At 72.0% G+C, this 113,305-nt stretch carries 110 protein-coding genes and 1 tRNA gene (2 of these 111 only partly in view); 57 read left to right on the forward strand and 54 right to left on the reverse strand.

Annotated features, from left to right (window positions below):
* From IFT90_RS06925 to IFT90_RS06945, 5 genes are all read left to right on the forward strand, one after another.
* Positions 1-158 carry the end of a dipeptidase gene (locus tag IFT90_RS06925; RefSeq protein WP_192041596.1) on the forward strand. It extends 1,258 nt beyond the left edge of the window, so only the last 158 of its 1,416 coding nucleotides appear in the window; its start codon lies beyond the left edge, outside the window; the stop codon is at positions 156-158.
* A 131-nt stretch (positions 159-289) separates the two neighbouring features.
* Positions 290-670 (forward strand): iron-sulfur cluster insertion protein ErpA, encoded by a 381-nt coding sequence (erpA, locus tag IFT90_RS06930; RefSeq protein ID WP_123545598.1) that lies wholly within the window; start codon positions 290-292, stop codon positions 668-670.
* A 258-nt stretch (positions 671-928) separates the two neighbouring features.
* Positions 929-1,765 carry a cytochrome c oxidase subunit II gene (gene coxB, locus IFT90_RS06935; RefSeq protein WP_192042284.1) on the forward strand — a complete coding sequence of 279 codons (837 nt, stop codon included), beginning with the start codon at positions 929-931 and terminating at the stop codon, positions 1,763-1,765.
* Between the two features lie 13 nt (positions 1,766-1,778).
* Positions 1,779-3,521, forward strand: coding sequence for a cytochrome c oxidase subunit I (gene ctaD / locus IFT90_RS06940; protein WP_146901127.1), 1,743 nt, complete (start codon positions 1,779-1,781; stop codon positions 3,519-3,521).
* A gap of 4 nt (positions 3,522-3,525) precedes the next feature.
* Complete coding sequence (locus tag IFT90_RS06945) at positions 3,526-3,942, forward strand: cytochrome c oxidase subunit 4 (protein WP_192041597.1); 417 nt, start codon at positions 3,526-3,528, stop codon at positions 3,940-3,942.
* 869 nt (positions 3,943-4,811) lie between these two features.
* Here IFT90_RS06945 and IFT90_RS06950 read toward each other — a convergent pair.
* The 4 genes from IFT90_RS06950 to IFT90_RS06965 are packed head-to-tail and all read right to left on the reverse strand — an operon-like array spanning position 4,812 to position 9,096.
* A complete protein-coding gene (locus IFT90_RS06950) occupies positions 4,812-6,482 on the reverse strand; it encodes a cytochrome bc complex cytochrome b subunit (protein WP_371812168.1) in 1,671 nt (556 codons plus the stop codon).
* Complete coding sequence (locus IFT90_RS06955) at positions 6,479-7,546, reverse strand: ubiquinol-cytochrome c reductase iron-sulfur subunit (RefSeq protein ID WP_192041598.1); 1,068 nt, start codon at positions 7,544-7,546, stop codon at positions 6,479-6,481. Before IFT90_RS06955 ends, IFT90_RS06950 begins: the two co-directional genes overlap by 4 nt.
* Positions 7,547-7,584: 38 nt before the next feature.
* The gene (locus IFT90_RS06960) at positions 7,585-8,430 is read right to left on the reverse strand and encodes a c-type cytochrome (RefSeq protein ID WP_192041599.1); all 846 of its coding nucleotides are present in this window, start codon (positions 8,428-8,430) and stop codon (positions 7,585-7,587) included.
* Between the two features lie 21 nt (positions 8,431-8,451).
* The gene (locus IFT90_RS06965; protein ID WP_123545607.1) at positions 8,452-9,096 is read right to left on the reverse strand and encodes a heme-copper oxidase subunit III; all 645 of its coding nucleotides are present in this window, start codon (positions 9,094-9,096) and stop codon (positions 8,452-8,454) included.
* 109 nt (positions 9,097-9,205) lie between these two features.
* Here IFT90_RS06965 and trpD point away from each other — a divergent pair, with 109 nt between their 5' ends.
* Entirely contained in the window at positions 9,206-10,258 is a 1,053-nt protein-coding gene (gene trpD / locus IFT90_RS06970) for an anthranilate phosphoribosyltransferase (protein ID WP_192041600.1), read from the forward strand.
* Between the two features lie 125 nt (positions 10,259-10,383).
* Here trpD and glpK read toward each other — a convergent pair whose 3' ends face one another.
* Positions 10,384-11,901: a glycerol kinase GlpK gene (gene glpK, locus IFT90_RS06975; protein WP_123545611.1), complete on the reverse strand. Its 1,518-nt coding sequence runs from the start codon at positions 11,899-11,901 to the stop codon at positions 10,384-10,386.
* A gap of 120 nt (positions 11,902-12,021) precedes the next feature.
* On the reverse strand, positions 12,022-12,714 hold the full coding sequence (locus tag IFT90_RS06980) for an MIP/aquaporin family protein (RefSeq protein WP_244644872.1): 693 nt from the start codon (positions 12,712-12,714) through the stop codon (positions 12,022-12,024).
* A gap of 272 nt (positions 12,715-12,986) precedes the next feature.
* Here IFT90_RS06980 and dhaK point away from each other — a divergent pair, with 272 nt between their 5' ends.
* From dhaK to dhaM, 3 genes are read left to right on the forward strand one after another with little or no spacing between them, the layout of a single operon-like run.
* The gene (gene dhaK, locus IFT90_RS06985; RefSeq protein WP_192041602.1) at positions 12,987-13,988 is read left to right on the forward strand and encodes a dihydroxyacetone kinase subunit DhaK; all 1,002 of its coding nucleotides are present in this window, start codon (positions 12,987-12,989) and stop codon (positions 13,986-13,988) included.
* A gap of 43 nt (positions 13,989-14,031) precedes the next feature.
* Positions 14,032-14,703 (forward strand): dihydroxyacetone kinase subunit DhaL, encoded by a 672-nt coding sequence (gene dhaL / locus IFT90_RS06990; RefSeq protein WP_192041603.1) that lies wholly within the window; start codon positions 14,032-14,034, stop codon positions 14,701-14,703.
* Between the two features lie 2 nt (positions 14,704-14,705).
* The gene (dhaM, locus tag IFT90_RS06995) at positions 14,706-15,404 is read left to right on the forward strand and encodes a dihydroxyacetone kinase phosphoryl donor subunit DhaM (protein ID WP_192041604.1); all 699 of its coding nucleotides are present in this window, start codon (positions 14,706-14,708) and stop codon (positions 15,402-15,404) included.
* A 68-nt stretch (positions 15,405-15,472) separates the two neighbouring features.
* Here dhaM and IFT90_RS07000 read toward each other — a convergent pair whose 3' ends face one another.
* The 6 genes from IFT90_RS07000 to IFT90_RS07025 form a co-directional block, all read right to left on the reverse strand.
* The gene (locus tag IFT90_RS07000) at positions 15,473-16,264 is read right to left on the reverse strand and encodes a pyrimidine reductase family protein (RefSeq protein ID WP_371740854.1); all 792 of its coding nucleotides are present in this window, start codon (positions 16,262-16,264) and stop codon (positions 15,473-15,475) included.
* Positions 16,261-17,169, reverse strand: coding sequence for a dihydropteroate synthase (gene folP / locus IFT90_RS07005; protein ID WP_371812169.1), 909 nt, complete (start codon positions 17,167-17,169; stop codon positions 16,261-16,263). Before folP ends, IFT90_RS07000 begins: the two co-directional genes overlap by 4 nt.
* Entirely contained in the window at positions 17,162-17,755 is a 594-nt protein-coding gene (folE, locus tag IFT90_RS07010; protein WP_192041605.1) for a GTP cyclohydrolase I FolE, read from the reverse strand. The genes folP and folE overlap by 8 nt, the downstream gene beginning before the upstream one ends.
* 70 nt (positions 17,756-17,825) lie before the next feature.
* Positions 17,826-18,296 carry a hypothetical protein gene (locus tag IFT90_RS07015; protein WP_192041606.1) on the reverse strand — a complete coding sequence of 157 codons (471 nt, stop codon included), beginning with the start codon at positions 18,294-18,296 and terminating at the stop codon, positions 17,826-17,828.
* 151 nt (positions 18,297-18,447) lie between these two features.
* The gene (locus IFT90_RS07020) at positions 18,448-18,903 is read right to left on the reverse strand and encodes an NUDIX hydrolase (protein ID WP_371812170.1); all 456 of its coding nucleotides are present in this window, start codon (positions 18,901-18,903) and stop codon (positions 18,448-18,450) included.
* Between the two features lie 13 nt (positions 18,904-18,916).
* Entirely contained in the window at positions 18,917-19,684 is a 768-nt protein-coding gene (locus IFT90_RS07025) for an SDR family oxidoreductase (protein ID WP_192041607.1), read from the reverse strand.
* Positions 19,685-19,844: 160 nt separating this feature from the next.
* Here IFT90_RS07025 and IFT90_RS07030 point away from each other — a divergent pair, with 160 nt between their 5' ends.
* The 4 genes from IFT90_RS07030 to IFT90_RS07045 all read left to right on the forward strand — a co-directional run bounded on the left by IFT90_RS07030 (position 19,845) and on the right by IFT90_RS07045 (position 22,670).
* Positions 19,845-20,309, forward strand: coding sequence for an NfeD family protein (locus IFT90_RS07030; protein ID WP_197980631.1), 465 nt, complete (start codon positions 19,845-19,847; stop codon positions 20,307-20,309).
* An 11-nt stretch (positions 20,310-20,320) separates the two neighbouring features.
* Positions 20,321-21,427 carry an SPFH domain-containing protein gene (locus IFT90_RS07035; protein WP_197980379.1) on the forward strand — a complete coding sequence of 369 codons (1,107 nt, stop codon included), beginning with the start codon at positions 20,321-20,323 and terminating at the stop codon, positions 21,425-21,427.
* 47 nt (positions 21,428-21,474) lie between these two features.
* The gene (locus IFT90_RS07040; protein ID WP_371812171.1) at positions 21,475-22,218 is read left to right on the forward strand and encodes a glycerophosphodiester phosphodiesterase family protein; all 744 of its coding nucleotides are present in this window, start codon (positions 21,475-21,477) and stop codon (positions 22,216-22,218) included.
* Between the two features lie 86 nt (positions 22,219-22,304).
* A complete protein-coding gene (locus IFT90_RS07045; RefSeq protein WP_123545626.1) occupies positions 22,305-22,670 on the forward strand; it encodes an RNA polymerase-binding protein RbpA in 366 nt (121 codons plus the stop codon).
* 135 nt (positions 22,671-22,805) lie between these two features.
* Here IFT90_RS07045 and lnt read toward each other — a convergent pair whose 3' ends face one another.
* The 9 genes from lnt to IFT90_RS07090 all read right to left on the reverse strand — a co-directional run bounded on the left by lnt (position 22,806) and on the right by IFT90_RS07090 (position 33,207).
* Entirely contained in the window at positions 22,806-24,473 is a 1,668-nt protein-coding gene (gene lnt / locus IFT90_RS07050; RefSeq protein ID WP_371740858.1) for an apolipoprotein N-acyltransferase, read from the reverse strand.
* 96 nt (positions 24,474-24,569) lie between these two features.
* On the reverse strand, positions 24,570-27,092 hold the full coding sequence (locus IFT90_RS07055; RefSeq protein ID WP_192041610.1) for an RNA helicase: 2,523 nt from the start codon (positions 27,090-27,092) through the stop codon (positions 24,570-24,572).
* A 4-nt stretch (positions 27,093-27,096) separates the two neighbouring features.
* The gene (gene tatC, locus IFT90_RS07060) at positions 27,097-27,933 is read right to left on the reverse strand and encodes a twin-arginine translocase subunit TatC (RefSeq protein ID WP_371740859.1); all 837 of its coding nucleotides are present in this window, start codon (positions 27,931-27,933) and stop codon (positions 27,097-27,099) included.
* A gap of 3 nt (positions 27,934-27,936) precedes the next feature.
* Positions 27,937-28,194: a twin-arginine translocase TatA/TatE family subunit gene (tatA, locus tag IFT90_RS07065; RefSeq protein ID WP_192041611.1), complete on the reverse strand. Its 258-nt coding sequence runs from the start codon at positions 28,192-28,194 to the stop codon at positions 27,937-27,939.
* A gap of 113 nt (positions 28,195-28,307) precedes the next feature.
* Positions 28,308-29,282 (reverse strand): WYL domain-containing protein, encoded by a 975-nt coding sequence (locus tag IFT90_RS07070; protein WP_192041612.1) that lies wholly within the window; start codon positions 29,280-29,282, stop codon positions 28,308-28,310.
* Positions 29,279-30,337, reverse strand: a complete 1,059-nt coding sequence (locus IFT90_RS07075; protein WP_371812172.1) for a helix-turn-helix transcriptional regulator — start codon at positions 30,335-30,337, stop codon at positions 29,279-29,281. Before IFT90_RS07075 ends, IFT90_RS07070 begins: the two co-directional genes overlap by 4 nt.
* Before the next feature lie 74 nt (positions 30,338-30,411).
* Positions 30,412-31,341 carry an FKBP-type peptidyl-prolyl cis-trans isomerase gene (locus IFT90_RS07080; protein ID WP_192041613.1) on the reverse strand — a complete coding sequence of 310 codons (930 nt, stop codon included), beginning with the start codon at positions 31,339-31,341 and terminating at the stop codon, positions 30,412-30,414.
* A 67-nt stretch (positions 31,342-31,408) separates the two neighbouring features.
* Positions 31,409-32,440, reverse strand: coding sequence for a tRNA (adenine-N1)-methyltransferase (locus IFT90_RS07085; RefSeq protein WP_192041614.1), 1,032 nt, complete (start codon positions 32,438-32,440; stop codon positions 31,409-31,411).
* Positions 32,441-32,514: 74 nt separating this feature from the next.
* Complete coding sequence (locus IFT90_RS07090; RefSeq protein ID WP_192041615.1) at positions 32,515-33,207, reverse strand: HAD-IA family hydrolase; 693 nt, start codon at positions 33,205-33,207, stop codon at positions 32,515-32,517.
* A gap of 167 nt (positions 33,208-33,374) precedes the next feature.
* On the opposite strand from IFT90_RS07090, the gene IFT90_RS07095 reads away from it, so the two are divergent.
* Positions 33,375-34,274: a proteasome assembly chaperone family protein gene (locus IFT90_RS07095; RefSeq protein ID WP_133738066.1), complete on the forward strand. Its 900-nt coding sequence runs from the start codon at positions 33,375-33,377 to the stop codon at positions 34,272-34,274.
* Positions 34,275-34,339: 65 nt separating this feature from the next.
* On the opposite strand, the gene IFT90_RS07100 is transcribed toward IFT90_RS07095, so the two are convergent.
* The 7 genes from IFT90_RS07100 to IFT90_RS07130 all read right to left on the reverse strand — a co-directional run bounded on the left by IFT90_RS07100 (position 34,340) and on the right by IFT90_RS07130 (position 42,075).
* Positions 34,340-35,470, reverse strand: coding sequence for an ABC transporter permease (locus IFT90_RS07100; RefSeq protein ID WP_192041616.1), 1,131 nt, complete (start codon positions 35,468-35,470; stop codon positions 34,340-34,342).
* Positions 35,467-36,351 carry an ATP-binding cassette domain-containing protein gene (locus IFT90_RS07105; RefSeq protein WP_192041617.1) on the reverse strand — a complete coding sequence of 295 codons (885 nt, stop codon included), beginning with the start codon at positions 36,349-36,351 and terminating at the stop codon, positions 35,467-35,469. The genes IFT90_RS07100 and IFT90_RS07105 overlap by 4 nt, the downstream gene beginning before the upstream one ends.
* A 118-nt stretch (positions 36,352-36,469) precedes the next feature.
* Positions 36,470-37,195, reverse strand: a complete 726-nt coding sequence (locus IFT90_RS07110; RefSeq protein WP_199861740.1) for a response regulator transcription factor — start codon at positions 37,193-37,195, stop codon at positions 36,470-36,472.
* Positions 37,192-38,523, reverse strand: a complete 1,332-nt coding sequence (locus IFT90_RS07115; RefSeq protein ID WP_192041618.1) for a sensor histidine kinase — start codon at positions 38,521-38,523, stop codon at positions 37,192-37,194. Before IFT90_RS07115 ends, IFT90_RS07110 begins: the two co-directional genes overlap by 4 nt.
* Positions 38,524-38,628: 105 nt before the next feature.
* The gene (gene mshC / locus IFT90_RS07120; RefSeq protein ID WP_192041619.1) at positions 38,629-39,888 is read right to left on the reverse strand and encodes a cysteine--1-D-myo-inosityl 2-amino-2-deoxy-alpha-D-glucopyranoside ligase; all 1,260 of its coding nucleotides are present in this window, start codon (positions 39,886-39,888) and stop codon (positions 38,629-38,631) included.
* Complete coding sequence (locus IFT90_RS07125) at positions 39,885-40,727, reverse strand: undecaprenyl-diphosphate phosphatase (RefSeq protein WP_192041620.1); 843 nt, start codon at positions 40,725-40,727, stop codon at positions 39,885-39,887. The genes mshC and IFT90_RS07125 overlap by 4 nt, the downstream gene beginning before the upstream one ends.
* A 25-nt stretch (positions 40,728-40,752) precedes the next feature.
* Positions 40,753-42,075, reverse strand: a complete 1,323-nt coding sequence (locus tag IFT90_RS07130; RefSeq protein ID WP_192041621.1) for a M20/M25/M40 family metallo-hydrolase — start codon at positions 42,073-42,075, stop codon at positions 40,753-40,755.
* Between the two features lie 98 nt (positions 42,076-42,173).
* On the opposite strand from IFT90_RS07130, the gene IFT90_RS07135 reads away from it, so the two are divergent.
* From IFT90_RS07135 to IFT90_RS07170, 8 genes are all read left to right on the forward strand, one after another.
* Positions 42,174-42,258, forward strand: a tRNA-Leu gene (locus IFT90_RS07135).
* Positions 42,259-42,362: 104 nt separating this feature from the next.
* Positions 42,363-43,250 carry an alpha/beta hydrolase fold domain-containing protein gene (locus tag IFT90_RS07140; RefSeq protein ID WP_192041622.1) on the forward strand — a complete coding sequence of 296 codons (888 nt, stop codon included), beginning with the start codon at positions 42,363-42,365 and terminating at the stop codon, positions 43,248-43,250.
* Positions 43,251-43,356: 106 nt separating this feature from the next.
* Positions 43,357-44,334: an aldo/keto reductase gene (locus tag IFT90_RS07145; protein ID WP_192041623.1), complete on the forward strand. Its 978-nt coding sequence runs from the start codon at positions 43,357-43,359 to the stop codon at positions 44,332-44,334.
* A gap of 82 nt (positions 44,335-44,416) precedes the next feature.
* A complete protein-coding gene (locus IFT90_RS07150) occupies positions 44,417-44,668 on the forward strand; it encodes a hypothetical protein (RefSeq protein WP_192041624.1) in 252 nt (83 codons plus the stop codon).
* 181 nt (positions 44,669-44,849) lie between these two features.
* Positions 44,850-46,244: an NAD(P)/FAD-dependent oxidoreductase gene (locus tag IFT90_RS07155; RefSeq protein ID WP_192041625.1), complete on the forward strand. Its 1,395-nt coding sequence runs from the start codon at positions 44,850-44,852 to the stop codon at positions 46,242-46,244.
* Between the two features lie 235 nt (positions 46,245-46,479).
* Complete coding sequence (locus IFT90_RS07160) at positions 46,480-48,003, forward strand: MFS transporter (protein WP_371812173.1); 1,524 nt, start codon at positions 46,480-46,482, stop codon at positions 48,001-48,003.
* Complete coding sequence (locus tag IFT90_RS07165; protein ID WP_371812174.1) at positions 47,996-48,976, forward strand: alpha/beta hydrolase; 981 nt, start codon at positions 47,996-47,998, stop codon at positions 48,974-48,976. The genes IFT90_RS07160 and IFT90_RS07165 overlap by 8 nt, the downstream gene beginning before the upstream one ends.
* Positions 48,977-49,277: 301 nt before the next feature.
* Positions 49,278-49,493 carry a hypothetical protein gene (locus tag IFT90_RS07170; RefSeq protein ID WP_192041626.1) on the forward strand — a complete coding sequence of 72 codons (216 nt, stop codon included), beginning with the start codon at positions 49,278-49,280 and terminating at the stop codon, positions 49,491-49,493.
* Positions 49,494-49,634: 141 nt separating this feature from the next.
* Here the strand turns inward: IFT90_RS07170 and IFT90_RS07175 are convergent, their stop codons facing one another.
* Positions 49,635-50,099, reverse strand: a complete 465-nt coding sequence (locus tag IFT90_RS07175; RefSeq protein ID WP_192041627.1) for a hypothetical protein — start codon at positions 50,097-50,099, stop codon at positions 49,635-49,637.
* 123 nt (positions 50,100-50,222) lie between these two features.
* Between IFT90_RS07175 and IFT90_RS07180 the strand changes: the two genes are divergently transcribed.
* From IFT90_RS07180 to IFT90_RS07190, 3 genes are all read left to right on the forward strand, one after another.
* Positions 50,223-50,423: a hypothetical protein gene (locus tag IFT90_RS07180; RefSeq protein WP_192041628.1), complete on the forward strand. Its 201-nt coding sequence runs from the start codon at positions 50,223-50,225 to the stop codon at positions 50,421-50,423.
* A 30-nt stretch (positions 50,424-50,453) separates the two neighbouring features.
* The gene (locus tag IFT90_RS07185) at positions 50,454-50,627 is read left to right on the forward strand and encodes a hypothetical protein (protein ID WP_192041629.1); all 174 of its coding nucleotides are present in this window, start codon (positions 50,454-50,456) and stop codon (positions 50,625-50,627) included.
* A gap of 183 nt (positions 50,628-50,810) precedes the next feature.
* Positions 50,811-51,221, forward strand: coding sequence for a hypothetical protein (locus IFT90_RS07190; RefSeq protein WP_192041630.1), 411 nt, complete (start codon positions 50,811-50,813; stop codon positions 51,219-51,221).
* A 213-nt stretch (positions 51,222-51,434) separates the two neighbouring features.
* Here the strand turns inward: IFT90_RS07190 and IFT90_RS07195 are convergent, their stop codons facing one another.
* The 4 genes from IFT90_RS07195 to IFT90_RS07210 all read right to left on the reverse strand — a co-directional run bounded on the left by IFT90_RS07195 (position 51,435) and on the right by IFT90_RS07210 (position 54,020).
* Positions 51,435-51,641: a hypothetical protein gene (locus tag IFT90_RS07195; RefSeq protein WP_192041631.1), complete on the reverse strand. Its 207-nt coding sequence runs from the start codon at positions 51,639-51,641 to the stop codon at positions 51,435-51,437.
* 371 nt (positions 51,642-52,012) lie between these two features.
* A complete protein-coding gene (locus IFT90_RS17515; protein ID WP_192041632.1) occupies positions 52,013-52,270 on the reverse strand; it encodes a GNAT family N-acetyltransferase in 258 nt (85 codons plus the stop codon).
* Entirely contained in the window at positions 52,165-52,575 is a 411-nt protein-coding gene (locus tag IFT90_RS07205; RefSeq protein ID WP_244644834.1) for a cupin domain-containing protein, read from the reverse strand. Before IFT90_RS07205 ends, IFT90_RS17515 begins: the two co-directional genes overlap by 106 nt.
* Before the next feature lie 221 nt (positions 52,576-52,796).
* Positions 52,797-54,020, reverse strand: a complete 1,224-nt coding sequence (locus IFT90_RS07210) for an MFS transporter (protein WP_371740864.1) — start codon at positions 54,018-54,020, stop codon at positions 52,797-52,799.
* 79 nt (positions 54,021-54,099) lie between these two features.
* On the opposite strand from IFT90_RS07210, the gene IFT90_RS07215 reads away from it, so the two are divergent.
* The 15 genes from IFT90_RS07215 to IFT90_RS07285 all read left to right on the forward strand — a co-directional run bounded on the left by IFT90_RS07215 (position 54,100) and on the right by IFT90_RS07285 (position 74,332).
* The gene (locus IFT90_RS07215; RefSeq protein ID WP_192041634.1) at positions 54,100-55,488 is read left to right on the forward strand and encodes an LLM class flavin-dependent oxidoreductase; all 1,389 of its coding nucleotides are present in this window, start codon (positions 54,100-54,102) and stop codon (positions 55,486-55,488) included.
* A gap of 285 nt (positions 55,489-55,773) precedes the next feature.
* On the forward strand, positions 55,774-56,424 hold the full coding sequence (locus IFT90_RS07220) for an ABC transporter permease (protein ID WP_192041635.1): 651 nt from the start codon (positions 55,774-55,776) through the stop codon (positions 56,422-56,424).
* Positions 56,411-57,745, forward strand: coding sequence for an ATP-binding cassette domain-containing protein (locus IFT90_RS07225; protein WP_371812176.1), 1,335 nt, complete (start codon positions 56,411-56,413; stop codon positions 57,743-57,745). The genes IFT90_RS07220 and IFT90_RS07225 overlap by 14 nt, the downstream gene beginning before the upstream one ends.
* Positions 57,742-58,527 (forward strand): ABC transporter permease subunit, encoded by a 786-nt coding sequence (locus IFT90_RS07230; RefSeq protein ID WP_192041636.1) that lies wholly within the window; start codon positions 57,742-57,744, stop codon positions 58,525-58,527. Before IFT90_RS07225 ends, IFT90_RS07230 begins: the two co-directional genes overlap by 4 nt.
* Positions 58,524-59,549, forward strand: coding sequence for a glycine betaine ABC transporter substrate-binding protein (locus tag IFT90_RS07235; protein WP_192041637.1), 1,026 nt, complete (start codon positions 58,524-58,526; stop codon positions 59,547-59,549). Before IFT90_RS07230 ends, IFT90_RS07235 begins: the two co-directional genes overlap by 4 nt.
* 677 nt (positions 59,550-60,226) lie before the next feature.
* On the forward strand, positions 60,227-61,903 hold the full coding sequence (locus IFT90_RS07240; RefSeq protein WP_199861743.1) for a sugar transferase: 1,677 nt from the start codon (positions 60,227-60,229) through the stop codon (positions 61,901-61,903).
* Positions 61,903-62,508: a hypothetical protein gene (locus IFT90_RS07245; protein WP_192041638.1), complete on the forward strand. Its 606-nt coding sequence runs from the start codon at positions 61,903-61,905 to the stop codon at positions 62,506-62,508. Before IFT90_RS07240 ends, IFT90_RS07245 begins: the two co-directional genes overlap by 1 nt.
* Positions 62,505-63,935, forward strand: coding sequence for a hypothetical protein (locus IFT90_RS07250; RefSeq protein ID WP_192041639.1), 1,431 nt, complete (start codon positions 62,505-62,507; stop codon positions 63,933-63,935). Before IFT90_RS07245 ends, IFT90_RS07250 begins: the two co-directional genes overlap by 4 nt.
* The gene (locus IFT90_RS07255) at positions 63,932-67,978 is read left to right on the forward strand and encodes a LamG-like jellyroll fold domain-containing protein (protein WP_192041640.1); all 4,047 of its coding nucleotides are present in this window, start codon (positions 63,932-63,934) and stop codon (positions 67,976-67,978) included. The genes IFT90_RS07250 and IFT90_RS07255 overlap by 4 nt, the downstream gene beginning before the upstream one ends.
* A gap of 3 nt (positions 67,979-67,981) precedes the next feature.
* A complete protein-coding gene (locus IFT90_RS07260) occupies positions 67,982-69,271 on the forward strand; it encodes a glycosyltransferase family 4 protein (RefSeq protein WP_192041641.1) in 1,290 nt (429 codons plus the stop codon).
* Entirely contained in the window at positions 69,268-70,077 is an 810-nt protein-coding gene (locus tag IFT90_RS07265; RefSeq protein ID WP_371812177.1) for a CDP-alcohol phosphatidyltransferase family protein, read from the forward strand. Before IFT90_RS07260 ends, IFT90_RS07265 begins: the two co-directional genes overlap by 4 nt.
* Complete coding sequence (locus IFT90_RS07270; protein WP_192041642.1) at positions 70,074-71,882, forward strand: Wzz/FepE/Etk N-terminal domain-containing protein; 1,809 nt, start codon at positions 70,074-70,076, stop codon at positions 71,880-71,882. The genes IFT90_RS07265 and IFT90_RS07270 overlap by 4 nt, the downstream gene beginning before the upstream one ends.
* 2 nt (positions 71,883-71,884) lie before the next feature.
* Complete coding sequence (locus IFT90_RS07275; protein WP_192041643.1) at positions 71,885-73,177, forward strand: hypothetical protein; 1,293 nt, start codon at positions 71,885-71,887, stop codon at positions 73,175-73,177.
* Positions 73,174-73,686: an adenylyltransferase/cytidyltransferase family protein gene (locus IFT90_RS07280; RefSeq protein WP_371740867.1), complete on the forward strand. Its 513-nt coding sequence runs from the start codon at positions 73,174-73,176 to the stop codon at positions 73,684-73,686. Before IFT90_RS07275 ends, IFT90_RS07280 begins: the two co-directional genes overlap by 4 nt.
* A 130-nt stretch (positions 73,687-73,816) precedes the next feature.
* On the forward strand, positions 73,817-74,332 hold the full coding sequence (locus IFT90_RS07285) for a hypothetical protein (RefSeq protein ID WP_192041644.1): 516 nt from the start codon (positions 73,817-73,819) through the stop codon (positions 74,330-74,332).
* Here the strand turns inward: IFT90_RS07285 and IFT90_RS07290 are convergent.
* The 5 genes from IFT90_RS07290 to IFT90_RS07310 all read right to left on the reverse strand — a co-directional run bounded on the left by IFT90_RS07290 (position 74,281) and on the right by IFT90_RS07310 (position 79,973).
* The gene (locus IFT90_RS07290; RefSeq protein WP_192041645.1) at positions 74,281-74,535 is read right to left on the reverse strand and encodes a hypothetical protein; all 255 of its coding nucleotides are present in this window, start codon (positions 74,533-74,535) and stop codon (positions 74,281-74,283) included. The genes IFT90_RS07285 and IFT90_RS07290 overlap by 52 nt on opposite strands.
* 103 nt (positions 74,536-74,638) lie before the next feature.
* Positions 74,639-75,493 (reverse strand): MSMEG_6728 family protein, encoded by an 855-nt coding sequence (locus IFT90_RS07295; RefSeq protein WP_371740868.1) that lies wholly within the window; start codon positions 75,491-75,493, stop codon positions 74,639-74,641.
* Between the two features lie 23 nt (positions 75,494-75,516).
* On the reverse strand, positions 75,517-77,310 hold the full coding sequence (locus IFT90_RS07300) for a DEAD/DEAH box helicase (protein WP_192042299.1): 1,794 nt from the start codon (positions 77,308-77,310) through the stop codon (positions 75,517-75,519).
* A gap of 95 nt (positions 77,311-77,405) precedes the next feature.
* The gene (gene dinB, locus IFT90_RS07305) at positions 77,406-78,716 is read right to left on the reverse strand and encodes a DNA polymerase IV (RefSeq protein ID WP_192041647.1); all 1,311 of its coding nucleotides are present in this window, start codon (positions 78,714-78,716) and stop codon (positions 77,406-77,408) included.
* Positions 78,717-78,782: 66 nt separating this feature from the next.
* Complete coding sequence (locus IFT90_RS07310; protein WP_192041648.1) at positions 78,783-79,973, reverse strand: acyl-CoA dehydrogenase family protein; 1,191 nt, start codon at positions 79,971-79,973, stop codon at positions 78,783-78,785.
* A 45-nt stretch (positions 79,974-80,018) separates the two neighbouring features.
* Here IFT90_RS07310 and IFT90_RS07315 point away from each other — a divergent pair, with 45 nt between their 5' ends.
* Positions 80,019-80,816: an SGNH/GDSL hydrolase family protein gene (locus IFT90_RS07315; RefSeq protein WP_192041649.1), complete on the forward strand. Its 798-nt coding sequence runs from the start codon at positions 80,019-80,021 to the stop codon at positions 80,814-80,816.
* Positions 80,817-80,862: 46 nt separating this feature from the next.
* Here the strand turns inward: IFT90_RS07315 and IFT90_RS07320 are convergent, their stop codons facing one another.
* A complete protein-coding gene (locus tag IFT90_RS07320; protein WP_192041650.1) occupies positions 80,863-82,092 on the reverse strand; it encodes a D-alanyl-D-alanine carboxypeptidase in 1,230 nt (409 codons plus the stop codon).
* Entirely contained in the window at positions 82,089-82,940 is an 852-nt protein-coding gene (locus IFT90_RS07325) for an RNA methyltransferase (protein WP_192041651.1), read from the reverse strand. The genes IFT90_RS07320 and IFT90_RS07325 overlap by 4 nt, the downstream gene beginning before the upstream one ends.
* Positions 82,941-83,192: 252 nt before the next feature.
* Here IFT90_RS07325 and IFT90_RS07330 point away from each other — a divergent pair, with 252 nt between their 5' ends.
* Together IFT90_RS07330 and IFT90_RS07335 are read left to right on the forward strand one after the other, a co-directional pair.
* Positions 83,193-84,071, forward strand: coding sequence for an NAD-dependent protein deacetylase (locus tag IFT90_RS07330; protein ID WP_192042300.1), 879 nt, complete (start codon positions 83,193-83,195; stop codon positions 84,069-84,071).
* Complete coding sequence (locus IFT90_RS07335) at positions 84,068-84,724, forward strand: histidine phosphatase family protein (protein WP_192041652.1); 657 nt, start codon at positions 84,068-84,070, stop codon at positions 84,722-84,724. Before IFT90_RS07330 ends, IFT90_RS07335 begins: the two co-directional genes overlap by 4 nt.
* Here IFT90_RS07335 and IFT90_RS07340 read toward each other — a convergent pair.
* Together IFT90_RS07340 and IFT90_RS07345 are read right to left on the reverse strand one after the other, a co-directional pair.
* The gene (locus tag IFT90_RS07340) at positions 84,721-85,830 is read right to left on the reverse strand and encodes a glycosyltransferase (RefSeq protein ID WP_192041653.1); all 1,110 of its coding nucleotides are present in this window, start codon (positions 85,828-85,830) and stop codon (positions 84,721-84,723) included. The genes IFT90_RS07335 and IFT90_RS07340 overlap by 4 nt on opposite strands.
* The gene (locus IFT90_RS07345; RefSeq protein ID WP_371812179.1) at positions 85,827-86,732 is read right to left on the reverse strand and encodes an alpha/beta fold hydrolase; all 906 of its coding nucleotides are present in this window, start codon (positions 86,730-86,732) and stop codon (positions 85,827-85,829) included. Before IFT90_RS07345 ends, IFT90_RS07340 begins: the two co-directional genes overlap by 4 nt.
* A gap of 71 nt (positions 86,733-86,803) precedes the next feature.
* Here IFT90_RS07345 and treS point away from each other — a divergent pair, with 71 nt between their 5' ends.
* Together treS and IFT90_RS07355 are read left to right on the forward strand one after the other, a co-directional pair.
* Entirely contained in the window at positions 86,804-88,543 is a 1,740-nt protein-coding gene (treS, locus tag IFT90_RS07350; RefSeq protein WP_192041654.1) for a maltose alpha-D-glucosyltransferase, read from the forward strand.
* A gap of 81 nt (positions 88,544-88,624) precedes the next feature.
* A complete protein-coding gene (locus IFT90_RS07355; RefSeq protein ID WP_197980452.1) occupies positions 88,625-89,335 on the forward strand; it encodes a 3'-5' exonuclease in 711 nt (236 codons plus the stop codon).
* 161 nt (positions 89,336-89,496) lie between these two features.
* Here the strand turns inward: IFT90_RS07355 and IFT90_RS07360 are convergent, their stop codons facing one another.
* The 3 genes from IFT90_RS07360 to glgA all read right to left on the reverse strand — a co-directional run bounded on the left by IFT90_RS07360 (position 89,497) and on the right by glgA (position 91,863).
* Positions 89,497-89,745: a type B 50S ribosomal protein L31 gene (locus IFT90_RS07360; protein ID WP_043594989.1), complete on the reverse strand. Its 249-nt coding sequence runs from the start codon at positions 89,743-89,745 to the stop codon at positions 89,497-89,499.
* A 137-nt stretch (positions 89,746-89,882) separates the two neighbouring features.
* Positions 89,883-90,668, reverse strand: coding sequence for an ABC transporter ATP-binding protein (locus IFT90_RS07365; protein ID WP_192041655.1), 786 nt, complete (start codon positions 90,666-90,668; stop codon positions 89,883-89,885).
* 10 nt (positions 90,669-90,678) lie between these two features.
* Positions 90,679-91,863 (reverse strand): glycogen synthase, encoded by a 1,185-nt coding sequence (glgA, locus tag IFT90_RS07370; protein ID WP_192041656.1) that lies wholly within the window; start codon positions 91,861-91,863, stop codon positions 90,679-90,681.
* 47 nt (positions 91,864-91,910) lie between these two features.
* On the opposite strand from glgA, the gene IFT90_RS07375 reads away from it, so the two are divergent.
* Entirely contained in the window at positions 91,911-93,152 is a 1,242-nt protein-coding gene (locus IFT90_RS07375) for a glucose-1-phosphate adenylyltransferase (RefSeq protein ID WP_146900896.1), read from the forward strand.
* Between the two features lie 100 nt (positions 93,153-93,252).
* The gene (serB, locus tag IFT90_RS07380) at positions 93,253-93,891 is read left to right on the forward strand and encodes a phosphoserine phosphatase SerB (RefSeq protein WP_192041657.1); all 639 of its coding nucleotides are present in this window, start codon (positions 93,253-93,255) and stop codon (positions 93,889-93,891) included.
* A gap of 69 nt (positions 93,892-93,960) precedes the next feature.
* Here the strand turns inward: serB and fabG are convergent, their stop codons facing one another.
* Positions 93,961-94,671, reverse strand: a complete 711-nt coding sequence (fabG, locus tag IFT90_RS07385) for a 3-oxoacyl-ACP reductase FabG (protein ID WP_192041658.1) — start codon at positions 94,669-94,671, stop codon at positions 93,961-93,963.
* Between the two features lie 126 nt (positions 94,672-94,797).
* On the opposite strand from fabG, the gene IFT90_RS07390 reads away from it, so the two are divergent.
* From IFT90_RS07390 to IFT90_RS07400, 3 genes are read left to right on the forward strand one after another with little or no spacing between them, the layout of a single operon-like run.
* A complete protein-coding gene (locus IFT90_RS07390) occupies positions 94,798-95,139 on the forward strand; it encodes a DUF3099 domain-containing protein (RefSeq protein ID WP_192041659.1) in 342 nt (113 codons plus the stop codon).
* A complete protein-coding gene (locus IFT90_RS07395; RefSeq protein WP_192042303.1) occupies positions 95,139-95,384 on the forward strand; it encodes a hypothetical protein in 246 nt (81 codons plus the stop codon). Before IFT90_RS07390 ends, IFT90_RS07395 begins: the two co-directional genes overlap by 1 nt.
* Complete coding sequence (locus IFT90_RS07400; protein WP_192041660.1) at positions 95,381-96,253, forward strand: SURF1 family protein; 873 nt, start codon at positions 95,381-95,383, stop codon at positions 96,251-96,253. The genes IFT90_RS07395 and IFT90_RS07400 overlap by 4 nt, the downstream gene beginning before the upstream one ends.
* 56 nt (positions 96,254-96,309) lie before the next feature.
* Here the strand turns inward: IFT90_RS07400 and IFT90_RS07405 are convergent, their stop codons facing one another.
* Positions 96,310-97,908: an ABC-F family ATP-binding cassette domain-containing protein gene (locus tag IFT90_RS07405; RefSeq protein ID WP_123545786.1), complete on the reverse strand. Its 1,599-nt coding sequence runs from the start codon at positions 97,906-97,908 to the stop codon at positions 96,310-96,312.
* A 150-nt stretch (positions 97,909-98,058) separates the two neighbouring features.
* Here IFT90_RS07405 and IFT90_RS07410 point away from each other — a divergent pair, with 150 nt between their 5' ends.
* Positions 98,059-98,664 carry a biotin transporter BioY gene (locus IFT90_RS07410; RefSeq protein ID WP_192041661.1) on the forward strand — a complete coding sequence of 202 codons (606 nt, stop codon included), beginning with the start codon at positions 98,059-98,061 and terminating at the stop codon, positions 98,662-98,664.
* An 81-nt stretch (positions 98,665-98,745) separates the two neighbouring features.
* On the opposite strand, the gene IFT90_RS07415 is transcribed toward IFT90_RS07410, so the two are convergent.
* Genes IFT90_RS07415 through sufB form a run of 5 tightly spaced genes read right to left on the reverse strand, consistent with a single transcriptional unit; the run spans position 98,746 to position 102,862 of the window.
* On the reverse strand, positions 98,746-99,078 hold the full coding sequence (locus tag IFT90_RS07415) for a metal-sulfur cluster assembly factor (RefSeq protein ID WP_146900878.1): 333 nt from the start codon (positions 99,076-99,078) through the stop codon (positions 98,746-98,748).
* A 2-nt stretch (positions 99,079-99,080) separates the two neighbouring features.
* Positions 99,081-99,872 carry a Fe-S cluster assembly ATPase SufC gene (gene sufC, locus IFT90_RS07420; protein WP_192041662.1) on the reverse strand — a complete coding sequence of 264 codons (792 nt, stop codon included), beginning with the start codon at positions 99,870-99,872 and terminating at the stop codon, positions 99,081-99,083.
* A gap of 12 nt (positions 99,873-99,884) precedes the next feature.
* The gene (locus IFT90_RS07425) at positions 99,885-100,220 is read right to left on the reverse strand and encodes a non-heme iron oxygenase ferredoxin subunit (RefSeq protein WP_192041663.1); all 336 of its coding nucleotides are present in this window, start codon (positions 100,218-100,220) and stop codon (positions 99,885-99,887) included.
* Positions 100,220-101,443, reverse strand: a complete 1,224-nt coding sequence (gene sufD / locus IFT90_RS07430; RefSeq protein ID WP_192041664.1) for a Fe-S cluster assembly protein SufD — start codon at positions 101,441-101,443, stop codon at positions 100,220-100,222. The genes IFT90_RS07425 and sufD overlap by 1 nt, the downstream gene beginning before the upstream one ends.
* Positions 101,444-102,862, reverse strand: coding sequence for a Fe-S cluster assembly protein SufB (gene sufB / locus IFT90_RS07435; RefSeq protein WP_146900868.1), 1,419 nt, complete (start codon positions 102,860-102,862; stop codon positions 101,444-101,446).
* Between the two features lie 288 nt (positions 102,863-103,150).
* On the opposite strand from sufB, the gene IFT90_RS07440 reads away from it, so the two are divergent.
* Positions 103,151-104,122, forward strand: coding sequence for a heme A synthase (locus IFT90_RS07440; protein WP_371812180.1), 972 nt, complete (start codon positions 103,151-103,153; stop codon positions 104,120-104,122).
* On the opposite strand, the gene IFT90_RS07445 is transcribed toward IFT90_RS07440, so the two are convergent.
* Together IFT90_RS07445 and IFT90_RS07450 are read right to left on the reverse strand one after the other, a co-directional pair.
* On the reverse strand, positions 104,083-104,652 hold the full coding sequence (locus tag IFT90_RS07445) for a GNAT family N-acetyltransferase (protein ID WP_192041665.1): 570 nt from the start codon (positions 104,650-104,652) through the stop codon (positions 104,083-104,085). The two genes, IFT90_RS07440 and IFT90_RS07445, sit on opposite strands and share 40 nt — an antisense overlap.
* Positions 104,653-104,660: 8 nt before the next feature.
* Complete coding sequence (locus IFT90_RS07450) at positions 104,661-105,584, reverse strand: heme o synthase (protein WP_146900862.1); 924 nt, start codon at positions 105,582-105,584, stop codon at positions 104,661-104,663.
* A gap of 319 nt (positions 105,585-105,903) precedes the next feature.
* Between IFT90_RS07450 and tkt the strand changes: the two genes are divergently transcribed.
* From tkt to IFT90_RS07475, 5 genes are all read left to right on the forward strand, one after another.
* On the forward strand, positions 105,904-107,997 hold the full coding sequence (gene tkt / locus IFT90_RS07455; RefSeq protein WP_192041666.1) for a transketolase: 2,094 nt from the start codon (positions 105,904-105,906) through the stop codon (positions 107,995-107,997).
* Positions 107,998-108,023: 26 nt separating this feature from the next.
* Positions 108,024-109,154: a transaldolase gene (tal, locus tag IFT90_RS07460; protein ID WP_192041667.1), complete on the forward strand. Its 1,131-nt coding sequence runs from the start codon at positions 108,024-108,026 to the stop codon at positions 109,152-109,154.
* On the forward strand, positions 109,151-110,746 hold the full coding sequence (locus IFT90_RS07465; protein ID WP_192041668.1) for a glucose-6-phosphate isomerase: 1,596 nt from the start codon (positions 109,151-109,153) through the stop codon (positions 110,744-110,746). The genes tal and IFT90_RS07465 overlap by 4 nt, the downstream gene beginning before the upstream one ends.
* 108 nt (positions 110,747-110,854) lie before the next feature.
* Positions 110,855-112,390 carry a glucose-6-phosphate dehydrogenase gene (gene zwf, locus IFT90_RS07470; RefSeq protein WP_192041669.1) on the forward strand — a complete coding sequence of 512 codons (1,536 nt, stop codon included), beginning with the start codon at positions 110,855-110,857 and terminating at the stop codon, positions 112,388-112,390.
* Positions 112,387-113,305: the 5' portion of a glucose-6-phosphate dehydrogenase assembly protein OpcA gene (locus IFT90_RS07475; RefSeq protein ID WP_192041670.1), read on the forward strand. It continues 26 nt past the right edge of the window; the window shows 919 of its 945 coding nt (coding positions 1-919); it begins with the start codon at positions 112,387-112,389; the stop codon falls past the right edge of the window. The genes zwf and IFT90_RS07475 overlap by 4 nt, the downstream gene beginning before the upstream one ends.

Below are 113,305 nucleotides of genomic sequence, written 5' to 3' on the forward strand. Positions count from 1 at the left end.
TCGTCCAGACGTTCCCCGAGGCCCAGATCCTCGTCACGGGCGTGGAGGACCCCGACACGCGCGCGCACAGCCCGAACGAGTCGCAGCACCTCGGCGTGCTGCACCGTGCCGTGCTCAGCGAAGCCGTGCTGATCGCCCGCCTCGACGCACGGAGCTGAGGCACGACGGGGTCGACGGCGCCTGTGCACCGTCGGCCTCGTCGGCCCTGGTCGCCGGGAACAAATCCCGGCACGGGCTGCTTACACTGGTCAACGACGAGTGCCCCTGCGCACCGACCCGAGGAGGCTCCATGACCGACACCGCGACCCCCGCCGTCGAGACGGCCGCCGGCGACACGACGACCGCCCACGGCGTCACGATCACCGCGACCGCCGCCGACAAGGTGAAGAGCCTCCTGACGCAGGAGGGGCGTGACGACCTCCGCCTCCGCGTGGCCGTCCAGCCCGGTGGCTGCTCCGGCCTCATCTACCAGCTCTACTTCGACGAGCGCCTCCTCGAGAACGACGCCACGGTCGACTTCGACGGCGTCGAGGTCGTCGTCGACAAGATGAGCGTTCCCTATCTCGACGGCGCGGCCATCGACTTCGAGGACACGATCCAGAAGCAGGGCTTCACCATCGACAACCCGAACGCCCAGGGCAGCTGCGCCTGCGGCGACAGCTTCCACTGACGCAGGAGGCGCCTCCTAGGCGCTCCTGACCGGTCACCACACGAGAGGGACCGCCGAGAGGCGGTCCCTCTCGCACGTCCAGGTGGCTCGTGCTCGAACGACTCGGCGGGGCCGCGTGCAGAGGCCCGGTCAACCTGCGAGTAGGCTAGGGAAGTCCCGTCCTAGACTGGGAAGACCCCAAGCTGTCGTGTCATCCGAGAGGTAACAGTGCGTTCTAACCGCCGTCTTCGTTGGGCCGCCATCCCCGTGGCCGCCGTCATGGCCCTCGTCCTCGCGGGATGTACGCCCGAGCAGCTCCAGGGCTGGCTCCCCACCACCGCGGGCACCACCAACCACGTCGACAGCATCATCGGCCTGTGGGTCACGTCGTGGATCGTCCTGCTGATCGTCGGCCTCATCGTCTGGGGCCTCATCATCTGGACCTGCATCGCCTACCGGCGTCGCAAGGGCCAGACCGGCCTCCCCGTGCAGCTCCGCTACAACATGCCGATCGAGATCTTCTACACGGTCGTGCCGCTCATCCTCGTGCTGGGCTTCTTCGCCTTCACCGCGCGTGACCAGGCGGCCATCGAGGAGCCGACCGCGAACCCCGACGTGAAGATCGACGTCTACGCCAAGCGCTGGGCCTGGGACTTCAACTACATCGACCAGCAGCAGGAAGACGACAGCGTCTACTACCAGGGCATCCAGGCCCAGGAGCTGCCCGACGGCGAGGTCGACCAGGACCAGCTCCCGGTCCTGTACCTCCCCGTGGGCAAGACCGTGCAGATCGACCTCAAGTCGCGCGACGTCGCCCACTCGTTCTGGATCGTCGACTTCCTCTACAAGAAGGACACGATCCCCGGCAAGACCAACTTCATGTACTTCACGCCCGAGAAAGAGGGCACGTTCACGGGCAAGTGCGCCGAGCTCTGCGGCGAGTACCACTCCCTGATGCTGTTCAACGTCAAGGTCGTCTCCGAGGGCGAGTACGAGGACTACCTCAGCACGCTCGCCGACGAGGGCAACACCGGCCTCCTCGGCGACCAGTACAACACCAACACCAACCAGCCGAACAACGAGGCGCCCGTCGCCGCCGGTTCGGACGAGAAGTAAAGGCACGGGTTCGATGACAGCCACCGCCACCCGCCCCACCACGGGCGGAACCTCCTCAGGGCAGAACTTCGGAGCGTCGAAGGTCGGCCGCAAGGGCAACGTCGTCGTCACGTGGTTGACGTCGACCGACCACAAGACCATCGGGTACATGTACCTGATCGCGTCGTTCCTCTTCTTCTGCCTCGGCGGCGTCATGGCGCTGCTGATCCGCGCGCAGCTCTTCGCCCCCGGGCTCGAGATCGTGCAGACGAAAGAGCAGTACAACCAGCTCTTCACCATGCACGGCACGATCATGCTGCTCATGTTCGCGACGCCGCTGTTCTCGGGCTTCGCCAACGCGCTCATGCCGCTGCAGATCGGTGCGCCCGACGTCGCCTTCCCGCGGCTGAACGGCTTCGCCTTCTGGCTCTACCTCTTCGGCTCGCTCATCGCGGTCGCCGGCTTCCTCACCCCCCAGGGCGCCGCCTCCTTCGGCTGGTTCGCCTACGCGCCGCTGTCGGACACGACGTTCTCACCAGGGCTCGGCGGCAACTTGTGGGTCTTCGGGCTCGGCATGACCGGCTTCAGCACCATCCTCGGCTCGGTCAACTTCATCACCACCATCGTGACGATGCGTGCCCCCGGCATGACGATGTGGCGCATGCCGATCTTCACCTGGAACACGCTGATCACCTCGATCCTCGTGATCATGGCGTTCCCCGTCCTCGCCGCCGCCCTGTTCGGGCTCGGGTTCGACCGGGTGTTCGACGCGCAGGTCTTCAACCCCGCCAACGGAGGCGCCATCCTGTGGCAGCACCTCTTCTGGTTCTTCGGTCACCCTGAGGTCTACATCATCGCGCTGCCGTTCTTCGGCATCGTCTCCGAGGTCTTCCCGGTGTTCAGCCGGAAGCCGATCTTCGGCTACAAGACGCTGGTGTACGCGACGATCTCGATCGCGGCCCTGTCCGTCACCGTGTGGGCGCACCACATGTACGTCACCGGCTCCGTCCTCCTGCCGTTCTTCTCGCTGATGACGATGCTCATCGCGGTCCCCACCGGCGTGAAGATCTTCAACTGGATCGGCACGATGTGGCGCGGCTCGGTCACGTTCGAGACCCCGATGCTCTGGGCGATCGGTTTCCTGGTGACGTTCACCTTCGGTGGGCTCACCGGCGTCATCCTGGCGTCGCCCCCGCTCGACTTCCACGTCTCCGACACGTACTTCGTCGTGGCGCACTTCCACTACGTGGTGTTCGGCACGGTCGTCTTCGCGATGTTCTCCGGCTTCTACTTCTGGTGGCCGAAGTGGACGGGCAAGATGCTCAACGAGCGTCTCGGCAAGATCCACTTCTGGATGCTCTTCATCGGCTTCCACACGACGTTCCTCATCCAGCACTGGCTCGGCGTCATGGGCATGCCCCGCCGCTACGCCACATACCAGGCCGAGGACCACTTCACGTGGATGAACCAGCTGTCGACGATCGGCGCCATGCTCCTCGGCGTCTCGATCCTGCCGTTCCTCTACAACGTCTACATCACCGCGCGTCGGGCGCCCAAGGTCGAGGTCAACGACCCCTGGGGCTACTCCCGCTCGCTCGAGTGGGCCACGTCGTGCCCGCCGCCCCGCCACAACTTCACGTCCATCCCGCGCATCCGCTCGGAGTCGCCGGCGTTCGACCTCAACCACCCCGAGGCGGGCATCCCCGTCGGCATCGGTCCGGTCAAGGACGCACCCGAGGCCCCCACGTACGACGCATCCAGCAACGAGGTGAAGTAGTCCGATGAGAACCAACGCGACCCTGTTCTGGATCCTCGCGATCTTCTTCTTCCTCATGGACGCCGTGTACGTCATCTGGAGCCTCATCGACACGGGCAAGGTGGAGTGGGCCGGCACCATGGGCATCGGCCTCGCTGGCGCCCTGGGCGTGTTCCTGGCCTTCTACATGGGGCGCTCGCACGCGGCCCAGGGCGGCGAGCTCGCCGAGGACCGTCCCGACGCGAACATCGACGACGGCGACCCCGAGCTCGGGCACTTCAGCCCCTGGTCGTGGTGGCCCATCCTGCTCGCCTTCTCGTGCGGCCTGATCTTCCTCGCCCTCGCTGTCGGCATGTGGATCATCTACATCGGTGGCGCCCTCGTGGCCGTCGCCCTCGTCGGCTGGGTCTACGAGTACTACCGGGGCAACTTCGCCCACTGACGTCATCGTCCACGCGGATGCCGCCCACCCTTGAGGGTGGGCGGCATCCGTCGTTGGTGCCTGCGGCTGGCTGTGTCTGCGCGGCCGACGTGGCTGCCGTTCCGTGCGGACGGGCACACTCGAGCTCTCTGACGCGAAGGGGACGAGATGCGCCGGGGCCCGTTGCCGACTTGTCCCATTCCCCCTGATCACCGGATTCAACGTGCGTCGGTGAGCGCAGTGGGCCCCACTGGCTCGCTCGGCTCATCGTGCGGAGTCGGCGGGTAGCTGTAGCCGCTGGCAGGTCCGCGCGGACCGCCACGGCCTGCGGCCACCCGACGATGGTCACGGGAACCCGCCGAGGTCAGCGGGGTGCGGCATCGAGGCCGCCAGGCGCATCAGAGAGCGCGTAGCCTCGTGCTCCGCGGTGGCGCATCGGCCCGGTTCTCGTCGTCACCTGCAGTGGGTCGGCCCTGGCCCGTCGGGAGCTATGGCAACCCGCCGCACAGGTGCTGGGAGGCCGTCGAGGCGCTCGCACACGCCTGGGGAGCCCTGGCCGTGCCTCCTGGAACGCGCGACCCTGTCGCACTACCTCGTGCGGGGACGGAGGATCGCTGTCGCCGCCGGCGGGTCCGCGCTGACCTGCTGGGGGCTAGGTGGGCCCGCCGAGTGGCACGTGAACGCGCCGCGAGGCACGGGAGCCCGGTGAGGGCTACGGGAAGCCGCCGTGGGGCACGATGGCCCGCCCGAAGGCGGAGCGGCGTCCTGCGGCGCTGGGTGGGACCGCGGGCGAATGCGTGAGTCCGTAGGCGTGGGGGAGAGGGTTGGGTAGCGAACGACGGAGGGCCCGACCGCTGGTGCGGTCGGGCCCTCCGGGTGGTGCAGGTGGGTCAGTGCTCGTCGTGGTGCGAGGCCTCGATCTCCGAACGCTTGACCGGCGCGATGCGGTCCTCGAAGAAGAAGGTCGACACCGACGCCCTGACGCGCTGCAGGGGAGTGATCTGCCCGTTCGCGTTCGGACGGATCATGAGCGGCTCGTACTCGTTGAAGTTCAGCAGACGCCAGCGCTCGTACTCGTCGAGCTGCTCGTGGACCTCGACGTACTCGCCACCGGGGAGGCGGACGATGCGACCCGACTCGTAGCCGTGCAGCGCGATCTCGCGGTCCTTCTTCTGGAGAGCCAGGCAGACGCGCTTGGTGATCCAGAAGGCGAGGAACGGCCCGATGATCAGCACGGCCTGGACCGAGTGGATCACGAAGTTCAGCGAGAGCCTGAAGTGCGTGGCCATGATGTCCGAGCTCGCCGCTGCCCACAGCGCTGCGTAGACGACGATGCCGGCGGCACCGATCGCCGTGCGGGTCGGGGCGTTGCGCGGACGGTCGAGGATGTGGTGCTCGCGCTTGTCGCCGGTCACCCATGCCTCGAGGAACGGGTACAGCAGCACCGCGAGGATGAAGATCACCAGGACGGCGATCGGCGCCAGGATGTTCATCGAGACCGTGTAGCCGAAGAAGAGGAACTCCCAGCCCGGCGGGACGAGTCGCAGAGCACCGTCGGCGAAGCCGATGTACCAGTCGGGCTGCGTTCCCGCCGACACCGGCGACGGGTCGTAGGGACCGTAGTTCCAGATCGGGTTGATCGTGAAGAGCGACGCGATCAGCACCAGGACGCCGAAGACGATGAAGAAGAACCCGCCGGCCTTGGCGGCGAAGACCGGCATGACGGGGACGCCGACGACGTTCTCGTTGGTCTTGCCGGGGCCAGCCCACTGCGTGTGCTTGTTGATGATCAGCAGCAGCAGGTGGACGCCGAGGAGGGCGATCAGGAGCGCCGGCAGCAGCATGATGTGCAGCGAGTAGAAGCGACCCACCATGTCCGTGCCGGGGAACTCGCCGCCGAAGAGGAGGTACGAGATCCAGACGCCGATCACGGGGATGCCCTTGACCATGCCGTCGATGATCCGCGCACCGTTGCCCGAGAGCAGGTCGTCGGGGAGCGAGTAGCCCGTGAATCCCTCGGCCATGGCGAGCACCCAGAGGGTGAAGCCGACGACCCAGTTGATCTCGCGGGGCTTGCGGAACGCACCCGTGAAGTAGACGCGCAGCATGTGCAGCATGATCGACGCCACGAAGAGCAGGGCAGCCCAGTGGTGGATCTGGCGGAACAGCAGGCCGCCGCGGATGTCGAACGAGATGTCGAGCGTCGACGCCATGGCGGCCGACATGTTGAGGCCCTTGAGCGGCACGTACGAGCCGTTGTAGTTGACCTCGGCCATGGACGGCTGGAAGAAGAACGTCAGGAACGTGCCCGAGAGCAGGATCACGACGAACGAGTACAGCGCGACCTCGCCGAGCATGAACGACCAGTGGTCGGGGAAGATCTTGCGACCCACCTCGCGGACGAGGCCCGACATGCTCGTGCGCTCGTCGACGTAGTTCGCCGCGGCACCGAAGATCTTGTTCGTCTTGGTCGGCGCGAAGGCCGGTGCCGTTGTGGTGGTGGTCGAGCCCTCAGACGACGGAGTCGTGTCGGTGCTCGGTGCCGGTGTGGTGGTGATCACTTTTCGCGCTCCCAGAAGCTAGGGCCCACAGGTTCGTGGAAGTCGCTCTGCGCGACGAGGTACCCGTCGGAGTCCACGGCGATGGGCAGCTGCGGGAGAGGCCGCTTGGCCGGTCCGAAGATCACTTCGCAGTTGTTCGTCACGTCGAAGGTCGACTGGTGGCAGGGGCAGAGCAGGTGGTGTGTCTGCTGCTCGTAGAGCGCCACGGGGCACCCGACGTGCGTGCAGATCTTGGAGTACGCGACGATGCCGTCGTACTGCCATCCCTCGCGGCCTTCAGGGATGTTGAGGTCCTCGGGCTTCAGGCGCATGAGCAGCACGGCTGCCTTCGCCTTCTCCTCGAGGAGGTGCTCCGACTCGTTCAGGTTCTCGGGGATCACGTGGAACACCGAGCCCAGGGTCACGTCGGACGCTCTGATGCGCGAGCCGTCAGGGTCGCGGGTGAGGTGCATGCCGTCTTCCCAGAGGGTGTGACGGAGCACCTCGTTGGGGTCCTCTGCCGGGGCCAGGTCGCGGAAGATCACGACGGCCGGCAGGGGAGTGGCGACGAGTGCGCCGATGAGGCTGTTGCGGATCAGCGCACGGCGGCCGAAGCCCGACTCCTGGTTGCCCAGGGCGAAGACCTCGACGGCCTTCTCACGGGTCTCGTCGGTGCCGCGGGTGCTGTGGCGCATCTCGGTGATCTCGCGAGCGGGCATGAGCGTCTTCGACCAGTGCACCGCACCGATGCCGACGGAGAGCAGGCCGAGCGCTATGCCGAGGCCGAGGAAGAGGTTGTTCAGCCGCACCGAGCCGGAGTCGCCGGACGTGATCGGGAACGCCACGTAGGCGCCGATGGCACCGATGCTGCCGACGATCGACAGGAAGAACCAGATGCTGACCTGGCGCTCGGCCTTCTTCTCGGCCTTGGGGTCGATGTCCGTGACGCGGTCGCGGTGCGGCGGCTCACCCGGGTTCTCGAAGACGTCCGTCGTGACGACGGCCGTTCCGGCCGACACCTGTCGAGGCTCATGCTTCTCGACAGCCGAGCCCGCGGTGGGGGCCTCGTCGTCGTGCTGTGCCATGGTTTCTTGCCTTTCGTGGAGTGCGGGAGAGTCGCGGGTCAGTTGGACCGGGCGGTGAGCCAGATGGTCACGGCGACGATCGCGCCGAGGCCGAAGATCCAGATGAAGAGGCCCTCGGCGACGGGGCCGAGGCTCCCGAGCTCGAACCCGCCGGGCGACGGGTTGTTCTCCAGGTACTTGAGGTAGGTGATGACGTCGGCCTTGTCCTGGGGGGACAGGTTGAGGTCGTTGAAGACGGGCATGTTCTGCGGGCCGGTGAGCATGGCCTCGTAGATGTGCGCGCCGCTGACGCCGTCGAGTGCGGGGGCGTACTTGCCCTCGGTGAGGGCGCCTCCTGCGCCAGCGACGTTGTGGCACATGGCGCAGTTGATGCGGAACAGCTCGGCGCCGTTGGTGGTGTCGCCGTCGGCCTGCAGGTACTCCTCGTCGGGGATCGCGGGACCGGGGGCCAGCGACGCGACGTAGGCGGCGAGGTCGTAGACCTGGTCGTCCGTGAACTGCGTGGGCTTCTCTTCTGCCTGGGGGCCGTTGGCCGCCATGGGCATGCGGCCCGTGCCGACCTGGAAGTCGACCGAGGCGGCGCCGACGCCGATGAGGCTCGGGCCCTCGCCCGTCCCGTCGGCGGCCAGGCCGTGGCAGGTGGCGCAGTTGGAGGCGAAGAGCTTCTGGCCCTCGTCGATGCTCTGCTGCGAGGTTGCGGAGGTGGTGCTCTCGTCGGCGGTGGCCGTGGACGAGAAGAGGGCGTACGCGCCGCCCGTGGTCAGCAGGCCGACCAGGAGGAGCGAGGCCGTGGCCAGGGGGCTGCGGCGACCGGTCTTGGCCGGGCGGCGCTTGGGCGTGCGGCCCTCGGGAGAGGACGTGGCTGCTGAGCTTTTGAGGAACATGCTGTGCGAGGGATCCAATGCCTATTTGAGGACGTAGACGACCATGAAGAGGCCGATCCACACCACGTCGACGAAGTGCCAGTAGTACGAGACGACGATGGCGGTCGTCGCCTCCTTGTGACCGAAGTTCTTGACGGCGAAGGCGCGGCCGATCGTGAGCAGGAACGCGATGAGCCCGCCGATGACGTGGGCCCCGTGGAAGCCGGTCGTCATGTAGAAGGCCGAGCCGTAGGCGCTCGAGCTGAGCGTGACGTGCTCGGAGATGAGGTGCGCGTACTCGAACACCTGGAGGCAGATGAACGCGGCGCCCATGGAGTAGGTGAGGAAGAACCATTCGACCATGCCCCACGAGCCGACCTGGAACAGCTTGCCGGTGCGTCGTGCCTGCATGCGCTCGGCGGCGAAGACGCCGAACTGGCAGGTGACCGACGAGAGCACGAGCATGATCGTGTTCGTCAGGGCGAACGGCACGTCGAGCTTGGCGGTCTCGGCAGCCCACAGCCCCGGTGAGGTGCTGCGCAGCGTGAAGTAGATCGCGAAGAGGCCGGCGAAGAACATGACCTCGCTGCCGAGCCACACGATGGTGCCCACGGCAACCGTGCTCGGCCGGTTCACGACCGGTCCTGCAGAAGGTCTCGAGAGAGAGGTACTTGTCACGAGGACCATTATGCCTGGTAACCGGCCCAGGGTTTGCGCAGGAAACCCCGGGTGGTGGATTTTGCGTTGACGACGAGCTATGTGATGGGCCACCCTGTGCGCCGATAGCCTTGGCGGCATGATCCACGACCTGACCTGGCCCTTCCTCATCGACCAGCTGCTCTCCGGGCGCGACCTCTCGATCAGCGAGGCGACCTGGGCGATGGAGCGCGTCATGGTGGGGGAGGCGACCCCGGCCCAGCTCGGCGCGTTCCTCGTGGCCCTCCGTGCCAAGGGCGAGACCGTCGACGAGATCGTCGGCTTCCGCGACGCCGTGCTGGCCCACGCGGTGCCGCTGCCCGTCGACTCCATGGCCGTCGACATCGTGGGCACGGGAGGCGACCGCTTCGGCACCGTGAACGTGTCGACGATGGCGTCCGTCGTCGTCGCGTCGACCGGCGTCCCCGTCATCAAGCACGGCAACCGCGCCGCGAGCTCGTCGTCGGGGTCGTCGGACGTGCTGGCGGCCCTCGGCATCGACCTGGGGCTCGGCGCCGACCGCGTCGCCGAGGTGCTCGGCGAGGTGGGGCTCACCTTCGCCTTCGCGGCCGCGTTCCACCCGGGCTTCGGCCACGCCGCGGCCGTCCGGCGCGAGATCGGCGTGCCCACGGTGTTCAACTTCCTCGGCCCGCTCGTCAACCCGGCGCGGCCGGAGGCGAGCGCCGTCGGCGTCGCGTCGCCCGAGAAGGTGGCCCTCATCGTCGGCGTCTTCCAGACGCGCGGGGCGACGGCGCTGGTGTTCCGGGGCGACGACGGGCTCGACGAGCTCACGACGACGGGTCACAGCCACATCTGGGAGGTGTCGGCCGGCTCGGTGACCGAGCACGACCTCGACCCCCTCGAGCTGGGCATCCCGCGCGCGGCCATCGCCGACCTGGTGGGCGGCGACGCCGAGCACAACGCCGGCGTGGCTCGTCGTGTCCTCGACGGGGAGACCGGCCCCGTCCGCGACATCGTCCTGCTCAACGCCGCCGCCGGGCTCGTCTCGTACCGCCTCGCCCAGGACCAGGCCCAGCGCGACCGGCCGATCCTCGCCCGGTTCCGCGAGCAGCTCCTGGTCGCCGCCGAGGCGATCGACTCGGGCGCCGCCTCCCGCAAGCTGGCCGACTGGGTGGCCGCCACTCGGCGCTGAGGCGTGCCGACCGCCTCCTGCGTCCCGCCCGGCGCCGAGACGAGGAGGCGGTCCTCCGGCACACGACGGAGGGCCCGTTCCTGACGGAACGGGCCCTCTTCTTGTCACCTCAGGGGAGGCTGGCGTCAGTTGACGTCTTCGTCGACCCAGTCGAAGGTCTTCGTGACGGCCTTCTTCCAGAGGCGGAGGGTGCGGTCGCGCTCGTCGGCCTCGATGTTCGGCGTCCAGCGCTTGTCCTCCTGCCAGTTCGAGCGCAGGTCGTCGAGCGTCTCCCAGAAGCCGACCGCGAGGCCTGCCGCGTAGGCGGCGCCCAGCGCGGTGGTCTCGGCGACGACCGGACGCACCACGGGCACGTTCAGGATGTCGGCCTGGAACTGCATCAGCGCGTCGTTGCCGGTCATGCCGCCGTCGACCTTGAGCTCGGTCAGGTCGACGCCCGAGTCGGCGTTGACCGCGTCGAGCACCTCGCGGGTCTGGAACGCCGTCGCCTCGAGGGCGGCACGGGCGATGTGGCCCTTGTTGACGTAGCGCGTGAGGCCGACCAGGGCGCCACGGGCGTCCGAGCGCCAGTAGGGCGCGAACAGGCCGGAGAACGCGGGCACGAAGTAGACGCCTCCGTTGTCCTCGACGCTCTTGGCGAGCTCCTCGACCTCGGGCGCGGAGCCGATGATGCCGAGGTTGTCGCGCAGCCACTGGATCAGCGAGCCGGTGACGGCGATCGAGCCCTCGAGCGCGTAGTGCGGCGCCGCGTCGCCGAGCTTGTAGCCCAGCGTCGTGAGGAGGCCGTTCTTCGAGTGGACGATCTCCTCGCCCGTGTTGAAGATCAGGAAGTTGCCGGTGCCGTAGGTGTTCTTCGACTCGCCCTGGTCGAACGCGGCCTGGCCGAAGGTCGCTGCTTGCTGGTCGCCCAGGATGCCGGCGATCGGGACCTCGCGGAGGAGGCTGGAGGCCTCGACCGTGCCGTAGACCTCGGACGAGCTCTTGATCTCGGGGAGCATCGAGCGCGGCACGTCGAAGGCCTCGAGGATGTCGTCGCGCCACTCGAGCGTCTCGAGGTCCATGAAGAGGGTGCGCGAGGCGTTGGTGACGTCGGTGACGTGCACGCCGCCGTCGGTGCCGCCGGTGAGGTTCCAGAGGACCCAGGTGTCGGTCGTGCCGAAGAGCAGGTCGCCGGCCTCGGCCTTCTCGCGGGCGCCCTCGACGTTCTCGAGGATCCAGACGACCTTCGTGCCCGAGAAGTAGGTGGCGAGCGGCAGGCCCACGACGGGCTTGAAGCGCTCGACGCCGCCGTCGGCCGCGAGGCGGTCGACGATCGACTGGGTGCGGGTGTCCTGCCAGACGATGGCGTTGTAGACGGCCTTGCCGGTGGTCTTGTCCCAGACGACGGCGGTCTCGCGCTGGTTGGTGATGCCGACGGCCTTGATGTTGTGGCGCGTGATGTCGGCGCGGGACAGGGCCTGGCCGATGACCTCGCGGGTGTTCTCCCAGATCTCGGCGGGGTCGTGCTCGACCCAGCCGGCGCGCGGGAAGATCTGCTCGTGCTCCTTCTGGCCGGTCGAGACGATCGATCCGGAGTGGTCGAAGATGATGGCGCGGGTGCTGGTGGTGCCCTGGTCGATCGCCAGGATGTAGTCGTCGCTCACGGGTGGTTCTCCTTCGTCGTTGATGGTGTGCACCGGGCAGGGAGGTCACGCCCCGGCCGTGGCCGGAGCGTGTCCCGGGTGTCCCCGCGGTGCAGTCGTGGAACGGGTGTGGCCGGTCTGCTAGCCGTTGATGAGGGGGAGGAGCGGGTACGACAGCAGCGCCGCGAGCGCGCCGCCGACCAGGGGGCCCACCACGGGCACCCAGGCGTAGGACCAGTCGCTCGAGCCCTTGCCCTTGATGGGCAGGAGGGCGTGCGCGATGCGCGGGCCGAGGTCACGGGCCGGGTTGATCGCGTAGCCGGTCGGGCCTCCGAGCGAGGCGCCGATGCCGACGACGAGGAGGCCGACAGCGAGGCCGCCGAGGGCGCCCAGGTTCGCCGGGGCCGCGCTGCCGTTGGTGAACGCGATGATGACGAAGACCAGGACGAAGGTGCCGATGATCTCGGTGACCAGGTTCCAGCCGTAGTTGCGGATGGCCGGGCCGGTCGAGAAGACGCCGAGCTTGGAGGCCGGGTCGGGCTCCTCGTCGAAGTGGTTCTTGTAGGCCAGCCAGACGATGACGGCACCGAGGATCGCACCGATCATCTGCGCCGCGACGTAGACGAGGAACTGCGGGAAGTCGATGTTGCCGAGGATCAGCTGCGCGATGCTGACGGCGGGGTTGAGGTGGGCGCCGGAGGAGTACGACACCGAGATGCCGGCGAAGACCGCGAGGCCCCAGCCGAAGTTCACCATCAGGGTGCCGCCGTTGAAGCCCTTCGACTTCGTGAGGGCCACGTTGGCGACCACGCCGCCACCGAGGGTGAGGAGCATGGCGGTGCCCACCAGCTCAGAGAGAAAAATCGTTCCCAGGTCCACGTCGACCTTCCTTAGTCGTCGGGCGGGGTGCCACTGTGCACCTCCGCGGTGAGCGTGTGGCATCACCATAGACCCGCGTGCGGCCCCGTCCGCCACCCGAATCACCACGGATGCACATATGTGCACGGGAGGCGTCGCGCGCCCTGCCTGCACCGGCCCTGCCGGGAGTAGCTTCGAGGCGCGACGGTGCCGCCCGTGCACCGCGCCCGTTCCAGGGAGGGACTTCGATGAAGAAGCTCATCAACGATCCGAAGGACGTCGTCGAGGAGGCGGTGGCCGGCATCGGCGCCGCGCACCCCGACCTGCTGGTCGTCTCGCACGACCCCACGTTCGTGCGCCGCGCCTCCGCGCCCGTCGCCGGCAAGGTGGCGATCGTCAGCGGCGGCGGCAGCGGCCACGAGCCCCTGCACGCCGGCTTCGTCGGCCACGGCATGCTCAGCGCGGCCGTCCCGGGCCCCGTCTTCACCTCGCCCACGCCCGACCCGATCGTCGCCGCCACCCAGGCCGTCGACGGGGGAGCGGGCGTCCTCTACATCGTGAAGAACTACACGGGCGACGTCCTCAACTTCGAGACCGCGGCCGATCTCGCCGAGGCGGAGGGCATCACCGTGGCGTCCGTGCTCGTCGACGACGACGTCGCCGTCAAGGACTCCCTCTACACGGCCGGGCGACGCGGCGTCGCGGGCACGGTCGTGGTCGAGAAGACCGCGGGCGCCGCGGCCGAGCGCGGCGACTCGCTCGAGCAGGTGGCCGAGGTGGCCCGGCGGACGAACTCGGCGACCAGGACGATGGGCGTCGCCCTGACCGCTGGAGTCGTCCCGCACGCCGGCGAGCCGAGCTTCACGCTGGCGGACGACGAGGTCGAGATCGGCATCGGCATCCACGGCGAGCCCGGTCGCGAGCGCGTGCCGCTCGAGCCGGTGGACCGGATCGTGGACCGCCTCCTGGACGCGGTCCTCGACGACCTGGGCACCGCCTCCAACGACCGCGTCCTGCTGTTCGTCAACGGGATGGGCGGGACGCCGCTCGTCGAGCTGTACGTCGCGTTCCGGCGTGCCGCGGAGGTGCTGGCCGAGAAGGGCGTGGAGGTCACGCGGACCCTCGTCGGCAACTACGTCACGTCGCTCGAGATGCAGGGCATGTCGATCACCGTGACCAGGCTGGACGACGAGCTGACCGAGCTGTGGGACGCACCCGTCGAGACCGCGGCCCTGCGGCGCGGCCGCTGACCCTCCCGCCGCCACCAGACCAGACACCCGAGAGAAGGACGACATGACACTGGACTCCACCTGGGCCCGCCGCTTCGTCGAGCGCGCTGCCGACACCGTCAGCGAGAACCGGTCGGCGCTCGTCGAGCTCGACCGCGAGATCGGCGACGGCGACCACGGCGAGAACCTCGAGCGGGGCTTCTCGGCCGTCCGCGCGAAGCTCGCCGCGCAGCCGGACGACGCCACGCCCGGCGCCCTGCTCAAGATGGTCGCGACGACCCTCATCTCGACGGTGGGGGGCGCCTCCGGTCCCCTGCTCGGCACCGCCTTCCTCAAGGGCGCAGGTGCTCTCGGCGACGCGACCGAGATCGACTCCGCCGGCGTCGCGGCCTTCGTGGCCGCGGCCCGGGACGGCGCCGTGCTCCGCGGCAAGGCCGAGGTCGGCGACAAGACCATGGTCGACGCCTGGACCCCCGCGACGGACGCGGCCAGGGCGGCCGCCGACGGGGGCAGCGAGCCCGCCGCCGTGCTGCGCGCGGCGGCCGACGCCGCAGCGGCAGGTGCCGAGTCGACCGAGCCGCTGGTCGCCCGCAAGGGACGAGCGAGCTACCTCGGCGAACGCGCGGTCGGCCACCGGGACCCGGGCGCGCAGTCGTCCGCGCTCATCCTGGCCGCCGCCGCGGACGCCGCCGACGACGTCGCGGCAGCCGCGACCACGACCTCCGGGGAGGCGTGACCATGGCCTCCGTCGGCATCGTCGTCGTCTCCCACAGCTCGAAGATCGCCGAGGGCACGGTCGAGCTCGCCCGACAGATGGCGCCCACCACGACCCTGATCGCCGCGGGCGGCACCGACGTGGGCGGCATCGGCACGAGCTTCGACGCCGTCTCCGCCGCGCTCGGCACCGCCGACGGCGGTGCGGGAGTCGTCGTGCTCTGTGACCTCGGCTCCGCGGTGCTCACCTCGGAGACGGCGGTCGACTTCCTCGACGACGCGGATCGCGAGCGCGTGGTCATCGTGGACGCGCCGATCGTCGAGGGCGCGGTGGCCGCGGCGGTCGCGGCCGAGACCGGCGGTTCGCTGGCCCAGGTCGCCGAGGCGGCCCGCAGCGCCACGGGCGTCGCGGACCCCCACGCCGACGAGCGCGAGCTGCGCGGCGGCGACGCGGTCGAGCGCTCCGCCGTGCTCGTGAACGCGTCGGGCCTGCACGCCCGACCGGCCGCGGAGCTGGTGACCCACGCCTCCCGGTTCCAGGCGGACGTCACGGTGAACGGCGTCGACGCGAAGAGCCTGCTCCGCATCATGGGCCTGGGGCTCGGGATCGGGTCGACCGTGTCGCTCATGGCCACCGGGCCGGACGCGCAGCAGGCGGTCGACGACCTCGTCGAGCTGATCGAGGGCGGGTTCGGCGAAGGCGTGGAGGCCCCGCAGGGCTGACGCGAGGAGGCACGACGCACGTCGGGCGGGGGAGCGGGGCCGATCTCGGTGCCGTTCCCCTCCTCTTGTCAGCCGGTCTGCGCCCGGTCGCGCACGTACCAGGTGAGCAGTTCGTCGCCGTCCTGCAGCACGTGGGCGAGCCGCATGCGCCGCAGCGGGCTCGAGTCGTCGCCGTCGGCACCCTGGCTGACGCGCAGGCCGTGGCCGCCCTCGAGCATCGGCGCGAGGGTGAGGAACAGCTCGTCGACGGCGTCGGCCCGCACCAGGTCGCCGAAGAGACGAGGGCCGCCCTCGCAGTGCATCTGGGGCAGTCCGCGCTCGACCAGGGCGTCGCGCAGGAGGTGCGGGTCGACCCGCTCCTCGCCGCAGGCCACGACGTCGGCGACGCGCTCGAGCGCCCGACGTGCTCCGGGGTCGGCCCGGTCGGTGGTCAGGACGATCGGCCGCACCGGCGCCTCCGTGAAGACGGTCGACTCGGGGTCGAGCCGGAGCGACCCCGAGACGAGGGCGAAGACGGGCTGCGGAGCGAGGCCGGCCTGCTCGCGCCAGGTCGCCGCGTCGACGCTCAGCCGCATCGCGCCGTAGCCCTCGTCGCGCACGGTGCCGGCGCCGACGACCACGACGTCGGTGACGCGCCTCAGTAGGTCGAAGACCCGGCCGTCGGCCGGCCCGCCGAGCGAGCCGGAGACGCCGTCCGAGGTGGACGCGCCGTCGAGGGTCGTCACGAAGTTGATGCGGAGGCACGGGCGGTTGCGGTCGCGGGGGGAGAGCGTCGCCAGCAGGTCCGCGTCGGTGAGGGGCGCCTCCTCGTTGCTCCCGGGGACCACGCGGACGAGACGCGAGCCGTCTGAGCTGGTCACGAGACGTTGTGCACGGCGTGCACGGGTCGTCGCCAGCCGAGGATCGCCTCGACCATGCGGGCGGCGTCGACGGCCGCGCGGGCGTCGTGCATCCGCACGATGCGGGCGCCGAGGAACACGCTGGCGACGGCGGCCGCCAACGAGCCGGCGAGGCGGTCGGGCTTGGCGCGGTCGAGGGACTCGCCCACGAAGTCCTTGTTCGAGACGGCCGCGAGCACGGGGTGCCCGAGCCCGGCCACCTCGCCGAGGCGGCGGGTCAGCTCGAGGGTGTGGACGGTCGTCTTGTTGAGGTCGTGGCCGGGGTCGACGATGATCTGGTCCTCCCGGACACCGTGGGCGAGGGCGACGTCGACGCGGCGCGCGAGCAGGTCGGCCACCTCGACGACGACGTCGTCGTAGTGCGGTCGCGGGTGCGGTCGCCGCGGGGCGGCGAGGCTGTGCGTGACGACCAAGGTCGCGCCGCTGTCGGCCACGACGTCGGCGAGGCGCGGGTCGTGCAGCCCGGTCGTGTCGTTGACGACCCCGGCCCCGGCCTCGATCACCGCGGCGGCCACCTCCGGCCGGAACGTGTCGACCGAGATGACGACGTCGGACACGGCGGCGAGGGCCTGGACGACGGGCAGCACCCGGTCGAGCTCGTCGGCCGCCGACAGCTCGGGGCCCGGCGCGAAGGGGACGCCCCCGATGTCGACCCAGTCGGCCCCGGCCTCGGCCGCGTCGACGGCTGCCTGCACGGCCGCGTCGAGCGCGAAGGTGCGGCCCTGGTCGAAGAAGGAGTCGGGGGTGCGGTTGACGACGGCCATCACGGCCACCTGGCGGGAGAAGTCGAAGGTGCGGCGACCGATCGTGCGCACCGGGAGGCGCAGCGGGGGAGCGATGAAGACCGGGAGCGAGGTCTCAGGCACGGTCGCCGCCCGCGGTGATGAGCGCGATCGCCTCGGCCCGGGCCGTGGGCTCGGCGAGGGCGCCCCGGCTCGCGACGGTGACCGTCGAGCTGCCGACCTGCCGCGGGCCGCGCGTCGTGACGCAGCCGTGCACGGCGTCGAGGACGACGAGGACGCCGGCGGGGGAGAGGCCCTCGACGAAGGCGTCGGCGATCTCCTCGCCGAGGCGCTCCTGCAGCTGGGGCCGCGATGCCAGGGCGTCGACCACGCGGGGCACGGTGCCGAGGCCGACGATGCGGTCGCCCGGCACGTAGGCCACGTGCGCCTGGCCCACGAAGGGCAGGAGGTGGTGCTCGCAGACGGACCGGAGCGCGATGCCGCGGACCACCACCAGCTCGCCGAGCTTCTCGGGGTCGGAGGCGACGGCCGAAGAGCGGACGAGCTCGGCGGCGTCGACCTCGAGCCCGGCGAAGAACTCGGCGTACGCCTCGGCGACGCGTCGGGGCGTCGAGAGGAGCCCCTCACGCGTGCCGTCCTCGCCGATGGCCGCGAGGATCTCGGTGACGGCCGCCTCGATGCGGGGCCGGTCGACGGGAGGCGGGGTCATCTCGCCATCCTGCCAGGTGGCCAGCTCGGGCCCTGCGCACCGGAGGCAGTTCCCAGGGGGCCTGGGGGAGTCAGCGGGAGTCGTCGCCGGCGGAGCCGTGCTGCTCGGCGGGGCGTGCCTCGTGGTGTCGTCGACCGGGGCTGCGCCGCTCCTCCTTCATCTCGGACTCGAAGACGTGCCGTCTGCCGCCCGCGAGGGCGTCGCGCACGGTCTTCTCGCTGCGCCGGAACTCCGACCAGTACGTGTCGTCGTAGTCCTCGACGATCTGGAACGTCCAGCGGCCCTCGACGACGTTGCGCCCGACCAGGTCGCGCTCGAGGGCGTCGGCGTGCTCGTCGTGGCCGGCCTCGCGGAGCAGGTCGACCGCCTCCCCGAGCGCCAGGTCGGCCTTGCCGGTGAGTCGGTGGAAGCCGTAGAGCAGGCCTCGGGCGTGCTCCACGACCTCGAGCGCCTCGGAGAGCTTGCCGAGGGCGGCGATGGTCGCGTCGTCGACGCCGTCGGGTCGGAGGTGGGCGTCGTCGGGGGTCTCGTCGTCGGGCATGGGGCGACTGAACACCGGGAGGCTGTCGGGCGGCAGGGAGGAGGGGGTACGGATCGGCGACGGGGCGGGCCGGACGGGGAGAGTTCCGGACAAGCAAGCTGACATAATGTGCATTATCAGCGCCTGCGCCGTGGCCCGAGAGGGGTGCTCCTCAGCCTCGGGAGAGCACGTCGCGCAGCAACGTCGTCAGGTCAGCCGGCTCGACCGGCTCGGCGGTCGCGTCGAGCTCGTTGAGCGTCCACCAGCGCGACTCGAGGATGTCGACGCGCTCGTCGTCGGTCCAGCCTGAGTCGACGACCTCGAAGTGCGGCAGCCGCACGACGAAGAACTCGGCGTGGCCATGCGTGTGGTCGGCGTCGTCCCACGGGACCTCGAAGTCGTCGACCCGCACGACGGGACCGACGTCAGCGACGACCTGACCGGTCTCCTCGAGCAGCTCCCGCACCGCGGCCTGCGGGTGGTCCTCACCCGGGTCGACTCCCCCGCCGGGCGTGATCCACCGGGAGGACCCGCTCGTGTCGGGCGCCTTCGTCCGCATCAGCAGCAGGCGGTCGTCCTCGTCGAGGACGAGGAGGCGGGAGGTCGGTCGGACGACGCGCTCGGTCACGAGGTGCCCCGTCTCAGACCAGTGGGGCGAAGTCGCTCGTGTCGCCCACGTAGCGCGTGTGGTCGGCGGGGATCGGATCGACCGCGGCCGAGGCCACCTCGGCGGCGAACTCGGCGACGTTGTACAGCTTGCCGGCGCTCTCCTTGCGCGACGAGATCGCGCCCGGGTTCGAGCGCTCGAGCAGCGTGGCGGTGATCGTGCCCTCGATCATGTCGCCCGAGACGACGACGAACTCGACGCCGGCGGCCTCGAGCTGCGGCAGCATCTCGCGCAGGGCGTCCTCCCCCGCGCGCTTGCTGAGGGCGACGGGCAGGTACTCGGGCATCGTCTCGGTCGTGCGGATGAAGTGCGCCTGGTGGCTCGTGACGAACACGACGCGCGAGCCGGGCGCCATCAGCGGCAGGGCCGCCGTGAGCAGGGCGACCTGGGCGTCGCGGTTGAGCTTCAGCGCGTAGTCCTCGGCCATGCCGGACTCCATGCCGCCGGAGGCGTTCATGACGAGCACGTCGAGGCCGCCGAAGGCGTCGCGCACCTGCGCGAACATGGCGTCCAGGCTCTCGGCGTCGGTGAGGTCGGCGCCGACGGCGATCGCCTCGCCGCCCGCGGCCTCGATCTTGCCGACGAGCTGGAGCGCTCGCTTCTCCTTGTTGCGGTAGTTGACGACCACGCGGGCGCCGGCCTCGGCGAGGTAGCCGACCGTGTCGGCGCCGATGCCCCGGGACGAGCCGGTGACGAGGGCGCGCTTGCCGGTGAGGGATCCTGCGGCGAGGGGGTTGGACACGGTGGGCTCCAGACTGTCGTGGGGGGCGTGCGGCGGGTCGCGACGGACCGCCTCGAGACTATCGGTCCCCGTCCGGCTGTCGGTCGCCCCTGATAGCGTCGACGACACGGTGCATCGACCACGCAGTGGGTCGACCGCACGCGAGACGAAGGAGGCCGACGTGGACGTCGTCACCCAGTGGGCGTGGCTGATCTGGATCGGGCTGCTCCTCGTCTTCGTCGTGGTCGAGGTCACGACCCTCGAGCTCACGTTCCTCATGCTGGCGATCGGCAGCGCGGGCGGCCTGCTGGCAGGCCTCTTCGGGGCGCCGTGGTGGCTGCAGGTCATCGTCGCCGGGCTGATCGCCGTCCTGCTCCTCTTCACCGTCCGGCCTCCCCTGCTGCGGGCGCTCGGCAAGGGCGGCGACCCGACGCCCAGCAACCTCGCGGCCCTTATGGGCATCCGCGGCACGGTCGTCGTGCCGATCGGCGTCGACGGCGGCCAGGTCAAGCTCGCGAACGGCGAGACGTGGACCGCGCGCCTCCTCCCCTCTCCCCCGGCGTCGGCCGGGATCGTCCTCGACACCGGCGCGCCGGTCGTCGTCACCGCCATCGAGGGGTCGACCGCCCTGGTCGTCCCCGCCTGAAGGGACTGACCATGGACCCCACCACCATCGTGACCGTCGCCGTCGTCGCGATCGTCGTCGTCTTCGTGCTCGTCGTGCTGTTCCGAGCCGTGCGGATCATCCCGCAGGCCAGCGCGGGCGTCGTCGAGCGGCTCGGCAAGTACCACAAGACCCTCATGCCGGGGCTGAACCTGCTCGTCCCGTTCATCGACCGGGTCCGGCCGCTGATCGACATGCGCGAGCAGGTCGTGTCGTTCCCGCCGCAGCCGGTCATCACCGAGGACAACCTGGTGGTCTCGATCGACACGGTCGTCTACTTCCAGGTGACGGACGCCCGGGCGGCGACCTACGAGATCGCCAACTACCTCGGGGCGGTCGAGCAGCTGACCACGACGACCCTCCGCAACGTCGTCGGCGGGCTGAACCTCGAAGAGGCCCTGACGAGCCGCGACAACATCAACGGCCAGCTCCGCATCGTCCTCGACGAGGCCACCGGCAAGTGGGGCATCCGCGTCGGACGCGTCGAGCTCAAGGCGATCGACCCGCCCCTCTCCATCCAGGACTCGATGGAGCAGCAGATGCGCGCCGAGCGGAACCGTCGTGCCGCGATCCTCACCGCCGAGGGCACGAAGCAGTCGCAGATCCTCGAGGCCGAGGGCTCGCGCCAGTCGGCGATCCTCCGTGCCGAGGGCGACGCCCGGGCTCAGGTGCTCCGTGCACAGGGCGAGGCCGAGGCCATCGAGACCGTCTTCAACGCCATCCACCTCGGCGACCCCGATCCGAAGCTGCTCGCGTACCAGTACCTCCAGACGTTGCCGAAGCTGGCCGAGGGGTCGGCGAACAAGCTCTGGATCATCCCGAGCGAGCTCACCGAGGCGCTCAAGGGCATCGGCTCGGGGTTCTTCGCCCCGAAGGACCCGTCGGCGCCCGGCTGGGTCGACCGCGGCACGACGAAGGTGTCCGAGACCGAGCAGACGCCCGACCTCGCCACCACGGTCGACCTCGGCAGCGAGCCCGACCTGGGCTTCCCGACCGTCACGCGTCCCGGGGCCGGTGACCTGCCGCAGTCCGGCGGTCAGACCGGCTCCTCGGACGGCAGCACGGATGTGCCGCCCACCGCTCCCCCGGCCGCTCCCTAGTGGAGCCGGCCCGCGCCTCCGTCTGGTTCGAGGGTCCGGCACCGCGGGTGCTGGCGCACCGCGGCCTGGCCCTCGACGTGCCCGAGAACACGACGGCGTCGTTCCTGCAGGCGATCGCGGCGGGCGCGCTCTACGTCGAGACCGACGTCCACGCGACGAGCGACGGCGTCGCCGTCGTGAGCCACGACCCCGACCTCTCGCGGGTCGCGGGTCGTGACGTCTCGGTGCACGACCTCACCCTGGCCGAGGTCCGGCTGGTCCGACTCGAGGACGGCTACGAGATGCCGACCCTCGAGGAGGCGCTGGACGCGTTCCCCGAGACCCGCTTCAACATCGACGTCAAGGTCGCCGAGGCCGTCGACCCGACGATCGACGCGGTGCGGCGGGCACGGGCCGAGCACCGCGTCCTGCTCACCTCGTTCGACCAGCGCATCCGACGGCGGGTGCTTGCCGAGCTCCCCGGCGTCGCCACCTCGGCGTCGTCCTGGGGCGTCGTCGCCGTCGTCGCCCTCGGCGCCGTGCCCGTCACGTCGATCCGGCTAAGGCTGATGGCCCGTGCGCTCCGTGGCTGCGGGGCCGTCCAGGTGCCCGAGCGCCAGGGCCCGCTCCGTGTCGTCACCCGTCGCCGGGTCCGCAACCTCGAGGCGATCGGTGTCGAGACCCACGTCTGGACCGTCAACGACCCCGTCGCCATGCGCCGTCTGCTCGCCCTCGGCGTGCACGGACTCGTGTCCGACCGGGTCGATCTCGCCCTCGCGGAGGTGCGGGCGGCCACTGCCAGGGCACTGTGAGCGGACTGTGAATCCGTCTCGGATGAAACAGGCGGACCCGACCTGACGTTACAACGGGAGATTGCAACGCGAGAGGAGACCACACAATGGCAGATCGCAGTTTGCGTGGCATGCGGCTCGGCAGTCAGAGCCTGCAGAGCGAAGAGGGCGTGGAGTTCTCACCCCGGAAGCGTGCCGTCTACCAGACGGCGGACGGCACGGAGTTCGACATGGTCTTCGCGGCCGACGCGGAGATCCCCGACATCTGGCAGTCGCCCAAGAGCGGCCAGGAGGGTCGTCTGCTCGCCGCGGACGGCAAGCCCGTCGAGATCGAGGCCGGAGACGTCAAGGTGCCCAGGAGCCACTGGGACATGCTGCTCGAGCGACGCAGCCGTGAGGAGCTCGAGGAGCTCCTCGAGGAGCGTCTGACGTTCCTCCGCGCGCGTCGCGGCAAGCAGGCCATCGGAGCCTGAGGCTCGCCCTCCGAGTTCCGGCCCGCTCCCCCACCATCGGCCCCGGTCGTCATCACGACGCCGGGGCCGATGTGCGTCCGGTCGCAGGTCCTGACGGCCTGCCGGTCGTGACGCCGTGCGTCCCGTGCGGCGTCGTCAGCGGCGGCGGCCGCGCCGCACCGAGTCGAACTGGCCGGGGTCGTCCAGCTCGTCCTCGAGGGCCACGGGCTTCTCGGCGGCCAGCCGCGGCGTGGTGAGCTCCGCCCACGGAGCCGAGGTGAGGAGACGGCGGCGTCGGCTCCGACGACCGCCGATCAGCACCCGCGAGAGGACCAGCAGGGCGAGCCCGAGGAACGAGACGAACAGCTCGATCGCCCGGCTGTCGACGACTGCGGGCGTCGTCCCGGTGCCGAGGTCGACCGTGTGGACCATGGTGCCGGCCGTGAAGTCCTGGACGCCGGCGACGATGTCCCCCTGCGCGTCGATGACCCGGCTGGAGGCGATGGTCGAGACATTGACGACCGGGCGCGCCGTCTCGATGGCCCGCAGCCGGGCGATCGCGAGCTGCTGGGCGTTCTCGTCGGTTTCGCCGAAGTCGGCGTTGTTCGTCTGCGCGATGATCACCTGGGCGCCGTCGCGCATCATGTTCGTGACGAGCTGGTCGTCGACGATGTCGAAGCAGATCGAGATGCCGGCGGTGAAGTCGCCGATCGTCATCGCCTCAGGTCGTGTGCCGGGCGTGTAGTCGCGGGCGATGAGGTCGATGAGGTCAGGTGCGAAGGGCCGCCAGAAGGAGCGGTCGGGCACGTACTCGCCGAACGGGATCGGGTGCTTCTTGTCGTACTGCCCCTGCACCTCGCCGTCGTCCCAGAGGACGGAGGAGTTCCAGACGGTCTCGCCGTCGTCGCTCTGCGTGATGACGCCCGACAGGAGGGGCGCGTCGTATCCCGTCGTGATGGCGTCGAAGACGTAGCGGCCGTACGCGTCGCGGGTGGGGTCGCGGTCGCTGCCGCCCTCGGGCCAGACGACGAGGTCGAGGTCGTCGCCGGGCTGGAGGCCGCTCATCGCGAGCACCTGCGAGTTGAGCAGGTCGCCCTGCTCCCTCTCGTCGAAGTAGCCGGCCGGTCCGTTGCCCTGCACGCCGGCGATGCGGGCGGTGCCGCTCGACGACGTGGGCCAGGCGGGGACGGCGAGCACGGCGACGACGGCGATCGCGCCGGCCAGCAGCCGGGTCGCGCGGGGCAGCGTGACCATGAGGGCGAGCTGGATCAGCGCCGCGACGAGGGCCACCATGAGGAAGCTCAGCCCGGAGATGCCCACCCACGCCACGAGCCCGGCGAACGGGCTCTGCGACTGGCTGAGCGCCATGCGGCCCCACGCGAACCCGCCGTAGGGCCAGTTGCCGGCGACGAACTCGCGGAGGGTCCAGAGGCCGGCCACGACGACCGGGACGACGACGGCCTGGCCGACGAGTCCGGGCCAGATGCGCGGCACCCAGCGGTAGGCGAGGGCGATGAGCACGGCCCCGCCGCCGAAGAAGAGGGCCTCGAGCGTCGAGAGCGCGGCCCACGGCAGCAGCCCGAGGTAGAGGGTCGCCCAGAAGATGTGGACGAGGTAGAACGAGAGCCCGGCCACGAGGCCCACGAGGAACGCTCCCCCGGCCCGGCGGCCACGCAGGGACACCAGCACGAGGGCGATCCCGACGAAGGCGAGGGGCCACACGTCGCCGTCGGGGAACCCCGCGTCGAGCACGATCCCGGCCCCGGCCGCCACGAGGACGGCCACCCAGAGCGGCAGGCGGAAGTCGGTCACGCGGAGGGGCACCGTGCGATCCTACGGGGGCGAGGCTGGGAGGCGGGGCGCGCCTCCTGCGGGTCTCGAGCGGCCCTGCGGAGCCGGCTCGGACCGCCGGGCCCCGCCTCAGACCGCCGAGTAGGAGACGATGCCGCGCCGGACGGCGTCGAGCGCCCGGCGGGCGATCGGCCCCACCGGCAGGTCGGCCACGACGGACAGCTGGTCGAGCAGGTCGATGGTCTGCTTCGTCCAGCGGACGAAGTCGCCCGCGGCGAGCTCGGCGTCCTCGAGCACGGAGTCGAGGTCCGCTCCCCTGGCCCACCGGTGCATGGCCAGCGCCAAGCCAGGAGCCGGCGGGTTGCTGCCGGGCAGACGGTGTTCTTGCTCGAGGTCGTCGAGCTCGGCCCAGAGCTTCTGCGTCTCGTCGAGGGCCTCGCGGTACGCGCCGCGCGGCAGGAACCGCTCGCTGAGCTGGCCCTCGTCGCGGCGGGGCTCGTAGACGAGGGTGGCGGCCATGGCCGCCATCGAGGGCACGTCGAGCGCGTCCCAGAGCCCGAGCCGCAGGCTCTCGGCGACGAGCAGGTCACGGTCGCCGTAGATGCGACGCAGGGTGCGCCCGGTCGACGTGACGGCGACCTCGGCCGTGCGATCGCCCGCGCGCCTCGACGAGCCGGGCGCGGCGGCGCCGGACGTCGACGAGCGCGGCGACGCGGGCTCGAGGTAGCCGCGGTCGAGCAGCACGTCGGTGACCCGGTCGAAGACCTTGGCGACGGCGCCGGTGCGCCCCCGGATCTGGGCGGACAGCTGGTCGGTCTGCTTCTTGAGCTTCCACCAGCGCTCGGACCAGCGGGCGTGCTGCTCGCGCTCGGGGCAGGCGTGGCAGGGGTGCTGGCGGAGGCGACGGCGCAGGTCGGCGAGGTGCCGCTGGCGCTTGTCGTGCTCGGCCCGTGACTGCGCGTCGGCTCGTGCGGCGCCCTGCTTCTCGAGGTCGCCGAGCTCGCGACGGATGGTGGTGTACTCGCCGAAGTCGCCGAGGTGGCACTGCATGCTGCGGGCGTAGCCGTCGAGGCTCTCCTGCTGCGTGCGGACCTTGCGGGCGAGGTCGACGACGGCACGGTCGGCCTGGAACTGCGCGAACGACGTCTCGAGCACCTCACGGGTGCGTGACCGGCCGAACTGCTCGATCAGGTTGACCGCCATGTTGTAGGTCGGGCGGAAGCTCGAGTTCATCGGGTAGGTGCGTCGGGAGGCGAGGCTCGCGACCGCCTGCGGGTCGAGGCCCTGCTGCCACTGGATGAGGGAGTGCCCCTCGACGTCGATCCCCCGTCGGCCGGCGCGGCCGGTCAGCTGGGTGTACTCCCCCGGCGTGATCGGCACGCGGGCCTCGCCGTTGAACTTCTCGAGCTTCTCGAGCACGACCGTTCGCGCGGGCATGTTGATGCCGAGAGCCAGGGTCTCGGTGGCGAAGACGACCTTGACGAGCTTCTTCTGGAACAGCTCCTCCACCACCTCCTTGAAGGCGGGCAGCAGGCCGGCGTGGTGCGCGGCGACCCCGCGCTCGAGGCCGTCGAGCCACTGCCAGTAGCCGAGCACGGCGAGGTCTTCGTCACGGAGCGTGCGGCACCGGGCCTCGACGATCTCGCGGATCTCCTGGCGCTGGTCGGCGGTGGTGAGGCGGATGCCCGAGCGCAGCACCTGCTTGACGGCCTGGTCGCAGCCGACGCGGCTGAAGACGAAGAAGATGGCCGGGAGGAGGTTCTGGTCGTCGAGCATCTCGACGATCTTCCAGCGGTCGAGGCGACCTTGGGCGTGCTGCGTCGGCGGCACGACGTGTCCGCGCGGGCCACGGCCCGAGAAGCCCTCGCGACCGCCGCGCTCGCGCCGGCTGCCGCCTCCTCGTCTCGACAGCGAGGTGGCCCGCAGCAGCTCGGGGTTGACGCGGTTGGTCGCCGCCTGCCCGCTCGAGTCGAACAGGTCGAGGAACTTGCCCCCGACGAGGACGTGCTGGTCGAGGGGCACCGGGCGGTCCTCGGAGACGATCACGTCGGTGCCGCCGCGCACGGTCTGCAGCCAGTCGCCGAACTCCTCGGCGTTCGACACGGTGGCGCTGAGCGAGATGAGGCGCACGTCGAGCGGGAGGTGGATGATCACTTCTTCCCACACGGCGCCGCGGAAGCGGTCGGCGAGGAAGTGCACCTCGTCGAGGACGACGTAGCGGAGGTCGTCGAGCATCTCGGAGCCCGCGTAGATCATGTTGCGGAGCACCTCGGTCGTCATCACGACGATGCGGGCGCGGGAGTTCACGTTGGTGTCGCCGGTGAGCAGGCCGACCTCGGACGCACCGTACTCGGCCACCAGCTCCTGGAACTTCTGGTTGCTCAGCGCCTTCATCGGCGCGGTGTAGAAGACCTTGTCGCGGGGGTGCTGCATGGCGAGGTGGATGGCGAACTCGGCGACCAGGGTCTTGCCGGCACCGGTGGGCGCGGCGACGAGGACGCTCGAGCCCTCCTCGACGGAGGCGCAGGCCGCCTCCTGGAACGGGTCGAGCGAGAAGCCGAGGCGCGACCGGAACGACTGCAGCTGCGGCGTGCGGACGCGGTTCTTCGAGGCGGCGAAGCGGGCGGCCGGGCTGAGGTCGCTGCTGGTCATGGGGTCACCCTCCGGCGAGTTCGGCGTCGAGTGCCGCGGCGCGCTTGGCGACGCCGCGGTCGTGGATCCAGGCGACGCCGGCGGCGACGAAGTAGAGGAACACCATGGGCACCGCGAGCAGGAACATCGAGAAGACGTCGGCCGCGGGCGTCGCGATGGCGGTGAAGACCGCGATCAGCAGGATGGCGACGCGCCAGCCCTTGATGATCGCCCCGGCGCTGATGACCCCGACGAAGTTGAGGAGCACGAGGAAGACCGGCAGGACGAAGGCGATGCCGCAGGCGAGGACGAGCTTGAGGACGAAGTCGAAGTACTGCTTCGCGTCGATGATCGCGGCGTCCTGCTCGGAGACGAAGCCCGTGAGCACGCGCACGATGTTCGGCAGGACGTAGACGCCGCTCATGCAGCCGAGCAGGAAGAGCGGGATGGCCGAGCCGATGAAGCCGACGGCATAGAGCTTCTCTCGACGGACCAGGGCCGGGACGATGAACGCCCAGACCTGGTACAGCCAGACCGGGCTGCTGAGGATGACGCCGACGGTGACGGCGATCTGCATCCGCAGGTCGAAGCTGCTCGTGATCTGGGCGTAGTTGAGCACGGCCTCGCTCGCGTTGCCGCCCGCCAGCACGAGGACCGGCTGCCGCAGGAAGTCGAGGACGAACTGGGAGACGAACCAGCCCGCGACGCTGGCGAGGATCAGGGCCAGGGCGGAGCGGAACAGGCGCTTGCGCAGCTCGACGAGGTGCGCGCCCAGGGACATGCGCCCGTCGGCCGAGCGCTTCCGCGAGCCCCGGGGTGCCTGGTCGCCCTCGTCGGTGCCACGAGTCGTCGTCGTGGCCACGCGTCAGTTCTTCAGGTGGTCGTCGCCGCTGGTGGGGCGGACGGTCGGGACGTCGGCGTCACGGCGCAGGGTGCTGTCGGTGGCCGAGTGGCGGGTGACGTCGTCGTCGCCGGTCTTCTTGTCGTCGCCGATCTCGTTCTTGAAGATGCGCATCGACTGGGCGATGCTCTTCGCGAGGGCGGGCAGCTTGGGGGCGCCGAACAGCAGCAGGATGATCGCCAGGATGATGATCAGGTGCCAGCCGGTGAGGTTTCCGAGCATGAGGGGTGTCTCCTAGCGGGAAGGGGAGTCCCCAGTGTAACCCGGCGCCTGTGACGGGACCTGGTGGTCGGGCCCACGTCGAGCGACCCGAGCTGCCCCGGCGGCCGAGCGGCTCAGGCGTCGTAGCGGGCGGCGGCCTCGGCGGCCCAGCTCGCGACGGCACGACGTGCCTCGTCCGGCGCGACGACGCGGGCGCGGCCCGGGAGACCGCTCACGAGACGGGCGACGGTGCCCACGTGGCCGACCCGGAGGGTGAGGCGGGTGCGACCCTCCCCCGCGTCCTCGACGTCGGAGGGGCGGTAGTCGTCCAGGAGCGGCGCCGCCGCCGCGTCGATCTCGACGACGACGTCGAGGTCGTCCGGCGAGCCCTCGAAGAGGGTGTCGGGCAGCGACAGGTCGGAGGCGCGGTGCGTGATTCGCGCGTCGTTGAGGGCAGGCGAGGCGATGCGGTCCAGGCGGAACGTCCGGAGCGCCTCCCTGAGGTGGTCCCAGCCGCGCAGGTACCAGTCGGCGTCGAGCGACTCCACCCGGAGGGGATCGACGCGGCGCCGCTCGACCTGCCCTCGGACGCCGGCGTAGTCGAACTCGAGCTGCACCCCGCGCTCGACGGCGTCGCGGACGAGGGCCAGCACCTCGCTCGTGCCCTCCTGGGCCACGGCCACCTGGCTCGGCTCGCCCGAGGCGCCGCGGGAGAGCTTCGACATCAGCGAGGCGACGGCCCCGCGGTCCGCGTTCTCCGGCAGCGACGACAGGTACTGCAGGCCCGCGATCAGCGCGGCCGCCTCCCGTGCCGAGAAGCGGGGCGTGTCGTCGATGGCCACGAGGTTCGTGAGGACGATGACGTCGTTCTGCTCGAAGTCGTCCCACGCGATGTCGAAGAGGTCGGCGTGCTGGTACTGGGCGGTGTCCCCCGGGATGCCCGACACGGCGATCAGCTCGACCGCGCGGCGGATGTCGGTCACGCCCACGCCGAAGTGCGCGGCGGCCTCGGCCACGCTGACGCGCTCGTGGTCGATCAGCCAGGGCACGAGCGAGAGGAGGAACGCGAGCTTGTCGGTCGCGTGCAGGGCAGGACGGCGGTCGGTCACGAGCCTGCTCCCCCGCTCGTGGCGGCACCGGAGCCCGCTGAGGCGCGGCTGGGGGCGGCGTCGACGGGATGGTCGGCGGCGAGGTCGCGGAGTCGCGACGCCACCAGGTCGCGCAGGTCGTCGGGCGCGAGCACGACGACCTCGGGCCCGAACGACGTGAGTTCCTCGGCCAGGACCTGGCGGTCGCTGTAGTGCACGAGCAGCACGTCGTCGTCGCCCTGCACGGTGCCGCGTCGTGCGCCGAGGCGCGTGCGAGCGTCCGAGTGCGGGGCCGCGCGGACGGTGGCCGTGTTCTGCTCCCACAGCCGGTCGAGGCCCTCCAGCGCGGAGTCGGCGGTGGCGTCGGCGGGGCGGGAGAACGCCTTCGTCGTGACGGTCACCGGGCCCACGATGCGCGACAGCAGGAAGTTCTTGCGCGACGACGTGTCGGGCTCGACGACGGACACCATCCACCGGCCCTGGTGCTGGACCAGCGCGAAGGGAGCCACCTCGCGTCGGCGGGGCGCCGCCTCCCCCGGCTTGAGGTAGTCGAAGCGCACCACGACGCCTCGGTCGAGGGCGGTGCGCAGCGGCTCGAAGGCGGCGTCGCGACTGCGGACCCGCGGGGCGTAGGCGAGCTCGGGGACGCTCGTCGCGCCTCCCAGGGACCGCAGCTTGAGCAGCGCGCGGCGGGACTCGGCCGAGAGGGTGCCCTCGCGCCACACCATGCCCGCGAGCGTGAGGAGCGCCGTCTCCTCCGGCGAGAAGGAGATGTCGACGGGCAGTTCGTAGTCGCCGCGGAGGATGCGGTAGCGCAGGAGGTGGTTGTCGCCGGCCGCGGCGGGGTCGTCGACGGTCTCGAGGGGCACCCCGAGCTCGCGGATGTCGTCCTTGTCGCGCTCGAACTGCCGCTCGAGGGCCGCGTTGTCGCCGCCGGCGACGTACTTCTGCCGGTAGCCCTGGACGGTGGAGAGGACCTCGGTCTTCGTCAGGCCCGCGTCGGTCGCGAGGAGGGCGAGGACGAGGCTGAAGAGGCGTTCCTCGACGGGGATGCGCGGAGCGCGGACGGCTGCCACGCGTCGATCCTAGGACACGCCCGCGAGCCCCGCGGCCCCGAGGACGGGGCGGCGGGGCGACACGGGACGGCGGGTCAGAGGGCGCCCAGGACGTCGAAGACGTAGACGAGCGGCTGGGGGACGCCGGCCGCGTCGTCGGCGGGCACGACGACCATCACCTGCGAGCCGATCGCGGTGCCCACGAGGGCGTCGCGGATCGGACCGGGGATCTGCTCGTCCGCGAGCGGCAGCGACGTGGCCGACCCGCCGTCGGTCCACGACGAGGTCGCGACGGTCGAGGGCGAGGCCCACGTCACGGCGGTGAACTGCACGACGGCGGTATCGTCCGCGGCGAGCTCGCGGCCGGAGCCGTCGAGGACGAGGTGCGACTCGGGCGACGTGGGGGCCTCCGACGCGGGGACCGTCACGCCGGGGGCGCCGTCCGGGGCGCGGACGACGGCGGGCATGCCCTGCGCGCCGAGCACGGGGCGGCCGTTCGCCTCGGCGAGGAAGGACTGGCGGATGTCGACGATCGCGACGTACGCCGCGTCGGGGGCGTCGTCGGTGGCACCGGCGCCGCCGTTGACCGACGCCGACAGCTCGGAGGCCTTGATGGCGACGGCGACGCGCGACCCCACCCGTGAGCACTCCAGGGCGGAGGCGAGCGGAGCCAGGGCGCTGCCCCCGACGGTGATGGGCGCGTTGAGGCTGCCGTCGTAGCCCGAGTCCTCGACCTCGGCACCGGTGGTGCCGTCGTAGAGGGTGTAGTCGATGATGACCGGCGTGCCGTCGAGGATGCGGTCGCCCGTGCCCTCGATCAGGGTCGAGACCTGCGTCTCGGTCGTGACGATCGGGCTCGGCACCTGGGCGTCGGGCTTCTCGCCGAAGGCGCCGGTGGCGGTGACGACCGAGGCGGCGTCGCCCGTGGGCGGGCACCCGGCGGAGCCCGGCGCGGGGGTCGTCGCGCACGCGGTCAGCGAGGCCAGCAGGCCGACGGTCACGACGAGGGCGGGGATCTTGCGCACGGAGGCTCTTTCCTGGGCTGCGGCCGGGGGCCGCGACTGGCGGGTCGCTGGTGATGCGGAGGACAGCTTAGTGCGGCACGTCGGCCCGGCCGTCGCCGTCGGCCTCGGCGAGGCTGTCGGTCGCGGCGACGGCGCTGTCGGCCGCCGAGCGCGCCTGCCGCGCGGTCTTGCGCAGCTTCTTGTCGCTCGCCGACCGCTCGCCGAGCGCGCCGGGGGTCCACAGCTCGACGTCCTCGTCCGAGTAGTCGGACTTCGACGGGCGGCGCTTGAGCTGGGGCAGCACCGCACCCGGTGCGAGGCGACGGGCGGTGATCAGGAAGCCCGTGTGCCCGATCATGCGGTGGTCCGGGCGGACTGCCAAGCCCTCGACGTGCCAGCCCCGGACGAGCGTCTCGGAGGCGTCGGGCTCGGTGAACTGGCCGGAGGCGCGGAGGGCCTCGGCGACGCGCGAGAGCTGGGTGGCCGTGGCGACGTAGCAGATCACGAGCCCGCCGGGCGTGAGGGCGGCGGCCGTCTCGTCGACGCATTCCCACGGGGCCAGCATGTCGAGGACGACCCGGTCGGCGGTGCCGTCGGGGACGACCGTGGCGAGCTCCTCGACGAGGTCGCCGACGGTCACCGTCCAGTTCTGCGGCTCGGCGCCGAAGAAGCTCACGACGTTGCCCTGGGCGACGTCGGCGAACTCCTGGCGGCGCTCGAACGACGCGAGGCGCCCCTCCGGCCCGATCGCGCGGAGCAGCCAGAGCGACAGGGCGCCCGACCCGACGCCGGCCTCGACGACCGTGGCGCCGGGGAAGATGTCGGCGAAGGCGACGATCTGGGCGGCGTCCTTCGGGTAGACGATGGCCGCGCCGCGGGGCATGGACATGACGAAGTCGCTCAGCAGGGGGCGGAGGGCGAGGTACTCGTCTCCGGTCGTGCTCGCGACGACCGAGCCGTCAGGGAGGCCGACGAGGTCGTCGTGGGCGATCATGCCGCGGTGCGTGTGGAACACGGCCCCGGGGGTCAGCACGACGGTGTTCATCTTGCCCTTGGGGCCGGTGAGCTGGACCTTGTCGCCCTCGAGGAACGGGCCGGACTGTCGGCGGGTGGCGCTCATGGTGGGTGCTGCTCTCTGTCGGGCCCGGATCGGGGCCGCGGTGCGGGAGGGGCGGCGCACGCGGCGCCGGGAGGTCAGGAGTCGGAGGTGTGCGCGTCGCGGGCGCGTCGGCCCGCGGCGTGCATCTCGCGCAGGTCGGCCAGGCCGACGCCGACGAGCGTGTCGCGGCGGACGTAGCCGGAGTCGTCGGCGAGCGGCGCGGCGTGCTCGACGCCCAGCGCGACGGCGCCGGCGGCCATCGCCGAGGTGAGGCCCGGGACGCTGTCCTCGATGGCGACGCAGTCGGCGACGTCCACGCCGAGCAGCTCGGCACCGCGCAGGTACGCCTCGGGGTGGGGCTTGCTGTGCTCGACCTCGTCGCCGGCCACGACGGCGTCGAACGAGTCGTCGCCGATCGCGTCGACCATGAACTGGGCCATGCGACGGATCGACATCGTGACGAGCGCGGTCGGGACGCCGGCGGCCCGCAGCTCGGCGAGGAGCTCGCGGGCTCCCGGGCGCCACGGCACGTGCTCGGCGCAGCGCGTCAGCACGTCGGTGGTCAGCCGGTCGATGATCTCGTCCGCGGGCAGGTCGACACCGTGCCGCTGGAGGACGGCGGCCGAGTGCCAGAGGCCCGAGCCGATCAGGGTGTCGCCCTCGGCCTTCGTCCAGGTGCCCCCGAAGGAGGCGACGAGGTCGACCTGGGAGTCGAACCAGTAGGGCTCGGTGTCGACGAGGGTTCCGTCCATGTCCCAGAGGACGGCGGCAGGCAGGGAGTCGGTCACGGGGCACGAGTCTACGGGAGCGGTCAGGGCCGCCGCGCTGCCGCCTCCTCGACGGTGTCGGACGGCTATCGTGGAGGGCTAGACGCCGGGGACCGTGCCCGGCTGGTGAGGATCCCGTGCCCGGTGAAGACGCAGTGCCCGACGAGACGACGACCGAGGGGTCGGCGGTGAGCGGCACGCCGTCGTTCGCGACGGGCCGCCTCCTGGTCGTGGCGTTCGAGGGCTGGAACGACGCCGGCGAGGCGGCCAGCGGCGTCGCCCGCAGCATCGTCGACACCCTCGCGCTCGAGCCGGTCGCCGAGCTCGACGGAGAGCGGTACATCGACTACCAGTTCAACCGCCCCCAGGTCGGGTACGACGACGACGGGGTCCGCGCGCTCGTCTGGCCTCGGATCCAGCTGCACGCCTCCCCCGAGGTGGCCTCGACGCCCGCCGGCGGCCCCGCGGGCGACGCCCCGGACGTCTTCGTGCTGCTCGGCGCCGAGCCCTCGCGCAGCTGGCGCGGCTTCGCGGCCGAGGTGGTCGACCTGATCGACGTGCACGACGTCTCCGCCGTCGTGTTCCTCGGCGCGATGCTCGCCGACGTGCCGCACACGCGCCCCATCTCGGTCTTCGTCAGCAGCGACAACGAGGAGGTGCGGGGCGAGCTGAGCCTGGAGCGCAGCACCTACGAGGGCCCGGTCGGCATCCTCTCCGTGCTCGGCGACGCGGTGGAGTCCGCCGGGGTCCCGACCCTGTCGATCTGGGCCCAGGTGCCGCACTACGTGCACGCCTCGCCCTCCCCCAAGGCGACCCTCGCGCTGATCGAGAAGCTCGACGAGGTCGCCGGCGTCAGCATCCCCCGGGGCGACCTCGAGGCCGAGTCCGCCGCGTGGGAGCAGGGCATCGACGCGCTCGCCTCCGACGACGACGACATGGCCGGCTACATCGAGCAGCTCGAGCAGGCGCGCGACACGGTCGACTCGCCCGAGGCGAGCGGCGAGGCCATCGCGGAGGAGTTCGAGCGCTACCTGCGGCGCAACGACGGCAAGGGCCCGGACGACCCGCGCCTGCCGCCTGCCCCCTGAGGCTGCCCACTGCGCTCGACCGCTGATGAGGGCGTGCTCCAGGTGGGGTCCGCGCGCGACGTCGGCTAGCGCCGACGCCAGGCCTGGCGGAGCGAGGTCGTGCCGCCCGTGCGGAGCAGCGACCCCTCGTAGAGGCGCGCGGCGACCAGCACCACCGCGACGGCGCCGACGACGAGCAGCGCGAGGGCCGTGAGGGGCTGCCAGACCGGGACCCCGCCCTCGAGCACCATCCGCACCGGCATCGCGACCGGTGCGCTGAACGGGACGAACGACAGCGCGGTCAGGGCCGGGCCGGGCGAGTTCACGAACACGGTCGCGAAGAACGGCAGCATCACGACGAGCTGGACCGGCGTCGTCGTCGAGCCCAGGTCCTCGATGCGCGACACGAGGGCCCCGGCGACGGCCCACATGCCCGCGAGCAGCAGGAAGCCCGCGACGAAGAACGGCACGTACCAGCCGACGGCCGCGGCCAGGGACGGCAGGAGCTCGGCAGGGAGCGCGTCGGCCCGGCCCGAGAGCGCCAGGCCCCCGAGCGCGACCGCGGCGAGGACGGCCGTCTGGGCGATCGCCAGGACGGCCGCGCCGACGACCTTGCCCGCGAGCAGCGTGCGCACCGGGACCGCGGCGACGAGGATCTCGACGACGCGGGTCTGTTTCTCCTCCACCACGCTCTGCGCGATGCTGAGGCCGAAGAGCAGCGACGTCGTCATGAAGAGGACCCCGAAGGCGAGCGGCGCGAAGACGGCGACCAGCGGGTCGGCGTCGGCGGGCTCGAGCAGCTCGACCGGCGACGCCTCGCTGACGCCCAGCACGAGCACCGACGAGACGGACTCGAGGGCCACGACGCGGAGCCCGGTCGGCGAGTCTGCATCCGGCAGCACGGCGGCGTCGACGTCGCCCGAGCGGACCGCCGCCGTCGCCTCGTCGTCCGACGAGGTCGTGACGGCCTCCGCGCCGGTCGCCTCGACGACGGCCGCGGTGCGCGCGTCGAGGACCGCCACGCGGTCGGGGCCGCCCGCGAGCAGGGCCGGCACGACGAGTGCGGCGCCGATGAGGACGAGCATGACGACGCCGCTGACGATGAACGCGCGATCGCGCAGCTTGACCGCCATCTCGCGTCGGGCGACGACCCAGAGGAGCCCGCGAGCACCGGGGCGCTCGGCGGCCCGGTCGGCGACAGGGGGGTCGGGCGTCATCGGACGACCTCCTCGAAGATCTCGGCGAGCCGGGGCAGGACGGGGTGGAACGAGCGCACCGGCCCGTGCCGGAGCCCCGCCGCGAGCACGGCCTGGTCGTCCGTCCCGGCCGCGAGCTCGACGAGCGCCACGGGGCCGTCGAGCTCGACGACCGTCACTCCGGGCTCATCGCGCAGCCAGCCCGCGTCGTCGTCGACGACGATGCGCCAGCGAGCCCGCGCGAACCGTGCCTGCAGCTCGTGCCTCGGCCCGGCCGCCCGGACGGTCCCGTCCGCGATCACGACCAGGTCGTCGCACAGACGCTCGACGACGTCCAGCTGGTGGCTCGAGAACAGCACGGGCACCCCCGTCGACGCCCGTTCACGGAGCACCGCGACGACGACGTCGACAGCGATCGGGTCGAGGCCGGAGAAGGGCTCGTCGAGGACCAGCATCCGTGGCTCGTGGACGAGGGCCGCCGCGATCTGGACCCGCTGCTGGTTGCCGAGCGAGAGGCTGTCGAGCTTGTCGCGTGCCCGGTCGACGAGGCCGAGACGGTCCAGCACCTCGAGCGAGCGGCGTCTCGCCGCGGCTCGGCCGACGCCGTGCAGCCTGGCGAGGTAGACGAGCTGGTCGACGACGGTCATCTTCGGGTACAGGCCACGCTCCTCCGGCATGTAGCCGAAGCTGCGGCGCACCTCGTCGCCGAGCAGGGACCCGTCCCACCGGACCTCGCCCGAGTCGGCGGCGAGCACGCCGAGGACGATGCGCATCGTCGTGGTCTTGCCCGCGCCGTTGGCCCCGACGAAGCCGGTCAGACGTCCGTCGGCGACGTCGAACGAGACGTCGTCGAGCGCGGTCCGGCCGCCGAACGACCGTCGGACGTGGTCGAGCTGGAGCACGGGCCCTCCCTCCGGGCGGCACCGGGCTGCCCTGTGGCGTCGGCCGGGGCCGGCCGTCGCCCCCAGCGTAGGAGGCGGCGGGGACCCGGTGCGTCCCACGGGCGGCGGAGTCGGCGCCCTAGCGGGGTCCGTCGCCGGGGACGACGACCCCGTTCTCGTAGGCGAAGACGACGGCGGCCGTGCGGTCGCGCAGCCCGAGTTTCGTGAGCACGTTGGACACGTGCGTCTTGACGGTCGCCTCGCCGAGGAACAGGTCTCGCGCGATCTCGGCGTTCGAGCAGCCCGTGGCCATGCGGTCGAGCACCTCGCGCTCGCGCTCGGTGAGCGCGGCGAGCCGGGGGCTCGGCACGATCACGGGCACGACGGCCTCGGCGAGGGCGGCCGCGACGACCCGGCGGGTCAGCTCGGGGGCGAGCAAGGCGTCGCCGCGGTGCACGACGGCGATCGCCTCGATCAGCTCCTCCGGGCTGGACGTCTTGAGCAGGAAGCCGCTGGCCCCGGCACGGAGCGCACGGAACAGGTACTCGCCGCGGCCGAAGGTCGTGAGCACCAGCACGGCCGGGCCGCCGGGCGCCGCGGCCTCGAGGAGGCGACGCGTCGCCTCCAGGCCGTCGATGCCGGGCATCTCGACGTCCATCACGATCACGTCCGGAGACGTCGAGGCGGCCAGCGCCACGGCCTCGAGGCCGTCCCTGGCCTCGCCCACGACGACGACGTCGGGAGCGGTCTCGAGGATGATCCGGAAGCCGGCGCGGACGAGGTCCTGGTCGTCGGCGAGGAGGACCCTGATCGGGCGCATGGCGTCGGCGTCGGGAGCGTCGGGCGCAGGGGCGTCGGCGGTCATCGTGCGGGTGCCTCTCGAGGGCGGGGAAGGGCGGGGTCCTCGGGGGCGGCGACGGTGGCCGTGCGGACGGCGGGCAGCACGGCGCGCACCCGGTAGCCGCCCTTGGCGTGCGGGCCGACGTGCAGCTCGCCGCCGTGCAGGTCGACCCGCTCGCGCATCCCACGCTGGCCGAGGCCCGAACCGGCCGAGCCGTGCTGCTGCGTCGACGAGGAGGCGGCTCCGCCCACCCCGTCGTCGGTCACCTCGACCTCCACGGCGCGGTCGCGGAACCGCAGGCGGACGTCGGCGACACCGGCCGAGGCGTGCTTGAGGGTGTTGGTCAGCGCCTCCTGGACGACCCGGAACAGGGTGACCCCGACGCTGTCGGGCACGTCGAAGCGCTCGCCGTGGGTGCTGAACCGGACGTCGAGTCCGAGTCGGCGGGTGTCGGCCACGAGCTGCGGGAGGGCGGCGAGCCCGGTCGGGCCGTCGTGCCGGGTGTCGTCCTGGGCGCGCAGCACGGTGAGCAGCCGTTCCAGCTCGTCGATGGCGGTGCGTGCCGTGGACTCGACCGCGCCGAGCGCGCCGCTCGCGATCTCGGGCTGGTGGAGCGTTCGTCGCGCCGCACCTGCCTGGATGGCGATCACGGCGACGTGGTGCGCGACGACGTCGTGCAGCTCGCGGGCGATGCGTGCGCGCTCCTCGCCGATCGCGCGGTCGGCCACGAGCTCCTGGGCGGCGCGGAGGTCGACCCCGGCACGCTCGAGGGCACGGAGGCGGGCGGCGGAGACCCGGGACGACCGGCCGAACCAGACGGCCGACACGAAGAAGAGCAGGTTGAGGACGAACGAGTACACGACGCCGGCGACGGTCGACGAGAGGAGCGGGTCGCCCTGCTGCAGGGGGCCGAGGACGGCGACGCCGAACCAGCCGAGGACGGCGACCGTCACGACCGCGCTGCCGACCAGTGCCGCCCGCCGCGAGCGGGCCCACGCGTTGGCCGTGTAGACGACGAGGAACTCGACGATGGACGGCGCCGTGGAGTCGGGGTAGCCACGCAGCTGGCTGAGGACGAGGACTGCGCTCACCACCACCATGACGGAGAGCGGGGCGCGCCTGCGCAGCGCGGTCGGCGCGCAGAGGGCGACGAGCCAGGCGATCGCCTCGAGAGGCGGTGCCGTGCTGACGTCGGAGTCCTCGACGGCGACCGACGCGAGCCACCAGGTCACCAGCCCGAGGCCGAGGAGGGCCGCGGCGAGCCAGACGTCGGCCCTGGCCTGCCGTCGGGTGAGGGGGCCGGGGCGCCAGACGGTCTCGTCCCCGTCGGCGGGGCAGACGGGGACGGACATCCTGGTCAGTATATCAGGGACCGTGTGTCGCGAGCTTCCGTCACGGACGCCGGAGGGGCGGGGGCGACGACGTCGCATCCCGACCCTCCCCGGGGCAGGCGCTCCTCAGCGCCGGAGGTCGATCCCCAGCAGGGCGGCCACTGCGTCGACGTCGACGGCGGTCGCGGGCCGACCGGCCGCCACGTGGTCGTCGACGGCCCGGATCGCCCGGGGCGTGTCGAGGTCGTCCGCGAGGGCGGCACGCAGGAGCGCGAGCAGGGGCGTCGTCTCCGCCCCCGCCTCCTGCGGGCCCGCTCCGTCCGCCCAGGTCGTCCAGGTCGCGAGACGGTGCTCGGCGTCGACCAGGTCGTGGTCGAGCCACTCCCAGTCGGACCGCCAGTGGTGCGCGGTGATCGCGAGGCGGACGGCTCGGGCGTCCCGGCCCGCGGAGACGAGCTCGCTCACCTTGACGAGGTTGCCGAGGGACTTGCTCATCTTCTCGCCCTGGTAGGCGACCATCCCGCTGTGGGCCCACTGGCGGGCCGACGGCTCGCCGGTGATCGACGTCGCGTGGGCGGTGCTCATCTCGTGGTGCGGGAAGACGAGGTCGCTGCCGCCCCCGGCCACCGTGGCCGTCGCGCCGAGGTGCTGCTCGGCGATGACGGTGCACTCGATGTGCCAGCCGGGTCGGCCCGGGCCCACCGACGACGGCCAGGACGGCTCGTCGGCACGGGCCGCACGCCAGAGCAACGGGTCGAGCGGGTCGCGCTTGCCGGCGCGATCGGGGTCTCCCCCGCGCTCGGCGAAGAAGCGGGCCATCGTCGGCGCGTCGTAGCGGCTCTCGAGGCCGAGGTGCCAGGACGTGTCGCGCTCGGCGCCCCGGACGTCGAAGTAGACGTCGTCGCCGGCCTCGGAGCCCGGGGTCTCGACCCGGTAGGCGACGCCCGAGTCGATCAGGCCCGCGACGGCGTCCGCCACGTCGCCCACGACGTCGGTCACCGCGACGTAGTGCTCCGGCGGGACGACGGCGAGGTGCTCCATGTCCGAGCGGAAGAGGTCGGTCTGCGACGCGGCGAGGGCCCGCCAGTCGACGCCCGTCGCCGTGGCGCGCTCGAGCAGCGGGTCGTCGACGTCGGTCGTGTTCTGCGCGTAGGTCACCCGGAGGCCCGCGTCCCGCCAGACGCGCACGAGCGAGTCGAACGCGAGGTACGTGCTGGCGTGCCCGAGGTGCGTCGCATCGTAGGGCGTGATGCCGCAGACGTACAGCGTGGCGGCGCCGTCGACCGGACGGGTCGTCACGAAGGAGGCGGTGGCCGTGTCCCAGAGGACGGGCAGCGGCCCGTCGCCGGGCAGGCTCGGCACGGCCGGTGCCTTCCAGGACCTCATGCCGCCACCACGCCCGTGCCGAGCAGGACCAGCAGGACGCCGCCGAGCAGGATGCGGTACACGACGAAGGGCAGGAAGCTGCGCTTCGAGATGTAGTTCATGAAGAAGGCGATCACGACGAACCCGACGACGAAGGCCACGACCGTCGCGGCCAGGGTCTCGCCGAGCGAGTAGGGGCCCGGCTCGCTGAAGCTCTGGACCAGCTCGAAGAGACCGCTGCCGAACACCGCGGGCACGGCGAGGAGGAACGAGAACCGGGCCGCAGCGGGACGCGTGTAGCCGAGGCTGAGCGCGGCGGTCGTCGTCGCGCCCGAGCGGGAGACGCCGGGGAACAGCGCGAGCACCTGGGCGACGCCCACGGCGATGCCGTGGCCGTAGGTCATCTCGTCGAAGCGGGCCGTCTTCCTGCCGAGCCGGTCGGCGAGGCCGAGCAGCACGCCGAAGACGATCAGCACGACCGCGACGATCCAGAGCGAGCGGAAGACGGTGCGGATGTACTCCTGCGCGAAGTACCCCACCAGCACGATCGGGACCGTGCCGATGATGACGAGCCAGCCCATCCGGACGTCGGGGTCGGTGCGGGGGATCTTCCCGGTGATCCCCTGGAACCAGCGGGTCACGATCCGCGTGATGTCGCCCCAGAAGTAGATGACGACGGCGAGCTCGGTGCCGAGCTGCGTGATGGCCGTGAACGTCGCACCCGGGTCGAAGGCCGCGGCGGCGTCGGGGTCGGAGAAGAAGAGGCCGACGAGGCGCAGGTGAGCGCTCGACGAGATGGGGAGGAACTCCGTCAGGCCCTGGACGAGGCCGAGCAGGAGTGCCTGGAGGAGATGCTCCACGCGGGGTGCCCTTCTGGTGGGGGTGTCAGTAGGTCGCCAGGAGGTCCCGGAGGACGCGACTGCCAAAGGCTAGTGCGTCGAGCGGGACCCGCTCGTCGACCCCGTGGAACATCGCCGGGAAGTCCATGTCCTCCCCCAGGCGGAGCGGGGCGAAGCCGTAGCCGGCGATCCCCAGCAGGCTCAGCGCCTTGTTGTCGGTGCCGCCCGACAGCAGGTACGGCAGCACGGGCGCGCCCGGGTCGTGCCGCTGCAGGGTGGCCGTGATCGCCTCGACGAGGTCGCCGGAGAACGGCGTCTCGAGCCCGATGTCGGTGTGGACGGTCTCGATCTCGACGTCGTCGCCGACGAGCTCGCGCACCTGGGCGAGGACCGCCTCCTCCTGGCCGGGCATGCAGCGGATGTCGACCCGCGCCTCCGCGGTGTCGGGGACCACGTTGTGCTTGTAGCCCGCCGTCAGCATCGTCGGGTTCGTCGTCGTGCGGAGCGAGCCGCGGATGAAGCCCTGCGCCGTGCCGGTGTGCAGCACGAGCTCGTCCGGCGCGGTCTGCGTGACGTCGACGTCGAGGATGCGCGCGACCTCGCGGAGCAGCGCCGTCGTCGTCTCGGTGAGGGCGATCGGCCACTCCTGGCGGCCGAGCGCGGCGACCGCCTCCGCCAGTCGCGTCACCGCGTTCGCCCGGATCATCTGCGAGCCGTGGCCCGCCGTGCCCCGGGTGCGGAGCGTGATCCAGATCAGCGCCTTCTCGCCCGTCTGCAGCAGGTACGAGCGACGCCCGTCGATGTAGGTCGAGTAGCCGCCCACCTCGCTGATGGCCTCAGTGGCCCCCGCGAAGAGCTCGGGGTGTTCCTTCACCAGGAAGTGCGAGCCCAGCACTCCCCCGGCCTCCTCATCGGCGAAGAAGCCGACGACCAGGTCGCGGGCGGGGCGCTCGCCGGAGCGGATGATGTCGCCGAGCGACGTCAGCATCATCGCATCCATGTTCTTCATGTCGACGGCGCCGCGGCCCCAGAGCATGTCGTCCTTGACGACGCCCGCGAACGGGTCGACCGACCAGTTCGCCGGGTCGGCGGGCACGACGTCGAGGTGGCCGTGCACGACGAGGCCCGGCTTGGCGCGGTCGGCGCCCGCGACCCGGGCGACCACGCTGACGCGCCCCGGCTCGGACTCGAACAGCTGCGGCTCGAGGTCGAGCGCCCGCAGGGCCTCGGCGACGTACTCGGCGGCGTCGGCCTCGCCCTCGGACCGGCCGCCGCCGTAGTTGGAGGTGTCGAAGCGGATCAGGTCGCGCGCGATGACGGCCGTCTCGTCGAGGTCGTGGTGGTCCGGCTGCGGAGCGCTCGTCGTCATGTCGTCCACGGTACCCGGCGACCGCCTCCTGCCCGTGGTCAGGAGTGCCTCCGTGGCCGTGCTAGTGTTTCGTGGTCGGCTTCGGCAGGCACCATCCAGTCCGGGTGGCGGAAATGGCAGACGCGCTAGCTTGAGGTGCTAGTGCCCGTATAGGGCGTGGGGGTTCAAGTCCCCCCTCGGACACCGATCGTGAGATCGAGACATTGGTTGAGACAGTGTCAGGACAAAGGCCCCGCTTCGGCGGGGCCTTTCTTCTTGCCGCCGCCGGCGCGCCGTAGGGTCGGCTCATGTCGCTCCTCATGGCCGCCACGCGCTCGCTGCTGTACCTGTTCCCCCGCACGACGCGCAGCGAGGAGAGCGTGCGGCGGGAGATGGTGAAGCGCGGCCCGGAGGCGGCGCCGTTCCCCCGGGCGCTGCACCGCGTCGCCGTCGTGACGGAGACGACCGTCGAGGGGCAGCGCGTCGTCCGGATCACCCCGCGCCGGGGCTCGACCGGGGCGCACCTGATCTGGACGTGCGGCGGTGCGTACGTGTACCCGGCGCTGCGCACCCACTGGGCCCTCCTCGCCCGGCTGGTCCGCGCCTCCGGAGTGACGGTCACCGTCCCGCTGTACGGGCTCGCGCCCGAGCACGACGTCGACGACGCGGTGCGGCTGCTCGACGCCGTGCACGACGGCCTCCGCGACGAGGGGGCCGACGTCGTGCACCTCGGCGGGGACTCGGCCGGCGGCGCGCTCGCCCTCGCCCAAGCGATGCGGCACCGCGACACGGGTCGGCCCGCCGCCTCCTCGGTGCTGCTGGTGTCGCCCTGGCTCGACGCGACCCTGAGCGATCCCGAGGTGCCGTGGCTCGCCGACCTCGACCCCATGCTCGGGCGGGACGGCCTCGTCGTCGCCGGGGCCTGGTGGGCCGGCGACCGTGACCGTCGAGACCCGCTCGTCAGCCCGCTGTTCGGCGACCTGGCCGGGCTCCCGCCCGTGTTCACGTACCAGGGCGACCGCGACCTGTTCGTCGCCGACGCGAAGGAGCTGGCACGGCGACTCGCCCGGGTCGACGGACGCGGCGAGCTCCGCGTGTACCGCGGAGCGTTCCACGTCTTCGTCGGCGCGCCGTGGACGAGGGAGGCGCGGCGAGCGACCGCGCACCTGGCCGGCGTGCTGCGAGGCCGGCCCTGACCTCCGGGTGCCGGCCCGCGCCTCCGTCCGGCCCGGGATCGGCCTAGTCTCGGCGGCGACGAGAGACGGCCCGCACGAGCGCAGGCCGGACGAGAGGGAGAACACCATGGAGCACACCAGACTCGGCACGAGCGGCCTGCGGGTCTCGACCGTCATCCTCGGCTGCATGAGCTTCGGCGTGCCGGACAGGGGAGCCCACGAGTGGACCCTCGACGAGGAGGCCTCGCGGCCCTTCATCCGCCGGGCCCTCGAGCAGGGCGTCACGACGTTCGACACCGCCGACGTCTACAGCGACGGCACGAGCGAGGAGATCGTCGGCCGCGCGCTCGCCGACTTCGCGCGACGGGACGAGGTCGTCATCGCCACCAAGGTCAACGGCCGGATGCACGACGGTCCGAACGGTGCCGGGCTCTCGCGGGCCCACGTCATGAGCGCGATCGACGACAGCCTGCGCCGCCTCGGCACCGACCACGTCGACCTCTACCAGATCCACCGCTGGGACCCGGAGACGCCGATCGAGGAGACGATGGAGGCGCTGCACGACGTCGTGCGCTCCGGCAAGGCGCGGTACATCGGCGCGTCGAGCATGTGGGCGTGGCAGTTCGCGAAGGCGCAGCACGCGGCCGACCTCGGCGGCTGGACCCGCTTCGTCTCGATGCAGGACCAGTACAGCCTGGTGCAGCGCGAGGAGGAGCGGGAGATGCACCCGCTCTGCCTCGACCAGGGCGTCGGCGTGGTCCCCTGGTCGCCGCTCGCCCGCGGCAAGCTGACCCGCGACTGGGACGCCACGACCGCGCGGACCGAGACGGACCGCTTCGGGCAGACCCTCTACAAGCAGCAGGAGGAGGGCGACCGTCGCGTCGCCGCGGCAGTCGCCGAGGTGGCCGAGGAGCGCGGAGTCTCGCGCGCGCAGATCGCCCTGGCGTGGGTGCGCCAGCAGGAGGTCGTCTCGGCGCCGATCGTCGGCGCGACGAAGATGCAGCACCTGGACGACGCCGTCGCCTCCGCCGACCTCTGGCTGACGGACGACGAGCTCGACCGGCTCGAGACGCCCTACGTCACCCGGGAGAACGAGGGGTTCTGACCCACGGGGCGCGGCGTCCGTCTACTGTGAGCCGCACGGGCGGCGAGGACGCCGACCGCCACGACGAACACGGAGGCACCCCATGGGCACCGAGCACCACGGCACCGACGAGCAGCACGAGCACACCGAGCACACCAGCACCGAGCACCACGAACACCACGAGGGCCACGTCGACGGCGACACGCACGTCTCGCACGACAGCACGACGTCGAGCGAGTCCGACGGTTCGTACGTCGACAGCGACATCCCGGAGGACGGCGGCACGACCGCCGGCCCGCACGACGGCGAGGCCGACGGCTCGTACACCGACTCGGACGTCCCCTCCGACCGCTGACGCAGCCTGGTCGCACTCCCCCCGCACGACGCCCCGCGCCTCCTCGAGGCCGGGGCGTCGCCGTGCGCGCGGGCTTCGAGCCGCCCGGTCGTGGTCGCGGCCGGGCATGGCCGAGCCCGGCCCGGCGGCTCGCCCCTCGTGCTGCCCGCAGAGTACGGTCGTCGCAGGGAGGAACACATCCATGACACAGCGAATCATCATCCTCGGCGGGGGTTCCGCCGGGCTCACCGCCGCACTCGAGCTCCAGAAGCGTCGTCCGCCGCAGAGCGCCAGCATCACGCTGGTCGACCAGTCGCCGTACTACACGTACCAGCCGTTCCTGCCGGAGGTCGCGGGCGGGCACATCGCCCCGCGCGACGTGACCGTGCAGCTCCGGAAGGCACTGCGCAAGACGTCCGTGATCGAGGCCGGGGTCACGGGCCTCGACTCCGCCGCGAAGAAGGTCACCGTCACCACGGCCGACGGCCGTGACCAGGTGCTGGCCTACGACCAGCTCGTCGTCGCCCTCGGCGCCGTCACGCGCACCTTCCCGACGCCCGGCCTCGCCGAGAACGGCGTCGGCTTCAAGAGCGTGGAGGAGGCGCAGTACGTCCGCGACCGCATCCTCGGCAACATCTCCGAGGCCGCGTCGGTCACCGACGCCGCCACGCGTCGCAAGCTGCTCACCGTGGTCTTCGTCGGCGGCGGCTACACCGGCGTCGAGGCGATGGCTGAGCTGGACGACGCCGCCAAGGCGGCCGTCGACCAGTTCCCGAGCCTGTCCCGCGACGAGCTCCGCTTCGTCCTCGTCGAGGCGCTCGACCGCGTCGCGCCCGAGGTCGGCCCCGAGCTCTCGAAGTGGACCCTGGGCCACCTGCGCGGCCGCGGCATCGACGTGCGCCTCGGCACCACGATGCCCTCGTGCGTCGATGGCGACGTCGTCCTCAGCGACGGCGAGACGATCCCCGCCGGCACCATCGTGTGGACGGCGGGCGTCAAGCCCAACCCGGTGGTCGCCGACCTCGGCCTGCCGCTCGGCCCGAAGGGCCACGTCAACGTCAGCGCCACCCTGCAGGTCGAGACCGAGCAGGGCGAGAAGCTCGACGGAGTCTGGGCGCTGGGCGACGTCGCGCAGGTGCCGAACCTGCTCGCCGAGAAGCAGCCCGCCTACTACCCGCCGAACGCACAGAACGCCGTCCGCCAGGCCGTGACGGTCGCGGACAACGTGATCGCGGCGCTCTCGGGCGCCCCGGCCTCCGAGTACCGTCACGAGTCGCTCGGCACGGTCGCGAGCTACGGCATCGGCAAGGGCGCGGGCGTGCTCAAGGGCGTGTCCGTCACGAACGTGCCGGCCTGGCTCGCCCACCGCGGGTACCACCTGTACGCGATGCCCACGCTGAACCGCAAGTGGCGCATCCTCACCGGCTGGATCACGAACTTCTTCGGCGGCCGTGACCAGACGCCGCTCGTCGGCCTGAAGGACCCGCGTGCCGGGTTCCTCAAGGTGACGCCGGTCGTCCAGCCCAAGTCGGACCCCGCGACCGAGTCGAAGAGCGCGGCGAAGCCCGCGACGAAGACCGGCGCCGCGAAGAAGTAGCGCGACCGTCAGAGCGCAGGAGGCGCGTCCCGGGTGACCGGGGCGCGCCTCCTTCGTCGTCAGCAGTCGCCGCGACCGTGTCGCCCCTCGTGCACGGTGTCGCCGGACCGTCTGCGGCCGCGCCGTCGGTTCGTGTAGCCTCACGAGCACTGAGGTAAAAGGCGTCGCGCTCTGCGACGCACCCGCACGCGGCATCGAACGAGTCGCCACTTCTTCCCAGAAGGAGTGCGCCCCCGTGTCCCCCAGTACCTCTCTCTCCCGCGGTCGGCTGCGCGCCGGCGACGCGCCTCCCCGGTTGTCCGACGCGTGGATCGCCCTGGCCGGGTTGTCCGCGGTGTTCCTGTTCGAGATGCTCGACACCTCGGTCCTCAACGTCGCCCTGCCGACGATCGGCCGCGAGCTGGGCTCCTCGACGACGGGCCTGCAGTGGGTGTCGGGCGCCTACGCGGTCGCCTTCGGCGGGCTCATGCTGCTCTTCGGCGCCGTCGCCGACCGGGTGGGGCGCCGCCGCGTCATGCTCGCGGGCCTCGTGCTGCTGGCCGTGGCGAGCCTCGCGACCGTGGCGGTCACGACGACCGAGCAACTGATCATCGTCCGGGTGCTGACGGGCGTCGCCGCAGCGATGACCACCCCCGGGTCGATGGCGTTGGCGTTCCGGCTGTTCGACGACGAGGGCCTCCGCGTCCGGGCCCTGACGGTGATCTCGACCGCGGGGCTCGTCGGCCTCGCCGTCGGCCCGACCGTCGGCGGGTTCGTGCTCGCCGTCGCCCCGTGGCAGGTGCTGCTGCTGGCCGACGTGCCGATCGCGGTGCTGGCGTTCGTCGGCATCCGGTGCGGCGTCGCTCGGGACGATGCCGCGGGGGTGCGGCCAGACCCCGTCGACGTGGGCGGGGCGCTGATCGGCACCGCGACCGTGACCGGACTGCTCGTCACGCCGACCGTCCTCGTCGGGCCGGCCACCGCCTCCTCGTGGGGGTGGGCCGCCGTCGTCCTGACCGTCGCGTGCGGGGCCGGGTTCGTCGTGCGCCTGCGGACGGCGCGGCACCCGGTGGTCGACCTGCACCTGCTCGCCCGCCCCCTGGTGTCGAGCGGCCTCGCCTTCAAGGCCGCGTCGGGCCTCGCCGTCGCCGGGCTGTCGTACCTCGTGACGCTGCAGCTGCAGTTCGCCTGGGGCTGGCCGCCGGCCCTCGCCGCCGTGGGCACGCTACCGCAGGTCGTCGTGCTCCTGGCCGGGGGCCGCCTCGTGGGGCCGTTCGTGCAGCGGGTCGGCCTCGGCCGGGCGTCGTGGGTCAGCGCGGCCGCGGTCGTGTCCGGCCTCGCGGTCTTCGGTGCCCTGAGCCGTCACGGCTACGTCTGGGTGCTCGTCGCTCTCGTGCTCGTCGCCGCGGGCATGCGCGTCGTCGGCGTCGTGGCCGGAGCCTCCGTGCTGACCGGGCTGCCGTCGGACCGCACCTCGGTGGGCGCCGCCCTCGTCGACACCTCGAGCGAGCTCGCAGGAGGTGCGGCGGTCGCCGCGGCCGGGACGATCGTCGCCGCGATGGTCACCGGGAGCATCGCGACGAGCACCTGGACGGCCGCGCGCTTCGAGACGTTCCAGGACGCGCTGACGGTGGCCGGCCTCGGCCTCGCCGCCGTCGCCGCAGTTCTCGTCGTGGTCGGGATGCTCCGGGCACGAACCGCCGACCTGGCCCCCAGCACCACTGCACCTGCCCCCTCGACCACTTCCACCCCCACCACCCAGGAGCCCTCTCGTGCCTGACACCGCCGCCCTGCCCCGCCCCCCGTTCGACCCCGAGTTCGGGCCGTTCCTGGAGGCGATGGACGCCCGTGGCCGTTTCCGCCTCGAAGCCGAGATGCTGCCGCGGATGCGACAGCTGGACATGACGGAGGCGCAGCTCGACGAAGGACTGCGCGCCCGCGGCCTCGAGAGGCGCAGCATCACCGTCCCCGGGCACCTCGGCGACCCGATCGCCCTCGCGGTCGTGCAGCGCATCGGCCGAACCGGGACCGCGGCCTGCGCCTACGCGATCCACGGCGGCGGCATGATGTTCGGCCACCACCTCGGCAACCTCGACTCGTACGACGACTGGCTGTTCGTGCACGACGTCGTCCTGGTCAGCCCCGACTACCGTCTCGCCCCGGAGCACCCCGACCCGTACCCGGTCGAGGATTGCTACGCCGGCCTCGTCTGGGTCGCCGAGCACGCCGACGAACTCGGCGTCGACCCGGGGCGGGTCATCGTCGTCGGCCAGAGCGCCGGGGCCGGACTCGCCGCCGGCACGGCGCTCCTCGCCCGCGACCGACAGGGGCCGGCCCTCGTCGGGCAGGTGCTCGTGAGCCCCATGCTCGACGATCGCGACGCCACCCTCTCCGCCCGTCAGTACGACGGCGTGGGCGTCGCCGACCGGGAGATGACCCGGTTCGGCTGGGACGCCTACCTCGGCGACCGTCGCGGCGGTGACGACGTGTCGATCTACGCCGCTCCCGGCCGCGCGACCGACCTCGCGGGCCTTCCGCCGGCGTACGTCGACTGCGGCAGCGCCGAGGTGTTCCGCGACGAGACCGTCACCTGGGCCAGCGCACTCTGGGCGGCCGGCGTGCAGGCGGAGCTGCACGTGTGGCCGGGGGCGTTCCACGGGTCGACGAGCATGATGCCGGGGGCGACCCTGTCGCGCCGGGCCGTCACCGCCCTGCGCGAGTGGACCGGGCGCCTCCTCGACCCCACACCCTGACGCCATCCCGGGGCGGGCAGGTGGATCGCCCGCTCCGGGCCCGCCCCTGGACGACTCGACGTGACGAACGTAGTTCCCCGCGTGACTTCCACAGGGGATCCCCCATCCGGCGGTCAGGACTTCTTCACAGAGAACGGGAGGGCCGGCCTGGAGCTGGGAACTGTCCTACGCGGTCGCCTGAGGGTCGGTTGCCGGGAACGGTTCGCGGTGAGCCTCTGTCTCAGTTGCATGACTCTTCTGGGTCTCCTCTACCGCCGCGGGTGCCGTTGGCCTAGACATGCCTGATGTGAGAGGAGGGCTCATGCGGAGCAAGAAGCAGATCAGGAGCAGGCGGACGGTGGCCGTCGTGTGCGCCGTCGTCATGGCGCTGATCCTGTTCGTTCCGTGGCCCATCCAGAGCACGTCCTCATCGTCGGCCTGCGCGTTCGACCCCACCTCACCAGATCGATGCAACGACTCGATGGTCGTCGAGGTCTCGTTCCTGAGCATCTTCCAGCTGCTGGTCCAGAGCCTCTAGACGATGATGCGTCACCGCGAAGGATTCCCGACTCGAGGCCCTCTCGGCTCACCGTGAGCGGCCCGCTCTTCTCGTCGCTCCCTGGCGGCGCGGTCAAGGAATCAGACAGTCCGCACACCGAGCAGACCAGTCGTCCATCCCCTATCGGACGATGACGCGCCAAGCGCCCTTCTCGGTGCTCGCCACCGAGGAGAAGCTGACTTTCGTCACGCCCTCGCGGGACGACTCCGGGATGTCCAGCTCGACCACGCCCTCGGCGCAGCTCGCACGGGCGGACGTCGTGTCGACCGCACCCGCACCCGTAGCCGACGTCAGACCGAACAGCCCCTCGACAGATCCGTCGCCGAAACACTCGAGTTCCACTCGCCTGATCGTCACGGGCTCCTCGAAGGCCGCCGAGATCTCGTCGCCGTCTGCTTCCTCGCCCCGCTCGACGAGCGATGCCAAGACGGCCAGCACGTCGCCGTCGTCCTGCACCGATGAAGGCGCCTGGTCGAGCCACAGAGCGATGTCGCCGGCCTGCTCACCGGGATCGTCCTCCGAGCACCCGGCGAGGCTGACAGCGCAGAGGGTCACGACGAACAGGCAGAGCGATCGAAGGCGCACGATCGAAGGATGGCATGAAGCGCACTTCGTCGGGACGCCCCACTGCGAGGGCCCGGCGAGCGTTCCCCATCTGGGACGGCCTCTGAAGTGATGACCGATCCATCTCATGACAGGATCTGCACCGTGACCCTCGCGCTCGTGTGCCTCACCGCTGGCCTCATCGGTCTTTGTGCCGGCGTGTTCCTCATTCGGAACCGTGAGGTCGTCAGTGCGAAATTCAGCGTCGCGGCCGGCGTGGTGATCATCGTCGGATCGCTGGTACCGCTGTTGATCGGTGCCGTGGTGCTGCTGGTGACGGTGGCGCCGGGCATCTCCCTCTCGTAGCCGGCCATCGACACTCTCGAAAGGACCCCTGTGGCGTTCTCCCTGACCTTGATCATCATCGGCGCCCTCGGCGTGGTCGGGGGCATCTGGCTGGCGATGGACAAGCGCGCAGCGAGCGTCGTCGGTGGCGTCATCATCGCGCTGCTGTCCCTCGTGCCGGTCCTCGTCGGGGTGGTCTTCCTCACCTGGGACACCACCAGCTGACGACTCATCCGCAGGGCGCACCCCTCTCGGGCGCCAGACGGACGCGTCCATGGTCGCCGTCGCCGAGGATGGGCAGATGGACGAGTACGCCCCGCCCCGCCTCGGCCGGCACCCCGCCTCGGCCGGCAGCTGCTTCTGCTCGTCGGCTTGTTCTTGGTCATCGGGCTCATCGTCGCGGGTGTCGTGGCGGCGCCGATCATCGCGGTGAACACGAAGCTGAACGAGCCGGGCGAGTTCGGCGTCTGCAACCCCTTCTCCACGCGCTGCCACGACGTACCGCTCGAGACCATCAGCACCGTGACAGGGGTGGACTTCCCCGAGGGGGCGAAGGTCATCACCTCGGAAGCCGTGGAGCATTCGATGCTGGGCATGGGCATCGAGTACGTCGAGGGCGCCGTCGAGGTGCCCGACGGCTGGGCCATGGAGCAGCTGCCGGAGAGCCCCGGGAACTCCTCGATGGTGGAGCAGGAGCTCCTGGACCTCGGGGCCGACTCGATCGTCGTTTCCGCGGAGAGGACGGGCTACCTGCAGTACGGTCAGGGACAGGTCGACGACCAGAACGTCGTTGCGGTCTGGAGGCGCACCGACCGGTGAAAGAACCCGGCTCGCCCGACGCCCCGCACTACCCCGAACGCCCTGCGAGCTGCGGCCCAGAATGGGATCCCCTATCGGGCATCGTGGCTGACTAGGTCCAGTCGTCGGGCAGGCTTGTCCCAAGCCGCTTGTCGGAGTTCCGCGAAGACGAGGTGCGTTTCTGCTGTTCCTGTTCCTCGAACTTCGCGTCCCGAGCTGCTTGTTCTGCCCGATTCAGACGAGCGTCCTTGATGCCTCTGTAGATGAAGCCAACGAGGAGGACGACAAAACGCCTAGCCAGAGCATCCCGGAGACAAAGGTGGGCACGTCGAAGATGGCTCGGTAGAGGAATGCCCCCTGCACGCCCATCGCAGCCATGGTCAAAGCCGCAGTACGAACCCCGCGCTGAGTTTTTCCCGGAAGAGGGTCGTACTTGTTCATGGCCACCTCCAAGTATCAGACCACTTTGTGCCCAGCTCCCTGGACGATCCCCTATCGGGCCCCGCCCTGCGGCCTCGACCACGCTGTCGAAGTTCGCTAACTTCAGACATCACTACTTCTCGGAGGCGCTGTGCTCTCGATCGTCATCGTCCCAGTGGCTCTCATCATCGTGCTGGCCCTGCTCGGGATGGCCATCCTCGGGACTGCCAGAACGAGCCTTACCCAGAAGCGCCAGGATGCTGAGGCGAGAGAGCGTCGGCAGGCCCGTGCAGATCGAGGGAGGACAGGTGACGCGACCGCGAACACCGCTAGGACCTTGGGCTCTCCAGGCGACGAGGCGGTCCGCTAGCCGATCCCTTGTCGGGCACCGCTCAGGACGACGGCGCTCCTGACGCTGAGACTTCGTAGATGGTCTCTAGCCCGTCTTCCTCATCCCATTGCTCGCCAGTCTCCACGAACCCGTAGCTAGTGACGAGTGCTCGTGAAGCCACGTCGTCGGGACTGACCGTGGCGCGGACCATGCTCACGTCCGGGTGGCGTTGCGCGACAGCGAGCAACGTCTCCGAGGATCTCCTCGCATAGCCCCGACGGCGCTGCGCAGGATCCACGCGATACCCGATCTCCACCATGCAGAGGTGAACTCGATCTCAGGAACGGCCCCGTCGTCCAGCAAGAAGTAGCCGAGGAACACCACGGGTTCAGCGGCGGTGTCGAACTTCGAGACCACGACCCCAGCGGGCTCGTAGAAGACGTCACCAGCTCTCAAGACGATCTCCGTGCCCGTGCCGATCTGGAAAGTGACGGAGCCGCTCTCGATCGTTCCGAAAACCGGCCCGTTGTGCGTGTGGGCACCGCCGGTCGTGGCGGGCGCGATCGAAATTCGGCGCACCTCCACGTGGGAGACGCTGGTCACGGCGGCGAGCTTCTGATCCATCAGAGTCGTTCGAGCAACAGGTGAGTCAGTCATCGCCGCAGCCTGTCACGTCCTGTTGAACCATCCCCTATCGGACGGTTCGTTGTTCAGGAGAGCGGGCTGAGAACGACGTCGCCTGTACCCGAATCGATGTGCAAGACCGGTGGGCCGCCTCGATTCAGATGCTCTGAGCCGACGGCCGGGGCTCAGGGGCCAGCTGGTGGATCGACCACGAGCTCCCGCTAGGGCTGCGGCACGGGGATGCCGCGCGGCAGCCGGATCGCGACGATCGCGCTGACCGCGAGCAGCGCCGCGGCCGTGCCGAAGGCCACCTCGAACGAGGCGACGTCGACGAGCAGCCCCGCGACGAGGGGGCCGGCGATCGCCCCGACGTCCGAGCACATCGAGAAGATCGCCACCGGGCGACCGCCCCGCGCCCCCGCCGCGTCGCCGACGAGGGCGGCCGGGGCCGTGCCCATGAACGCCGTCGCGACGCCGTAGACGGCCAGCAGCGCGCCGAGGGTCACGAGTCCGGGGGCGAACGGGACGGCAGCGAGCGAGACAGCGGCCACCGCGAACGAGCCGATCACGGCGGGTCGCCGACCCACGGTGTCGACGAAGCGGGACGCCGGCGCGAGCGCGAGCGTCTGCGCCACGGCGGCGACGGCGAAGAGGACACCCGTCCACGAGGTGGGCTGGAGCAGCACCTCGACGACCAGCACCGGCACCAGCGCGCTGCGGACGCCGAGGGACGACCAGCCCTGGGCGAAGCTCGCCACGCACGCCGCCCGGAACCGCACGTCGCGGAGCACGTCGGCGAGAGGACGCGCGGGCTCCGCGGCCGCGGCGGCGGCCGCCGCGTCGCCTCGGCGCGGGGGGCTGAGCAGCAGGATGCCGACGACGCCCGCGACCGCGAGCGTGCCCGCGTAGAAGAAGAAGGGCGCGGTGAGCGAGACGGTCGCGAGGAGGCCGCCGAGCGCCGGCCCGGCCATGCCGCCGACGAGGAACCCGCCCTGGTAGAAGCCGATCGACCGGGCGCGCCGGTCGGGCGTCGTCGACGCGAGCAGCAGCGTCATCGCGGAGATCGTGAACATCGCCGAGCCGATGCCGCCCACCCCGCGGAGCAGCAGCAGCTGGACGTAGTCGTGCGCGAGGCCCGCGAGGCCGCTCGACACGGCCACGATGCCGATGCCGACCGACAGGACCACGCGCTCGCCCGCGACGTCGATCATCCGGCCGACGAAGGGGCTCGCGACGAGGCGCATCAGGGCGAAGGCCGAGAGCACCGCGCCGACGGCGACGTAGCCGACGCCGAAGCTCGCCGCGTAGACGGGCAGCACGGGCACGACGACCCCGAAGCCGACCATGACGAAGAAGGCGATGACGCCCAGGACGACGACGTCCCGTCCGAGCCGTGCACGAGGAGGGCGGGGCGAGTCGCGGCGGGTCGGGGCAGGGCGGGTCACCGACCAAGACTAGGCGTCGCGTGTGACGCCGTGTTGCAGGCCCGTGGCGCCCGCGACGGTGCGCGACGACGATGGCCCGATGACTCGACGCATCCGGTTCAACGCCTTCGACATGAACTGCGTGGGGCACCAGTCCCCCGGTCTCTGGCGGCACCCCGACGACCGCTCGCCCGACTACACGAAGCTGAGCTACTGGACCTCCCTGGCGCGCCTCCTCGAGGCCGGTCGCTTCGACGGCCTCTTCATCGCGGACGTGCTCGGCACCTACGACGTCTACGGCGGCAACCACGACGCGGCGCTCCGCAACGGCACCCAGACGCCGGTCGGCGACCCGATCCTGCTCGTCTCGGCCATGGCGGCCGCGACCGAGCACCTCGGCTTCGGCATCACGGCCGGCACCGCCTACGAGCACCCCGTTCCGTTCGCGCGGCGCATGTCGACGCTCGACCACCTCACCGACGGTCGCGTGGGCTGGAACGTCGTCACCGGCTACCTGCCCAGCGCCGCTCGCAACATGGGCGCCGACGACCAGCTCGACCACGACGACCGCTACGACCAGGCCGACGAGTACCTCGAGGTGCTGTACAAGCTGTGGGAGGGCTCGTGGGAGGACGACGCCGTCGTCCGCGACCGCGAGACCGGCGTCTTCACCGACCCGACGAAGGTGCACGAGATCGGGCACGAGGGCACCTGGTACAAGGTGCCGGGCATCCACGTCTCCGAGCCGAGCCCGCAGAGGACGCCGGTGATCTACCAGGCGGGCGCCTCGCCGCGCGGCATCCGCTTCGCCGCCGGCAACGCCGAGTCGATCTTCGTCGCCGCCCCCACGAAGGAGCGCCTGGCCGCGACCGTCACGAAGCTCCGCGACGCCCTCGAGGAGGCGGGCCGCGACCGGTACTCGGCCCGCATCTACACGCTGCTCACGATCATCACCGACGCGACGCCCGAGGCCGCGGAGGCGAAGCACCGGGAGTACCAGCGCTACGCGTCGCACGAGGGCGCGCTGACCCTGATGTCGGGCTGGATGGGCGTCGACCTGTCGACGTACTCGCTCGACGACCCGGTGGGCGACGTGGAGAGCAACGCGATCCAGTCGGCGCTGGCCAACTTCCAGGCGCAGGAGGGCGACAGCGGCAAGGAGTGGACGATCCGCGACATCGCGGAGGCGGCCGGCATCGGGGGGCTCGGTCCGCGCATCGTCGGGTCGGGCGAGCAGATCGCCGACCAGCTGCAGGAGTGGGTCGCCGAGACGGACGTCGACGGGTTCAACCTCGCCTACGCCATCACCCCCGGCACCTTCGAGGACATCGTCGAGCATGTCGTCCCGGTGCTCCAGGCTCGCGGCGTCTACCCGACCGAGTACGAGCCGGGCACCCTCCGCCAGAAGCTCTTCGGCCGCGGCGACCGGCTGCCGGACGAGCACCACGGAGCCCGGCACAAGGCGTCCGCGAGGGTGCCCTCGGCCTGACGGGGAGTCCGCAGGAGGCGCGGTGCAGGCAGGTCCTGCACCGCGCCTCCCGCGTTCTGCTCACGATCGTTACACTCCTCCGCTCCCTGCACGTCGACCCACCGCCTGACCGGGGATTCCGTGCCCGCTCGCAGGTAACGACCGGCGTGCCCGAGCGACCCGGGCGACGCTCGTCGCCTGGACAAGACCCGACGTGTCCTCGTTATGGTGGACGCCGAACGCCCGGTCCAGGCCGGGCGTTCGTGCGGACGGGTCGACGAGCGAGTGACGAGGAACGGGGATCAGATGGCGTGGGACTACGTGACGGGGCGGTGGGACCAGATCTGGTTCGCCTCGTGGCAGCACTTCTCGTTGGTGGTCCAGTGCCTCGTGCTCGCGGTGGTGATCGCCGTCGTCCTGGCCGCGCTCGTCTACCGGGTGCCCGCCCTCACCGCGGTGGCGAACAGCGTCTCGGCCATCGGCCTGACCCTCCCCTCCTTCGCCGTCGTCGGCCTCCTGATCGTGCCGCTCGGCTTCGGGGTCGTGCCCGCGGTGGTCGTCGTCACCTTCTTCGCGACCCTGCCCGTGCTGCGGAACGCCGTGGTGGGCCTGACCCAGGTCGACCCGGCTCTGGTCGAGTCCGCGCGGGGCATAGGGATGGGGAGCCTCCGCACGCTCGTCCAGGTGCAGCTGCCGCTGGCCTGGCCGGTCATCCTCACCGGCGTGCGCGTCAGCGCGCAGATGGTCATGGGCATCGCCGCCGTCGCGGCGTACTCGCTGGGGCCCGGCCTCGGCGGCTTCATCTTCTCGGGCCTGTCCCGAGCCGGCGGCGCGAACGCGCTCGCCTCCGTGGTCACCGGGGTGGTCGGCGTCGTCGTCCTCGCCCTCGTGCTCGACCTCCTGCTCGTCGGCCTCGGCCGCCTGACCATCTCGAGAGGCATCCGTGTCCAGAACTGACTCCCCCACCGCCTCCTCGTCCGCGACGGAGGTGTCGGGCCGCAGCATCCTGCTCGACCAGGTCACGAAGCGCTACCCGGGACAGGCCGCCCCGGCCGTCGACGGCATCACCCTCGAGATCCCCGCGGGCAAGATCGTCATGCTCGTCGGCCCCTCCGGCTGCGGCAAGACCACCACCCTCAAGATGATCAACCGCCTGATCGAGCCCACCGAGGGCCGGGTCGTGCTCGGCGACGACGACGTCACCGACATCGACGGCGACGAGCTGCGCCGCCGCATCGGCTACGTGATCCAGGCCGGCGGGTTGTTCCCGCACATGACGGTGGCGGCCAACATCGCGATCGTCCCCAAGATGCTCGGCTGGTCCAAGGACCGCATCACGGCCCGCGTCGACGAGCTGCTCGAGCTCGTCTCGCTCGACCCGGCGACCTACCGCGACCGGTTCCCCCGGGAGCTGTCGGGCGGCCAGCAGCAGCGCGTCGGCGTGGCTCGGGCCCTCGCCGCCGACCCGCCCGTGCTGCTCATGGACGAGCCGTTCGGCGCCGTCGACCCGATCACGCGCCAGCGTCTGCAGGACGAGCTGATCAACATCCAGCACGAGCTGCAGAAGACGATCGTCATCGTCACGCACGACTTCGACGAGGCCGTCAAGCTCGGCGACTGGATCGTGGTGTTCTCCGAGGGCGCGCACATCGTGCAGTACGACACCCCGGAGCGCATCCTCGCCGAGCCGGCGAACGAGTTCGTCGAGAACTTCATCGGCTCCGGCGCGGGGCTCAAGCAGCTGACGCTCACCCGGGTGCGCGACGTCGACCTGGCGGAGGCGGTGGTCGCCAAGGCCGGCGAGTCCGGCCGCGAGGTGGCCGCCCGCGTCGAGGCCGCGGGGCACGAGCACGCCGTCGTCGTCGACGACCGCGGCCGCCCCGCCCGCTGGCCGTCGCTGCGGCAGCTCTCGCGCCTCGACGTCGTGCCCGACGGGACGGATCCCCAGCTGCCCGTGATCGGCAGCGGGGCCACCCTCAACGACGCCCTCGACACGATGCTCGTCTCGAGCGCCGGCGCCGCGCTGGTCACCGGTCGACGTGACGCCTTCGTGGGCGTCATCACGGTCGAGGTCGTCATGGAGGCCATCACCCGGGCGCGCAAGGCCGCGGCCGTGGCGCTCGAGGGCGCCCCGGTCGGCACGAACACGGGCCCCCTGCCCGTCGTCGGGCAGCCGCAGGACGCGCCGCTCGCCGCCGAGGGCGACACCATCGCCAGCGACCCCGCCGAGGGCGACCGCGTCGCCGACGGCGCGGGCTCGGCCGGGGACCGACCGTGACCGCCGTCGCCGACGTTCCCGCCGCCTCCTCGTCCGCCGGCCGTCCCCGGCGTGCCCGGCCGTCGTGGCTCGGCCTCGTCGTCCAGCCGGCCGCCGTCGCCGTGGTGTTCGCCGCGTTCTGCGTCTGGCTCGCGACCGCCGACCTCACGACCGCCGAGCGCACCACCCTGAACCCGTCGGCCCTGGTCACCTACACGGGCGAGCACCTGGCGCTCACCTTCGCGTCGGCGGCGATCGTCCTCGTGCTCGCCGTGCCCCTGGGCGTCCTCCTCACCCGCCGTCCGTTCCGGCGCGCGGCCGGGCCGGTGCTGGTGCTCGCCAACTTCGGGCAGGCGGCCCCTGCCGTCGGCCTGATCGTGCTGCTGGCCCTGTGGCTCGGCTTCTCGTTCTGGACCGCCGTCATCGCCCTCGTGCTCTACGCGGCGCTGCCCGTGCTGCGCAACACCATGGTCGGCCTGCAGAGCGTCGACGCGCGCCTCGTCGAGGCCGGTCGGGGCATGGGGATGTCCGCCGCCTCGGTCCTGTTCCGCGTGGAGCTGCCGCTCGCCGTGCCCGTCATGCTCTCCGGCATCCGCACCGCCCTCGTGCTGCTCGTGGGCTCGGCGGCCCTGGCGACGTTCATCGGCGCCGGCGGTCTCGGGCTGCTCATCACGACCGGCGTCAACCTGTTCCTGCCGAAGGTGCTCGTCTCGGGCGCCCTGCTCGTCGCCCTCCTCGCGCTGCTCATCGACTGGCTCGGCCGCGTGGTCGAGCACGTCGCCCGACCGAAGGGCCTCCGATGACCCCCACCGACGACCGTCGCCCCCGCCTGCGGGCGCTGCGCCGCGCCTCCTTGCTGAGCGTCGTCGCCGCCTCGTCCGCGGCCCTCCTCACGGGCTGCGGGCTGCAGCCCGCGACCGCCTTCGTGCCCGCCGTGGCGCCCGGCTCGATCGAGGCGATCGACGACCTCCCCGACGACGCCGCGATCACGGTCACGGCCAAGAACTTCACGGAGCAGCTGATCCTCGGCAAGATCGCCGTGCTCGCCGCCCAGGCCGCGGGCTTCGAGGTCACCGACATGACCAACGTCCCGGGCAGCGTCGCCGTCCGCCAGCTCATGCTCGACGGCGGCGCCGACATGACCTACGAGTACACGGGCACCGCCTGGCTCACGTACCTCGGAGAGGCGTCGGGCATCCCGGACAAGCAGGAGCAGTACGAGGCCGTGCGCGACGCCGACGAGGCCAACGGCCTCGTCTGGCTCGAGCCCGCACCGCTCAACAACACCTACGCGATGGCGGTCCGGTCGGAGGCGGTGGCCGAGCTGGGCGACGTCGCCACGCTGTCGCAGATCGCGGCCCTCCCCGTCGACCAGCGGACGTTCTGCGTCGAGGCGGAGTTCAACTCGCGGGCGGACGGCTTCGCCCCCATGCTCGAGCGCTACGGCCTCGAGCTCGGCGCGGCGGACGGGGTGCCGACGAGCAACGTGAGCATCCTCGACACGGGCACCGTCTACGAGGCCACCGACCGCGGCCGGTGCAACTTCGGCGAGGTCTTCACGACCGACGGGCGCATCGACTCCCTCGACCTGACCGTGCTGGAGGACGACCAGGGGTTCTTCCCCGCCTACAACGTCGCCCCGGTGCTGACCGACGACGTGCTGGCGACCTACCCTCAGCTCGCCGCGGTCTACGAGCAGATCTCGCCGGCGCTCACGGACGACGAGCTCCGCACCCTGAACCGCCGCGTCGACGTGGAGGGCGAGGAGCCCGCCGACGTCGCCTTCGACTGGATGGTCGAGGAGGGCTTCGTGACACGCCCGTGACACATCGCCCGGGGGGTGATTAACACGGGCTAGACGCAGGGTGAACGGCAGGTGGCGACACCTGCCGTTCGTCGTCCCCCGTCTGCGGGGCGAGGGGGTGCGTCACCCGGTCTGCACGACAGCTGTCGTCGTATGGTCGTCGATGGGCACCTGCACCGGTGGGCTCTGAACTGGGTCCAAATGTGCCTGTGACCAGGTGATACCACGTCCTCACGCGAGGTCGGACCGCAGGGGCGCCTCACGGCGGGCGGCGGGGAAGGCACCTCCCGGTCGCCCGGCCGGCGGGGACCCGGGCGCGACTCGCCCGGGGTGACGCGTCGCGGTGTCCCACGTGCGGGGGGCAGGGGAACCCCCGAACGGGGGGTCCCCTCCCGGGGGGTCCCCCACCTTAGAGTCGAGTCACCGGCAGCGGCACCCACCGCCCCGGAGAGCCACACCCGAACTGCTCCACCCGAACCGCTCCACCCACCCGAACGGGCCCTGCCGACGATCACCCGTCGTCGGCGGCGCCCAGCGACGTCCGTCGCCTGCTGCCGTACCCGCGGCCGCCAGCAGACGAGCCGTCGACCCCCGTCGTCCGGACGGACCCGAATCCCGACCGGACGGCTGTTCCGTTGCCCGTCGCCGCCCGAATCGGCGCCGGTGTCATTCGTCGCCTACCCGAGCACGAGTCCCCCATGCCCAGCAGCCCGTCGTCCCTCCGTACCCTCCTGCCCTCCGGCCGCCCCGCCGGATCCTCTTCCGCGTCCGTGCGTCCCGTCCTCGACGGATCGGCCGAGCCCGTCGACCTGCTCGCGCCCTCGCCTGCCTCCTCCGCGCCCGTCGTCACCACCGAGCCTGCGGCCGGGTCGGCGCATCCCGCGCGGACGTCGGCCCCCCTCGCCGAGCCCGCCGCCGAGACGCTCACCGGCGCCCGGTGGGCGCTCCGCTACCGGCGCCGCCTCCGGGTCGTCGACACGGCGGTCGTCGCTGCCAGCGTGGTGGCCGCCGCGGTCGTCGACGTGCTCGACGACCTGGTGGACCAGGGCGCCGGCTCGACCTCGGCGGTCGTGGACGGCGTCCTCGAGGCGCTCTGGCTCCCCCTCGTCGTGGCGGTCGTCTGGACCGCCGCCCTGGCCCTCTACCGCAGCCGTGACCTCGCCGTCGTCGGCAGCGGCGTCCTCGAGTACAAGCGCGTGGGCAGCGCCAGCGTCCTCGCCTTCGTCGTCGTCGCCGTCGGGTTCTCGGTCGCCGGGCACGTCGGCGGCCAGGAGTACTTCCTCGTCGCGCTGCCCGCGGGCGGCGCGGGCCTCGTGCTCGGCCGGTGGGGCATGCGCCGGTGGCTGGAGGCCCAGCGCGGCGCCGGCCACTTCCTCTCCCGCGCCGTCGTGGTCGGCAGCCGGGAGGACGTCGCCTACGTCGTCGACCGCATCGACGCGACGAGCGGCGCCGTCTACGACGTCGTCGGGGCAGCTCTGACCGACGGCGACCGTGACGGCTCCGGCGTCGTCGTCGGCGACCGCGTCGTCCCCGTCGTCGCGGGCCTCGACGACGTGCCGCGTGCCGTCTGGCGCCTCAGCGCCGAGAGCGTGATCGTCGCCGGCGACGCGGGCCGCGGCCGCGACTGGCTCCGCGACCTCGGGTGGTCCCTCGAGGGCCGCGCCACCGAGCTCGTCCTCGCCTCCCGGCTGACCAACGTCGCCGGTCCCCGCATCCACTTCCGTCCCGTCGAGGGACTTCCCCTGATGCACGTCGAGCTGCCCGAGTTCGACGGGCCGCGCCACGCGATGAAGCGGGTGTCCGACCTCGTCCTGGCCGGGGGCGCCCTCGTGGTGCTCGCGCCGCTCCTCCTGGTCCTCGCCCTCGTCGTCCGGCTCGACAGCGCCGGGCCGGTGCTGTTCCGCCAGCGCCGCGTGGGCCGTGACGGCCGCACCTTCGAGATGCTGAAGTTCCGGTCGATGGTCGTCGACGCCGAGCAGCTGCTCGGCTCGCTCGGCACGGCGGACGAGGGCGCGGGCCCGCTGTTCAAGATGCGCCACGACCCCCGCGTGACCCGCGTCGGACGCCTGCTGCGGAAATGGTCGCTCGACGAGCTGCCCCAGCTCTGGAACATCGTCCGCGGCGACATGAGCGTCGTCGGCCCCCGGCCGCCCCTCCCCCGCGAGGTCGCCGACTACGAGCGCCACGTGCACCGTCGGCTCTACATCAAGCCCGGCCTGACCGGCATGTGGCAGATCAACGGCCGCAGCGACCTCAGCTGGGAGGACAGCGTCCGCCTCGACCTGTACTACGTCGAGAACTGGTCCCTCACCGCTGACCTCGTGATCATGTGGCGCACGGTCCGCGTGCTCCTCCGTCACGACGGGGCCTACTGATGCGCCGCCGCACCCTGCTCCTGTCCGGAGCCGGCGTGGTCGTGCTGGCCGCCGCCGTCGTGGTGGCCGTCGTCGTCACGACCGGGTCGAACGAGGCGACGGCCAGCGGAGGAGGGATCGACGCCCCCGCGTACGTCACGACCGAGACCGGTGCCCCGGCCGTCGAGCGCGACGGTGCCGCGGCGCCCGACGACCGCGTGCAGGCCGACGTGGTCCCGTTCGCCGACTCCGTCGACTACCCGGACGGCCTGACCGTCACCACGGAGGCGGTCGACCAGGGCACGGTGACCGCGACCGGGGCCGGCGTGGTCACGGGGGCTCCCTACGTGGTCTTCGCCGTCACGGTGCACAACGGCACCGACGCGGACGTCGACCTCACGTCGGTCGTCCCGAGCCTGCGCGCGGGCAGCGACGCCGTCCCCTCCGCGCCGCTGTACGACGACGTCGACGTGGCCGACCTCGACAGCGTCGTCGCCGCAGGCGCCGACGTCACCGCCCGGTACGCGTTCGTCGTCCCGGACGACCGCCGCGACGAGGCCACGCTCTACCTCGACCTGGACGGCGTGCACGCGCCGGCCACCTTCACGGGGAGCCTCCCCCGATGACCGTCTCGACGCACGACGGGGTGCGCCGGGAGGGCGCGGCCCCGGCGGCACGGACTCGGCCGCGCCGCCGGTCGGACGTGCTCGGCGCGCTGGGCGGCCAGGGCACGCAGGCCCTGCTCGGCCTCGCGGGGCAGATCGTGGCGGTGCGCCTGCTCGCGCCGTCGGACTGGGGCGTCTACGCCGTGCTGTACGGCGTCGTCGTCGTCTTCGCCGCCCTCGCCAGCGGCTTCGTCGGCGATTCGCTGACCGTGCTCGACCGTGGCTCCGCAGACGTCCGCCGCGGGCTCCTCGCCTGGGCTGCCGTCTGGTGCGTCGCTGCGCCGGCGGTCGCGGGCGTCGTGATCGGCGCCTCCGGCGTGCTCGCCCCGGCCGAGGCCGCCCTCTTCGCCCTCGCCGCAGGTGCCTTCGCCGCCGAGGAGGTCGTGCGGCGCCTCCTGATGGCGCAGCTGCGCTTCTGGCGGCTCGTCGTCGTCGACCTCACCGGCCTCGGCGCGCTGCTCGGCACGGCCGGCCTGCTCGCGGTCGGCGGCACCACCGGGCTGCTGCTGCCGCTCGCCGCGCTCGGCGCAGGGCAGTCCGTCGCCCTCGTGACCGCCCTCGCGCTCGCTGGCCCCCGCCGGGCGGCGACGGCCTCGCCGAGCTGGGCGACCGGCCACAGCGGGGTGCGGATCGTCGCCGCCTACGGGTCGCTCCGCGCAGCCCAGGCGGTCGTGCGACCGTCCTTGCTGACCGTGACGCGCCTCCTCGTGGTGCTGTTCGTCGGGACGGTCGCGACGGGCGACCTCGAGGCGGCCCGTGTGTTCGTGGCGCCCGTCCTGCTGCTCGTCGGCGGCCTGTCGACCTACCTGTTCGCGACCTTCGCCGTGGCCCACGCCGTGCCGACCCGGACGCTCGTGCGTCGTGCCGACCGGGCAGTGCTGCGGCTCCTCGTCGGCGCCCTCGCCGTCGGTGCCGTCGCGGTGCTGCTGGCGCCCGTCGCAGGCGAGCTGGTCGCGGGCCGGCCGCTCGACACCCTCGCGGTCGCCGGGTGGGCCGCGTACGCGGTGAGCGTCGCGGCCGTCACCCCGTACGGGTCGCTCGCGGCCGTCCGGGGCGGTCAGGCCCGCGTGCTCGCCGTGCGCGTCGCCGACTCGTTCTTCTCCCTCGCAGCCGCCGTCGCCGTCCTCGGCGTCGGCGCTCCCCCGGCCGCGGTGCCGTTCGCGCTCTGCGCCGGCAGCGTGCTCGGCGGGCTGCTCGTGCGGCGCGTGGTGACCAGCCTCGGCGACGCGGCCGCCGTGCCGGGCCGCCCCCGTCCCGCCGACCTCGGACCTCCTCCCCCCACGTCCGACCCCATCGACCGCCCCCTCGCCCTCACGACCCGACCCGCACCCGACCGCGGACGAGCAGACCGCTCGCCCGAGACCCTGACCGGAGAGACACGACCATGACCCCCACCCCTCGTCGAACGGCCCGCTCGGCCGTCGGCGTCCTCGCCCTGACGGCCCTCGTGGCCGGGGGCCTCGCCTGGGCGCCCACGGCCGCCTCGGCGGCGACGGCTGCCGCCCCCGGCATGACCGTCACCGGTGCCTACACCAGCAGCTCCCCGGCAGGCAGCGTCGCCGCCGCGAGCACGGCCACCGTCAGCTCCGACGTCCTCCCGACGCCGCAGATCAACGGCGTCGTCTGGAGCACGGCGGTCGTCGGCACCACGGCCTACGCGGTCGGCGCCTTCACGGCCGCCCGGCCCTCGGGCAGCGCCGAGGGGCAGAACTCGGTCACCCGCAACAACGCCATGGCGTTCGACGTCCGCACGGGCGCGATCCTGCCCTGGAACCCGAACCTCAGCGCGCAGGGCCGTTCCGTCGAGGTCTCGCCCGACGGTGCGACCCTCTACGTCGGCGGCGACTTCTCGACCGTGGGCGGCGTCGCCAAGAGCAAGATCGCGGCCTTCACCGTCTCGACGGGTGCCCTGAAGACGTCGTTCTCGGCCTCCATCTCCGGCTCCGTGTGGGGCATCGCCCCGACCGCCACGACCGTCTACGTCGTCGGCTCGTTCGGCACCGCGAGCTCGAAGGCCCGCGCCAACGCGGCCGCCTTCACGACCGCGACCGGCACGCTCACGGCGTGGAACCCCGGCACGGACAACATCACCCAGGCCGTCGTGGCGGCACCCGACGACAGCCGCGTCGTCATCGGCGGCCGGTTCCAGACCATCGGCGGCCAGCCGATCGTCGGCATCGGTGCGGTGGACGGCTCGGTCGGCGCGATCCAGCCCTTCGAGGCCAAGCCCATCTCGGCGCAGCAGGGATCCAACCGCTCCTGGGTGACCGACATGACGGTCGTGGACGGCGTCATCTACGCGACCGGCAACGGCGAGGGCGGCCACTGGTTCGACGGGCGCTTCGCGGCTCGCTTCGACACCGGCGCCCTCGTCTGGCTCGACAACTGCTACGGCGCGAGCTACGGCACGGCCGTCATCGGCCAGGTCGCCTACGCGGTCTCGCACTCGCACGACTGCACCTCTGTCGGCGCCTTCGCCGAGCAGTCGCCGTCCGTCTGGAAGCGCGCGACCGCCAACACGGTCGCCGCGACCGGCACCGACCAGGGAGGTCCGAGCGTCGGCAGCATCTACTCCGGCCAGGCCACCCCGACCCAGCTGCCGTGGTACCCGCTCGTCAACTCCGGCTCGTACACGAAGCAGTACCAGGGCGGCTGGTCGCTCGGCGCCTCGTCGAGCACCGCCAAGTACCTCGTCATGGGCGGAGAGTTCACGCAGGTGAACGGCAAGGCGCAGCAGGGCCTCGCCACGTTCGCCACGCGCGACACCGCGCCGAACAAGGTCGCTCCCCAGTACGCGCCGATGAAGCCCACGGGCCTCTCGCTCGCGTCGGGCAGCGTCCGCGTGTCGTTCCCCACGACCTGGGACTACGACGACGGCAGCCTGACCTACAGCCTGTTCCGTGACTCGGGCACGACCCCCGTCGCGACCCAGGTGGCGGACTCGCGCTTCTGGCGCCTCCCGACCCTCGGCTTCGTCGACGCCGGCCTCGCCCCCGGCAGCAGCCACACGTACCGCGTGTCGGTGACGGACGCCGCGGGCAACACCTTCACCGGCTCGCGCTCCGACGCCGTCACGGTGTCCTCGTCGGCGGGCGACCCGTACGAGAAGGCGGTGGCCGCCGACGGCGCCACCAGCCTGTGGACGTTCGGCGAGCCCTCCGGCACGGCCGTCTACGACCACGTCGGGTTCACCGACGCCACCGCGACGGACGCCGTCCAGCGCGGCACTGCAGGTCCGGTCAGCACGACTGCCGCCACGTTCCCGGGGCAGCAGGGCTCGACGGCAGCGGCGAACTCGCCGGTCGACGGACCCCAGACCTTCACCGTCGAGTCGTGGTTCCGCACGACGAGCACGTCCGGCGGCAAGATCGTCGGCTTCGGCAGCTCGCAGACGGGCAACTCGTCCAACTACGACCGTCACGTCTACATGGACGGCGCGGGGCGCGTGACCTTCGGCACGTATGCGGGCGGCACGCAGACCGTCTCGAGCGAGCCCGGCCTCAACGACGGCAAGTGGCACCTCGCCACGGCCAGCCTCGGCTCGACGGGCATCAGCCTGTCGATCGACGGGGTCAAGGTGGCCGCGCGCGGCGATGTGACGAGCGCCCAGGCCTACGCCGGCTACTGGCGCGTCGGCGGAGACTCCGTGGGCGGCTGGCCGAACGCCGGCAGCGACTGGTTCACGGGCGACGTCGCGGACGTGGCGGTCTACCCGACCGTCCTCAGCGCCGCGCAGGTGGACGGCCACTGGGTCGCGTCCGGTCGCACCTCGACCGTCCCTGCCGCGCCGACCGACGCCTACGGCAAGGCCGTGACCACCGACGAGCCGTCGCTGTACTGGCGCCTCGACGACACCGGCTCGGGCAGCACCGCCCGTTCGACGACGGCCTCGCCCGCGCCCGGCCTGATCACGGGCGGCGTGACCAAGGGCGTCGCCGGCGCCCTCGGCAGCACCGGCTCGGCCTTCGGCTTCGACGGACAGCAGGGCCAGGTCGTCCAGGTGCAGGACGCGCAGGCGCCCAGCACCTACAGCACCGAGCTCTGGTTCTCGACGACGTCCACCGCCGGCGGCAAGCTGATCGGCTACGGCGACTCGGCACAGGGGCTCTCGGGCAACTACGACCGCCACGTCTACCTGCAGGACGACGGACGCCTCGTGTTCGGCACCTGGACGGGCCAGGCGAACACGATCACGACCGACCGCGCCTACAACGACGGTGCCTGGCACCAGGTCGTGGCCACGCAGTCGAGCGCCGGCATGGTCCTCTACGTCGACGGCGTCGCCGTGGGCACGAACCCGCAGACCGGCGCCCAGGGCTACAACGGTCGCTGGCACGTCGGCGGCGACGTCACGTGGGGCTCCTCGAGCTCGTACGTGGCCGGGTCGATCGACGAGGTGTCGGTCTACCCGACGGCCCTGACCGCAGCTCAGGTGACGGCTCACCACGACGCCGGCACCGGGGTCGTCACCCCGCCGCCGGCCCCGGCGAACGTCGCCCCCACGGCCTCGGCCACGAGCACCTCGGTCGACCTGGCCGCCTCGCTCGACGGCAGCGCCTCCTCCGACTCCGACGGGACCGTCGCCTCCTGGGCGTGGGACTTCGGGGACGGCCAGGTCGGCACCGGCGCGACCGTGCAGCACGCCTACGCGGCTGCGGGCACGTACCAGGTCGTCCTCACGGTGACCGACGACGACGGCGCGACGGCCAGCACCACGGTGCCGGTGACCGTGACCGCCCCCGTGGTCGTCGCTCCCCCGGTCGTGACGCCGCCTGCCACCACCGCCTACGCCGCCGACGCCTTCGAGCGCCAGACGACGGGCGGCTGGGGCTCGGCGGACACCGGAGGCGCGTGGACGACCCCCAACGCGGTCTCGTCGTTCACGACCGCGCAGGGCGCCGGTCTGATCAAGATGGCGGCCGCCGGCTCCGGGCCGCAGATCTACCTGAACGGCGTGCAGGCAACCGACGCGGCCACCCGCGTCACCGTGGCCCTCGACAAGGTGCCGACCGGGGCGGGCGTCTACGCGTCCGTCATCGGCCGGGGCGTGACGGGCCAGGGCGACTACCGCGCCAAGGTCACGTTCCGCGCCAACGGCGCCGTCGCCGTCGCGCTGTTCCGCCAGGCGGCGGACGGCACGCAGACGGTCCTCGGCACCGAGAGCGTCGTGCCCGGCCTCACCTACGTCGCCGGACAGAAGATCGCTGTCGCCCTCGAGGTCACCGGCACGTCGCCGACGACCGTCCGGGCGAAGGTCTGGGCCGCCGGCGGCACCGAGCCGACGGCGTGGGCCAAGACCGCGACCGACTCCACGGCGGGCCTCCAGGCCGCGGGACGGGTGGGCTTCCACTCCTACCTGTCGGCCTCCGCCACCAACGCACCCGTCGTCTCCTCGTGGGACGACCTGACCATCACGAAGGCAGGCAACTGACCCATGACCCTCGACACCACCAGAACGACCGGCCGGGGCGCGGGGGCGCCCGGGGCAGCGCCCGCCGACGCGGACGCTGCACCCGGGGCCCGGCGGGCCGAGCAGTGGCTGCTCGACGCGGCCGACCTCCCGGAGGCGCCCCCGCGTCTCCCGGGCGGTCGCCGCAGCAGGGTCCTCGTCGTGCACTCGTCCGACGAGCTGTACGGCTCGGACCGCATCGTGCTCGAGGTCGTCGGCGAGCTCGCCGCCCGCGACGACCTCGACGTGACCGTGTGGCTCCCGTCCGACGTGGCCGTGGGGCCGTTGGGGCCGCAGCTCCGTGAGCTCGGCGCCCGCGTCGAGCGCACGGCGCTGCCGATCCTCCGACGGTCGCACCTCGGCCCGGTCGGCCTCGCCCGCCTCGCGCGGGACGCTGCCCGGACCGCGGCGCGGCTCGCCGGCCGGCACTTCGACCTCGTCTACTGCGCCACGAGCGCCTGCCTCGTCGTCGCCCCCCTCGCCCGCCTGGCCGGCGTGCAGCACGTCGTCGGCCACCTGCAGGAGCCGTGGGGCGACACCGACCGCAAGGGCCTCCGGCCCCTGGCCCGTGCCTGCACCGCCCTCGTGGCCGTGTCCCGCTCGGTGCTCGGCAGCTCGGGACTCGACGGCGACGACCGTGCCGTCGTCGTGCACAACGGCGTCCCGCGGCGGTCGCCCGACCTGGTCGCGGCACCGGAGCACCGCCTCCCCCACTACCTGATGGCCAGCCGCTGGAACTCCCACAAGGGCCACAGCACCCTGCTGACGGCCTGGAACGCGGCGGGCTGCCCCGGTCAGCTGGTCGTCCTCGGCGGCCCGCCCGCCGTCGGGGCCGGCGTCGACGTCCCGGCCCTCGTGCAGGCCATCGTGTCCCGGCCCGAGACCGTCACGGTCGTCGGCCAGGTCGAGGACGCCACCCCGTACGTCCGCGACGCGGACGCGATCGTGCTGCCCACCGACACCCTCGAGGGCTTCGGCCTCGTCGCCCTCGAGGCGTTCAGCGAGGGCCGCCCGGTCGTCGCCAGCCGCAGCGGGGGCCCGGAGGAGGTCGTCGTCGACGGCGAGACGGGCTGGCTCTTCGACCGTCGGGACGTCGACGCCCTCGCCGACCTCTTCGCCGGCCTCGACGTCGACACCCTCGCCGCCGCGGGCCGTCGTGCCCAGGCGGCCTACCAGGAGCGCTACACGCCCGAGAAGATGCGCCGCCGCATCGGTGCGGTCGTCTCCCGTGAGCTGCACCGCGAGCACGGCCAGGACCTGGCGGTGGCCTCGTGACGCGGCTGGAGGGGACGCCGGTGCGTCCCGAGGCGACCACCGCCTCCTCGGCCCCGTCGCGCACGCCCGTGCCGCACGAGTTCCGTGCAGCACTGGCCGCGCTGGCGTCGGCCCAGAAGTCGTCGAGCGGCGCACCTGCCTACTCGCGGTTCGTGAACCGCCGCCTCGGCCGGTGGGCCGCCGCCGCCGCGCACGTGCTGCGGGCGACGCCGAACCAGGTGACGGCGGTCAGCGCCCTCGCCACCTTCGCCGGCATCGCCGTCCTGGCCACGATGCCGGCCGGCTGGCTGCCCGCCGTGCTCGTGCCCCTGCTGCTCGTCGTCGGCTACGCCCTCGACTCGGCCGACGGGCAGCTCGCCCGTCTCCGCGGCGGCGGCAGCCCCGCCGGCGAGTGGCTCGACCACGTGATCGACGCGACGAAGATCGCGGTGCTGCACCTCGCGGTCTTCGCGTCGTGGGTCCGCGAGCCCGAGGGACGGGAGGCGATCCTGGCGCTCCCGCTCGCCTACCAGGTCGTCGCGACGGTCGCCTTCTTCGCGATCGTCCTCACCGAGCAGCTGCGCCGGGCCGAGTCCGTCGCCGCGGGCTCGCCCGTGCTCGTCCGCCGCCAGACCGGTGCCTTGTACTCGCTGGCGGTCGTCCCGACCGACTACGGCCTGATGTGCCTCGTCTTCGTCCTGCTCGCCTGGCCCGGCGCGTTCACCGTGGCCTACCTCCTGCTCTTCGCGGCCAACGCCGCCTACCTGCTGCTCGCCCTCCCCAAGTGGTTCCGCGAGCTCCGCACCGACCCGATGAGGACCTCATGACCAGCACCGCCCGCGCCGTCGTCGTCGACGACCGCCTCGACCTCGGGGACTACCTCCGCTACGTCGCCCAGCACCTCGTCGTGGTCGTGGTGGCCGTCGTCCTCGGCCTCGCCGCCGGGGTGGGCCTCTCGCAGCTGGCCCCTGCCTCCTACACGGCCCAGGCCACGGTCTTCGTCCGGGCCGACGCGCCCGGCTCGAACCTCGACGAGCGCTCGGCCTTCGCCCTGCGCCAGGTCTCGTCGTACGCGCAGCTCGGCACGAGCGCCCAGGTGCTCGGGCCGGTCGCCCAGGCCCAGGGCGTCTCGCTCGCCGACCTGGGCGACCGCGTGACCGTGACGAACCCCGTCGACACGGTGGTGCTCCTCGTCTCGGCCACCGACGTCACGGCCACCGGCGCGGCCCAGCTCGCGGACACCGTCGCGGGGCGCCTGTCGGACACGGTCGACCAGATCGAGTCCACCGAAGGTGCCGACGGGCAGACGATCTCCCTCGACCTGACCGCGCCGGCGCCGGTCCCGACGACGTCGACGGGCCCGAGCACGGTCGTCCTCGGGCTGCTGGGCCTGCTGGTCGGCCTCGGGGTCGGTGTGGCGCTCGCGATCGTCCTCGCCCGGACGCGCCCCCGCGTCAGCACGGTCGACGACGTCCGTCGCGCGACCGGCCTGCCGGTGGTCGGCCAGCTGCCCGCCGTCGTGCGCAGCTCGGACGACCCCGACGGGCGCGGCGCCTCGGCGGCCACCCGCACGGCGCTCCGCGAGACCGTGCAGAACCTCCGTGCCCTGCGCGGCGGCGAGCTGCCGCGCGTGCTGCTGCTCGCCCGCACCGACACGGTGTCGGAGGCGGCCGGAGTCGACGGCGGCCTCGCCCGGGCCGTGGTCGAGCTCGGCTCGACCTGCGCCCTGCTGCAGTCGGACTTCGACACCCGCACCGTGTCGCGGCCCTCGACGGTCCCCGACAGCGCTCTCCCCGAGCTGACGGAGGCGGACCTCGCCGGCTACGACCGCGTGCCGGTCCCCGACGTCGTCGGCGCCTCCACCCGGTCGTTCGTCCGGTCGGGGGTCGAGCGGTTCTTCGCGGACCTGCGCGGCACCTACGACGTGACCGTCGTGCAGTCGGCCTCGGACTCCCACCCCTTCGCCCTGCGGACCGTGACGGCCGAGTCGGACGAGGTGGTGCTCGTCGTCCGTGCCGGGGCGACCCGCCTGGAGTCGCTCCGCAGCCTGACCGCGGAGCTGATGAGCCTCGACGTCGAGCCGATCGGCGTCGTGCTCGCGGGCGTGCCCCGCTGGCGCCGGGTGCTGCTGCGCGCCACCTGGCGCGACGAGGACTTCCGCCGTGTCGACCGCCCGGCCACGGGCCACGCGCCGGCCGCCCACGTGCGGTCGTCGGCGCCCCTGTCGTCCGCTCCGGTCGTGCCGTCCGGGACGGCCTCGCGGTCCGAGGCGTCCGCCTCGCGGGCGGAGGGCTCGACGAGCATCGCCGACCTCGTCCGCGACCCGTTCACGACGCCCGACCCTGCCGCCGACGCGCCGGTCGCCGAGACGGCCGTGGCTCCCGCCGCACCCGCGGACGAGTCCACTGTCTCTGCCGAGGCCGAGGCCGAGGCCGAAGCAGGGGCCGGGACTGACGAGACGACGACGCCCGCCGCCGCGCCGACCTCGAAGTCGGCGCGCAAGCCCCGCGGCAAGGGCCGGATCGTCCCTCGCCGTCCTGCACGCCCGGCCCGTGGACAGGATGACGCTCCGGACGCTCACGGCGACGCCGCTGCTGACGGCTCCGACGCGCGTCCGTCCGACGGCGAGTGACCGTGTCCTCCCCCGCGCGGACCGCCTCCGGCCCCGTCGTCGTGCCCGCGGCCTCGCCGCGCACGACGCCGTGGCGAGGCGCGACCGCGCTGCACGACGACCTGCCGGCCGCGCGCCACCTGGTCCGTCCGGCGGTCGTCATGACGGTGCTCGTGGCGTCCGTGGTCCCCTGGCGCACGGGCGTCATCTACGAGGGCGGCCTCGACCCGGTCGTCGCCGCCAAGGCGTTCCTCGCCGCGGTGGCGCTGGTGCTCGCCCTCACGGGAGCGCCCGCCGGTCGCGACGGCCGTCACCTCGCGAACCGCGTGGGCCCCGTCGCCGTGGCGTTCCTGCTCGCCTACCTCGGGATCGCCTTCGTCGGGGGCGTCTCGGCCGGGCTGACGACGTCGACGACCGTGCTCGTGGTCCGCGTGCTGATGGTCGCGGCGACGATCGTCGCCGTCGTCCACCGCAGCGAGCCGCGCGTCGTCGTGCGGTCGCTGCTGCTGGCCCTCGGCATCGTCGGGGCCGTCTCGGCGCTCTCGGGCCTGCAGATCTACCTGGCCGGGGGGCGCCTCGCCGGGACCCTGCCGGCCCTGAGCCCGAACGAGATCGCGCTGCTGCTCGGCCTGCCGCTGATCGGCGTGGTCCACCGCCTCCTGGTCCAGAAGGCGACCGTGGGGTCGCTCGCGCTGCTGGTCGTCCTGACCGGCCTGTTCGTCACGACGGGCTCGCGGGCCGCGTTCCTCGCGGTCCTCGTGGCCGTGGCCGTGGCCGTCGTCGCGGCTCGCCGTGTCCGGCCCACGGTCGCGGTCGTCGTCGCGGTCGCCGTGCCCCTCGCCGTCGCGCTGCTCGCGAGCACCGACGTCCTCGCCCGGGTGATCGAGCGCGGGGGCGACTCCGCGAGCATCGCCACCCTCAACTCGCGCACCATCGCCTGGAACACGGTGCTGCAGACCGACCCGGGCACCTGGGCCCGGTGGATCGGCTCCGGCCTCACCGTCAAGCAGGTCCCCGTCGCCGGTCAGTACTGGGCCGAGCAGGTCCTCGACAGCAGCTGGATCTCGGCGCTCGCGCAGGCCGGCGTCGTCGGTGCGGGGCTGCTCGCGATCTGGGTCGTCGTCGGCCTCGCCACGGCCGGCCGCGCCAGCCTCCGCGTCGTCGGCTTCGGCGCCGTGCTGCCCGCCTTCGTCTTCATCGTCATCAGGAGCGTCGTCGAGAGCGGGCTGGTCGACTCCAGCAGCGCCTTCGTGGCCTTCTTCACCCTGGTCGTGCTCGCCGAGTCGGCCCCTCGTCCCCGGAGCGTGACCCCGTGACCTCGTCCACCGACCTTCTCGATCCCCTGACCACCCGCCCCGGAGGCGCCGGTCGGGTCGGCTACGCCGCCGGCGCCTTCGACCTGTTCCACATCGGGCACCTCAACCTGCTGCGGCACGCGCGCCAGCACTGCGACCACCTGATCGCCGGGGTCGTGTCCGACGAAATGCTCGCCCTGACGAAGGGCATCACGCCCGTCGTGCCCCTGGCGGAGCGGCTCGAGATCGTCGACCACATCGACGTGGTCGACACGGCCTACGCCGAGACGGTGCCCGACAAGCTCGACGTCTGGCGCGAGCTGCGGTTCGACGTCTTCTTCAAGGGCGACGACTGGCGCGGCACCGAGAAGGGCCTGCGGCTCGAGCGCGAGTTCGCCGAGGTCGGGGTCGAGGTCGTGTACTTCCCCTACACGATGAGCACGTCCAGCACCGTGCTGCGCCGTGCGCTGCGGGCCCTGTCCGGCGGAGCGCCGGCACAGGAGGCGGCGACCGCCGAGCGGGCCCGCTGACGCGTCGCCCGCCCCAGGGTCCCCCGGTGCGGCCGCGGTGGTCCCTCCCCAGGCCGGTCCGGCGGACGCGACGCCGGGCCCGCCTGTGGACGACCGCAGGAGGCGGGCGCCGGGACACGACGCTGGTCCCATGACCGTCACCCCCGCCTCCCCGTCCTCGCCCGCCGCCGACCCGCACCGGCCCGTCGTCACCGACGACGAGCTGCTCGCCCGGGTCGAGAGCCTGGTGCCGGTCGCCGTGCGTCGGCAGCTCTGGACGCTGTTCCTCGACGCCGACCAGGTCCAGCTCCCCATGGTCGTGCCTCTCGAGGGCATCCCCGAGCGTCCGGACCGTCTCGCCGTCGAGCACTGGGGCGACGCCCTGGACGAGGTCGCGAGCGAGTTCGGGGTCGCCGCCGTCGTGTTCGTGCTCGAGCGTCCCGGGCCCGCGGTCGACTCGACGTCCGACGTGGCGTGGCGACACGCGCTCACGGGCCTCGCCGAGGCGCGTCGCTACGCCGTCCGCGCGGTCCTCACCTGCACGTCCGACGGCGTGGTGGCTCCCCCCGACGCCCGCTCGACGATCGTGACCGACCGCGACAGGTGCTCGCGGGCTCAGTCCTCGCCGAGCCGCCTGCGGCTCTCCGAGGTGCTCGCCGTGCGCTGACCCCGTCCCCGGTCGAGATGGCGCCACCAGGCGGTCTCGGCGAGCTCGGCCGACGTGTAGACCCCGAGGGCCTCCTGCTCGGACTCGACGAACGACCAGCGACGCAGCCGCCAGCCGGTGCCGAAGGCCTCGACGACCGCCATGACCGCGCCGTCCGGCGTCCGGCGGACGAACCAGCGGTCATCGGAGGCACGGTCGAGCATGTCCCGATCGTACCGGGACCGTCGCGACCGCCACCGTGCCCGGACGACCGGCCGACCGGCCGACCGGCCGACGGGCCGACGGGCCGTGCGGGTGTCCGGCCGGTCAGGCGAGTGCGAGGGGGAACAGGCTGCGCGTGTCCTGCGCGAGGGCTGGGTCGGGCAGGTCCTGCCGCCGCACCTCCTGGCCGTCCCACTCCACCCGGCGGAGCAGCACGGCCGCGCGGTCGTCGTCCTGGGCCGACACGGCGTCGCCGACAAGGCGGCCGAGTGCGAACGACCCGTGTCCGGCGTCCGGCACCGCCACGAGCTCCCCCTCGCCGAGGTGGGCGAAGGCCTCGCGCTGCGCGGTCCATGCTGGCGTCGTCCGGCCCCGGGGCGACGACTCGGAGATCGTGACGACGCCCGCCCGTCGCCAGTCGTCACCGGTCCGTGCGTCCCCGGGGCGCACCACCCAGGCACGCCGGGTCGCGGAGAGCGCCGCGTCGTCCGTGGGCGCGAGCGTCCCCTCATCGGCGCCCGGCCAGACGTAGTCGAGGTCGTCCGGCACGCCCGGGAACCTGCCGCGGTACCACTCGGGCTCCTTCTGCACGAGCTTCGACCGGTGGCTGCGGTGCACGGCATCGTCGCCGAGCCAGCTCGGCAGGTCCGCGGCGACCAGGGCCGACGCCGACGCGTGCGCGGAGTCGCCGAGCGCGGGGGCGAACTCGAGAACCTGCGGCCGCACCGTGTCGGAGTGCCCCTGGGCGATCCACTCGTCGGTGATCGCGAGGGCGTAGGCCGTCAGCGCGGTGCGATGGCCACGCCACATCGCGATCGCGGGGTGGGACTGCCACCCGTAGCCGGGCAGCGTGACGGCCCGGAGCACCTGGAGGGCCTCGACGCGCTGCTTGCCGAGCCTGGCCTGGTCGAGCACCCGCGCGCTCTCGACGAAGTCGGGGTACGGGAGGAAGGTCTGCACCCCTCCCACGCTAGGCGCGCGGCCTAGGTGCGGTTGCCGATCCGGCCCCGCAGCACGTCGATGCGCTTCTGGATCTGCTCGGTGCTCGCCTGAGCCACGGAGGGGCCGCCGCTGACCCGCCGCAGATCGGCGTGGATGATCCCGTGGGGCTCGTTCGACACCCTCGACCAGATCGACACCAGCCGGCTGAGCTCTTGTCGCTGCTCCTTGATCGTCTGGTAGAGCGGGCGCGCGTCGGCGACGGGCGCGACCACGGTCGGCATGCCGGTCTTGCGCGACCGGGTGGCCTGCTTGGCCTGGCGCTGTCGCAGCAGGTCGCGCACCTGGTCGGGCTCGAGCAGACCCGGGATGCCGATGAAGTCGAGCTCCTCGAGGCTGCCGATCTCGCCGCCGGTGCCGAACTCGCCGCCGTCGAAGAGGACGCGGTCGAACGACGCCTGCGAGTCGAGCGCCTCGAAGGGCTGCTGGTCGAGCAGGCTCGACGCCTTCTCCTCGCGGTTCGCGGCCGCCATCATGTCCTCCTCGGGCGCGAAGATGCCGTCGTCGGCGTTCTCCGGCCGGTCGAGCGCGTGGTCGCGCTCGAGCTCGAGCTGCCCCGCGAGGGCCATGAGGCTGGGCACGCTCGGCAGGAAGATCGAGGCGGTCTCGCCCCGGCGCCTCGCTCGCACGAAGCGCCCCACGGCCTGCGCGAAGAACAGGGGCGTCGAGGCGGAGGTGGCGTACACGCCGACGGCGAGGCGCGGCACGTCGACGCCCTCGGACACCATGCGCACCGCCACCATCCAGCGGCTGTCGCCGTCCGAGAAGGCCTGGATCCGGTCGGAGGCGGCCTTCTCGTCCGACAGGACGACCGTCGGTCGTTCGCCCGTCAGCTTCTGCAGCACGGCGGCGTACTGCCGGGCCGCCGTGTGGTCGGTGGCGATGACGAGCCCCCCCGCGTCGGGGACCCCGCGACGGACCTCGGTCAGGCGGGTGTCGGCCGCCGACAGGACGGCGGGGATCCAGTCGCCCTGCGGCGACAGGGCCGTGCGCCAGGCCTGGGCCGTGATGTCCTTGGTGACCGCCTCGCCGAGGGTCGCGCTCATCTCGTCGCCCATGCGGGTGCGCCAGCGCATCTGCCCGGCGTAGGCCATGAACAGCACCGGACGCACGACGCCGTCGGCCAGTGCGCGCCCGTACCCGTACGAGTAGTCGGACCGGGAGGTGCGGATGCCCTGCTCGTCCGGGGCGTAGGTGACGAAGGGTATCGGGGCCGTGTCCGAGCGGAACGGCGTCCCTGTGAGCGAGAGCCGGCGGGTGGCCCGGCCGTAGGCCTCGCGGATGCCGTCGCCCCAGCTGAGCGCGTCGCCGCCGTGGTGGACCTCGTCGAGGATGACGAGCGTGCGGCCGGCAGCCGTCAGGTCGGCGTGCACCTTCGGGTTCATGCCGACCTGGGCGTAGGTGACGGCGACCCCGTGGTAATGCCGGCCGAACGAGACGTCGGCGTTCTTGAACATGGGGTCGAGCCTCAGGTTCACGCGGTCGGCCGCGTCGGCCCACTGTCGTTTCAGGTGCTCGGTCGGGGCGACGACCACGACCCGGTCGACCTCGCCCCGCGAGAGCAGCTCGGTGGCGAGCCGCAGCGCGAACGTGGTCTTGCCGGCGCCGGGCGTGGCCGCGGCCAGGAAGTCCTGGGGGGACGTCGCGAAGTACTGCTCGAGAGCCTCCGCCTGCCAGGCGCGCAGCTTGCTCGCCGTTCCCCAGGCGGCCCGCTCGGGGAACGCCGGCGAGAGGTGCTCGGCGGCCGAGTTGCCTGCCGTGGCACCGACCTCGCCCAGGTCGAGCTGGTCGTCGCCGCCGGCCTGGACGCCGACGCCGGACTGGTCGCCCCCGGCCGGGTCGTGCTCGTTCGCTGTGCTCACTTGGACCGATCTTACCTGCCGCCGACACCCGGTCGGTCACGACCGAGCTGGCCGTCGCCGGGCTGGCCGCGGTCGTGTCGCGACCGTCGTCGGGAGTCGTCGCCGCCGCCGCGCAGCAGCGACGCCGGGGTCGGGGCGGCCGCCCCGAAGCGGGCCCGCAGGGCGTCCATCGTCGACTCGGCCTCGCGCCACTCGGCGTCGTCGTCCCACAGGCCGAGCGAGAGCCCGCCGTCGCCGCCCGTGCCCAGCTGCTCGACGCGCACGCCGACGAGCCGGATGCGCTCGTGCTGCTTGCCCGTCGCCTCGTAGACCGAGCGCACCTCGTCGTAGATGCGGCGTCCGAGGTCGGTCGGGTCCGCGAGGGTGCGCGACCGCGTGATCGTGACGAAGTCGGTCGTGCGCAGCTTGAGCACCACGGTGCGGCCGCTGAGGCCCGCGGCACGGAGCCGTGCCCCGACCTTGTCGCTGAGCCGCAGCAGCTCGCGCCGGATGACGTCGGGGTCGACGACGTCGGCCGAGAAGGTCATCTCGTGGCCGACGCTCTTCTCGACCGTCTCGGTGTGCACCCGGCGTGGGTCGCGGGCCCAGGCCAGGTCGTGCAGCTTCGCGCCCGCGGCCGGGCCGACCGCGCGGACGAGGGTGTCGAGCGAGGCCGTCGCGACGTCGCCGACCGTGCGCAGCCCGAGGTTCGTGAGGACCTCCTCCGTCTTGCCGCCCACGCCCCAGAGGGCGCTGATCGGCCGCGGGTGGAGGAACTCGATCGTGCGGTCGTGCGGGACGACGAGCAGGCCGTCGGGCTTGGAGACGCTGGAGGCCAGCTTCGCGACGAACTTCGTGGACGCGGCCCCGATGCTGCAGCGCAGCCCCGTCTCGGCGTGCACGCGGCGCCGCAGCTCGGTCGCGATCCGCCACGGCGGGCCCATCAGCCTGATCGCCCCGGACACGTCGAGGAACGCCTCGTCGATGCCGAGGCGCTCGACGAGCGGAGTCACGTCGTCGAACATCGACATCACGACCGACGACCAGTGCCGGTACTTCTCGCCGTGCGGCTCGAGCACGATCGCCTGCGGGCACCGCCGGAGCGCGATCGCCATCGGCATGGCGGAGTTGACGCCGAACTTGCGCGCCTCGTAGGTGGCCGCCGTGACGACCGAGCGGTCGGACCGGTGGCCGATGACGACCGGCTTGCCGACGAGGTCGGGGCGGTCGAGCAGCTCGACCGAGGCGAAGAACGCGTCCATGTCGACGTGCAGGATGGGCGCCGACACGTCGTCGGTGGGGTCCGCGGTGACGAGTCGCCCGCTGCCGTCCTGTTTGCTCACCCGGCGATCCTCACACGGACCGCCGACATCGCCGACCGGCGCGGGCCGCGGGCGCCTGCGCCGCGGCTACTGCTCCGCCGGCCCGAGCAGGCGTGCCGCGATCGTCGCGTGCGCCGAGTCGGTGCTCGACGGGTGGAACCGCCCGGCGAGCACGTCGCGCTGCAGCCGCCCGAGCTCCGACGACGCCCGGTACGACCCGCCTCCGGCGACCGCGACGGCCTGGTCGACGACGGCCCGCGCCGCCTCGGTCACGCGGGTCTTGAGGCCGACGAGGAGCGGCGACCAGTCGGCGCCGTGGTCGACGAGCCGGTCGACGTCGCGGGCCAGCGAGTCGACCTGCGGCTCGAGGCCGTCGAGCACCAGGCGGGCGTCGGCGACCCGCCAGCGGACGATCGGGTCCAGGGCGAGCGACTGGCCCGTCCGGCGCGACGTCCGCCCGGCCGCCGACTCGACGGCGAGCTCGACGGCCCGTCGGGCGATCCCCCGGTAGACCGCGGCGACGAGCGTCTCGAAGACCGCGAAGATCCCGAACACGAGCGGGTCGGCGCTCGGCCCGACCGGCAGCTGCCGGACGATGCGCGAGGCCGGCACCTCGACGCCGTCGAGTCGGGTGCTGTGGCTCTCCGTCGCCCGCATGCCGATGGTGTCCCAGTCGCCGAGCGAGGTCCAGCCCGGCTGGTCGCGGTGGACGAAGCCGTGCACGAGCACCGGAGCCGCGGGGTCCGTGTCGTCACGGCCGAAGACCCCCAGCCGGGTCCAGACCGGCGAGAGCGAGGTCGCCGTCTTCGTGCCGGTGAAGCGCCAGCCGCCGTCGGCCGTCGGCTCGGCGCGGGTGACCGAGTCGAAGAGGACGAGGTCGTTCCCCGGCTCGCTCACCCCGAAGGCGAACACCTCCCCCGCCGCGGCGTCCGCGAGCACGAGGTCGAGCGAACGGTCGCCCCGGGCGCGCAGCACGGCGGCGCAGCCCGTCCAGACGAGGTGCATCCCGACCGCGAGGGCCGTGGCGGGGGCAGCGGACGCGAGGCGGGACTGCAGGGCCGCGACCTGCTCGAGTCCCAGGCCCGCGCCTCCTTCGTCCTCGGGCACGAAGACGGTCAGGTACCCCCGCTCGCGCAGCTCGGCGACGTCGTCGTGCGGGAACGAGCCGTCCCGGTCGTGACCGCCGGCACGGGCGCGGAACCGCACGAGCAGGTCGTCCGGCAGCAGCGCCGAGGGCGACCACGAGGAGGCGGTGGCTGGTCGGGCGCCGTCGGTCATGCCCCGAGGGTAGCCACGTCGGCACCCGGCGGTAACGTGGAGGCCATGACTCAGCTGCACCCCTGGTCTCGCTACGTCGCGATCGGCGACTCGTTCACGGAGGGGATCGGCGACCCGGAGGAGCGTGCGCCCGGCGGCCACCGCGGCTGGGCCGACCGCGTCGCCGAGGTCCTCGGCTCGTCGGCGGACGACTTCGCCTACGCCAACCTGGCGGTGCGGGGGCGCCTGCTGGCGCAGATCGCCGACGAGCAGGCCGACGCCGCCCTGTCGCTCCGGCCCGACCTGATCTCCGTCTCGGCCGGCGGCAACGACATCATCCGCCCCGGGACCGACCCCGACCAGGTCGCCGCCGGCTTCGACGCCCTCGTCGAGAAGCTGGGCTCCCAGGGCGCGACGGTGGTCGTCTTCACCGGCCCGGACATCGGGCTGACCCCGGTGCTCGGGCGGCTCCGCGGCAAGGTCGCCATCTACAACGAGCACGTCCACGCGATCGCGCTGAAGCACGACGCCGTGGTCGCCGACATGTGGGCCCTCCGCCAGCTGTCCGACTCCCGCATGTGGGCGCCCGACCGGCTGCACTTCAGCCCGCTCGGCCACCACACCATCGCCCGGGCCGTGCTCGGCGCCCTCGCCGTCGAGAACGACCTCGAGCCCTGGCGGCCCGAGCCCCTCGAGCGTCGTCCGTGGCGCCAGGCGCGCTCGGAGGACATGGGCTGGGCGCGTGAGTACCTGGTGCCCTGGGTCGTCCGCCGCCTCCGGCACCAGTCGTCGGGCGACGGGCGCCAGGCGAAGCGACCCGACGCGGTGACGGTCATCTACCGCGACGAGCAGCCGCTGTCGTAGCGGCGGGCGCGGCCGCGGCCGGGTGCGTGGTCCCGACGAGGAGGCGTCAGCCGCCTCCGCCGAGGACGTCCTGCGGGTGCGTCAGTCGCCACCACGCACCGGGCTCCGGGATCGTCGCGTCGAGCACCAGCGGCACGTCGACCTCCTCGCCGCCGACGTCGAAGCGGACGGTGCCCACCTCGTCGCCGGCGGCGTCCGGTCCGACCTCGTCGGTCTGCAGCGCGGAGGTGACCGTCTTGTCGCCCCAGACGAGCAGGTCGGCGTCCTCGGCCGCGACCGCCTGGGCCGACGCGCCCCACGGCAGGTCGTAGCGGGCCCAGACGTCGTCCCGGCTCGTCAGCGTGATGGTCTGGAACTTGCCCGTCACGCTCTGCAGCAGGCGCTGCACGTCGGCGTCGAGCGCGTCGTGGTCGACGCCGCCCAGCATGACGCCGACCACCGTCACGGTCCGGTCGGCCACCGTGAAGTCGGCCGCGAAGAGCAGGCAGGCGCCGGCCTCGTCGAGCGTGCCGGTCTTGATCCCCTTGACGCCGTCGAGGCCGAGCAGCTCGTTCGAGTTGTCGATGACGCCCACACCGGGGATCGTCGTCTCGTCGGTGCCGACGATGGCCGCGACGTCGGGGTCGGCGAGGGCGAGCGCGCCGAGGGCCACGAGGTCGGTCGCCGTGCTCGTGTTCTGCGGCGACAGCCCCGTCGGCTCGACGATGGTCGTCGCGGCGAGGTCGTTCTCGGCGAGCCACGCGGACGCCGCCGAGACGAAGGCGGCGTCCGACCCGAAGGCCCAGCGCGCCAGCGCGGTCGCGTAGTTGTTCGCCGACTCGATCAGGGTCACCTCGAGCAGCTGCCGTTCGGTGAGGACGGAACCGGCCGTCATCGGCACGACCTTCCCGTCGACCGCGCGGTACGTGTCGTAGAGGGCCGCGTCGGCGGCCGTGAGGGTGATCGACGGCCCGTCGCCCCCGTCGAGCGGCTTCGCGTCGAGGACGACGAGCGCGGTCACCACCTTGCTGATGCTCGCGATCGGCCGCGGCTGCGCGTCGCCGCTCGTCGTGAGGCTCTCGTCGAAGCCGAGGGCCTCGACGGCCGTGGCCCCGTACGCCGGGAACGCGAGCTGCGCGCCCGGCTGGGCGGGCGCCTCCCACGTCGACGCGGCGGCCGCGGCAGGCGCCAGCGGGCCGAGCAGCGTGAGGGGCAGGTACGTGCCCACGGCGAGCACGAGCACCACGACGGCGGCCACGGCGGCCCGACGACGTCTCAGGACGGCGCGACGCGTCACGAGGGCGACGCTCCCCCGGCGTCGGACGCCGCCTCGCCGGCCACGGGCGGCACCCGCAGCGCCCACAGGGCCACGGCGGAGGCGGCGGCGACGTTGAGGCTGTCGACGCCGTGCAGCATCGGGATCGTCACGACCCGGTCGGCGGCGCGGAGGGCGTCCCGGCTGAGGCCGTCCCCCTCGGTCCCGAGCAGCAGGGCGACGCGCTCGGGGGCGGAGGCGGCGTAGACGTCGAGGGGAACGGCGTCGTCGGCGAGGGCGAGGGCCGCGACCTCGAAGCCCGCGTCGCGGAGCAGCTCGGCGCCCCGGGGCCACTCCGGGAGGCGCGTCCACGGCACCTGGAGCACTGTGCCCATGCTGACGCGGACGCTGCGCCGGTACAGCGGGTCGGCGCAGCGGGGCGTGACGAGCACGGCGTCCGCGCCGAGCCCGGCGACCGCTCGGAAGATGGCGCCCACGTTCGTGTGGTCGACGATGTCCTCCAGCACGACCACGCGTCGCGCGCCCTCGAGGAGCGACTCGACGCTGGGCAGCTCGGGACGGTGCATGGCCGCCAGGGCGCCCCGGTGCAGGTGGTAGCCGGTGAGCGTCTCGAGCAGGGACGCGTCGCCGACGAAGATCTCGCCGTCGAGGTGCGCGACCAGGGGCTCCACGTCGGCCAGCCAGCGCTCGTTCATCAGCACCGAGCGGGGCACGTGCCCGGCACGGAGCGCGCGCTCGATCACCTTGCTCGACTCGGCGATGTAGAGCCCGCCCTCGGGCTCCGAGACGCGGCGCAGCGCCACGTCGGTCAGCCGGGCGTAGTCCGCGAGGTCGGGACGGTCGAGGTCGGTGATGCGGGTGATGCGCACGGCGCTCCAGGGCAGGACGTCCGGTCGGCGACGGGGCGGGAGGCGACGCGGGAGGACGAGGGGGCAGGGACGAGGTCCAGGCTAACGTCCGGGGAACGAATCGCCAGGCCCCGCCGTTTAGGCTGACGTCGACCCGACCCGGAGGTCGACCCGACCCGGAGGTCGACCCGCCCCGAAGGAGGCCCCACCGTGACTGACCCGGCCACGCCGCCGGCCGCAGCCGGCCCCGCCGGGCCGGCCCGCGCCTCCTCGGTGCCTGTCACCCCGGCGCCTGCGCCCTCGGCCACCGCCGGCGACGCCCTCGAGGCCGCCGTCGAGGTCCTGGCCGGCCGTCGCGTCGCCGTGCTGACCGGCGCGGGCATCAGCACCGACTCCGGCATCCCCGACTACCGGGGGGCCGGGGCGCCCCCGCGCAACCCCATGACCTTCCAGCAGTTCCTCTCGAGCGAGCGGTACCGCAAGCGCTACTGGGCGGGGAGCCACGTCGGCTGGAAGACGTTCCGGGCGTCCGCACCGAACGGCGGGCACCGGGCCCTCGCCGAGCTCGAGCGCGCCGGGGTCGTCAACGGCGTCGTCACCCAGAACGTCGACGCGCTGCACGAGCGTGCGGGGTCGCGGCGCGTGGTCGACCTGCACGGCACCGTCGACCGCGTGCTCTGCCTCACCTGCGGCCAGTCGTTCGCCCGCGACACCGTCGCCGCCCGCCTCGCCGGCGACAACCCCTGGATCGACGAGCCCGAGAGCGTCCGCCTCGCCCCGGACGGCGACGTCGAGGTCGACGACATCGACGCCTTCGTCGTCCCCGCGTGCACCGTCTGCGGCGGCATGCTGAAGCCGGACGTCGTGTTCTTCGGCGAGTTCGTGCCCGTCGAGCGCTTCGCCGAGGCCCGGTCGCTCGTCGTCGGCGCCGAGGCGCTGCTGGTCGTGGGGTCGTCGCTCGTCGTCAACTCCGGCATCCGGCTGCTCGACCAGGCCACGCGCCGCAGGCTCCCCGTCGTGATCGTCAACCGTGGCGAGACCAAGGGCGACTCGCGGGCTGCCGTCAAGATCGACGCCGGGACGACCGAGACCCTGACAGCCCTGGCCGAGCGCCTCGTGCCGGCGACCGCCCCTGCCCCGGAGTCACGATGACCCTGCTCTACCTCGTCCGCCACGGCGAGACCGACTGGAACCGCGCCCGCCGCATCCAGGGCGCGACCGACATCCCGCTGAACGACCTCGGCCGTGCCCAGGCCGCCGAGGCGGGAGACCTGCTCGCCCGCCGGTCGTTCGACCGGGTCGTCGCGAGTCCCCTGTCGCGCGCCGCCGAGACCGGCTCGATCATCGCCGCCCGGCTCGGGCTGCCCGCGCCGGAGCTCGTCCCGGCCGTCGCCGAGCGGCGCTACGGCGACGCCGAGGGCCTGACCGGCAGCGAGGTCGAGCGGCGCTTCCCCGCCGGCACGCCCGTCCCGGGTCGCGAGGGCCGTCGTGAGCTCCTGGCCCGGGTGCTGCCGGCCCTGGTCGAGATCGCCCGCTCGACCGGCGACGTCGACGGGGGCGGTGCCGGCCGGGTCGTCGTCGCGACGCACGGCGCCGTCATCCGCGCCGTGGTGACGCACGTCGCGGGCGACGACGTCCTGCACCTCGGGACGCCCATCCGCAACGGCTCGATCCACTCGTTCGAGCTGCTCGACGGCGCCCTGGTGCTCCGCGAGTTCGACGACCCGATCGAGGTCGAGTCCGAGCGCGCGGGCACCTTCGCCTTCGACTGGCAGAACGCGCTCGAGCGCCCCGCCGCCGACTAGCCGCGGAGGCTGCGCCTGCCCCGGCGGCGGGGAGAACGGCCGGTCGCCCGCAGCAGCTCGAGCAGCACCTCGGCCGAGGCCGCCCAGCTGAAGCGCGCCGCCTGCTGCACCGACGCGGCCGACCGTGCCGCCCACTCCCCCTCGAGCCGGCGCACCGCCGCCGCGATCGACGAGGGCGACTCCGGGTCGAAGTACAGGGCCGCGTCGCCGCCGATCTCGCGGAAGATGGGGATGTCGCTGACGACGGCCGGGGTGCCGAGGGCCATGCCCTCGACGAGCGGGATGCCGAAGCCCTCCGCCCGGCTCGCCGTGACCACGGCGGTGGCGCCCAGCAGCACGTCGCGGTACTCCTCGTCGCTCGCGCCGTCGTGGAACACCAGCGAGCCCGCAGGAGCGAGGGCCGTCAAGGAGGCGCGCTCCCGCTCCGACACGCGGCTCATCAGGTGCAGCCGGTGCCCGTCGAGCAGGGGAAGCGCCCTGGCGAGCGCGGCCACGTTCTTGTACGGCATGAACGACCCCATGTAGACGAGGTCGCGGTGCACCGGGACCGTGCGGGGCCGTGCGTCGTCGACCGGGTCGGCCGCGTTCGAGACGACGGTGACGGGTCGCCGGGTGAGGCGGTGACGGGTCATCTCGTCCCGGGTCGTCCGGCTGACGGTGACGACCGCGTCGGCCCGGTCGAGGAGCAGCCGCTGCGGCCACCAGGCGAGGTGGTAGAGCCGCCAGAGCAAGCGCAGCGGCAGGGCGAACTCGGGCGGCGGCGTCCGGTTCGTGTAGTAGATGAGGTCGTGCAGGGTCAGCACGAGCCGGTGACGGCGCCCCCACGAGCCCATCGTCTGCATGGGCGACCACACGACGTCGGGGCGGGCCGCCGCGACCTGCAGCGCGACGAGGGGCTCGCGCGGGCTCGTCGGGTCGCTGACGAGCAGGTGCGGCAGGTCGGGCAGCTTGTCGAGCTGGCCTAGGTCGGAGACGACCATCGTCAGCTCGATCCCGTCGTCGTCGCGGGTGAGCTCGGCGAGGGCGCCGACGACGCCGGCGGTGAACCGGCTGATGCCGTCGTGCCGCCCGGTGCGGACGTAGCGGCAGTCGACCGCGATCCTCACGCGACGAACCCCTGGATCGCGGCGGCCGCCTCCTGCGGCTTCTCGTAGTGGATCAGGTGGCCCACGCCGTCGATCACGGTGAGGCGCGCGTCGGGGAACAGCGCCCGCAGCTCGTGCTGGGCAGGCAGCGCCGTGATGTCGTCGCGGTCGGCCGCGATCAGCAGCGTCGGCACAGCGACGCGCGCCGCGTAGCTGCTGACGTCGCTCGACACGGAGGCGCGGAACGCGTCGAGCACGACGCGACGGTCCGCGAAGCGCGAGAAGTACGCGTCGTGCTGGTCGTGGATCCAGCGGCGCAGCGACGCGTCGTGCGTCTTGACCATCGCGAGGCTCGTGAACCGCGTGACGGCCGCGTTCTGCAGCGCCGACAGCCCCGCGGCCTCGGGGAGGGCCGCACCGGCCCAGTAGTAGAAGACGGCGAGGCGGGTGACGACGCCGCGCGGACCGGACAGTGCCGGCGCGGCGATCGGGTTGACGAGCACGAGCCGGGAGGCGCGGAGCCCGTCCGCGAGGGCGGCGGAGGTGACGATCGACCCGAACGAGTGCCCGAGCACCACGACCGACTCGTCCAGCCCGACGGCGGCCGCGAACGCGGTCAGCCAGGCGGCGTAGGCGGCGACGCTGTGCTCGCTCTCGAGCGGCGTCGACTCGCCGAAGCCCGGCAGGTCGGGCATGACCACCCGGACGCCCGTGAGGTGCGCGACGACCGGCTCGAGGCCGTGGTGGTCGCCGCGGAAGCCGTGCACCGCGAGCACGACCGGGCTGTCGTCGTCGGCGCCCGGCGTGTCGTAGGTCCACCACGCGGTGTCGCTGCCGGCGACACGGACGACGTCCTCGCGCACCGCGACGGACTCGAGGAGGCGCCGGTACGGCGACGGGACACGGGGCTCTCTGACGATCACGGGCCGAGTCTACGGAGGCGGTCCTGGCGGAACGCGCGCGCTCGGCCGTCGGCCGTCCTAGAGTTGGCCGGGTGAGCTTCACTGCCCCCATCCAGCAGCCCGGTCTGACCCTCGATCCCGCATGGCACCGACGTGCCGTGTTCTACGAGGTGATGGTCCGCTCGTTCGTCGACAGCAACGGCGACGGCGCCGGCGACCTCCAGGGGCTGCTCTCGCGGCTCGACTACCTGCAGTGGCTCGGGGTCGACGCCCTGTGGCTGCCGCCGTTCTTCCAGTCGCCCCTCCGCGACGGCGGCTACGACATCGCCGACTACAAGGCGATCCTGCCCGAGTTCGGCACGCTCGACGAGTTCCGCGACCTCGTGACGAAGTCGCACGAGCGCAACATGCGCATCGTCATCGACATGGTGCTCAACCACACGTCGGACCAGCACGAGTGGTTCCAGCAGTCCCGGGAGGACCCCGAGGGCCCCTACGGAGACTTCTACGTCTGGCGCGACACCGACGAGGAGTACTCCAACATCCGCGTCATCTTCGTCGACACGGAAGAGTCGAACTGGACCTTCGACCCGGTGCGCCGCCAGTTCTTCTTCCACCGCTTCTTCTCGCACCAGCCCGACCTCAACTTCGAGAACCCGGCCGTGCAGGAGGCCGTCTTCGACGTCGTCCGGCACTGGCTCGACCTGGGCGTCGACGGCCTGCGGCTCGACGCCATCCCCTACCTCTTCGAGACGGAGGAGGGCAACGGCGAGGGCGAGCCCGCCACCCACGAGTTCATCAAGCGCCTCCGTCGCATGGTCGACGACGAGTTCCCCGGCCGCGTGCTCATCGCCGAGGCGAACCAGTGGCCGGCCGAGACGGCCGCCTTCTTCGGCACCGAGGAAGAGCCCGAGTGCCACATGGCCTTCGACTTCCCCGTCATGCCCCGCATCTTCTACTCGCTGCGGGCGCAGAACGGCTCCGAGCTGAAGCGCATCCTCTCCGAGACCACCGAGGTGCCGCCGGGCGCCGCGTGGGCCGTCTTCCTCCGCAACCACGACGAGCTGACGCTCGAGATGGTGAGCGAGGAGTACCGCCAGGCGATGTACGGCTGGTACGCCTACGACCCGCGGATGCGCTCGAACATCGGCATCCGCCGCCGCCTCGCTCCGCTGCTGGACAACTCGCGGGCCGAGCTCGAGCTCGTCCACGCCCTGCTGTTCGCGCTGCCCGGCAGCCCGTTCCTGTACTACGGCGACGAGATCGGCATGGGCGACAACATCTGGCTGCCCGACCGCGACTCGTCGCGCACGCCGATGCAGTGGACGCCCGACCGCAACGCCGGCTTCTCGACGGCCGACCCGGGCAAGCTGTTCCTGCCCGTCGTGCAGTCGCTCGTCTTCAACTACAACCTGGTCAACGTCGAGAGCCAGCTGGCCCAGTCGCGGTCGCTGCTGCACTGGGTGCGGAACGTCATCCACGTCCGCAAGGCGCACCCGGTGTTCGGGCTCGGCACGCTCGAGGTGGCCGAGACGGACCAGGAGTCGGTGCTCGCGTTCGTCCGGTCGTACGAGGGCGAGGGCACCCAGTTCGGCGCCTCCGCCGAGGACGTCCTCTGCGTGTTCTCGTTCGCGCACAACCCGTCCGCCGTCACGGTCACGGCGCCGCACCTGGCCGGCCGGACGCTCTTCGACCTCTTCGGCGGGGCGCAGTTCCCGTCGTTCGACGACGAGGGCAAGGTCACCATCACGCTCGGCACGCAGCAGTTCTTCTGGCTGCACGTCGGCGACGTGCCCGCCGCGCCGGCGCCTGCTGTCGGCGGCGCCTCGTAGGCTCAGAGGGTGAGCCAGACCGACCCTGCCGAGACCGTGCCGTCCACTCCCGTCCTCGACTCCCCCGCTGCGGCGGGTGACCTGCCGTCGGCGTGGTGGAAGGCTCTCGGCGTGTTCGACCTGGAGACGACGGGGATCGACGTCGAGACGGCCCGCATCGTCACGGCCCACGTCGGTCTCATCGACGCCACGGGCGCGACGGTCGCGCACGGCGAGTGGCTGGCCGACCCCGGCGTCGAGATCCCCGAGCAGGCCAGCGCCGTGCACGGCATCTCGACCGAGCGCGCGCGGGCCGAGGGTCGGCCCGCCGCCGAGGTCGTGGCCGAGATCGTCGCCGCGGTCAGGGCCGTCTTCGCCCGCGGCGTGCCCCTCGTCGTCTACAACGCCCCCTACGACCTGACCCTCCTCGACCGCGAGGCGCGTCGGCACGGCATCGAGCCCCTCGGCGAGGTCGGCGAGATCGGCTGCGTCGTCGACCCGCTCGTCATCGACAAGGCCGTCGACCGCTTCCGCAAGGGCAAGCGCACCCTCGAGGCCGCCGCCGGCGTCTACGGCGTGGTCCTCGACGACGCGCACGACGCCGGGGCGGACGCCGTGGCCGCGGGTCGGGTCGCCCAGGCCATGGCGAAGCGGTACCCCGACCAGCTCGACGTGGCGACCACCGACCTGCACGACCTGCAGGTCGGCTGGTGCTCGACCCAGGCGGCGTCGTTCCAGGAGTACATGCGCCGCAAGGACCCGACGTTCACGACGTCCGGCGAGTGGCCGCACCGCTCACTGCCCGCCTCCTGAGGCGGACGGCCTGCCCGCCGCCTCAGGCGTACGCGGTCGACGCCTCCTCAGGCAGACGACCTGGCCGCCTCCTGAGGCGGACCCGCGCAGACGACGAGAGGCGGTCCACCGGGGTGGACCGCCTCTCGACGTGCATCAGGGTCGTGACCCTGAAGTGGTACTTACTTGCCGAAGTTCTTGTAGCGCGAGTTGAACTTCTCGACGCGACCGGCCGAGTCGAGGATGCGCTGCTTGCCCGTGTAGAACGGGTGCGACTCGGACGAGATCTCGACGTCGATGACCGGGTAGGTCTCCCCGTCGAGCTCGATGGTCTTGTCGCTCGTCGTCGTGGAGCGCGTGAGGAACGTGGCGCCCGATGCGAGGTCGCGGAAGACGATCTGCTTGTACTCGGGGTGGATGTCGGTCTTCATGAGAGTCCTAGGTCTAGCGGTGGATGGTGGTGTGAAGTTCGGGGAGGCGCTGCGCACGCATGCGCCGGACCAGCTGTCAACGATACCAGACGCGCGGCCCGGATCCGAGGAACGAACCGGCCGGCGGCGTGGACCCGTCAGCGCGCGGCGCGAGCCGTGTAGCGGCCGTCCTCCGAGGTGACCTCGAGCTCGACGCCGAAGGTGGCACCGAGGGTCTCGGCCGTCACGACCTCGTCCATCGGGCCGGCGGCCACGACGGAGCCGTGGTCGAGGAGGAGCGCGTGGGTGAAGCCGCGCGGGATCTCCTCGACGTGGTGGGTGACCATGACGATCGCCGGGGCGCCCTCGGACTGCGCGTAGCCGGAGAGCATCCGCAGCAGCTCCTCGCGGGCGCCGAGGTCGAGGCTCGCGGCCGGCTCGTCGAGCAGCAGGAGCTCGGGGTCGGTCATGACCGCCCGCGCGATCTGGACGCGCTTCTGCTCGCCGTCGCTCAGCTCGCCGAAGGTGCGCTCCGACAGGTGGTCGAGGCTCCACTCGTCGAGCACGCGGTGGGCACGGCGCACGTCGACGCCCTCGTACTCCTCGTTCCAGCGGCCGGTGACCGAGTAGGCGGCGGTGAGGACGACGTCGACGACCTTCTCCTTGGCCGGGATGCGACGGGCGATCGTCGTCGAGGCGAAGCCGATGCGCGGGCGGAGGTCGAAGAGGTCGACGGAGCCCAGGTCGCCGCCGAGCACCTCCGCGGTCCCGGAGCTCGGGTGGGTCTGTGCCGCCGCCACCTGGAGCAGGGAGGACTTGCCGGCGCCGTTCGGCCCCAGCACGATCCACCGCTCGTCCGAGTCGACGGTCCAGGTCAGCGAGTCGACGACGGGGACGCCGCCGCGGACGAGGGAGACATCGGTCAGCTGCAGGACGGTAGGCATGCTCGACAGCCTATCGACGCAGGGAGCCGTAGACCTGGAGGGTGCGGTCAGCGATCCGTGTCCAGGAGAACTCGCTCTCGGCGCGCATCCGGCCCGCCCGACCCATCAGCCGGGCGAGGGCCGGGTCGGAGACGACCTCGGTGAGGATGCGGGCGAGGTCGGCGACGAACTTGTCGGGGTCGAGCGGGGTCCCCGTCCCGTCCTGCGCCTGCTCGAGCGGGACGATGCGGCCGGTGAGGCCGTCGGCCACCACCTCGGGGATGCCGCCGGTGTCCGACCCGACCACGGGCACGCCACAGGCCATCGCCTCGAGGTTGACGATGCCGAGCGGCTCGTAGACGGACGGGCAGACGAAGGTCGTGGCGGCGCTGAGGACGGCGCTGAGCTGGTGACGGGGCAGGATCTTCTCGATCCAGACGACGCCGGTCCGCTCCTCCTGCAGCTCGCGGACCAGGCCGCTCACCTCGGCCATGATCTCGGGGGTGTCGGGTGCGCCGGCACAGAGCACCAGCTGGACGTCCGCGGGCAGCAGCTTGGCCGCGCGCAGCAGGTACGGCAGGCCCTTCTGACGGGTGATGCGCCCGACGAAGACGACCGAGGGGCGGTCGGGGTCGATGCCGAGCTCGCGTACCAGCTCGGCGTCGTCGACGCGCTGCCACGCCTCGAGGTCGATGCCGTTGTAGACGACGCTGACCTTCTGCTCGTCGATGCCGGGGTAGGAGCGCAGGATGTCGCGGCGCATCCCCTCGCTGACGGCGATCACGGCGTCGGCCGTCTCGTAGGCCTGGCGCTCGATCCAGCTCGAGACACGGTAGCCGCCGCCGAGCTGCTCGGCCTTCCAGGGGCGGAGCGGCTCGAGGCTGTGCGCCGTGAGGACGTGGGGCACGTCGTGCAGCATCTGGGCGAGCTGGCCCGCCGCGTTCGCGTACCAGGTGTGGCTGTGCACGATGTCGGCGCCCGCGACGTCCTGGGCGATGCGGACGTCGGTGCCGAGGGTGCGGAGCGCGCCGTTGACCCGGGCGAGCTCGGCCAGGTCCGGGTAGCCGGTCGTGTCGGGCTCGGGGTCGACGTCCCCGAAGGCCCGGACCTGCACCTCGATCGACTGCCTCAGCGCCTTCGCGAGCTCGACGACGTGGACGCCGGCGCCTCCGTAGACGTTCGGCGGATATTCCTTCGTGATGACATCGACTCGCACGAGCATCACCGTAGTCGTGCGCCGGAGAAACGTGCCATTCTGGCCCCATGGCATCAAAGAAGATCTTCGGCATCGTCCTGGCCGGGGGCGAGGGCAAGCGCCTCATGCCCCTGACCGCCGACCGGGCGAAGCCCGCCGTCCCGTTCGGCGGCAACTACCGCCTCATCGACTTCGCGCTCTCGAACCTCATCAACTCGGGCCTGCGCCAGATCGTCGTGCTGACGCAGTACAAGTCGCACAGCCTCGACCGCCACGTCTCGCAGACCTGGTCGATCGAGGGGCTGCTCGGCGCGTACGTCGCCTCCGTGCCCGCACAGCAGCGCCTCGGCAAGCGCTGGTTCGCCGGCAGCGCCGACGCGATCCTGCAGAGCCTCAACCTGCTCCGCGACGAGAAGCCCGACATCGTCGTCGTGGTCGGCGCGGACCACGTCTACCGGATGGACTTCGAGCAGATGGTGGAGGCGCACATCGCCTCGGGCGCCGGCGTCACCGTCGCGGCGATCCGCCAGCCGATCTCGCTGGCCGACCAGTTCGGCGTGATCGAGGTGGACCCCGACGACCCGACGCGCATCGGCCGGTTCCTGGAGAAGCCGAAGGACGCCACGGGACTGCCCGACTCCCCCGACGAGATCCTCGCCTCGATGGGCAACTACGTCTTCGACGCCGACGTGCTCATCGACGCGGTGCTCCGCGACGGCGAGAAGGCCGACTCGGACCACGACATGGGCGGCGACATCGTCCCCGACTTCGTGTCCCGCGGCGACGCTGCCGTCTACGACCTGAACCGCAACGAGGTGCCCGGCTCGACCGAGCGCGACCGCTACTACTGGCGGGACGTCGGCACCATCGACTCGTTCTACGACGCGCACCGCGACCTGATCTCGGCGTTGCCGATCTTCAACCTCTACAACACCGACTGGCCGATCTTCAGCCAGCAGCTCAACTCTCCCCCGGCCAAGTTCGTCCGCGACGGGCTGGGCAACCTCGGCACGACCATCGACTCGGTCGTCTCGCTCGGTTCGCTCCTGTCGGGTGCCCACGTCGAGCGCAGCGTCCTCGGCCCGTGGTGCACGCTCGACTCCGGCTCGCGCGTGGTCGACTCGATCGTCTTCGAGCGGGCCCACATCGGGCCGAACGCGACCGTGAACAGGGCCATCCTCGACAAGGACGTCGTCATCGCCGAGGGGGCCTCCGTCGGCGTCGACGCCGAGGCGGACCGCGCACGGGGCTTCACGGTCACGCCCTCGGGCATCACGGTCGTCGGGAAGGGCGTCCGCGTCGACCAGTAGCCCCGGTCCGGCCGCCGACGGCGCCGTCGCCTCGTCCACCTCGTGACGAACGGTGACGGCGCCGTCCGGTCGTCCGGCGGCCGGACACTAGGGTGATCGCGTGCCCCGCTTCCTGACCGTCCTCGACGTCGACTCCACGCTCATCGAGGACGAGGTCATCGAGCTCCTCGCCGACGCCGCCGGTGCGCGGGACGAGGTCGCCGCCATCACCGAGCGCGCGATGGCGGGCGAGCTCGACTTCGCCGAGAGCCTGCACGCGCGCGTCGCGACGCTGGCGGGGCTGCCGTCGACGGTGTTCGCCGACGCCGCGTCCCGGATCAGACTCACAGCCGGCGTGCCGGAGCTGGTCGCCGGCCTGCACGCCCACGGCAGCGTGATCGGCGTCGTCTCGGGCGGGTTCCACGAGGTGCTCGACCCGATCGCCGAGAGCTTGGGGCTCGACTTCTGGCGCGCCAACCGGCTCGAGGTCGTCGACGGCGCCCTGACCGGGCGGGTCGACGGTCCGGTCGTCGACGCCGCGGGCAAGGCCGCCGCCCTCCGCGAGTGGGCCGAGGAGGCGGGCGTCGCCCCTGCCCACACGGTCGCGGTCGGCGACGGGGCGAACGACCTGCTGATGATGGACGCCGCCGCGCTCTCGGTGGCGTTCAACGCCAAGCCGCGGGTGCGCGACCACGCCGACGTGGTCGTGACGCACTGCGACCTGTCGCAGGTCCTGCCGCTGCTCGGCCTCCGCGGCTGAGCCGGGCGCAGTCCTGGCCTGGTGGCGCGTCGCTCGGCGACGTCGCGGTGCGGCGGTGCGGCTGAGGCCCTAGTGGCCCATGCCGAGGCCGCCGTCGACCGGGACGACCGCACCGGAGATGTACCCGGCGTCGTCGCTCGCGAGCCACGCGATCGCCTTGGCGACCTCCGAGGCCGTGCCGAAGCGTGCCGCGGGGATGCTCTTCTTGTAGTCGGCCTGCTGCTCGTCGGGCAGGACGGCCGTCATGTCGGTCTCGACGAACCCCGGGGCGACGACGTTGGCGGTGATGCCCCGGGCGCCTACCTCCCTCGTCAGCGACCGCGCGAAGCCCACCAGGGCCGCCTTCGACGCCGAGTAGTTCGCCTGGCCGGCGCCGCCGAGCAGTCCGACGACGCTCGAGACGAGCACGATGCGGCCGAACCGGGCCTTGAGCATGCCCTTGGAGGCGCGCTTGACGACGCGGAAGGCCCCGCCGAGGTTCGTGTCCACGACCGAGGTGAAGTCCTCCTCGGTCATGCGCATGAGCAGGCCGTCCTTCGTGATGCCGGCGTTCGCGACGACGACCTCGACCGGGCCGAGCTCGGCCTCGACCGCGGTGAAGGCGGCGTCGACGCTCGCGGCGTCGGTCACGTCGGCCACGACCGTGAGGCTGCCCTCGGGGCCCTGGCCGCTGCGTGCGGTGACGGCGACGCGGTGGCCCTGGGCCACGAACTCCTCGGCGATCGCGAAGCCGATCCCTCGGTTGCCGCCGGTGACGAGGACGGTGCGGGGGGTGGTCATGATGGTGCTCCTCGGTGTGGGCGTCAGGGGTGCTCGGGTCCGTGGACCGCGTGCCAGCCTACTGTCGGACGCCGGGATTACGATCTAGTCAGCCGCCGACCCTCGGCGTCCCGAGCCCGTGAGGCCATGAAGACATCCACCCCGATCACCACGCTGCCCCCGTCGCCTGCCGACGACCGTCACGCCCGCATGCGCCGGTACCTGTTGGCCACGGGCATCCGCATCGTCTGCATCATCTTCTGCTTCGTCATCCCCCTCAGCTGGTGGACGCTCATCCCCGTCTTCGGCGCCGTGGTGATCCCGTACGTGGCCGTCGTCCTCGCCAACGTGGGCCACGAGAGCGGCCAGGACGTCGAGCGGCCCGGCGGACTCGAGGTCTACCGCGGGCCTCAGGAGCCGTGGACTCCCCCGGCACCCCACGACCCCGACGACGACCCTGTCGTCGGCTCCGACGGGGTGCCCCGGTGATGCTCGGCCTCGGGCAGCAGGGCCCCGGTGACGTGCAGTGCTCCCGGGCAGGGTGCACCGCAGCCGCCGTGCACGCGGTCAACTGGCGCAACCCCAAGATCCACGGCCTCGAGCGCGTCAAGGTCTGGTCGGCCTGCGACGAGCACGTCGGCTACCTCGCCGAGTTCCTCCGGGCCCGCGACTTCCCGGTCGTCCTGACGCCTGCGGGCGAGACGGTCGACCGGGTCGAGCAGGAGGCGCGTTGAGCGCCCCGCAGGCGTCGGGGGCTCGCCCGACCACTGCCTCCAAGTGGCTGGGCTACCTCGCCGTCGTGGTGGTCTTCGCCATCGTCTGCGGCCTCCTCGCCCACTGGCAGTGGAGCCGTCACGAAGAGAAGATGGCGGTCGTCCACCAGCTCGAGCAGCGGTACGACGCCGCTCCGATCCCCCTGCAGGAGGCGGTTCCCGAGCTGGGCTCGTACGATCCCGCCCTCGAGTGGCAGCCCGTCTCGATGACCGGACGCTACCTCGTCGACGAGGAGCTGCTCGTCCGCAACCGGCCCCTGAACGGCCAGCCCGGCTTCGACGTGCTCGTGCCGTTCCAGGTCAGCGGCGGCGACGTCTTCGTGATCGACCGCGGCTGGGTCCCCACCGGCAACGACCAGGACGCCCCCGACGTCGTGCCCGCCCCGCCGGCCAGCGAGGTCACCGTGACCGCACGGCTCAAGCCGGGCGAGCCCGCGCTGGGCGACCGGACCGGCGTCCCCGGCACGAACCAGATCGCCACGATCCAGCTCAGCGAGGTGCAGAAGCGGGTCGACGGCCAGATCTACGACGCGAGCTACGGTCTCCTCGCCACCGAGGACCCGGCGCCCTCGACCGCTCCCGTGAAGGCCAGCGCGCCGGAGATCGACACAGGCCTCAACCTGTCGTACTTCGTGCAGTGGATCATGTTCGCGGTCGGCGCCTTCGGGTTCCTCTTCTACGTGTTCCGGCAAGAGCGACGCAACAAGCTGCTCGACGCCGCCGACGACGAGACCCCGGAGGAGGCAGCCGAGCGCGAGCGACGACGTGCGTCGCGTCCCCGCGCGGATCACGAAGAAGAGGACGAACTCCTCGACGCCGCCGGGCGCTGAGGTCGTCATCGCCCGGCGGCGTCGGCGCGGACGCCGGCCGACGACGCCGGTCGGGCTCAGGCCAGGTTGATCAGGTCCGAGTAGTCCGGGGTCCAGTGGTCCTCGGTGCCCTCGGGCATGATGAGGACGCGCTCGGGGTTCAGCGCCTCGACGGCGCCCTCGTCGTGGCTCACGAGCACGACGGCACCCTCGTAGTTCGCCAGGGCGTCGAGGATCTCGAGGCGGCTGGCAGGGTCGAGGTTGTTCGTGGGCTCGTCGAGCAGCAGCACGTTCGCACCGGAGACGACGATCATCGCCAGCGCGAGGCGGGTCTTCTCGCCGCCGGAGAGCACGCCCGCGGGCTTGGCCGAGTCGTCCCCGGTGAAGAGGAACGAGCCGAGCACCCGCCGCGCCTCCATCTCGGTGATGTTCGGCGAGGACGACACCATGTTCTCGAGCACGCTGCGCTTGACGTCGATGGTCTCGTGCTCCTGCGCGTAGTAGCCCACGCGCAGGCCGTGCCCGGGCTCCAGCTGGCCGGTGTCGGGCTCGTCGACGCTCGCGAGGATGCGCAGCAGGGTCGTCTTGCCGGCGCCGTTCAGGCCGAGGATGACCACCTTCGAGCCACGGTCGATGGCGAGGTCGACGGCGGTGAAGATCTCGAGGGAGCCGTAGCTCTTCGACAGGTTCGAAGCCATGAGGGGCGTCTTGCCGCAGGCGACCGGCGTGGGGAACCGCAGCTTGGCGACGCGGTCGACGGCGCGGACCTCCTCGAGGCCGGAGAGCAGCTTCTCGGCTCGGGCGACCATCTGGTGGGCCGCGGCGGCCTTCGAGGCCTTCGCGCCGAAGCGGGCGGCCTGCTTCTGCAGCGCCGAGGCCTGCTTCTCGGCGTTGCTGCGCTCCTTCTTGCGGCGTTCCTCGTCGGCGGCACGCTGGCGCTGGTAGTTGCGCCAGCCCATGTTGTAGATGTCGATGGCCTGGCGGTTGGCGTCGAGGTAGAAGACGCGGTTGACGACCTCCTCGACCAGCTCGATGTCGTGGCTGATGACGATGACGCCGCCCTGGTAGGTCTTGAGGTACTCGCGCAGCCACACGACGCTGTCGGCGTCGAGGTGGTTGGTCGGCTCGTCGAGGATCATCGTGTCCGCGGCCGAGAACAGGATGCGCGCGAGCTCGATGCGCCGGCGCTGACCGCCCGACAGCGTCGAGAGGGGCTGGTCGAGGATGCGGTCGGGCAGGCTCAGGTTGCTGGCGATGGAGGCGGCCTCGGCCTCGGCGGCGTAGCCCCCGAGCGCGTTGAACTGGTCGTCGAGGTCGCCGTACCGCTTCATGGCCCGCGCCGCCACGTCCGGGTCGGGATCGCCCATCGCGAGGGTCGCCTCCTGGATGCCCAGCAGCAGCTGGCCGAGACCGCGCGCGTCGAGGATCCTCGTGCGGGCGAGGTCTTCGGGGTTGCCGCTGCGAGGGTCCTGCGGCAGGTAGCCGATCTCGCCGTGACGGTCGATCTTGCCGCCCGTCGGGAGGGTCTCGCCGGCGAGCGTCTTGGTCATGGTGGTCTTGCCGGCGCCGTTGCGGCCGACCAGACCGATCTTGTCGCCCTTGTCGACGCGGAAGCTCACGTCGGCCATGAGCAGACGCGCGCCGACGCGGATCTCGAGATCGTGCACGGAAAGCACAGCAGAAGTCCAATCGATTGGGGAGATGTCCACAACAGGGCCCGGCGTGGGGCCGCCTCTAGGATGAGGACGTCGCGTGGAGAGGGGTCGCAGCACTGCGCTGCCGACCAGCCGCTCGGCCGATCAACCTACCCATACTAGGAGACTTGCATGACTGACACCGCCGCATCGATCTCGCGGCCGGTCCTCGCCGACCGGCTGGTGGCCCGCAGCTGGGCCACCGACGTCGCCCTGGTGCTCGGCGGGGTCGCCTTCACGTCGGCCCTCGCGCAGGTGCAGGTGCCCATGTGGCCCGTGCCGATCACCGGTCAGACCCTGGCCGTGATGCTCGTCGGCGCCACGTTGGGGGCCCGACGCGGCGCCCTGTCGATGCTCACGTACCTCGTCCTCGGCGTCGCCGGGCTGCCGATCTTCGCCGAGTTCTCCGGCGGTCCGCTCAGCGTGCTGCGTCCGAGCTTCGGCTTCATCCTCGGCTTCGTCCCGGCCGCGCTCGTCATCGGCTGGCTGTCCCAGCGCGACTGGGACAAGAAGTGGGCCTTGTCCGCTGCCGCGTTCTTCCTCGCCAGCCTCATCCCGTTCGCCACGGGCCTCCCCTACATGGCCGTCGTGCTGAACTCCCTCGGCATCGACGCGTCGCTCGGCAGTGTCCTGGCGCTCGGCGTGTACCCGTTCATCGTGGGCGGAGTCGCGAAGTGGCTCATCGCCGCCTCTGCACTCCCCCTCGCGTGGCGTGTTCTCGGGCGTCTCGGCAAGTAGGAGCGCCCCGCGCTCAGCGTGCGCGCACACGAAGGACGCCCACGGTCATCGACCGGGGGCGTCCTTCGTGTGCGGGGTGGATCAGATCGAGAAGCCGATCGCGCGCATCATGTCGCGGCCGTCGTCGGTGATCCGGTCGGGGCCCCACGGCGGCATCCAGACCCAGTTGATGCGGAAGGCGTCGACCACGCCGTCGAGGGCGTTGGCCGTGTCGGCCTCGATCACGTCGGTCAGCGGGCAGCCGGCCGACGTCAGCGTCATGCTGATGATGAGGGCGTTCTCGTGCTCCTCGTCCATGGCGAGGTCGTAGATGAGGCCGAGGTCGACGATGTTGACCCCGAGCTCGGGGTCGACGACCTCCTTGAGAGCCTCGATCGTGGCGTCGAACTTCTCCGGGGCGAGGGCGACGGCCATGGTCAGCTGCCCGCCGGCGTCGTCCCGGCCGCCGCGGCGGCCGCCGCGGACACGTACCGGTCGTAGCCCTCGTCCTCGAGACGGTCGGCAAGCTCGGGGCCGCCCTGCTCGGCGACGTGGCCGTCGACGAAGACGTGGACGAAGTCGGGCTTGATGTACCGGAGGATCCGCGTGTAGTGCGTGATCATCAGCAGGCCGAGGCCCGTGTTGGCCTTGGCGCGGTTGACGCCCTCGGAGACGATCTTGAGCGCGTCGACGTCGAGACCGGAGTCGGTCTCGTCGAGGACGGCGAACTTCGGCTTCAGCAGCTCGAGCTGCATGATCTCGTGACGCTTCTTCTCGCCGCCCGAGAAGCCCTCGTTGACGTTGCGCTCGGCGAACGAGGCGTCCATCTTGAGGTCGCTCATGTGGGTGCGCAGGTCCTTGATCCAGGTGCGGATCGCGGGAGCCTCACCGTCCAGGGCGGTCTTGGCGGTGCGGAGGAAGTTGGCGACCGTCACGCCGGGGATCTCGACCGGGTACTGCATGGCCAGGAAGAGACCGGCCTTGGCCCGCTCGTCGACCGACATGTCGAGCACCTCGCGACCGTCGAGCAGGATGCTGCCGCCGTCGACGTTGTAGCGGGGGTGCCCGGCGATCGTGTAGGCGAGGGTGGACTTGCCGGAGCCGTTCGGGCCCATGACGGCGTGGATCTCGCCCTCGTTGATGGTGAGGTCGACGCCCTTGAGGATGGGCTTGACGCCCTGGTCGGTGTCGATGCTGACCTTGAGGTCGCGGATCTCGAGAGTGGACATGCGTTCTTTTCCTTACTGTGCGACGTCGGCGGACGACGCGGTGGTGTCGACGTACACGTCACCGTCGACGACGGTGACACGGAAGACCGGGACGGGTTCGTAGGCAGGGAGGGTGAGCGGCTTGCCGGTCGTCAGCTCGAACTTGGAGCCGTGCGCCCAGCACTCGAGCGTGTCGTCCTCGACGAAGCCCTCGGAGAGCGAGATGTCGCCGTGGGTGCAGGTGTCGCCGATCGCGTGGACGTCGCCCGAGCTGTCCTTGACGACGGCGACGGCGACCCCCTCGACGACGACGCGCATCGCCTGGGCCGGCGTGACGTCGTCGACGCCGCAGACCTTGACCCCGGCCATCAGGCGGCGCCGCCTGCCGTCGGGAGGCCCTCACCGGCGGTGAGCTCGACCTCGAGAGCGTCGATGAGACGCTCCTGCAGCTCGGGCTCGCCGATCTTCTGCACGACCTCGCTGAGGAACCCGAGGACGACGAGACGGCGTGCCTCGTGCTCCGAGATGCCCCGGGACTGCAGGTAGAAGAGGTGCTCGTCGTCGAACCGGCCGGTGGCGCTGGCGTGGCCCGCCCCGGCGATGTCGCCCGTCTCGATCTCCAGGTTCGGGATCGAGTCCGCCCGTGTGCCTTCGCTGAGGACGAGGTTGCGGTTCTGCTCGTAGCTGTCCGTCCCGGGCGCCGTGCGCGCGATCAGGACGTCGCCGATCCAGACCGTGCGGGCGCCCACGCCCTGCAGCGCGCCTTTGTAGTTGACGCGGCTGCGGCTGTTCGGGGCGTCGTGGTGCACGTAGACCTGCTGCTCGAGGTGCTGGCCCGCGTCGGCGAAGTAGACGCCGTAGAGCTCGGTGTCCGAGCCCTGCCCGGCCAGGTGGGCCGAGGGGTTCACCCGCACGACCGAGCCGCCGAGCGAGACGACGAAGTGCTTGAGCTGCGCGTCGCGACCGATCGTGGCGAAGTGGCTCGCCAGGTGGATCGCGTCGTCGTCCCACTCCTGCAGGGTGACGACGGTCAGGTGCGCACCGTCGTCGACGACGATCTCGACGTTCTCGACGAGCTGCGCCGAGCCGGTGTTGCGGAGCACGACCATCGAGCGGGTGTTCGCGGTCGCGTGGATGACGGTGTGGCCGGCGCGAGGCTCGCTGTCGAGGCCGCTCCGGCCGATCGTGACCGTGGACGGCTCGTCCCCGGTCAGGGTCACGGCGAGGACCTTCTCGGTCGAGGCCCAGGCGTTCGCCGAGGCCTTGTCCTCCGGCGCACCGGCGCGCCCGACACGGGCGTCGGCGCGGTCGAGCCACTCGACGGCCGCGCCGCCGGTCTCCCGGGCGAGGTACGCGTACGGCGAGCCGTCGAGCGGACCGTCGATGAGCGGACGGAGGCGGTCGACGGGACTGAGCTTCCAGTCGACTTCCCGGCCGGTGACGGCCGCGAAGGCCGCGGGGTCGGTGGAGCGGAAGCGGCCAGAACGGGTCTGGACGGGCACGAGGCCCCATCCGCCGTCGCTGTGCGCCCCTGCGCCGTGCTGGACGCCCTCGGGCGCGGTGTCTGTGGTGGTGGGTGCTGCGGCGGACATCTAGCCGACTGATCCTTCCATGCTCATCTCGATGAGCTTGTTGAGCTCGAGCGCATACTCCATCGGCAGCTCCCGGGCGATCGGCTCGATGAACCCGCGCACGATCATGGCCATTGCCTCGTCCTCCGCCATGCCTCGCGACATGAGGTAGAAGAGCTGTTCCTCGCTGACCCGGGACACCGTCGCCTCGTGGCCTAGCTGCACGTCGTCGACGCGGATGTCGATCGCCGGGTAGGTGTCGGAGCGCGAGATGGTGTCGACCAGCAGCGCGTCGCAGCGCACCGTGTTCGCCGAGTGGTGGGCCGCGTCGTCGACGCGGACCTCGCCGCGGTAGCCGGCTCGGCCGCCGCCCCGGGCGATCGACTTCGAGACGATCGACGACGTCGTGTAGGGCGCCATGTGGATCATCTTCGCGCCGGCGTCCTGGTGCTGGCCGGGGCCGGCGAAGGCGACGGACAGGGTCTCGCCCTTGGCGTGCTCGCCGACCAGGTAGATCGAGGGGTACTTCATCGTCACCTTGGAGCCGATGTTGCCGTCGATCCACTCCATGGTCGCGCCCTCGTGGGCGATGGCGCGCTTGGTCACGAGGTTGTAGACGTTGTTCGACCAGTTCTGGATCGTCGTGTAGCGAACGCGGGCGTTCTTCTTCACGATGATCTCGACGACGGCCGAGTGCAGCGAGTCGCTCTTGTAGATCGGTGCCGTGCAGCCCTCGATGTAGTGGACGTAGCTGCCCTCGTCGGCGATGATCAGCGTCCGCTCGAACTGGCCCATGTTCTCGGTGTTGATGCGGAAGTAGGCCTGCAGCGGGATCTCGACCCGGACGCCCTTCGGCACGTAGACGAACGAGCCGCCCGACCAGACGGCCGTGTTCAGCGCGGCGAACTTGTTGTCGCCGGCCGGGATCACCGTGCCGAAGTACTCCTGGAATATCTCGGGGTGCTCGCGGAGGGCCGTGTCGGTGTCCATGAAGATGACGCCCTGCTCCTCCAGGTCCTCGCGGATCTGGTGGTAGACGACCTCGGACTCGTACTGGGCGGCGACGCCCGCGACGAGGCGGTTCCGCTCGGCCTCGGGGATGCCGAGCTTCTCGTACGTGTTCTTGATGTCGTCGGGGAGTTCCTCCCACGTCGTCGCCTGCTTCTCGGTGGAGCGGACGAAGTACTTGATGTTGTCGAAGTCGATGCCGGAGAGGTCGGCGCCCCAGGTCGGCATGGGCTTCCGCTCGAAGAGCGCCAGGCCCTTGAGCCGGTTCTTGAGCATCCACTCCGGTTCGCTCTTCAGCGCCGAGATGTCGGTGACGACCTCGGGCGACACGCCACGGCGCGCGGACGCGCCTGCTGCGTCGGAGTCGGACCAGCCGAACTCGTACTGCCCCAGGCTCTCGAGCTCTGGTCGGTCGATCAACACGTCTGACATGACTACCTCTTTCTCTGCTGGGCCGAACGTGGGTCGGGTCGTGACCATTCCCCGTCGGATGGGGGCCCAGCTGCTCGCGCTGCGAGACGGACTCCCGGTCGAGCGGCGACGGCTGCCTGCGTGGAGCGGAGGCGGAGCCGGCGTTGCTTAGACTGACGTGAGGTCCGCGTACCGCTTCTGCGGATCCCACGGCCCTCGGGCGTCGTCGTCGACGCTCGTGTCGGGTGTGTCCCTGAACTCATCGATTCTACAGGGCAGAGCGGCGGATGTGACGAAAGGCAGCAACTCGTGAGCAACGCACAGGTGACCCGGCCCGGACCCGTGACGCGCCTCTGGCGGTGGCTGCCGACGACGACCGACCGCCGCGTCCGGTTCATCGCCTGGGCCTCGCTGCTCTGTCAGGTCCTGCTGATCGGCACCGGAGGCGCGGTGCGGCTGACCGGGTCCGGTCTCGGCTGCCCGACGTGGCCTCGCTGCACCGCCGACTCGTTCGTCAGCACGCCCGAGATGGGGATCCACGGGGTGATCGAGTTCGGCAACCGCCTCCTCACCTTCGTCCTCACGGCAGTCGTCGTGCTCGCCTTCCTCTTCGTCCTCCGCATGCGCAAGCAGCGCCGCGAGCTGTTCTGGCTCACCTTCGCCCAGGGCATGAGCATCCCCCTCCAGGCCGTGCTGGGCGGCATCACCGTCCTCACGGGCCTGAACCCGTACATCGTCGGGGCGCACTTCCTCGTCTCGATCGCCCTGGTCGCCTTGTCCACGGTGCTCGTGTGGCGGGTTCTCCGCGGACCTCGCGGTCACCACGCCGCGACTCCCCCCGCCTACGCCCGACTCGTCCACGTGCTGTCCGGCGTCGTGCTGGTCACCGTGGTCGTCGGCGTGCTGACGACCGGCTCCGGCCCACACGCCGGCGACGCGGCCACGCCCCGCAACGGCCTCGACCCGGCCGTCATGGACCACGTGCACAGCTGGCCCGCCTACGCGACCCTCGCGCTGACCCTCGCGGTCGTCGTCTGGACCCTCCGCACCGGTCTCCCGCGCCGGTTCCCCCTCGCCCTCCTCGGTGTCGAGCTCGTCCAGATCGCGGTAGGCATCGCCCAGGCGCGCACGGGACTGCCGCCGCTCCTCGTCGGCTCGCACATGGTGCTGGCGGCGCTCCTGGTGGCGGCGACGACCGCGTTCGTCCTCTCGCTGCGTGAGGACCAGAGCCCGTCCGAGGCTCAGCTGACGGTCGACTCCCCGGAGTCCGTCCGACTCTGAGCGGGCCCGTCCGCGGGAGCACCGAGCCCGACCGATGCGTCCGGCGCGTCCGATGCGTCCGGCGCGTCCGATGCGTCCGGTGCGTCCCGCCGCATGATCACGTCGACGCCGTCGTCCTCGACCGAGACGAAGCCGTGCCGGAGGTACAGGCCCGCCGCGCGGCTGCCCGTCAGCACGTCCAGCAGCACGGGCCGCGACCCGAGCGAGGCGAGCACCTCCCGGAGCAGGCGCGTGCCGATCCCCCGGCCCCGCGCCTCCTCGGCCAGGTAGAAATGGCGCAGCCAGACGTCGTCGCCCTCCGGGTGCACCGCGAGGCAGCCGAGGAGGCGCCCCCCGACCTCGACCACGCGGGTCTCGGTCGGCACGAACTCGCGCTCGAAGCGCGCACGGTTGTACGGCGGACGCCAGACGCCCGCTCGCCTCAGGTCGGGCTCGAGGGCGGCGAGCTTCAGGTCGGCGAGGGCGTCGACGTCGTCGGGTCGCCCCTCACGGACGGTCCAGTCGAGGACGTCCTCGGTGCCGGAGCTCACCGGACGCCTCAGAACGGCAGGAGCGGATCGATGCCGACGGCGATGAAGAGCAGCGTCAGGTAGGTGATGGAGCTGTGGAACACGCGCATGGGACGGACCTCGGCGACGTGCTGGATCGCACGGCTGTACAGGCGGTGCGACTCCCACACGAACCAGGTGCCGCTCGCGAGGGCGACGACCGTGTAGAGCACGCCCATGTGGGCGACGGGGACGAGCAGCAGCGAGCAGGCGACGGTGGCCCACGCGTAGAGGATCACCTGGAGGCCGACGGACGACCGGCCTCGGACGACGGCCAGCATGGGCACCGACGCGGCGGCGTAGTCGTCCCGGTACTTCATCGACAGGGGCCAGTAGTGCGGCGGGGTCCAGAGGAAGATCACCATGAAGAGGATGACCGGAGGCCAGCTGAGGTCGTTCGTGACGGCGGCCCAGCCGATCAGGACGGGCATGCACCCGGCGATGCCGCCCCAGACGATGTTCTGCGGCGTGCGGCGCTTGAGCCACAGCGTGTAGACGACCACGTAGAAGAGGATCGCGCCGAGCGACAGGGCGGCCGAGAGGAGGTTGACCGTGAGGGCCAGCCAGACGATGGAGGCGAGGCCCACGATCCAGGAGAACGCCAGCGCCTCGCGGTCCGTCACCTCGCCGGTGACGAGCGGGCGGCCCTGGGTCCGCTTCATGATGCGGTCGATGTCGCGGTCGATGTAGCAGTTGAAGGCGGAGGCCGAGCCGGCGCTGAGCGCACCGCCGATCAGCGTGGCCGCGACGAGCCACAGGTTCGGCACGCCGCCCTGGGCCAGGAACATGGTCGGTGCCGTGGTGACGAGCAGCAGCTCCATCACGCGGGGCTTCGTGAGCGCGACGTAGGCGCCAGCCTTGCGACGGATGCCCCGAGGTCCGGTGGTGGGGCGGGTGTCGATGGCTGCGGTCATGGGTCCCTCTGACGAGATGTACGGTTCGGCGCGGAGAGTCTAGGCGAACCAGCGAGTCTAGGCGATGACCGGCGACGCTGACGGCGGAACGGCGCGCCTCCTGCGGGCGGAGCGAGCCCTTTCGTCCCTATACTTGCAGGTGCTTGCCAGTCGCACGCCCGCACGGCGACGGAATCCTCGACATCGAACCATCGGCTCCCTGTCGCGCGACCTCCGGTCCGTGCCCGAGCGGCCGCAGCCGACGACGTCTCGGCAGGCGCATGTCAGCGCGGGAGCGAATCGACCCCGCGCAGTTCGCAACAAGAAGGGTCATCTCCAAGTGGCAGATCTGCAGTGGGAATCCATTGACAACAAGGCCGTCGACACGGTCCGCGTCCTCGCGGCCGACTCGGTCGAGAAGGTCGGGAACGGCCACCCGGGGACGGCGATGAGCCTCGCGCCCGCCGCGTACCTCCTCTTCCAGAAGGTCATGCGTCGTGACCCCAGCGACAGCGAGTGGATCGGCCGCGACCGCTTCGTCCTCTCGGTCGGGCACAGCTCGCTGACCCAGTACGTCCAGTTCTACCTCGGCGGCTACGGCCTCGAGCTCGACGACCTCAAGGCGCTGCGCACCTGGGGCTCGAAGACGCCCGGCCACCCCGAGTACGGCCACACCGACGGCGTCGAGATCACCACCGGTCCCCTCGGCCAGGGCCTCGCCTCCGCCGTGGGCATGGCGTACGCCGCCCGCTTCGAGCGCGGCCTGTTCGACCCCGAGGCCGCCGTCGGCACCTCGCCCTTCGACCACTTCGTCTACGTCATCGCCGGCGACGGCGACCTGCAGGAGGGCGTCACCAGCGAGGCGTCCTCGCTCGCCGGTCACCAGCAGCTCGGCAACCTCGTCGTGATCTACGACTCCAACCAGATCTCGATCGAGGACGACACCAACATCGCCTTCACCGAGGACGTCCACGCGCGCTACGAGGCGTACGACTGGCAGGTCCAGGTCGTCGACTGGAAGAAGACGGGCGAGTACGTCGAGGACGTCGCCGCCCTCAACGACGCGATCGAGGCCGCCAAGGCCGAGACGAGCAAGCCCTCGCTGATCATCCTCAAGACGATCATCGGCTGGCCCTCGCCCAAGAAGCAGAACTCCGGCAAGATCCACGGCTCGGCGCTCGGCGCCGAAGAGCTCGCGGGCCTGAAGGAGGTGCTCGGCTTCGACCCCGAGAAGACCTTCGACGTCGACCCCGAGGTCCTCGAGCACACCCGCAAGGCCGTCGAGCGCGGCCAGGCGCAGCACGCCGAGTGGCGCACGTCGTTCGACGAGTGGGCCTCGGCCAACCCCGACAAGAAGACCCTCCTCGACCGCGTCCTCGAGGGCGAGCTGCCCGAGGGCCTCGACGAGGCGTTGCCGGTCTTCCCGACCGACAAGGAGGTCTCGACCCGAGCCGCCTCCGGCAAGGTCATCAACGCCATCGCCGGCGTCGTCCCCGAGTTCTGGGGCGGCTCCGCCGACCTCGCCGAGTCGAACCTCACGACCATCAACGGCGGCGGTTCCTTCGTGCCGGCCGAGTGGTCGACCCACGAGTGGCAGGGCAACCCCTACGGTCGCGTGCTGCACTTCGGCATCCGCGAGCACGCCATGGGCTCGATCATGAACGGCATCGCCCTGCACGGCAACACGCGTGTGTTCGGCGGCACCTTCCTCATCTTCAGCGACTACATGCGCCCCGCCGTGCGTCTCGCCGCCCTGATGAAGTCGCCGGTGACGTACGTCTGGACCCACGACTCGGTCGCGCTCGGCGAGGACGGCCCCACGCACCAGCCGGTCGAGCAGCTCGCCGCCCTCCGCGCGATCCCCGACTTCGCCGTGGTGCGCCCCGCCGACGCCAACGAGACCGCCTGGGCCTGGAAGACCATCCTCGACCGCTTCGACGGCCCGGCCGGCCTGGCGCTCAGCCGCCAGAACCTGCCCGTCTTCGAGCGCGGCGACGGCGACGCCGAGGGCGAGACCTTCGCGTCCGCCAAGAACGTCGCCAAGGGCGCGTACGTCCTCGCCGAGGCTCCCGGCGGCACGCCCGACGTGATCCTGATCGCCACGGGCTCCGAGGTGCAGATCGCCGTCGAGGCCCGTGAGGTCCTGCGCGGCGAGGGCATCAACGCCCGCGTCGTGTCGGCTCCCAGCCTCGAGTGGTTCGACGAGCAGAGCGCCGAGTACAAGGAGGCGGTCCTCCCGGCCGCCGTCAAGGCCCGCGTCTCGATCGAGGCAGGCGTCGCGCTCCCGTGGCGCGGCATCGTCGGCGACGCCGGCCGCAGCATCTCCATCGAGCACTTCGGCGCCTCCGCCGACTACAAGACGCTCTACCGCGAGTTCGGCATCACCACCGAAGCCGCCGTGGCCGCCGTCAAGGACTCGCTGGCCGCTCTCTGAGCGCCGGCAAGAAAGAAGAGAACGACATGACCGACACCAACACCGCACAGCTCTCCGCCGCGGGCGTCAGCATCTGGCTCGACGACCTCTCGCGTGAGCGCATCAACGCCGGCGGCCTCGAGAAGCTGATCGCCGAGCGCAACGTCGTGGGCGTCACCACGAACCCGACCATCTTCGCGTCGGCCCTCGCCAAGGGCGAGGCCTACGACGACCAGGTCGCTCTGCTCGCCAAGACCGGCGTGAGCGTCACCGACGCGGTCTTCGAGATCACGACCGACGACGTCACCCGCGCCTGCGACATCTTCCGCGGCATCTACGACGACACCAAGGGCTTCGACGGCCGCGTGTCGATCGAGGTCGAGCCGGGCCTCGCGCACGACGCGCAGGGCACCATCGACCAGGCCGTCAAGCTCGCCGCCAAGGTGGGTCGTCCCAACGCGCTCATCAAGATCCCCGCGACGGTCGAGGGCCTCGAGGCCATCACCGCCGTCATCGCCAAGGGCATCAGCGTCAACGTCACCCTGATCTTCAGCCTCGAGCGCTACCGCGCCGTCATCAACGCGTACCTCACCGGTCTCGAGCAGGCCAAGGCCGCGGGCATCGACATCAGCGAGATCCACTCCGTCGCGTCGTTCTTCGTGTCGCGCGTCGACAGCGAGATCGACAAGCGTCTCGAGGCCGTCGGCACCGACGAGGCGACGGCCCTCAAGGGCAAGGCGGGCGTCGCGAACGCCCAGCTCGCCTACGAGGCCTACGTCCAGGCCTTCGACACCGAGCGCGCGAAGGGCCTGCTCGCCGCCGGCGCCAACAAGCAGCGTCCCCTCTGGGCCTCGACCGGCGTCAAGGACCCTGCCGTCCTCGACACGACCTACGTGGTCGAGCTCGTCGCCGCCGACGTCGTGAACACGATGCCCGAGAAGACCCTCGAGGCGACCTTCGACCACGGCGAGGTCCGCGGCGACTCGATCAGCGGCTCCTACGCCTCCGCCAACGAGGTCATGGACGCGATCGCGGCCGTGGGCGTCTCGTACGACGAGGTCACCGAGCTGCTCGAGAAGGAGGGCGTGGAGAAGTTCATCGTCTCCTGGAACGAGCTGCTCGACACCGTCACCGCAGCCCTCGAGTCCTCGAAGCCCACCGCCGAGGACGCCAAGTGACCATCACGATCGCCGCGAGCGGCGACGCGGCCACCGCCGTCGAGACCGTCGTGCCCCAGCTGGTCAGCGACCTCGTCGCCTCCGGCATCACGGCGCAGAACCCCACCCTCTGGGGCCCGGACGCCGAGGAGGAGTCAGCCAAGCGTCTCGGCTGGACCGAGGCCGTCGTGGTCTCCACGCCCCTCCTCGACGAGATCGACGCGCTCCGCGAGGAGCTCGCCGCCAAGGGCGTCGACCACGTCGTGCTCGCGGGCATGGGCGGCTCGTCGCTGGCCCCCGAGGTCATCACGCGCACCTACGGCGTCGAGCTGACCGTGCTCGACGCCACGGAGCCCGGCCAGGTCCTGACGGCCCTGCACGACCGCCTCGAGCGGACCGTGCTCGTCGTGTCGTCGAAGTCCGGCTCGACCGTCGAGACCGCCAGCCAGCGCAAGACCTTCGAGAAGGCCTTCCGCGACGCCGGCATCGACCCGGTCGAGCGCATCGTGGTCGTCACCGACCCGGGCTCGCCCCTCGACGGGCAGGCCCGCGAGGCCGGCTACCGCGTCTTCAACGCCGACCCCGCCATCGGCGGCCGCTACTCGGCGCTGTCGGCCTTCGGCCTCGTGCCGTCCGGCCTCGCCGGCGCCGACATCCGCGAGCTGCTCGCCGAGGCGGACGCCGTCACGGTCGAGCTCTCGCAGGACAGCGCGGACAACCCCGGCCTCGTGCTGGGCGCCGTCCTCGCGGGCACCTCGCCCCTGCGCGACAAGATCGCGATCGTCGCCGACGGCACGCACATCATCGGTTTCCCTGACTGGGCCGAGCAGCTGATCGCCGAGTCGACCGGCAAGCAGGGTCGCGGCCTCCTCCCCGTCGTGCTCGGCACGGACGCTCCGGAGATCAGCCTGGGCCTGCACGACGTGCAGGTCGTGCGCCTGGTCGCGAACGCGGCGGAGACCCGTGAGGTCGCTCCGGGCGAGGTCGAGATCTCGGGTTCTCTCGGCGGTCAGGTCATGGTCTGGGAGTACGCCGTCGCGGTCGCCGGGCGCCTGCTCGACATCAACCCGTTCGACCAGCCCGACGTCGAGTCGGCGAAGGTCGCCACGCGGGCGCTGCTCGACGACCGTCCGGCCCCGACTCCCCCGGCGTTCACCGCCGAGGGCGTCGAGGTCCGCGAGGTCGGCGGCGTCGAGCTCGGCGACTCGCTCGAGTCGGCCGTCTCGGCCCTCCTGTCGGCCCTGACCGACGACGGCTACCTGTCGATCCAGGCCTACGCCGACCGCGTGGCCTACCCGCAGCTCGAGGAGCTCCGCGACGTGCTCGCGGCGCGCACGAAGCGTCCCGTCACCTTCGGGTGGGGACCTCGCTTCCTGCACTCCACGGGCCAGTACCACAAGGGCGGGCCCGCCAACGGCGTGTTCCTCCAGATCACCCAGACGGCGTCGACCGACCTCGAGATCCCGGAGAGCCCGTTCACCTTCGGGCAGCTGGTCCAGGCGCAGGCCGCCGGCGACGCGACCGTGCTGGCCGACCACGGTCGTCCCGTGCTCCGGCTGACCGTCGACGACGTGGCGGGCGCCTTGCCCGCTCTGCTCGCCGCAGTCCGCTGAGCGTGAGGGGGCCGGTGTCCGTGAGGACGCCGGCCCCCTTCGCCGTGGTCGGACGACCACGTGCCACGTGACCGTGCCCGAGAGAACGACCCTGAAGGAACCACCACGATGTCACCCGTCGAGATCACGCCGGAGCACAACCCCCTGCGGCTGCCCTCCGATCGACGCCTGAACCGGATCGCCGGCCCGAGCGGCCTCATCATCTTCGGCGTCACCGGCGACCTGTCGCGCAAGAAGCTCATGCCGGCCGTGTACGACCTCGCCCACCGCGGCCTCCTGCCCCCCGGCTTCGCGCTCGTCGGCTTCGCCCGCCGCGAGTTCGAGGGCCAGGACTTCGAGCAGGTCGTCTACGAGGCCGTCAAGCAGCACGCCCGCACCCCCTTCGACGAGGACGTCTGGCGTCAGCTGAAGGAGGGCTTCCGCTTCGTGCAGGGCACGTTCGACGACGCCGACTCGTTCACGCGCCTCAAGGACACGATCGAGGAGCTCGACCGGGAGCGCGGCACGATGGGCAACCACGCCTTCTACCTCTCGATCCCGCCCAAGGCCTTCCCGATGGTCACCGAGCAGCTGCGCAGCAGCGGCCTGGCCGAGGAGAAGGACGGCGCGTGGCGCCGCGTGGTGATCGAGAAGCCGTTCGGCAGCGACCTCACGACCGCCCGCGAGCTGAACGCCGTGGTCGAGAGCGTCTTCGAGCCCGACTCGGTCTTCCGCATCGACCACTACCTGGGCAAGGAGACGGTCCAGAACCTCCTGACCCTCCGGTTCGCCAACCAGATGTACGAGCCCCTCTGGAACTCGAACTACGTCGACCACGTCCAGATCACGATGGCCGAGGACATCGGGGTCGGCGGCCGGGCCGGCTACTACGACGGCATCGGTGCCGCTCGCGACGTCATCCAGAACCACCTCCTCCAGCTCCTCGCCCTCACGGCCATGGAGGAGCCGGTCACGTTCGCCGCGTCTCACCTCCGTGCCGAGAAGGAGAAGGTCCTCTCCGCGGTCCGGATCCCCGAGGACATCGCCGCCGGGACCGCCCGTGGCCAGTACTCGGGAGGCTGGCAGGGCGGCGAGAAGGTCCTCGGGTTCCTCGACGAGGAGGGGATGAACCCCGAGAGCGTCACCGAGACCTTCGCCGCCGTGAAGCTCGAGATCGCGACGCGGCGCTGGGCCGGCGTGCCCTTCTACCTCCGGGCCGGCAAGCGCCTGGGGCGTCGCGTGACCGAGATCGCCGTGGTCTTCAAGCAGGTGCCCGAGAACATCTTCGGAACGCAGACCTCGCTGGGCCAGAACGCCCTCGTGATCCGCGTGCAGCCCGACGAGGGCGTCACCCTGCGCTTCGGCTCGAAGGTCCCCGGGATCGGCACCCAGGTGCGCGACGTCACGATGGACTTCGGCTACGGCCACGCCTTCACCGAGGCCAGCCCCGAGGCCTACGAGCGCCTCATCCTCGACGTCCTGCTGGGCGACCCGCCCCTGTTCCCCCGACACGAGGAGGTCGAGCTCTCCTGGAAGATCCTCGACCCGATCGAGGAGTTCTGGGCGACTCAGGGCCAGCCCGAGCAGTACCGCCCCGGAACGTGGGGCCCCCAGTCCGCCGATGAACTCATGGCCCGTGACGGCCGCACCTGGAGACGCCCGTGATCGTCGATCTGCCCGCCAGCACCATCAGCCGAGTGCAGAAGACGCTCGTCACCATCCGCGAGGAGGGCGGCGTCGTCGCGCTCGGGCGCGTGCTCACCCTCATCATCTCGACGAGCCACGGCGAGGAGGAGGAGGCCATCGAGGCCGCCAACGACGCCTCCCGTGAGCACCCCATGCGCGTCATCGTCGTGTCGACCGCTCCGGGCGGCGACGACGAGGAGCCCCGGCTCGACGCCCAGATCCGGGTCGGCGGGGACGCGGGCGCGAGCGAGGTCATCCTCCTGCGCGCCTACGGCGACACCGCGAGCGACGAGGAGGGGCTGGTCACCGGTCTCCTGCTGCCCGACGCCCCCGTCGTCGTCTGGTGGCCCGGTCGCGCTCCCGAGGTCGTCGCGGAGTCGCCTCTCGGACGCATCGCCCAGCGCCGCATCACCGACGCGGCCAGCCAGCCGAACCCGCGTCAGAGCATCGTCGACCTCGCCGAGACCTACCAGCCCGGCGACACGGACTTCGCCTGGACGCGCCTCACTCTCTGGCGCACCCAGCTCGCGGCCGTCCTCGACCAGCCGCCCTACGAGCCCGTGACCGAGGTCCGGGTCGACGGTGCCCCCGACTCCCCGTCGACGCTGCTGCTTGCCGCGTGGCTTCGGCTGCAGCTGCAGGTGCCTGTGGTGAACGAGCTGACCCGCGGCAACGGCTCCAGCGGCATCCACGGGGTCCGGCTCGTGCGCGCCTCCGGCGCCATCGTCCTCGAGCGCGCCGTCGTCGACGTGGCGACGCTGACGCAGCCCGACCAGCCCACCCACGACCTCTCGCTGCCACGCCGGTCGCTGCGCGACTGCCTCGCGGAGGAACTCCGTAGACTCGACCCCGACGACCTCTTCGGGGACGTCGTGAAGCAGGGGGTCCGCCAGC

It is taken from the genome of Frigoribacterium sp. CFBP 8766, from assembly GCF_014841435.1.
Taxonomy (GTDB): Bacteria; Actinomycetota; Actinomycetes; order Actinomycetales; family Microbacteriaceae; genus Frigoribacterium.

Excerpts from the sequence above, each read along its gene's own strand:
- erpA (WP_123545598.1), top strand. The coding sequence starts at position 290 with ATGACCGACACCGCGACCCCCGCCGTCGAGACGGCCGCCGGCGACACG.
- coxB (WP_192042284.1), top strand. The coding sequence starts at position 929 with ATGGCCCTCGTCCTCGCGGGATGTACGCCCGAGCAGCTCCAGGGCTGG.
- ctaD (WP_146901127.1), top strand. The coding sequence starts at position 1,779 with ATGACAGCCACCGCCACCCGCCCCACCACGGGCGGAACCTCCTCAGGG.
- IFT90_RS06945 (WP_192041597.1), top strand. The coding sequence starts at position 3,526 with ATGAGAACCAACGCGACCCTGTTCTGGATCCTCGCGATCTTCTTCTTC.
- IFT90_RS06955 (WP_192041598.1), bottom strand. The coding sequence starts at position 7,546 with ATGGCACAGCACGACGACGAGGCCCCCACCGCGGGCTCGGCTGTCGAG.
- IFT90_RS06960 (WP_192041599.1), bottom strand. The coding sequence starts at position 8,430 with ATGTTCCTCAAAAGCTCAGCAGCCACGTCCTCTCCCGAGGGCCGCACG.
- IFT90_RS06965 (WP_123545607.1), bottom strand. The coding sequence starts at position 9,096 with ATGGTCCTCGTGACAAGTACCTCTCTCTCGAGACCTTCTGCAGGACCG.
- trpD (WP_192041600.1), top strand. The coding sequence starts at position 9,206 with ATGATCCACGACCTGACCTGGCCCTTCCTCATCGACCAGCTGCTCTCC.
- IFT90_RS06980 (WP_244644872.1), bottom strand. The coding sequence starts at position 12,714 with ATGCTCCTCACCCTCGGTGGCGGCGTGGTCGCCAACGTGGCCCTCACG.
- dhaK (WP_192041602.1), top strand. The coding sequence starts at position 12,987 with ATGAAGAAGCTCATCAACGATCCGAAGGACGTCGTCGAGGAGGCGGTG.
- dhaL (WP_192041603.1), top strand. The coding sequence starts at position 14,032 with ATGACACTGGACTCCACCTGGGCCCGCCGCTTCGTCGAGCGCGCTGCC.
- dhaM (WP_192041604.1), top strand. The coding sequence starts at position 14,706 with ATGGCCTCCGTCGGCATCGTCGTCGTCTCCCACAGCTCGAAGATCGCC.
- folE (WP_192041605.1), bottom strand. The coding sequence starts at position 17,755 with ATGACCCCGCCTCCCGTCGACCGGCCCCGCATCGAGGCGGCCGTCACC.
- IFT90_RS07015 (WP_192041606.1), bottom strand. The coding sequence starts at position 18,296 with ATGCCCGACGACGAGACCCCCGACGACGCCCACCTCCGACCCGACGGC.
- IFT90_RS07035 (WP_197980379.1), top strand. The coding sequence starts at position 20,321 with ATGGACCCCACCACCATCGTGACCGTCGCCGTCGTCGCGATCGTCGTC.
- IFT90_RS07045 (WP_123545626.1), top strand. The coding sequence starts at position 22,305 with ATGGCAGATCGCAGTTTGCGTGGCATGCGGCTCGGCAGTCAGAGCCTG.
- IFT90_RS07055 (WP_192041610.1), bottom strand. The coding sequence starts at position 27,092 with ATGACCAGCAGCGACCTCAGCCCGGCCGCCCGCTTCGCCGCCTCGAAG.
- tatA (WP_192041611.1), bottom strand. The coding sequence starts at position 28,194 with ATGCTCGGAAACCTCACCGGCTGGCACCTGATCATCATCCTGGCGATC.
- IFT90_RS07085 (WP_192041614.1), bottom strand. The coding sequence starts at position 32,440 with ATGAGCGCCACCCGCCGACAGTCCGGCCCGTTCCTCGAGGGCGACAAG.
- IFT90_RS07100 (WP_192041616.1), bottom strand. The coding sequence starts at position 35,470 with ATGACGCCCGACCCCCCTGTCGCCGACCGGGCCGCCGAGCGCCCCGGT.
- IFT90_RS07110 (WP_199861740.1), bottom strand. The coding sequence starts at position 37,195 with ATGACCGCCGACGCCCCTGCGCCCGACGCTCCCGACGCCGACGCCATG.
- IFT90_RS07115 (WP_192041618.1), bottom strand. The coding sequence starts at position 38,523 with ATGTCCGTCCCCGTCTGCCCCGCCGACGGGGACGAGACCGTCTGGCGC.
- mshC (WP_192041619.1), bottom strand. The coding sequence starts at position 39,888 with ATGAGGTCCTGGAAGGCACCGGCCGTGCCGAGCCTGCCCGGCGACGGG.
- IFT90_RS07130 (WP_192041621.1), bottom strand. The coding sequence starts at position 42,075 with ATGACGACGAGCGCTCCGCAGCCGGACCACCACGACCTCGACGAGACG.
- IFT90_RS07140 (WP_192041622.1), top strand. The coding sequence starts at position 42,363 with ATGTCGCTCCTCATGGCCGCCACGCGCTCGCTGCTGTACCTGTTCCCC.
- IFT90_RS07145 (WP_192041623.1), top strand. The coding sequence starts at position 43,357 with ATGGAGCACACCAGACTCGGCACGAGCGGCCTGCGGGTCTCGACCGTC.
- IFT90_RS07150 (WP_192041624.1), top strand. The coding sequence starts at position 44,417 with ATGGGCACCGAGCACCACGGCACCGACGAGCAGCACGAGCACACCGAG.
- IFT90_RS07155 (WP_192041625.1), top strand. The coding sequence starts at position 44,850 with ATGACACAGCGAATCATCATCCTCGGCGGGGGTTCCGCCGGGCTCACC.
- IFT90_RS07170 (WP_192041626.1), top strand. The coding sequence starts at position 49,278 with ATGCGGAGCAAGAAGCAGATCAGGAGCAGGCGGACGGTGGCCGTCGTG.
- IFT90_RS07195 (WP_192041631.1), bottom strand. The coding sequence starts at position 51,641 with ATGAACAAGTACGACCCTCTTCCGGGAAAAACTCAGCGCGGGGTTCGT.
- IFT90_RS17515 (WP_192041632.1), bottom strand. The coding sequence starts at position 52,270 with ATGGTGGAGATCGGGTATCGCGTGGATCCTGCGCAGCGCCGTCGGGGC.
- IFT90_RS07205 (WP_244644834.1), bottom strand. The coding sequence starts at position 52,575 with ATGGATCAGAAGCTCGCCGCCGTGACCAGCGTCTCCCACGTGGAGGTG.
- IFT90_RS07215 (WP_192041634.1), top strand. The coding sequence starts at position 54,100 with ATGACTCGACGCATCCGGTTCAACGCCTTCGACATGAACTGCGTGGGG.
- IFT90_RS07220 (WP_192041635.1), top strand. The coding sequence starts at position 55,774 with ATGGCGTGGGACTACGTGACGGGGCGGTGGGACCAGATCTGGTTCGCC.
- IFT90_RS07235 (WP_192041637.1), top strand. The coding sequence starts at position 58,524 with ATGACCCCCACCGACGACCGTCGCCCCCGCCTGCGGGCGCTGCGCCGC.
- IFT90_RS07240 (WP_199861743.1), top strand. The coding sequence starts at position 60,227 with ATGCCCAGCAGCCCGTCGTCCCTCCGTACCCTCCTGCCCTCCGGCCGC.
- IFT90_RS07245 (WP_192041638.1), top strand. The coding sequence starts at position 61,903 with ATGCGCCGCCGCACCCTGCTCCTGTCCGGAGCCGGCGTGGTCGTGCTG.
- IFT90_RS07250 (WP_192041639.1), top strand. The coding sequence starts at position 62,505 with ATGACCGTCTCGACGCACGACGGGGTGCGCCGGGAGGGCGCGGCCCCG.
- IFT90_RS07255 (WP_192041640.1), top strand. The coding sequence starts at position 63,932 with ATGACCCCCACCCCTCGTCGAACGGCCCGCTCGGCCGTCGGCGTCCTC.
- IFT90_RS07260 (WP_192041641.1), top strand. The coding sequence starts at position 67,982 with ATGACCCTCGACACCACCAGAACGACCGGCCGGGGCGCGGGGGCGCCC.
- IFT90_RS07270 (WP_192041642.1), top strand. The coding sequence starts at position 70,074 with ATGACCAGCACCGCCCGCGCCGTCGTCGTCGACGACCGCCTCGACCTC.
- IFT90_RS07285 (WP_192041644.1), top strand. The coding sequence starts at position 73,817 with ATGACCGTCACCCCCGCCTCCCCGTCCTCGCCCGCCGCCGACCCGCAC.
- IFT90_RS07290 (WP_192041645.1), bottom strand. The coding sequence starts at position 74,535 with ATGCTCGACCGTGCCTCCGATGACCGCTGGTTCGTCCGCCGGACGCCG.
- IFT90_RS07310 (WP_192041648.1), bottom strand. The coding sequence starts at position 79,973 with ATGACCGACGGCGCCCGACCAGCCACCGCCTCCTCGTGGTCGCCCTCG.
- IFT90_RS07315 (WP_192041649.1), top strand. The coding sequence starts at position 80,019 with ATGACTCAGCTGCACCCCTGGTCTCGCTACGTCGCGATCGGCGACTCG.
- IFT90_RS07335 (WP_192041652.1), top strand. The coding sequence starts at position 84,068 with ATGACCCTGCTCTACCTCGTCCGCCACGGCGAGACCGACTGGAACCGC.
- IFT90_RS07360 (WP_043594989.1), bottom strand. The coding sequence starts at position 89,745 with ATGAAGACCGACATCCACCCCGAGTACAAGCAGATCGTCTTCCGCGAC.
- IFT90_RS07365 (WP_192041655.1), bottom strand. The coding sequence starts at position 90,668 with ATGCCTACCGTCCTGCAGCTGACCGATGTCTCCCTCGTCCGCGGCGGC.
- IFT90_RS07375 (WP_146900896.1), top strand. The coding sequence starts at position 91,911 with ATGGCATCAAAGAAGATCTTCGGCATCGTCCTGGCCGGGGGCGAGGGC.
- fabG (WP_192041658.1), bottom strand. The coding sequence starts at position 94,671 with ATGACCACCCCCCGCACCGTCCTCGTCACCGGCGGCAACCGAGGGATC.
- IFT90_RS07390 (WP_192041659.1), top strand. The coding sequence starts at position 94,798 with ATGAAGACATCCACCCCGATCACCACGCTGCCCCCGTCGCCTGCCGAC.
- IFT90_RS07395 (WP_192042303.1), top strand. The coding sequence starts at position 95,139 with ATGCTCGGCCTCGGGCAGCAGGGCCCCGGTGACGTGCAGTGCTCCCGG.
- IFT90_RS07410 (WP_192041661.1), top strand. The coding sequence starts at position 98,059 with ATGACTGACACCGCCGCATCGATCTCGCGGCCGGTCCTCGCCGACCGG.
- IFT90_RS07415 (WP_146900878.1), bottom strand. The coding sequence starts at position 99,078 with ATGGCCGTCGCCCTCGCCCCGGAGAAGTTCGACGCCACGATCGAGGCT.
- sufC (WP_192041662.1), bottom strand. The coding sequence starts at position 99,872 with ATGTCCACTCTCGAGATCCGCGACCTCAAGGTCAGCATCGACACCGAC.
- IFT90_RS07425 (WP_192041663.1), bottom strand. The coding sequence starts at position 100,220 with ATGGCCGGGGTCAAGGTCTGCGGCGTCGACGACGTCACGCCGGCCCAG.
- sufD (WP_192041664.1), bottom strand. The coding sequence starts at position 101,443 with ATGTCCGCCGCAGCACCCACCACCACAGACACCGCGCCCGAGGGCGTC.
- sufB (WP_146900868.1), bottom strand. The coding sequence starts at position 102,862 with ATGTCAGACGTGTTGATCGACCGACCAGAGCTCGAGAGCCTGGGGCAG.
- IFT90_RS07450 (WP_146900862.1), bottom strand. The coding sequence starts at position 105,584 with ATGACCGCAGCCATCGACACCCGCCCCACCACCGGACCTCGGGGCATC.
- tal (WP_192041667.1), top strand. The coding sequence starts at position 108,024 with ATGACCGACACCAACACCGCACAGCTCTCCGCCGCGGGCGTCAGCATC.
- zwf (WP_192041669.1), top strand. The coding sequence starts at position 110,855 with ATGTCACCCGTCGAGATCACGCCGGAGCACAACCCCCTGCGGCTGCCC.